Annotated in this window: 116 protein-coding genes, 4 tRNA genes and 2 pseudogenes (1 of these 122 running past the window's edge); 47 read left to right on the top strand and 75 right to left on the bottom strand. The window is 62.3% G+C overall.

Annotated elements, in window-relative coordinates; all coding sequences use genetic code 11:
- The 3 genes from DV733_RS14650 to DV733_RS14660 all read right to left on the bottom strand — a co-directional run.
- Positions 1-729: the 5' portion of a hypothetical protein gene (locus DV733_RS14650; protein ID WP_161569361.1), read on the bottom strand. The gene continues 357 nt to the left of window position 1, outside the view; the window shows 729 of its 1,086 coding nt (coding positions 1-729); it begins with the start codon at positions 727-729; the stop codon falls past the left edge of the window.
- Positions 663-899 (bottom strand): hypothetical protein, encoded by a 237-nt coding sequence (locus DV733_RS14655; protein WP_136342362.1) that lies wholly within the window; start codon positions 897-899, stop codon positions 663-665. Before DV733_RS14655 ends, DV733_RS14650 begins: the two co-directional genes overlap by 67 nt.
- Positions 900-1,068: 169 nt before the next feature.
- Positions 1,069-2,052 carry a ring-cleaving dioxygenase gene (locus DV733_RS14660; protein ID WP_049992730.1) on the bottom strand — a complete coding sequence of 328 codons (984 nt, stop codon included), beginning with the start codon at positions 2,050-2,052 and terminating at the stop codon, positions 1,069-1,071.
- Between the two features lie 158 nt (positions 2,053-2,210).
- On the opposite strand from DV733_RS14660, the gene DV733_RS14665 reads away from it, so the two are divergent.
- Positions 2,211-3,053, top strand: a complete 843-nt coding sequence (locus DV733_RS14665) for a GIDE domain-containing protein (protein WP_049992731.1) — start codon at positions 2,211-2,213, stop codon at positions 3,051-3,053.
- 280 nt (positions 3,054-3,333) lie between these two features.
- On the opposite strand, the gene DV733_RS17180 is transcribed toward DV733_RS14665, so the two are convergent.
- The 6 genes from DV733_RS17180 to DV733_RS14685 all read right to left on the bottom strand — a co-directional run bounded on the left by DV733_RS17180 (position 3,334) and on the right by DV733_RS14685 (position 7,796).
- A complete protein-coding gene (locus tag DV733_RS17180) occupies positions 3,334-3,591 on the bottom strand; it encodes a hypothetical protein (RefSeq protein WP_049992732.1) in 258 nt (85 codons plus the stop codon).
- Between the two features lie 1,446 nt (positions 3,592-5,037).
- Complete coding sequence (locus DV733_RS14670) at positions 5,038-5,664, bottom strand: GNAT family N-acetyltransferase (RefSeq protein ID WP_161569362.1); 627 nt, start codon at positions 5,662-5,664, stop codon at positions 5,038-5,040.
- A 270-nt stretch (positions 5,665-5,934) separates the two neighbouring features.
- Positions 5,935-6,204 (bottom strand): hypothetical protein, encoded by a 270-nt coding sequence (locus DV733_RS14675; protein WP_049992734.1) that lies wholly within the window; start codon positions 6,202-6,204, stop codon positions 5,935-5,937.
- Positions 6,205-6,437: 233 nt separating this feature from the next.
- Positions 6,438-6,614: transfer RNA gene (locus DV733_RS16975), tRNA-Trp, on the bottom strand.
- Positions 6,615-6,656: 42 nt separating this feature from the next.
- Positions 6,657-6,887, bottom strand: a complete 231-nt coding sequence (locus tag DV733_RS14680; protein WP_049992735.1) for a DUF5795 family protein — start codon at positions 6,885-6,887, stop codon at positions 6,657-6,659.
- Positions 6,888-6,944: 57 nt separating this feature from the next.
- Positions 6,945-7,796, bottom strand: coding sequence for a DUF5794 domain-containing protein (locus DV733_RS14685; protein WP_049992736.1), 852 nt, complete (start codon positions 7,794-7,796; stop codon positions 6,945-6,947).
- Between the two features lie 571 nt (positions 7,797-8,367).
- Here DV733_RS14685 and guaB point away from each other — a divergent pair.
- A complete protein-coding gene (guaB, locus tag DV733_RS14690; protein WP_049992737.1) occupies positions 8,368-9,858 on the top strand; it encodes an IMP dehydrogenase in 1,491 nt (496 codons plus the stop codon).
- Here the strand turns inward: guaB and DV733_RS17770 are convergent.
- Positions 9,855-9,980: a hypothetical protein gene (locus DV733_RS17770; RefSeq protein ID WP_257217569.1), complete on the bottom strand. Its 126-nt coding sequence runs from the start codon at positions 9,978-9,980 to the stop codon at positions 9,855-9,857. The genes guaB and DV733_RS17770 overlap by 4 nt on opposite strands.
- Before the next feature lie 103 nt (positions 9,981-10,083).
- Between DV733_RS17770 and DV733_RS14695 the strand changes: the two genes are divergently transcribed.
- Positions 10,084-10,785 (top strand): hypothetical protein, encoded by a 702-nt coding sequence (locus DV733_RS14695; RefSeq protein WP_049992738.1) that lies wholly within the window; start codon positions 10,084-10,086, stop codon positions 10,783-10,785.
- A gap of 12 nt (positions 10,786-10,797) precedes the next feature.
- Here the strand turns inward: DV733_RS14695 and DV733_RS14700 are convergent, their stop codons facing one another.
- The 5 genes from DV733_RS14700 to DV733_RS14720 all read right to left on the bottom strand — a co-directional run bounded on the left by DV733_RS14700 (position 10,798) and on the right by DV733_RS14720 (position 16,583).
- Complete coding sequence (locus tag DV733_RS14700; RefSeq protein WP_049992739.1) at positions 10,798-12,531, bottom strand: ABC1 kinase family protein; 1,734 nt, start codon at positions 12,529-12,531, stop codon at positions 10,798-10,800.
- Between the two features lie 18 nt (positions 12,532-12,549).
- The gene (locus DV733_RS14705) at positions 12,550-12,906 is read right to left on the bottom strand and encodes an Hsp20/alpha crystallin family protein (protein ID WP_049992740.1); all 357 of its coding nucleotides are present in this window, start codon (positions 12,904-12,906) and stop codon (positions 12,550-12,552) included.
- A 53-nt stretch (positions 12,907-12,959) separates the two neighbouring features.
- Positions 12,960-13,721, bottom strand: coding sequence for a hypothetical protein (locus tag DV733_RS14710; protein WP_049992741.1), 762 nt, complete (start codon positions 13,719-13,721; stop codon positions 12,960-12,962).
- 1 nt (position 13,722) lies between these two features.
- Positions 13,723-14,577, bottom strand: coding sequence for an inositol monophosphatase family protein (locus DV733_RS14715; protein WP_049992742.1), 855 nt, complete (start codon positions 14,575-14,577; stop codon positions 13,723-13,725).
- 173 nt (positions 14,578-14,750) lie between these two features.
- Positions 14,751-16,583: a bacterio-opsin activator domain-containing protein gene (locus tag DV733_RS14720; protein ID WP_049992743.1), complete on the bottom strand. Its 1,833-nt coding sequence runs from the start codon at positions 16,581-16,583 to the stop codon at positions 14,751-14,753.
- Positions 16,584-16,873: 290 nt separating this feature from the next.
- On the opposite strand from DV733_RS14720, the gene DV733_RS14725 reads away from it, so the two are divergent.
- The 4 genes from DV733_RS14725 to DV733_RS14740 are packed head-to-tail and all read left to right on the top strand — an operon-like array spanning position 16,874 to position 23,194.
- Positions 16,874-17,920, top strand: coding sequence for a 4Fe-4S dicluster domain-containing protein (locus DV733_RS14725; RefSeq protein WP_049992744.1), 1,047 nt, complete (start codon positions 16,874-16,876; stop codon positions 17,918-17,920).
- A 2-nt stretch (positions 17,921-17,922) separates the two neighbouring features.
- Entirely contained in the window at positions 17,923-19,191 is a 1,269-nt protein-coding gene (nrfD, locus tag DV733_RS14730) for an NrfD/PsrC family molybdoenzyme membrane anchor subunit (protein WP_049992745.1), read from the top strand.
- The gene (locus DV733_RS14735; RefSeq protein ID WP_049992746.1) at positions 19,191-22,463 is read left to right on the top strand and encodes a molybdopterin-dependent oxidoreductase; all 3,273 of its coding nucleotides are present in this window, start codon (positions 19,191-19,193) and stop codon (positions 22,461-22,463) included. Before nrfD (DV733_RS14730) ends, DV733_RS14735 begins: the two co-directional genes overlap by 1 nt.
- A gap of 5 nt (positions 22,464-22,468) precedes the next feature.
- Complete coding sequence (locus DV733_RS14740) at positions 22,469-23,194, top strand: TorD/DmsD family molecular chaperone (protein ID WP_079979444.1); 726 nt, start codon at positions 22,469-22,471, stop codon at positions 23,192-23,194.
- A gap of 444 nt (positions 23,195-23,638) precedes the next feature.
- On the opposite strand, the gene DV733_RS14745 is transcribed toward DV733_RS14740, so the two are convergent.
- Positions 23,639-23,722, bottom strand: a tRNA-Leu gene (locus DV733_RS14745).
- A 57-nt stretch (positions 23,723-23,779) separates the two neighbouring features.
- Positions 23,780-24,292, bottom strand: a complete 513-nt coding sequence (locus DV733_RS14750) for a CinA family protein (protein ID WP_049992747.1) — start codon at positions 24,290-24,292, stop codon at positions 23,780-23,782.
- Positions 24,293-24,411: 119 nt separating this feature from the next.
- On the opposite strand from DV733_RS14750, the gene DV733_RS14755 reads away from it, so the two are divergent.
- Positions 24,412-24,846: a bis(5'-nucleosyl)-tetraphosphatase gene (locus tag DV733_RS14755; protein WP_049992748.1), complete on the top strand. Its 435-nt coding sequence runs from the start codon at positions 24,412-24,414 to the stop codon at positions 24,844-24,846.
- A 28-nt stretch (positions 24,847-24,874) separates the two neighbouring features.
- Here DV733_RS14755 and DV733_RS14760 read toward each other — a convergent pair whose 3' ends face one another.
- Positions 24,875-25,582, bottom strand: a complete 708-nt coding sequence (locus DV733_RS14760; protein ID WP_049992749.1) for an RAD55 family ATPase — start codon at positions 25,580-25,582, stop codon at positions 24,875-24,877.
- Between the two features lie 94 nt (positions 25,583-25,676).
- On the opposite strand from DV733_RS14760, the gene thyX reads away from it, so the two are divergent.
- Both thyX and DV733_RS14770 read left to right on the top strand, forming a co-directional pair.
- Entirely contained in the window at positions 25,677-26,420 is a 744-nt protein-coding gene (gene thyX / locus DV733_RS14765; RefSeq protein ID WP_049992750.1) for an FAD-dependent thymidylate synthase, read from the top strand.
- Positions 26,421-26,526: 106 nt separating this feature from the next.
- A complete protein-coding gene (locus tag DV733_RS14770) occupies positions 26,527-26,715 on the top strand; it encodes an HVO_2922 family protein (protein ID WP_049992751.1) in 189 nt (62 codons plus the stop codon).
- Between the two features lie 330 nt (positions 26,716-27,045).
- On the opposite strand, the gene meaB is transcribed toward DV733_RS14770, so the two are convergent.
- Both meaB and DV733_RS14780 read right to left on the bottom strand, forming a co-directional pair.
- On the bottom strand, positions 27,046-28,056 hold the full coding sequence (gene meaB / locus DV733_RS14775; RefSeq protein WP_049992752.1) for a methylmalonyl Co-A mutase-associated GTPase MeaB: 1,011 nt from the start codon (positions 28,054-28,056) through the stop codon (positions 27,046-27,048).
- 2 nt (positions 28,057-28,058) lie between these two features.
- The gene (locus DV733_RS14780; RefSeq protein ID WP_049992753.1) at positions 28,059-28,475 is read right to left on the bottom strand and encodes a cobalamin B12-binding domain-containing protein; all 417 of its coding nucleotides are present in this window, start codon (positions 28,473-28,475) and stop codon (positions 28,059-28,061) included.
- Between the two features lie 188 nt (positions 28,476-28,663).
- On the opposite strand from DV733_RS14780, the gene DV733_RS14785 reads away from it, so the two are divergent.
- Entirely contained in the window at positions 28,664-29,815 is a 1,152-nt protein-coding gene (locus DV733_RS14785) for a trans-sulfuration enzyme family protein (protein WP_049992754.1), read from the top strand.
- Between the two features lie 96 nt (positions 29,816-29,911).
- Entirely contained in the window at positions 29,912-30,133 is a 222-nt protein-coding gene (locus tag DV733_RS14790) for a hypothetical protein (protein ID WP_049992755.1), read from the top strand.
- Here DV733_RS14790 and DV733_RS14795 read toward each other — a convergent pair.
- The gene (locus tag DV733_RS14795; protein WP_049992756.1) at positions 30,100-30,765 is read right to left on the bottom strand and encodes a helix-turn-helix transcriptional regulator; all 666 of its coding nucleotides are present in this window, start codon (positions 30,763-30,765) and stop codon (positions 30,100-30,102) included. The genes DV733_RS14790 and DV733_RS14795 overlap by 34 nt on opposite strands.
- Positions 30,766-31,049: 284 nt before the next feature.
- Here DV733_RS14795 and DV733_RS14800 point away from each other — a divergent pair, with 284 nt between their 5' ends.
- The 3 genes and pseudogenes from DV733_RS14800 to DV733_RS14810 all read left to right on the top strand — a co-directional run bounded on the left by DV733_RS14800 (position 31,050) and on the right by DV733_RS14810 (position 32,450).
- Positions 31,050-31,538 (top strand): hypothetical protein, encoded by a 489-nt coding sequence (locus DV733_RS14800; protein WP_079979358.1) that lies wholly within the window; start codon positions 31,050-31,052, stop codon positions 31,536-31,538.
- Positions 31,539-31,583: 45 nt separating this feature from the next.
- Entirely contained in the window at positions 31,584-31,940 is a 357-nt protein-coding gene (locus DV733_RS14805) for an SHOCT domain-containing protein (RefSeq protein WP_049992757.1), read from the top strand.
- 106 nt (positions 31,941-32,046) lie between these two features.
- Positions 32,047-32,450: pseudogene (locus tag DV733_RS14810) on the top strand (DUF302 domain-containing protein).
- A 155-nt stretch (positions 32,451-32,605) separates the two neighbouring features.
- On the opposite strand, the gene DV733_RS14815 reads toward DV733_RS14810, so the two are convergent.
- Complete coding sequence (locus DV733_RS14815) at positions 32,606-32,893, bottom strand: amphi-Trp domain-containing protein (protein ID WP_049992758.1); 288 nt, start codon at positions 32,891-32,893, stop codon at positions 32,606-32,608.
- 169 nt (positions 32,894-33,062) lie between these two features.
- Between DV733_RS14815 and DV733_RS14820 the strand changes: the two genes are divergently transcribed.
- Together DV733_RS14820 and DV733_RS14825 are read left to right on the top strand one after the other, a co-directional pair.
- On the top strand, positions 33,063-33,662 hold the full coding sequence (locus DV733_RS14820) for a DUF5789 family protein (protein ID WP_049992759.1): 600 nt from the start codon (positions 33,063-33,065) through the stop codon (positions 33,660-33,662).
- A 199-nt stretch (positions 33,663-33,861) separates the two neighbouring features.
- Positions 33,862-34,284 carry a hypothetical protein gene (locus DV733_RS14825; protein ID WP_049994263.1) on the top strand — a complete coding sequence of 141 codons (423 nt, stop codon included), beginning with the start codon at positions 33,862-33,864 and terminating at the stop codon, positions 34,282-34,284.
- Positions 34,285-34,343: 59 nt separating this feature from the next.
- Here DV733_RS14825 and DV733_RS14830 read toward each other — a convergent pair whose 3' ends face one another.
- From DV733_RS14830 to DV733_RS14860, 7 genes are all read right to left on the bottom strand, one after another.
- Positions 34,344-34,805 carry a hypothetical protein gene (locus DV733_RS14830; RefSeq protein ID WP_049992760.1) on the bottom strand — a complete coding sequence of 154 codons (462 nt, stop codon included), beginning with the start codon at positions 34,803-34,805 and terminating at the stop codon, positions 34,344-34,346.
- 37 nt (positions 34,806-34,842) lie between these two features.
- A complete protein-coding gene (locus tag DV733_RS14835) occupies positions 34,843-36,048 on the bottom strand; it encodes a CBS domain-containing protein (protein ID WP_049992761.1) in 1,206 nt (401 codons plus the stop codon).
- Between the two features lie 129 nt (positions 36,049-36,177).
- Positions 36,178-36,384, bottom strand: coding sequence for a DUF1328 domain-containing protein (locus DV733_RS14840; RefSeq protein WP_049994264.1), 207 nt, complete (start codon positions 36,382-36,384; stop codon positions 36,178-36,180).
- A gap of 486 nt (positions 36,385-36,870) precedes the next feature.
- Positions 36,871-37,362, bottom strand: a complete 492-nt coding sequence (locus tag DV733_RS14845) for a DUF3368 domain-containing protein (protein ID WP_049992762.1) — start codon at positions 37,360-37,362, stop codon at positions 36,871-36,873.
- Complete coding sequence (locus DV733_RS14850) at positions 37,352-37,597, bottom strand: UPF0175 family protein (protein WP_049992763.1); 246 nt, start codon at positions 37,595-37,597, stop codon at positions 37,352-37,354. The genes DV733_RS14845 and DV733_RS14850 overlap by 11 nt, the downstream gene beginning before the upstream one ends.
- 422 nt (positions 37,598-38,019) lie before the next feature.
- Positions 38,020-38,202 (bottom strand): hypothetical protein, encoded by a 183-nt coding sequence (locus tag DV733_RS14855; protein WP_049992764.1) that lies wholly within the window; start codon positions 38,200-38,202, stop codon positions 38,020-38,022.
- Positions 38,202-39,566: an NAD(P)/FAD-dependent oxidoreductase gene (locus tag DV733_RS14860; protein WP_049992765.1), complete on the bottom strand. Its 1,365-nt coding sequence runs from the start codon at positions 39,564-39,566 to the stop codon at positions 38,202-38,204. The genes DV733_RS14855 and DV733_RS14860 overlap by 1 nt, the downstream gene beginning before the upstream one ends.
- 238 nt (positions 39,567-39,804) lie before the next feature.
- Between DV733_RS14860 and DV733_RS14865 the strand changes: the two genes are divergently transcribed.
- Positions 39,805-40,770 (top strand): D-2-hydroxyacid dehydrogenase, encoded by a 966-nt coding sequence (locus tag DV733_RS14865; protein WP_049992766.1) that lies wholly within the window; start codon positions 39,805-39,807, stop codon positions 40,768-40,770.
- On the opposite strand, the gene DV733_RS14870 is transcribed toward DV733_RS14865, so the two are convergent.
- The 3 genes from DV733_RS14870 to DV733_RS14880 all read right to left on the bottom strand — a co-directional run bounded on the left by DV733_RS14870 (position 40,755) and on the right by DV733_RS14880 (position 42,644).
- Positions 40,755-41,159 carry a hypothetical protein gene (locus tag DV733_RS14870; RefSeq protein WP_049992767.1) on the bottom strand — a complete coding sequence of 135 codons (405 nt, stop codon included), beginning with the start codon at positions 41,157-41,159 and terminating at the stop codon, positions 40,755-40,757. The genes DV733_RS14865 and DV733_RS14870 overlap by 16 nt on opposite strands.
- A gap of 45 nt (positions 41,160-41,204) precedes the next feature.
- Positions 41,205-42,242 carry an aspartate-semialdehyde dehydrogenase gene (gene asd, locus DV733_RS14875; RefSeq protein WP_049992768.1) on the bottom strand — a complete coding sequence of 346 codons (1,038 nt, stop codon included), beginning with the start codon at positions 42,240-42,242 and terminating at the stop codon, positions 41,205-41,207.
- Positions 42,243-42,359: 117 nt separating this feature from the next.
- Positions 42,360-42,644 (bottom strand): twin-arginine translocase TatA/TatE family subunit, encoded by a 285-nt coding sequence (locus DV733_RS14880; RefSeq protein ID WP_049992769.1) that lies wholly within the window; start codon positions 42,642-42,644, stop codon positions 42,360-42,362.
- 179 nt (positions 42,645-42,823) lie between these two features.
- Between DV733_RS14880 and DV733_RS14885 the strand changes: the two genes are divergently transcribed.
- The 4 genes from DV733_RS14885 to DV733_RS14900 all read left to right on the top strand — a co-directional run bounded on the left by DV733_RS14885 (position 42,824) and on the right by DV733_RS14900 (position 46,010).
- Positions 42,824-43,300, top strand: coding sequence for a redoxin domain-containing protein (locus tag DV733_RS14885; RefSeq protein ID WP_049992770.1), 477 nt, complete (start codon positions 42,824-42,826; stop codon positions 43,298-43,300).
- 93 nt (positions 43,301-43,393) lie between these two features.
- Positions 43,394-43,879: a GNAT family N-acetyltransferase gene (locus DV733_RS14890; protein WP_049992771.1), complete on the top strand. Its 486-nt coding sequence runs from the start codon at positions 43,394-43,396 to the stop codon at positions 43,877-43,879.
- A gap of 63 nt (positions 43,880-43,942) precedes the next feature.
- The gene (priS, locus tag DV733_RS14895; protein WP_049992772.1) at positions 43,943-45,148 is read left to right on the top strand and encodes a DNA primase small subunit PriS; all 1,206 of its coding nucleotides are present in this window, start codon (positions 43,943-43,945) and stop codon (positions 45,146-45,148) included.
- 1 nt (position 45,149) lies between these two features.
- The gene (locus tag DV733_RS14900) at positions 45,150-46,010 is read left to right on the top strand and encodes a hypothetical protein (RefSeq protein WP_049992773.1); all 861 of its coding nucleotides are present in this window, start codon (positions 45,150-45,152) and stop codon (positions 46,008-46,010) included.
- Here the strand turns inward: DV733_RS14900 and DV733_RS14905 are convergent.
- A complete protein-coding gene (locus DV733_RS14905) occupies positions 46,007-47,143 on the bottom strand; it encodes a S1C family serine protease (protein WP_049992774.1) in 1,137 nt (378 codons plus the stop codon). The two genes, DV733_RS14900 and DV733_RS14905, sit on opposite strands and share 4 nt — an antisense overlap.
- Before the next feature lie 79 nt (positions 47,144-47,222).
- On the opposite strand from DV733_RS14905, the gene DV733_RS14910 reads away from it, so the two are divergent.
- The 3 genes from DV733_RS14910 (at position 47,223) to DV733_RS14920 (ending at position 48,645) form a co-directional block, all read left to right on the top strand.
- Positions 47,223-47,295: transfer RNA gene (locus DV733_RS14910), tRNA-Arg, on the top strand.
- 461 nt (positions 47,296-47,756) lie between these two features.
- A complete protein-coding gene (locus DV733_RS14915; protein WP_049992775.1) occupies positions 47,757-48,158 on the top strand; it encodes a universal stress protein in 402 nt (133 codons plus the stop codon).
- 58 nt (positions 48,159-48,216) lie between these two features.
- The gene (locus DV733_RS14920) at positions 48,217-48,645 is read left to right on the top strand and encodes a DUF5788 family protein (protein ID WP_049992776.1); all 429 of its coding nucleotides are present in this window, start codon (positions 48,217-48,219) and stop codon (positions 48,643-48,645) included.
- Here DV733_RS14920 and DV733_RS14925 read toward each other — a convergent pair.
- On the bottom strand, positions 48,642-49,322 hold the full coding sequence (locus tag DV733_RS14925) for an RAD55 family ATPase (protein WP_449267306.1): 681 nt from the start codon (positions 49,320-49,322) through the stop codon (positions 48,642-48,644). The two genes, DV733_RS14920 and DV733_RS14925, sit on opposite strands and share 4 nt — an antisense overlap.
- Complete coding sequence (locus DV733_RS14930; RefSeq protein WP_049992778.1) at positions 49,306-49,890, bottom strand: HalX domain-containing protein; 585 nt, start codon at positions 49,888-49,890, stop codon at positions 49,306-49,308. Before DV733_RS14930 ends, DV733_RS14925 begins: the two co-directional genes overlap by 17 nt.
- Before the next feature lie 183 nt (positions 49,891-50,073).
- Here DV733_RS14930 and DV733_RS14935 point away from each other — a divergent pair, with 183 nt between their 5' ends.
- A complete protein-coding gene (locus tag DV733_RS14935) occupies positions 50,074-50,652 on the top strand; it encodes an MBL fold metallo-hydrolase (RefSeq protein WP_049992779.1) in 579 nt (192 codons plus the stop codon).
- On the opposite strand, the gene DV733_RS14940 is transcribed toward DV733_RS14935, so the two are convergent.
- Together DV733_RS14940 and DV733_RS14945 are read right to left on the bottom strand one after the other, a co-directional pair.
- Positions 50,649-51,461 carry an ATPase gene (locus tag DV733_RS14940; RefSeq protein WP_049992780.1) on the bottom strand — a complete coding sequence of 271 codons (813 nt, stop codon included), beginning with the start codon at positions 51,459-51,461 and terminating at the stop codon, positions 50,649-50,651. The two genes, DV733_RS14935 and DV733_RS14940, sit on opposite strands and share 4 nt — an antisense overlap.
- On the bottom strand, positions 51,458-51,727 hold the full coding sequence (locus DV733_RS14945) for a DUF5827 family protein (RefSeq protein ID WP_049992781.1): 270 nt from the start codon (positions 51,725-51,727) through the stop codon (positions 51,458-51,460). Before DV733_RS14945 ends, DV733_RS14940 begins: the two co-directional genes overlap by 4 nt.
- Before the next feature lie 115 nt (positions 51,728-51,842).
- Here DV733_RS14945 and DV733_RS14950 point away from each other — a divergent pair, with 115 nt between their 5' ends.
- Positions 51,843-53,519: a sensor histidine kinase gene (locus DV733_RS14950; RefSeq protein WP_049992782.1), complete on the top strand. Its 1,677-nt coding sequence runs from the start codon at positions 51,843-51,845 to the stop codon at positions 53,517-53,519.
- A gap of 65 nt (positions 53,520-53,584) precedes the next feature.
- On the opposite strand, the gene sod is transcribed toward DV733_RS14950, so the two are convergent.
- Complete coding sequence (sod, locus tag DV733_RS14955; protein ID WP_049992783.1) at positions 53,585-54,196, bottom strand: superoxide dismutase; 612 nt, start codon at positions 54,194-54,196, stop codon at positions 53,585-53,587.
- 177 nt (positions 54,197-54,373) lie between these two features.
- A complete protein-coding gene (locus tag DV733_RS14960) occupies positions 54,374-55,777 on the bottom strand; it encodes a cryptochrome/photolyase family protein (protein ID WP_049992784.1) in 1,404 nt (467 codons plus the stop codon).
- 90 nt (positions 55,778-55,867) lie between these two features.
- On the opposite strand from DV733_RS14960, the gene DV733_RS14965 reads away from it, so the two are divergent.
- Positions 55,868-56,647 carry an enoyl-CoA hydratase/isomerase family protein gene (locus tag DV733_RS14965; RefSeq protein WP_049992785.1) on the top strand — a complete coding sequence of 260 codons (780 nt, stop codon included), beginning with the start codon at positions 55,868-55,870 and terminating at the stop codon, positions 56,645-56,647.
- On the opposite strand, the gene DV733_RS14970 is transcribed toward DV733_RS14965, so the two are convergent.
- From DV733_RS14970 to DV733_RS14980, 3 genes are all read right to left on the bottom strand, one after another.
- Positions 56,644-56,922 (bottom strand): UPF0058 family protein, encoded by a 279-nt coding sequence (locus DV733_RS14970; protein ID WP_049992786.1) that lies wholly within the window; start codon positions 56,920-56,922, stop codon positions 56,644-56,646. The genes DV733_RS14965 and DV733_RS14970 overlap by 4 nt on opposite strands.
- Before the next feature lie 155 nt (positions 56,923-57,077).
- Positions 57,078-57,293: a ribbon-helix-helix domain-containing protein gene (locus tag DV733_RS14975; RefSeq protein ID WP_049992787.1), complete on the bottom strand. Its 216-nt coding sequence runs from the start codon at positions 57,291-57,293 to the stop codon at positions 57,078-57,080.
- Positions 57,294-57,390: 97 nt separating this feature from the next.
- Entirely contained in the window at positions 57,391-57,642 is a 252-nt protein-coding gene (locus DV733_RS14980; protein WP_049992788.1) for a hypothetical protein, read from the bottom strand.
- Between the two features lie 179 nt (positions 57,643-57,821).
- On the opposite strand from DV733_RS14980, the gene DV733_RS14985 reads away from it, so the two are divergent.
- Entirely contained in the window at positions 57,822-58,283 is a 462-nt protein-coding gene (locus tag DV733_RS14985) for a hypothetical protein (RefSeq protein WP_079979360.1), read from the top strand.
- Between the two features lie 131 nt (positions 58,284-58,414).
- Positions 58,415-59,392, top strand: a complete 978-nt coding sequence (locus tag DV733_RS14990) for a phosphoadenosine phosphosulfate reductase family protein (protein ID WP_049992790.1) — start codon at positions 58,415-58,417, stop codon at positions 59,390-59,392.
- A 140-nt stretch (positions 59,393-59,532) separates the two neighbouring features.
- Here the strand turns inward: DV733_RS14990 and DV733_RS14995 are convergent, their stop codons facing one another.
- A complete protein-coding gene (locus tag DV733_RS14995) occupies positions 59,533-60,405 on the bottom strand; it encodes an ArsR/SmtB family transcription factor (RefSeq protein WP_049992791.1) in 873 nt (290 codons plus the stop codon).
- 205 nt (positions 60,406-60,610) lie between these two features.
- Here DV733_RS14995 and DV733_RS15000 point away from each other — a divergent pair, with 205 nt between their 5' ends.
- Positions 60,611-62,638, top strand: coding sequence for an alpha-amylase family glycosyl hydrolase (locus tag DV733_RS15000; protein WP_049992792.1), 2,028 nt, complete (start codon positions 60,611-60,613; stop codon positions 62,636-62,638).
- A 4-nt stretch (positions 62,639-62,642) separates the two neighbouring features.
- Here DV733_RS15000 and DV733_RS15005 read toward each other — a convergent pair whose 3' ends face one another.
- The 5 genes from DV733_RS15005 to sdhC all read right to left on the bottom strand — a co-directional run bounded on the left by DV733_RS15005 (position 62,643) and on the right by sdhC (position 67,145).
- Positions 62,643-63,539 carry a DUF5995 family protein gene (locus tag DV733_RS15005; RefSeq protein WP_049992793.1) on the bottom strand — a complete coding sequence of 299 codons (897 nt, stop codon included), beginning with the start codon at positions 63,537-63,539 and terminating at the stop codon, positions 62,643-62,645.
- 54 nt (positions 63,540-63,593) lie between these two features.
- A complete protein-coding gene (locus DV733_RS15010) occupies positions 63,594-65,423 on the bottom strand; it encodes an FAD-binding protein (protein WP_049992794.1) in 1,830 nt (609 codons plus the stop codon).
- A gap of 67 nt (positions 65,424-65,490) precedes the next feature.
- A complete protein-coding gene (locus DV733_RS15015; protein ID WP_049992795.1) occupies positions 65,491-66,375 on the bottom strand; it encodes a succinate dehydrogenase/fumarate reductase iron-sulfur subunit in 885 nt (294 codons plus the stop codon).
- A gap of 1 nt (position 66,376) precedes the next feature.
- Positions 66,377-66,748 carry a succinate dehydrogenase hydrophobic membrane anchor subunit gene (locus DV733_RS15020; protein WP_049992796.1) on the bottom strand — a complete coding sequence of 124 codons (372 nt, stop codon included), beginning with the start codon at positions 66,746-66,748 and terminating at the stop codon, positions 66,377-66,379.
- A gap of 1 nt (position 66,749) precedes the next feature.
- Positions 66,750-67,145 carry a succinate dehydrogenase, cytochrome b556 subunit gene (sdhC, locus tag DV733_RS15025; protein WP_049992797.1) on the bottom strand — a complete coding sequence of 132 codons (396 nt, stop codon included), beginning with the start codon at positions 67,143-67,145 and terminating at the stop codon, positions 66,750-66,752.
- A 299-nt stretch (positions 67,146-67,444) separates the two neighbouring features.
- On the opposite strand from sdhC, the gene DV733_RS15030 reads away from it, so the two are divergent.
- The gene (locus DV733_RS15030) at positions 67,445-69,208 is read left to right on the top strand and encodes a glycoside hydrolase family 13 protein (protein WP_049992798.1); all 1,764 of its coding nucleotides are present in this window, start codon (positions 67,445-67,447) and stop codon (positions 69,206-69,208) included.
- Here DV733_RS15030 and DV733_RS15035 read toward each other — a convergent pair whose 3' ends face one another.
- The 3 genes from DV733_RS15035 to pan1 all read right to left on the bottom strand — a co-directional run bounded on the left by DV733_RS15035 (position 69,209) and on the right by pan1 (position 71,426).
- Positions 69,209-69,418, bottom strand: a complete 210-nt coding sequence (locus DV733_RS15035; RefSeq protein ID WP_049992799.1) for a hypothetical protein — start codon at positions 69,416-69,418, stop codon at positions 69,209-69,211.
- Positions 69,418-69,810, bottom strand: a complete 393-nt coding sequence (locus DV733_RS15040) for a YybH family protein (protein ID WP_049992800.1) — start codon at positions 69,808-69,810, stop codon at positions 69,418-69,420. The genes DV733_RS15035 and DV733_RS15040 overlap by 1 nt, the downstream gene beginning before the upstream one ends.
- 401 nt (positions 69,811-70,211) lie before the next feature.
- Positions 70,212-71,426 (bottom strand): proteasome-activating nucleotidase Pan1, encoded by a 1,215-nt coding sequence (gene pan1, locus DV733_RS15045; RefSeq protein ID WP_049992801.1) that lies wholly within the window; start codon positions 71,424-71,426, stop codon positions 70,212-70,214.
- 135 nt (positions 71,427-71,561) lie between these two features.
- Here pan1 and DV733_RS15050 point away from each other — a divergent pair, with 135 nt between their 5' ends.
- From DV733_RS15050 to rad50, 3 genes are all read left to right on the top strand, one after another.
- Entirely contained in the window at positions 71,562-71,828 is a 267-nt protein-coding gene (locus DV733_RS15050) for a MarR family transcriptional regulator (RefSeq protein ID WP_049992802.1), read from the top strand.
- Positions 71,829-71,913: 85 nt separating this feature from the next.
- The gene (gene mre11, locus DV733_RS15055) at positions 71,914-73,101 is read left to right on the top strand and encodes a DNA double-strand break repair protein Mre11 (protein ID WP_049992803.1); all 1,188 of its coding nucleotides are present in this window, start codon (positions 71,914-71,916) and stop codon (positions 73,099-73,101) included.
- A 37-nt stretch (positions 73,102-73,138) separates the two neighbouring features.
- Positions 73,139-75,811, top strand: a complete 2,673-nt coding sequence (rad50, locus tag DV733_RS15060) for a DNA double-strand break repair ATPase Rad50 (protein ID WP_049992804.1) — start codon at positions 73,139-73,141, stop codon at positions 75,809-75,811.
- Here the strand turns inward: rad50 and DV733_RS17775 are convergent.
- The 3 genes from DV733_RS17775 to DV733_RS15075 are packed head-to-tail and all read right to left on the bottom strand — an operon-like array spanning position 75,808 to position 76,787.
- Positions 75,808-76,203, bottom strand: a complete 396-nt coding sequence (locus tag DV733_RS17775; protein ID WP_049992805.1) for a DUF7346 family protein — start codon at positions 76,201-76,203, stop codon at positions 75,808-75,810. The genes rad50 and DV733_RS17775 overlap by 4 nt on opposite strands.
- 50 nt (positions 76,204-76,253) lie before the next feature.
- Positions 76,254-76,556: a DUF7322 domain-containing protein gene (locus DV733_RS15070; RefSeq protein WP_049992806.1), complete on the bottom strand. Its 303-nt coding sequence runs from the start codon at positions 76,554-76,556 to the stop codon at positions 76,254-76,256.
- A 51-nt stretch (positions 76,557-76,607) separates the two neighbouring features.
- On the bottom strand, positions 76,608-76,787 hold the full coding sequence (locus DV733_RS15075) for a DUF7331 family protein (protein ID WP_049992807.1): 180 nt from the start codon (positions 76,785-76,787) through the stop codon (positions 76,608-76,610).
- Between the two features lie 337 nt (positions 76,788-77,124).
- Here DV733_RS15075 and DV733_RS15080 point away from each other — a divergent pair, with 337 nt between their 5' ends.
- Positions 77,125-81,054, top strand: coding sequence for a DNA polymerase domain-containing protein (locus DV733_RS15080; protein ID WP_049992808.1), 3,930 nt, complete (start codon positions 77,125-77,127; stop codon positions 81,052-81,054).
- Positions 81,055-81,061: 7 nt separating this feature from the next.
- Here DV733_RS15080 and DV733_RS15085 read toward each other — a convergent pair whose 3' ends face one another.
- Positions 81,062-82,750 (bottom strand): histidine kinase N-terminal 7TM domain-containing protein, encoded by a 1,689-nt coding sequence (locus DV733_RS15085; protein ID WP_049992809.1) that lies wholly within the window; start codon positions 82,748-82,750, stop codon positions 81,062-81,064.
- A 154-nt stretch (positions 82,751-82,904) separates the two neighbouring features.
- Between DV733_RS15085 and DV733_RS15090 the strand changes: the two genes are divergently transcribed.
- The 6 genes from DV733_RS15090 (at position 82,905) to DV733_RS15115 (ending at position 88,489) form a co-directional block, all read left to right on the top strand.
- Positions 82,905-83,831, top strand: a complete 927-nt coding sequence (locus tag DV733_RS15090) for an ABC transporter ATP-binding protein (protein WP_049992810.1) — start codon at positions 82,905-82,907, stop codon at positions 83,829-83,831.
- A gap of 51 nt (positions 83,832-83,882) precedes the next feature.
- Complete coding sequence (sufB, locus tag DV733_RS15095) at positions 83,883-85,307, top strand: Fe-S cluster assembly protein SufB (protein ID WP_049992811.1); 1,425 nt, start codon at positions 83,883-83,885, stop codon at positions 85,305-85,307.
- A 15-nt stretch (positions 85,308-85,322) separates the two neighbouring features.
- Positions 85,323-86,534: a Fe-S cluster assembly protein SufD gene (sufD, locus tag DV733_RS15100; RefSeq protein WP_049992812.1), complete on the top strand. Its 1,212-nt coding sequence runs from the start codon at positions 85,323-85,325 to the stop codon at positions 86,532-86,534.
- A gap of 504 nt (positions 86,535-87,038) precedes the next feature.
- A complete protein-coding gene (locus DV733_RS15105) occupies positions 87,039-87,428 on the top strand; it encodes a carbohydrate-binding module family 20 domain-containing protein (protein WP_049992813.1) in 390 nt (129 codons plus the stop codon).
- 112 nt (positions 87,429-87,540) lie between these two features.
- Positions 87,541-88,026: a hypothetical protein gene (locus tag DV733_RS15110; RefSeq protein WP_049994265.1), complete on the top strand. Its 486-nt coding sequence runs from the start codon at positions 87,541-87,543 to the stop codon at positions 88,024-88,026.
- Between the two features lie 31 nt (positions 88,027-88,057).
- On the top strand, positions 88,058-88,489 hold the full coding sequence (locus DV733_RS15115; protein ID WP_049992814.1) for a metal-dependent transcriptional regulator: 432 nt from the start codon (positions 88,058-88,060) through the stop codon (positions 88,487-88,489).
- A 91-nt stretch (positions 88,490-88,580) separates the two neighbouring features.
- On the opposite strand, the gene DV733_RS15120 is transcribed toward DV733_RS15115, so the two are convergent.
- Positions 88,581-89,597, bottom strand: coding sequence for an outer membrane protein assembly factor BamB family protein (locus DV733_RS15120; protein ID WP_049992815.1), 1,017 nt, complete (start codon positions 89,595-89,597; stop codon positions 88,581-88,583).
- A gap of 169 nt (positions 89,598-89,766) precedes the next feature.
- Here DV733_RS15120 and DV733_RS15125 point away from each other — a divergent pair.
- Positions 89,767-89,839 (top strand) — tRNA-Gln (locus DV733_RS15125).
- Positions 89,840-89,982: 143 nt separating this feature from the next.
- Here DV733_RS15125 and DV733_RS15130 read toward each other — a convergent pair.
- Complete coding sequence (locus DV733_RS15130; RefSeq protein ID WP_049992816.1) at positions 89,983-90,735, bottom strand: acetoacetate decarboxylase family protein; 753 nt, start codon at positions 90,733-90,735, stop codon at positions 89,983-89,985.
- On the bottom strand, positions 90,732-91,574 hold the full coding sequence (locus DV733_RS15135) for an SDR family oxidoreductase (protein ID WP_049992817.1): 843 nt from the start codon (positions 91,572-91,574) through the stop codon (positions 90,732-90,734). Before DV733_RS15135 ends, DV733_RS15130 begins: the two co-directional genes overlap by 4 nt.
- 686 nt (positions 91,575-92,260) lie before the next feature.
- Here DV733_RS15135 and DV733_RS17185 point away from each other — a divergent pair.
- Positions 92,261-92,407 (top strand): hypothetical protein, encoded by a 147-nt coding sequence (locus DV733_RS17185; protein ID WP_154019510.1) that lies wholly within the window; start codon positions 92,261-92,263, stop codon positions 92,405-92,407.
- A 177-nt stretch (positions 92,408-92,584) separates the two neighbouring features.
- On the opposite strand, the gene DV733_RS15140 is transcribed toward DV733_RS17185, so the two are convergent.
- The 15 genes and pseudogenes from DV733_RS15140 to fen all read right to left on the bottom strand — a co-directional run bounded on the left by DV733_RS15140 (position 92,585) and on the right by fen (position 108,236).
- Positions 92,585-93,133: a TorD/DmsD family molecular chaperone gene (locus DV733_RS15140; RefSeq protein WP_049992818.1), complete on the bottom strand. Its 549-nt coding sequence runs from the start codon at positions 93,131-93,133 to the stop codon at positions 92,585-92,587.
- The gene (gene nrfD, locus DV733_RS15145) at positions 93,130-94,479 is read right to left on the bottom strand and encodes an NrfD/PsrC family molybdoenzyme membrane anchor subunit (protein ID WP_049992819.1); all 1,350 of its coding nucleotides are present in this window, start codon (positions 94,477-94,479) and stop codon (positions 93,130-93,132) included. Before nrfD (DV733_RS15145) ends, DV733_RS15140 begins: the two co-directional genes overlap by 4 nt.
- The gene (locus tag DV733_RS15150; protein ID WP_049992820.1) at positions 94,476-95,213 is read right to left on the bottom strand and encodes a 4Fe-4S dicluster domain-containing protein; all 738 of its coding nucleotides are present in this window, start codon (positions 95,211-95,213) and stop codon (positions 94,476-94,478) included. The genes nrfD (DV733_RS15145) and DV733_RS15150 overlap by 4 nt, the downstream gene beginning before the upstream one ends.
- Complete coding sequence (locus DV733_RS15155) at positions 95,210-97,690, bottom strand: molybdopterin-containing oxidoreductase family protein (protein ID WP_049992821.1); 2,481 nt, start codon at positions 97,688-97,690, stop codon at positions 95,210-95,212. Before DV733_RS15155 ends, DV733_RS15150 begins: the two co-directional genes overlap by 4 nt.
- Entirely contained in the window at positions 97,683-97,859 is a 177-nt protein-coding gene (locus DV733_RS15160; RefSeq protein WP_079979445.1) for a 4Fe-4S ferredoxin N-terminal domain-containing protein, read from the bottom strand. Before DV733_RS15160 ends, DV733_RS15155 begins: the two co-directional genes overlap by 8 nt.
- A 171-nt stretch (positions 97,860-98,030) precedes the next feature.
- Positions 98,031-98,837: pseudogene (locus DV733_RS15165) on the bottom strand (restriction endonuclease); the annotation flags it as partial.
- 11 nt (positions 98,838-98,848) lie between these two features.
- The gene (locus DV733_RS15170; protein ID WP_049992822.1) at positions 98,849-99,139 is read right to left on the bottom strand and encodes a transcriptional regulator; all 291 of its coding nucleotides are present in this window, start codon (positions 99,137-99,139) and stop codon (positions 98,849-98,851) included.
- Positions 99,140-99,141: 2 nt separating this feature from the next.
- On the bottom strand, positions 99,142-99,771 hold the full coding sequence (locus DV733_RS15175; RefSeq protein WP_049992823.1) for a hypothetical protein: 630 nt from the start codon (positions 99,769-99,771) through the stop codon (positions 99,142-99,144).
- Complete coding sequence (locus DV733_RS15180; RefSeq protein ID WP_079979363.1) at positions 99,768-100,724, bottom strand: ABC transporter ATP-binding protein; 957 nt, start codon at positions 100,722-100,724, stop codon at positions 99,768-99,770. Before DV733_RS15180 ends, DV733_RS15175 begins: the two co-directional genes overlap by 4 nt.
- The gene (locus DV733_RS15185; RefSeq protein WP_136342365.1) at positions 100,721-101,554 is read right to left on the bottom strand and encodes an ABC transporter permease; all 834 of its coding nucleotides are present in this window, start codon (positions 101,552-101,554) and stop codon (positions 100,721-100,723) included. The genes DV733_RS15180 and DV733_RS15185 overlap by 4 nt, the downstream gene beginning before the upstream one ends.
- Positions 101,555-101,718: 164 nt before the next feature.
- The gene (locus tag DV733_RS17405) at positions 101,719-101,892 is read right to left on the bottom strand and encodes a hypothetical protein (RefSeq protein ID WP_170178712.1); all 174 of its coding nucleotides are present in this window, start codon (positions 101,890-101,892) and stop codon (positions 101,719-101,721) included.
- Positions 101,893-101,950: 58 nt separating this feature from the next.
- Positions 101,951-103,957 carry an AMP-binding protein gene (locus DV733_RS15190; RefSeq protein WP_049992825.1) on the bottom strand — a complete coding sequence of 669 codons (2,007 nt, stop codon included), beginning with the start codon at positions 103,955-103,957 and terminating at the stop codon, positions 101,951-101,953.
- Between the two features lie 54 nt (positions 103,958-104,011).
- Positions 104,012-106,729 carry an AAA domain-containing protein gene (locus tag DV733_RS15195; protein WP_049992826.1) on the bottom strand — a complete coding sequence of 906 codons (2,718 nt, stop codon included), beginning with the start codon at positions 106,727-106,729 and terminating at the stop codon, positions 104,012-104,014.
- 42 nt (positions 106,730-106,771) lie between these two features.
- Positions 106,772-107,248, bottom strand: coding sequence for a hypothetical protein (locus DV733_RS15200; protein WP_049992827.1), 477 nt, complete (start codon positions 107,246-107,248; stop codon positions 106,772-106,774).
- Positions 107,249-107,255: 7 nt separating this feature from the next.
- A complete protein-coding gene (fen, locus tag DV733_RS15205) occupies positions 107,256-108,236 on the bottom strand; it encodes a flap endonuclease-1 (protein ID WP_049992828.1) in 981 nt (326 codons plus the stop codon).
- Positions 108,237-108,346: 110 nt separating this feature from the next.
- Here fen and DV733_RS15210 point away from each other — a divergent pair, with 110 nt between their 5' ends.
- Positions 108,347-108,961, top strand: a complete 615-nt coding sequence (locus tag DV733_RS15210; RefSeq protein ID WP_049992829.1) for a hypothetical protein — start codon at positions 108,347-108,349, stop codon at positions 108,959-108,961.
- Here the strand turns inward: DV733_RS15210 and DV733_RS15215 are convergent.
- Positions 108,949-109,476 (bottom strand): GNAT family N-acetyltransferase, encoded by a 528-nt coding sequence (locus DV733_RS15215; RefSeq protein ID WP_049992830.1) that lies wholly within the window; start codon positions 109,474-109,476, stop codon positions 108,949-108,951. The genes DV733_RS15210 and DV733_RS15215 overlap by 13 nt on opposite strands.
- A 97-nt stretch (positions 109,477-109,573) precedes the next feature.
- Here DV733_RS15215 and DV733_RS15220 point away from each other — a divergent pair, with 97 nt between their 5' ends.
- Positions 109,574-110,182, top strand: coding sequence for a class I SAM-dependent methyltransferase (locus tag DV733_RS15220; protein ID WP_049992831.1), 609 nt, complete (start codon positions 109,574-109,576; stop codon positions 110,180-110,182).
- Positions 110,183-110,184: 2 nt separating this feature from the next.
- The gene (locus tag DV733_RS15225) at positions 110,185-110,607 is read left to right on the top strand and encodes a DUF3054 domain-containing protein (protein WP_049992832.1); all 423 of its coding nucleotides are present in this window, start codon (positions 110,185-110,187) and stop codon (positions 110,605-110,607) included.
- A 126-nt stretch (positions 110,608-110,733) separates the two neighbouring features.
- Here the strand turns inward: DV733_RS15225 and DV733_RS17410 are convergent, their stop codons facing one another.
- Positions 110,734-110,904 carry a DUF7331 family protein gene (locus DV733_RS17410; RefSeq protein ID WP_170178713.1) on the bottom strand — a complete coding sequence of 57 codons (171 nt, stop codon included), beginning with the start codon at positions 110,902-110,904 and terminating at the stop codon, positions 110,734-110,736.
- Positions 110,905-110,964 lie beyond the last annotated feature (60 nt).

Here is a 110,964-nt window from a genome sequence, read left to right on the forward strand (position 1 = left end):
CAGCCCCGTGATCGACCCAGTTTCGACCGCTCGCTGGCGGCGCTCGTCGGCCGTCTCGATCGGCCGCCGCGCCAGCGCGTCGACCCGCTCCTGTGCCCGTTCGATCGCCGCTGTGAGTGAGGGGGCGTCGCCGACCGGCGAGGACAGCGAATCGAGCCGGACCCCCCTGACGTCGTCGCCGACGACGAAGCCGTGTGACTCTGCCCGCGCGGTGACTTCGTTCAGGCTCTCGCGAGCGGTTTCGATCGCTCGCGCGCCGCGCTCGACGTCTCCGTCGTCGAGCCACTCCCGACCAACCGCTCGCAGTTTTTCCACGCGGCGGAGTACCGCCTCGACGTAGGCCGATTCGAGTGTGGTGTCGGCTCGGTCGAGCGGGTCACGGAACGCCGGGACGCCCTCGAACGGGGAGTTCTCGACGCCGACCTGTGCGCAGTCGACGGTCGAGCGCAACTGCTCGTAGCGCTCGCGCGTCGTCGCCCAGTCGCCGTCCGCGATCGGTTCGATCAGGTCGGCCCGCGCGGCTTCCACGGCTCTGGTCGCATCTTCGACCTGCTCGAAGAGGTCGATGGCCTTCTCGACGAGTCGGAGACCGTACTTCGCCGCACTGCGTGACGATGATGCGACGCCGAGCCGCCACGTCGTCGCCGCCTCGACGGTCACGCTCACTGTCGTCGGTTCTCGCGGATCGTCGAGGGCGACGGCTCTGACCTCGCGGTAGGGAATCGACACCGCCGGGTCGTCGTCGGTCCCCCAGCGAGGACGATCCGTCTGTCGGTCAGGACGCCGACGGCCCGGTGGCCCGGCTGCGGTTCGAACGTCTCCTCGCCGCTGGCGGACTCGCGGACGAGCGGGTCGTCGTTCGACTCGACGATCGCCTCGATAGTCTCCCCCGTCCCCACGAGCGAGCGGATCGCACCGAGCGGATCGGTCTCCCCCGGGGATTCAGTCTGTACTGGTCGGTCTGCTGGCTGACGATGACTCGGAATAGGGTCCCACCCTTGTGTAGGTAGACTGGAGTCCGATTATTAAAGGTTCATGTCCTGAATCCGCCGTTCGTCTACCGTCGGATCAGTCCTCAGCCGCTACCTCCCCGGGCCGCGGCACCTCGATGTCGGTCAGCTGTGCTTCGATCTCCTCGCGCCGAGCGTCGAATTTGCCGGGGAGGACGAGTCGCTCACCCAGTTCGTCGAGCGGTTCGTCGCTGTCGTATCCCGGGCCGTTGGTCGCGAGTTCGAACAGGACGCCGCCGAACTCCCGGAAGTAGACCGACCGAAACCAGTGGCGGTCGATCTGGGCCGTCGGATTCAGCCCCGCCCGACGAACCGCCGTTCGCATCGACTCCTGCTCGCCGTCGGTCGGCGTCTGGAAGGCGACGTGATGCACCGTCCCGTGACCCTGCCGACCGCCCTGGATCGTCGGCAGGATGTCCACGTATTTGCCGACCGGCCCCGCCGCAGCGAATCGGGTTCGCTCGTCGCCGGGCGTATCTCCCTGGGCCTGTTCGGTCCCGACTTCGGTAAGGCCCATCGTCCTGAGGAGGTCTTCGGTCGGCTCGGGGTCGGCCAGCCACAGCGTCACCGAGTGAAAGCCCCTGATCGCGTGTTCCTCGGGGACGAATGCCGTCCACGGCACAGTCGGATCATCGTCGGGAATCTCGACTGCCACGAGTTCGACGGGGAGGCCGTCCGGGTCTTCGAACGGGAGGACCGTCTCGCCGAATCGTTCGACCCGGTCACTGTAAGGCACGTCGTACGCCTCGAACCGCTCTTGCCAGTAGTCCAGACTTCCCTCGGGGACCCGGAAGGCAGTCCGGGCGACCTGGCCGGAGCCGACTTTTCCTTGGCGGAAATTCTCCCAGGGGAAGAACGTCATGCTCGTTCCGGGTGTGCCCTCCGCGTCCGCGAAGAAGAAGTGATACGTCCCGGGGTCGTCCTGGTTGACCGATCGCTTGACCAGTCGCAGCCCCAGCGCCTCGACCCAGAAGTCGAGGTTTCGCTGGGGATTGCCGGCGATACACGTCACGTGGTGGATGCCCGGTGTGGGATCTGTCATTGGTTTCGGTAGGTGCCGGAGGGCCTTGAATTCGCGCTGACGTGGATGTCACCGGCTGTCGGATGCGGCCCGGTCGAGAGTACCTGAACTCCTCGCTGGCTCGGTCGGGCCACGACAGATCACAGTCATTTTCAGGGTCGGAGCAATTGACTCGATCAATGACCAGTGCCGATGCCGTCGGTGCTGTCGTCATGGTCGGGCTGGCGATGTCTGTCGCCGCCGCCTGGCCGATATACAAGGGTTGGCAGCGGCGTGCCCGGTACCGTCTCGTCCGGGACACGGAGGTGGGGACGCCCGACACGGTCACATCTGGGAACACAGTACTCCTGACGGGGGCAGCACGGACGCGTGAGTCCCCGATCCACGCACCGCTCACCGAACGCGAGGCGCTCGTCGCCGTCTGGTCAGTCTCCGAGTGGCAAGACGAAAATCTACAACTGAAGTACTGGTCTCCGGAAGCCAGGGGGCTCCGAAGTGGTGCGTTCGGGATCGAATCTGGCGGTGCGTTGGTCACGGTCCCGGCCCAGACCTGCGAGGGATCGACGACTTCGACGACCAGTATGCTGGGATACGACGCCGTCACTGGCTTCGACATTGAGTCCACTCTCGTCGAGGTCGAATCGTTCGATTTCACCGAAGAGATCCCACAGGCGGTAGAACCGCCTGCACAGTTTCGCACCCTCGAACGAAAGGTCGGACTCGAAGCGCCCGATCCGGGAGTGACCCTCGTCGATCTCGGCCGGAAACACGGTGCGCGACGCTATCACGAAGCGATCGTCGAACCCGGAGACACGCTCACGATCCGCGGAACGATAGAGACGAGGGCAGATGGGGAGAACGTTCTCGCACCCCCGGAACGGGGACCGATGGTCGTCTCCGACCTCGATCCCGATACGCTGGCGTGGCGGTATCGATGGTCGTACTGGAAGCTATTCTACGGCTCGATCACCGTGATTCTCGCGATGATGCTGTTGTCGGTGTTCCTGATCGCTGTCGGGTGATTCTCGGTTACTGCCGATGGCTCCCCCTGAGTACGATCATCGCGTCCCCCTATAGTAACAATTGAAACGATTTACACATCGATCGCACTGTTGCCGTGTGATCGTGTGTACATTGACTTTCAATGGCTACTATCGTTTGAGCGTTCAACGTACAGAATACACACGCTGCTCGAAATTGAGCACCACGAGAATCTTGGGGTCGGGGAACTGTTGAACCACGGGAAGACGTGCTCGCTCTCGCTCACGGTTCCACCGTTCGCATCGAGTCGTTCCCGCTGGGTCACGCCTCGGTCTCGCTGCGCGCGACTTCCCTGGTCGATTCACAGGCCGCGTTTACGGAGTTGAGCGACGACTCCCGTACTACTTCACGAATATCGGGTTCGAGTTCGGCACTATCGGCCCGATAGGTCAACAGGGACATGTTCATGATCTCATCACGCTTCTTACTACTGACGCGGACGTGGTCGGACTGACGACTGAAGGGCAGCAATATCTTGAACAGACAGTCGGTGTTGAGTTGTATCCACCGGCGCGGCATCCGCGTATGGTGTGAGCACAATAACCGAAGCACTTGATTCCGATTCGGTTCTCAGGGATGGCTACTACTTCGAATCTCTCATCACATCCAGCGGGGCAAGCCACCCAATCTTCTAGCGGCCTGCATACCGATACTTCCGTGAATTCGGGCCAAAAGCCGAGAAGCGCTTAAAAATCTATAGGGTGTGAATAATTCTTCGAAAATAGAGGCAACACATCTACTCTACGTTCTGAGGATTTAATATATACATATTCAGGGCCAGCGGATTATCGGAAAATTCAGGTCAGCACAAACCGATTAGACAAGTGCCGATTGAACGATCGGCACAAAGGGGAGGTGAGCTGTGTCAGAGGCACCATTTCATCTCCCCTCTGTACCATTCATCACCTATCCCGGTTTACAAATAAAACTCACCATTCGACCCGTCGAACATGTTCGAAAGTATTGGGTCCAGGTGTGTGCGATACTACGAATACCCCGTCGCTCCGCTCGGGGGCGTACGCTGCGGAGGAGACTCGTCCCCCTATGTGAGGGGGTCAACTCGCCACGATCCTCGCTTGTACTTTTAGATGGGCCGAGCGTAGCACGTCCTCCGAATCGGAGATCTATCGGACGGATATGTCATCCTGCACACGGTGGGGTGGTGGGTGGGGAGTGATCGAGGAGGCCAACTGGGGAACCATGGAGATCGAGACGATTCACAGGTGACCGAGACGGCTACTTGGCGGAGTCTGGGTCAGCGAGCGAACGCCTGCAATGCGGACACCGTTCATTTACAGCGATATTTACGCTCTTCTCACAATTCGGGCATTTGATAATGGTTTGTGGCATTACTCTCTCTATTCTATTGGGGCTTATTCAATTTCCGGTTGCCATCTATTACTTATGGAAAGAGTATATATCTATTTGCTGGATACAAGTGCTTCTGAAAGCGGAACGAGGAAACAGCGAGTCAGAGGCTGGCATCCGATTCGGGATTGTATTGGTGCCTCCACATCCCGAAGTTTGCTTACTGACGATTTTGTATATCTCTATTATGGTTGGAATAGACTGATCTTCAAATCGCGGTTGGGAGAGGGTGCCTCTGACAAGGCGCGCTTTTAATCCAAAGCACGCTAACTGGGATTGAGATTCGATTAATATATGTCTTGTTGAATGATCGTCACTAATACTCTTCTCAATTCGGAGCGGGTGAGACCGATCTACCAGCAGTCGAGAGGGAAATTGGGAATTCGGGCCAGATTCACAGATAGCGGGGTCTATCAGGGCTTATTTGGTACTTTTCGAGATCCTGGCTTCCACTCTAAGTCTTTAGAGGCTGATAGACGTGTTTTGCTGAATATAGAGACTGAAGTCAGCATACAGAGTTAGTTAAATTCGCGGTTTACATTCCCGAACCAGCCGGTACAGAGAACATGCGGATCTACCAAACGTCAAACGTATTTACTACTGATAGACACCAAAATACGCTGTCGCAAACCTATGAAACCCGAGGTTCTGGGCAAGAGTGACTGACCACGGCCACGCATCTGAGGTTCGGTACTGCGGGAGGAGGCCGTCAGCCAATGCCTGCTCTGTGGCTCGGGAAACTACGGCTTTGCCGTATCCTTGATTGCGGTGGTCCGGATGGGTCACAACTGCCAGATGGGCAAGCAAGCCATCCCAAACCTCATAGCCTGCGATTGCCACGAGTTTCCCATCAACGAACAGACCCACAGTTTCATCGGGAGTGAACTGCATGCCACCGTTTTCCCACTCTTCATCTGGTATACTGCTCCGAAACGTCCGGTAGGCAGTGCTATCAGCGGAGGTTAGGACGCGAGCATCCGATTCGATGGAGGAGAACGTTTCCCGGTCAGAGTATCCATAGAAGGTGGGGCCGAGGACTTGCTCTATACCGTCGAAGTAAGTGAACCACTCGTGGACTTCATCGACGGTATCAGTATCAAGTGTTTCAAGGGCCTCCCCCTGGTCTTTAGCCGACTCTACGAGTGCGTTCGGTGCACCGACGACCAGTGCATCGTTGCGACAAAACAACTGGACACCACTCTCCTCAACCAGGCCGACAGTCACTTCTGATTCCTCGAACGCACCGGAAGGAACGCCGAGTCGGTCAGCCCAATACCGGCGGAGAGTCCACAGGGTGCGCGAAGTGAGACCCATAGGTAACTGTTCCAACTTCAGTTTAAGAAATACTCGTTTCGAGACAACCATACGCTCTGTACTGACCGACCAGTGCTTCACTTGTCTCTACCGATTCGTCCTCTCCCAACGCTCGAGATATCAGTGATCGATTCGCGCCTTGTATTCAGCACAGGTGTCAAGATATATCGCAAATTCGGACTAATTTGAGGCTGACAGGAGCAATCTGTCTTCGTCGAGGTCCCATTGTAGCGGAGACCAATCATCCGGGCCATACAGCCCTTCCGGCGGCTTCTCCAGCCCGTAAACGGGATCAGGAAACACAGCATCGACGCGATCGTCGTCCTGGTAGTCCTCGAAGAACTGCACCTGCGTCTTCTCCGGCTTGTAGAAGAACGTGGTCGCCTGGCGCTTGCCCTCGGGATGGACGTCTTTGATCGTGTGCCCGATCGTCGCGAAGTCGACGGACAACTTCGCGAATCGCTTCGAGAACGGCGAGAACTGCGAGGCGATCTCGTGAGAGATCGTCCGCGCGTCAAAACGCGTCTAGCGAGATGTTGATCTGGTAGCACTTGACGCCAAGCTCACGCAGAGGGGTCGGAGAGATGTTGAACCACGGGAAATTCGCTTCGCTCGCTCCCTGGTTCAAACTCTCCACGTTCAGAATTCACGCGCTGCTCGGAGTCGAGCAGCGCGAGAAGTTATGGGGTCGGAGAGATTTGAACTCCCGATCGACTGATATCTCCGGTAGCGCCTCGGAACTCCAGAGGGTCATCAGCGCGGTCGATGATCAGTCGGCCGCTCAGTATATCAGTCTGGAGTGTCGTCCCGGGCGCGTTGCCTCTGGAGTCAGTCGCCATGCCGGACTTGGCCACGACCCCGCACTCACCCGTAAGCCTAATCTCCCTAAAGGGATTTCGATTCTACTCCTCGCGATCGGTCGCGGCCCAATCACAGTCCTGGCACTTGTATCCAGTCACGAACTCCGTAATCGAGGGCATGTACCCCACCTCGATGACGTCGCCACCGCATTCTGGACACGCCCGGTCGGTGTCTTCAATCGATTCGGCGTCCATGACATCTTCACCTTCGATCAATTCGGCCAGTCGCTTCGGTGTGACCATCCGCCCCTGAACCACGCGGTTCTCACTCATAGTCGGAGTCTGGGCGAGAAGGGTCCTAAGTGTTCCCGTCCGCCGATCGCTAGGGGGTCAGAGCCAGGGAGCCTGGTACCCGTCGTCGCTGGTGTTCAGCCCGTCAGTGAGGTCCTGCTCTCGGGAGTGACCGTCACCGCCGTCGGTCGCCGTCGTCCGGGAGCGAGAGCGGGCTGCCTCCCCATCAGGGTCGAACGCGAGCACGGCAGTCAGTCCCAGGACAGCCAGCGCGAGCGGCGCGTTACCCGGGACGAGACCGAATATCGACAGCGGGAGCATCCCCAGCGCGACGGCGCTCCCGAATCGGAAGCGGTCGAGATCGACCGAGCGCCGGAGCGTCGGTCCCGCCAGCGAGACGGCGACGGCGAACGCGACGCCGACGGCCGCCGCAGCGGTCCCGCGAGCGATCAGCCCGAGGTCGGTCGAGACGACGAGCGTCGCGTTTGCGGGCTCGACGCTTGCGAGAAAGCCCAGCGCGACGATCATCGCCGGTCGGGGGAGCAAGTCGCCGATCCGGGCGCTGGCAGTCTTGGCGGCGACCGCGAGGATCACGACGGCGGCGAAGCGCTCGAAGACCCAGAGGTTGAGCAGGCTCTCGACCGTCGGTGCGAGCGCGGCCATCACGGCTGCGCCGGCCACCAGAACCGCGCCGACGCCCAGAATCTTGGGTAGCTGTTCGCGCGGGCCGCCGTCCATGTCCGCGAGAATTACCGCGACGGTCGCACTCCCGCCGAATACCAGCAGCCCTACTTCGAGAATGCCGACTGGGCCGTCGACCGCACCCGCCAACACGAGTGCGGGGAACAGCCCGTCGACTAACGGGAGACACATGACAGTCGCCAACAGACGCGTCGAGCCTCCGACCTGGCGCTCTATCGCGAGCGCGATCGGGTGTTGGGAGCTACTCATCAGGCTACAGGGCCGTCTCCCGTGGCCTGTGGGGATTCACGCACGCGCCGCCGATACCGTGGTCGGGCTTCGAAGACGCGTGCGAACTCCGCCCAGTTCGACGACTGGTGATTGCAATTCCCCACCGATTTCCAGAATGTGTGCGAGCAAGGGTCCGCGGTCTGCATCTGGATGCTCGTACCCGCTCGGGTGGTGGGACTGACGGAGTCCATACATGTAGAATCGGGTCATTCCATCAAAAGCGTTGTGTGAGATGCGCCCCCATGGTACAAACAAACGTACGATTACACACCACAATACACAGGTATCAAACCCATACAGCGGACAAAATTTTACATATGACTAAACATCATGATTGTTCAGGCCCGTAATGTGGCGAAGTCGTACCGACAGCGTGTAAAATTCCAACTATTCAGTCCGGGGTGGCGCTGATCAACGAGGTCTCCGGATAGGACACGAGTCGGTAGTGTGCCTGTGATGCTGTGGGATGCGTGTTGCCGTAGGCTGGGAGCGTCTCCCACAACAGGAGTCGTCTCGCAACGTTTTTCAGCAGTCGCGGCGGACGGCTTACATGGCGAACGATCCACAGCCCTATTCTGCGAAACTGGACGTACCAGAGGCATTGACGTTCGACGACGTACTGCTCCGCCCCAAGGAGAGTCGCGTCGAACCGGACGAAGCAGACATGCGCACGAAAGTCTCGAAGAACGTCGAGCTACAGGTCCCGGTGCTGTCGGCGGCGATGGACACCGTCACCGAGAGCGGGATGGCGATCGGGATGGCCCGACACGGTGGCCTGGGCGTCATGCACCGCAACATGGATGTCGACCGGATGGCCACTGAGGTCGAACGCGTCAAACGTGCCGACGAACTCATCATCCGGGACGTCGTGACTGCCAGTCCCGATCAAACTGTGCAGGACGTCGACGAGATGATGGATCACGCGGGCGTCTCCGGTGCGCCCGTCGTCGACGACGACCAGAAGGTGCTCGGGATCATCTCCGGGACGGACATCCGGCCCTACCTCGAGGTCGGCGAGCGTGACGAAGTCCGTGAGGCGATGACCGACGAGGTCGTCACCGCCAGCGAGGACGTCACCGCTCGTGACGCGCTCGAACTGATGTACGACCACAAGATCGAGCGCGTCCCGATCGTCGACGACGGGAACCGTCTCGTCGGTCTCGTGACGATGCAGGGCATCCTCCAGCGACGGGAGTACGACAACGCCGCCCGGGCCGAGGACGGCTCGCTACGCTGTGGCGTGGCTGTCGGCCCCTTCGAGCAAGAGCGCGCCGAAGTCGCCGACGAGGCCGGTGCGGATATTATCTTCATCGACTGTGCACACGCGCACAACCTCGACGTCGTCGACAGCGCTCGCGAGATCAAATCCTCCGTCGACGCCGATGTCGTCGTCGGTAACATCGGGACCAGCGAGGCAGCGGAGGATCTGGTCGACTTCGCCGATGGTCTCAAAGTCGGGATTGGCCCGGGCTCGATCTGTACGACGCGGGTCGTCTCCGGCGCGGGCATGCCCCAGATCACGGCCGTCTCGGAGGTGGCTGACGTCGCGAGCCAGCACGACGTGCCAGTGATCGCCGACGGCGGGATTCGCTACTCCGGCGACGCGATCAAGGCCATCGCCGCCGGTGCCGACGCCGTCATGCTCGGGTCGTATTTCGCCGGCACCGACGAAGCCCCAGGCCGCGTCATCACGATGAACGGCAAGAAGTACAAACAGTACCGCGGGATGGGGTCGGTCGGCGCTATGAAGTCCGGCGGCGGCGAGCGCTACCTCAAGGACGTCGAGGACGACGAAGAAGACGAATACGTCCCCGAAGGTGTCGAGGCCGCGACCCCCTACAAGGGCTCGCTCCAGTCTGAACTCCACCAGCTCGTCGGCGGCATGAAGTCCGGGATGGGCTACGTCGGCGCGAACACCATTCCCGAGTTCAAGGAACGCTCGGAGTTCGTTCGGGTCTCCAGTGCGGGCCACCAGGAGAGTCACCCACACGACGTGATGATCACCGACGAAGCGCCTAACTACAGCCCTGACGAGAGTTAGAGGCCTTTCCCCGCGCTCTCACAGGCTGGACTACAGAAGCCGTTCTGGGCCGCACGAGCGCTCGGGTGTGCCTTGAACGTCTCCTCACAGTTCTTGCAGGTGTACCTCTCGAAGTCGGACATGACAGGCGAACGCACGTCCGCTGCCCCCTAAATAGTTGTCCTGCGGCCGCCCGGTAGCCACATTTCGGAGGCTCTTTGAATCCGAGGGCGCAATTCCGGGTCGATGAGTCTGCGAGACGAAGACGAGCCGCCGGATCCGATTCTGGTACTCAAGACCTACGGGCGGATCGCCATCAGCGACGCCGTCACGATCTTCGTGTTGAGTCTCCTGTATTTCGTGGCGTCTCTGTCGATCGTCACGATCGGGCCCGCACTGCTGGCGCTGATGGACGCGTTCTATTCGTCGGTGTCGCACACCGGGACTGGGGGCGGCGCGCCAGCGAGCACCCGGGGCCGTGCCTCGCAGTTCGTCTCCTCGATCTGGACGTATCTGTGGGCCGGTCTCCCCTACACGGTCGCCGTGATCGTCGCTGTCTACTCGCTCTACACCTACTCTGTGCTCGCGCTCTCGGGCGGCACTGCACAGGCTCTGATATTCGGCGTCGTGGGGATGTACACCGTCGTGCTCGTGTTCGTGTTGCTCTTTCGTGCTGCGGACATCGTGGTCCGGGCCGACGAGAACGAACGTCCCGGATTCTTCAGTGCGCTTCGCAAGGCCTGGGGGTCGCTGGGCTCGAACGTCGCGTTCGCTGCGACACACGTCGTGACTGCTATCGCTGTGACGATCGCGTCACTCATCTTCATCGTCACGGCGATCTGCTTTCTCCCGGGACTGCTGGCACTGCTCGAACTACTGAACTACGAAGAACTCGACGGCGCGGGCGCGAAAGCGATCCGGTACGCCTACCTCGATCCCCAGACGTGAGGACGTGCCAGGTCACTCACTGCCGGTCTGTTGCTCCGGGCCAACGCCGTCGTCGAACGGCCCGAGACTCGGTTGTTCGGGTTCCGAATCGGCCGGTTCTCGCTCTCGCATCTGCTGGCGGGTGAACTGCGGTCGGGCTCTGATTCCTCGCTGTTTGCGGAAGGATCGATACAGCAAGAACGCGATCACGACCGTGCCGCCACCCGCGACTGCGGTGGTCTCGACGGTCCCGAATACCGAGAGAAACACCGTCGAGCCGATCCCACTCGCCAGGACCAATCCGAGGACGATCCGCCGGGCGAGAATATCGAAGAGCTTGTCTGAGTCTTCGATATCTGCTTTGACTCGGAGATCCCCGTGCTCGACCCGGTCGAGTGCGGATTCGAGTTTCGGCGGGACCCGGACTGCCGAGCGGGCCGCGTCCTGAAACTCCGTCGCGCGATCCCGGACGAACTGTCGTGCGCTTTCCTCGAAGTACCCTGCCTCCCGGAGGTAGTCGGTCGCGACCGAGATGAAGTCGAAGTCGGGATCGAGCGTCACGCAGACCCCTTCGACGACCGTCGCGACCCGGAGGACGAGCGCGAGGTTCGACGGCAGGCGAAGCGGAAACTCGTAGATCGTGTCCTCGACTTGCTGGACGATCTGCTGGACGCGGTACTGCTCGATGTCTTCCCCGCGAGCGTCGGCGATGGCCAGTTCCATCACGTCGGCCATCACCTGCCGGTCGGCTTCGGGCGAGAGCGTCCCCATCTCGATCAGTGCGTCGAGGATCTTGTCGATGTCCTGCTCGGCGACGGCAGTGTAGAACTCGACGATCTTCTCCTGGATGAACGGGTCGACGTAGCCGCTCATCCCGAAGTCGTAGAAGACGATCGAGCCGTCGTCTTTCACCGCGAGATTTCCAGGGTGGGGGTCGGCGTGGAAGACACCGTCTTCGACGATCATCTGGAAGTACGCCTCTTCGAGCGTCTCGGCCAGTTCGGTTCGGTCGATCCCCTTTCGATCGAGTTCCTCGACGTCGTTGATCTTCGTCCCTGGGATGTACCCCATGGTGAGCACGCGCTCGGTCGAGTGACTCTCGACCACGGGTGGGATGACGATCCGGTCGTCGCCCTCGAAATTCCCTCGAATCTCGGTCAGCATCTTCGCCTCGCGGCCGTAGTCCATCTCCTCGCGGATGGTCTTGGTGAACTCGTCGGCAAGCGTCTGCAAGGAGAACGAGCGGGCCGAATCGACGAATCGCATCACGAGCGGTAGCGTCCACCTGATAACCCGCAAGTCGGCCTCGACGAGGTCCTCGACGCCCGGGCGACGAACCTTGACGGCGACGGGATCCCCGTCGACCTCGGCGTAGTAGACCTGTCCGAGACTCGCACCGCTGATCGGTTCGACGTCGAAGTCACTGAAGCGCTGGTCGACAGGGCCGATCTCCTCTTCGAGGACGACCCGGGCCTGGCCCCAGTCGGCGGGCGGGACCTTGTCCTGGAGTTTCGAGAACTCCTCGACGTACTCCGGCGGGAGGATGTCCGGGCGGGTCGAAAGCAACTGGCCGAGTTTGATGAACGTCGGCCCGAGCGTCAACAGCGACTCTAGTAATCGCTGTGCGCGGCGGCGGCGCTGGTCTGCGGTCACCTGACGAGACGAGCCAAACAGCAAGAATCGACGGCGGTCACGGGCGTAGGCGATCGCCAGAGGGAGGAACTGGCGGACGACCGTGAAGAACCGCCGGTAGGCACGGAGGTTCACCTGCGGGCCACCCCGTCCTCAGGCCTCGTCGATCGGGATCGTCGCCGACGGTGCGGCGGTCTGTTTCGGCAGGCGCAGTTCGAGCACGCCCTGATCGACGCTGCCTTTTGCGCCGTCGCCGGTCGCGTCCGGTGGCAACGGCAACTCGACGTCGAGAAACAGCGAGCGCTCCTCCTCGACGTACTCGAAGCCAGCAGGGAGGTCTTTCTCACGCCGCGCTTCGATGATCACTCGGCCGCGCTCGACGCGGGCGTCGACCGTCTCACTGGTCGCGCCGGGGAGATCGACGAGCAACAGGTACGCGTCGTCGCTCTCCAGCACGTCGGCGTACACTGCATCGGGCAACTCTCGCAGGGCATCACGCAGCGCTGACATACGCTCCCGTTAGGGCGGCACCGGGAAAAACACGGTGGTCGCGCCAGCATCCATCACAGCGCGAGTGCGATGGCAGCGCCCACGAATACGAGGCCCAGCACCGTCGGCAAAATCCCGATCTTCACCTGCTCCCACGCGACGCCGCGCTCACGACTGTCGGCGACGAGAAACCGCCGGACACCGTCGCCGTCGACGCGAACGTTGACCTCGCCCGCACGGCTCCCGGCTGCGGGATCGTAGTGGGCGTAGCCGTAGACGTAACAGTCCTCACCGGGGTCGAGCCGCCGCTCGACGAATCGCTGTTCCTCGCCGAGATTGATCCCGGCGAACGTCGCGTCGGCGGCCCCTTCCTGGGAGTCGACGTTCGGATTGGACGCGACGAACGCCCGCAGCCGATCCGGTAGTTCCGTCCCTGCCGGAACTTTCACGTCGTGTTCGTCCAGATGGCGAACCGAGCCAGCTGGTTCGATCCGACAACTGGCCGTCTCGTCGGTTAGTCGAAAGGGCCCGCCGCGGAGGCCCTGATCGAGGGTCTTCCAGTGGACGCCGCCCTCGCCGGTGGTTTCTGCCTCCTGCACCTCCCACTCACAGAGCAGACAGTCGGCACCCGAGAACGGCGACTCGACGGTCCCCTCGTCGGACTGGGCCGTGCCCTGAAGTTCGGCAGGACCGGGGTCGTTCACCACGTCGGCGATGGCCGTCGGCTCACCGCGGTAGATCCGCGTGGCGAACCACAGCTCACGGGCCCCGAGTGCGAACACGGCCAGTCCGACCAGCGCGAGCAGCGCCGCACCGACGAGCGTGATCGCAACCATGTCACTCGATCGCAGCCTGGATCGAATCGACGACGGCGTCGTGGGTCCTGCCGTTGGAGGCCACGAGCCCGTCGGTCTCGGCGCTCCATGCACTGCCGTCGGGATCGGTGACTGTCCCACCCGCCGCCTCGACGAGTTTCACGCCAGCCAGCGTGTCCCAGGCGGTGATCGGCTCGGTCGTCACGGCCGCGTCTAGCTCGCCGCTTGCGACCATCGCCAGCGTCGCCTGGAAGCTCCCGAACCGGCGGCTGTCACCGAATCTCGCGGCGACTTCGCGTGCCAGTGCTCCGAACTGCTCGCTGCGGTCGCCAGCCCAGTAGGCGACCAGTCCGACGGCGAACGTCTCGGGGTCGTCACGTTGGCTCGTCACCAGGGTCTCGCCGTTGCGCGTGGCGCTGTCCGGCCCCGCGGTATAGATGTCCTGCAAAGAGGGGAGGTACGTCCCGGCTGCGACCGTCTCGCCGTCGTCGACGGCCGCGACGCTGGTCGTCCAGAGCCTGATCCCGCGTGCGAAGTTCGCCGTTCCGTCGATCGGGTCGACGACCCAGCACGGTCCCGTCTCTGGAACGCTATCGACTACTTCACCCGCGCGCTGGATCGGTGTGGGAGCGTCGGGCGCATCCTCGCCGCCCGGGTTCTCGAAACTCTCCTCTGTGAGGAACGCTTCGTTGGGAAACTCTTGCACGATCGTGTGGACGACCTGACGCTGGGCCTCCCGGTCGGCGTCGGTCACCAGGTCGTTCTTGTTCGCTTTGGTCTCGATCGTCAACTCCCCCCGGAAGATGTCCCGTGCGACCGCCCCACCGGCGCGGACCGCCCGCTCGGTCAACGCCGCACGCTGTCTCGCGTCACTCATACGACATGGTGGCGAGTCGACCGCCATAGCCGCTTTGTTTTGCTCCCGACGGGACCACACGGGGGTGAAACCGATTGTCGAAACCGCACTCATAGTGATTACTGTCTCGATTTACCGAGATGAGCGCGCGCCTTCGTGCGGTCAATGCGGAACAGACCGACAGTACTCACCTCTCAGACGTTCGGTAGCCGCGCGAGGGAGTTCGACCGCTCCTCGAACAGCGCCCGGAAAAGCTTCCGTTCAGCCGCACGGAGATGCTGGGTGAACGTCGACTGGCTGATGTCCATCATCGAGGCGACCGCTTCGCCGTTCGTCTCGCGTGGCCACTCGAAGAAGCCGGCGAAATACGCCGTCTGGGCCGCCTCGAGCTGGCGAGTCGTCAGCGACTCTTCGAGTGCAGCGCGGAACTCGGTCTCGAACGGCGACTCGCGCTCGCGCTCGCGTTGCGCTATCAGATCGAGCGGGGGATACACCGACTTGGCAGCCTCGACGAGGGCTCGCACGTCGTTCGACGGCGAGACGTCCGCGACGAGCCGTCCCTGTCCGTCAGTGATCTCGAGAGCGGTCACAGCCGCCCCGTACCGAGCGAGCGTCGTGACTACCGAGTCGTCGATCCCGAGCCGGAAGACGGACGCTTCGTCGTGGACACACACCCGTTGGGCGGTCCGTATCCCCGGCGTGTCCGAGACGTCCTCGGCGACTTCGGGCCCGTCACAATCCCGCACGGAAACGTAGGCGATACACCCGTCGCCCTCGTCGCTCATACCCGCCAGTTCGAGTGTGCCCCCGATCGCCTCTGAGAGGCGGACGAACGGATCGTCGACCCCTTCGACCCGGAACTCCAGTTCCGTCACGTCGTCGGAAGCGAGCGTCTGCCTGCTCTCGGCCGCGTTGATCGCGTCTCCGACAGTCAGCCCGAGGTCGGCGAACAGCCCCTGGTCGATCGCCTCGAAGGCATTGTCCCGGGCCGCGTCGACGAAGAGCACCCCGTACTCGGCGTTCTGGTACGACAGTGGAACGAGGACACCAGTCGCCGCCGCCGGGTCTGTGACTTCTTCGAGTGTCGAATCGACGAACGACGGCCGACCCTGGTCGAGAACTTCCGCAACGGCCGTTCTGCCGGCACCGGTCGCGAAGCGTTCCCCGTAGACCCCCGCCTCGTCAGTGCCGGCAGCGGTCCGGACGGTTACTCGCTCGGCGAAGGCCCCCGTATCGAGAATGCAGGCCGCCTCGAAGAGCTCCGACCGCGAGAAACGATCACAGACAGCCCGCTCGATTTCCTCCCGCGTCGACGCCGCGACGAGGTCGCGGTTGACGTCCCGGAGCACCTCGTTCGTGTTGTTGAGGCGATCGAGACGGTCGTTCTGCTGTTCGATGCGGTGCTGGCGTTCCTTGCGGTCGGTGACGTCCCGTTCGACGGCGACGTAGCGTTCGATATCGCCGTCATCGTCCGTAACTGGTGCGATCGTCATGTCGACCCAGCAGTGCTCGCCGGACCTGGTCTGGTTCACGATCTCACCCTCCCAGACCGATCCCGAGGAGATCTGATCCCACATCTCCGCGTAGAAGTCCTCGTCGTGCTCGCCGGACTTCCAGAGCCGTGGGTTCTCACCGACGACCGCGTCGGGATCGTGCCCGACGACGCTCTCGACCGCGGGGTTCGCGTACTCGATAGTTCCGTCGGTGTCCGTCAGGAGGATGGCGTGGCCGGCGTGTTCGATGGCCTTGCGAAACCCGCGGAGGCGATCGGTGAGGCGCTTCTCTTCGACGACATAACTGGAGAGATAGTAGACGGTCAACAGCGCGAGGACGCTCACTGCCAGGCCGGGGAGTTCCTCGATCGGACTCGTGGCGTGTCGTGCAGACAGCATCTGGCGGGTCGCCATCAGCGACAGCATCACCGTGAGGAATCCGAACCGTCTGTCGCCGCTCCGTGACAGGAGCACGAGCGAGTAGCCCACGCCGGCGACGCGCAGGACGATCGATACGAGAATCACGACGTTCACGGCCGGACACCTCCCGACGAACGGTGACGGCGAGTTCGTTCAGCGGACCGGTTCATGGCTCGAACTTGTTCGCCACCCAGTATATGAACCGAGCGCGTTCTCAGAAACTGGGACGCGGTGAGACGGGGGTCTCGTGACGGCCGTGACCCCCGATCCAAAGAGTATTGGGTGGGTGGTTATACCCCACTTTGCCGGACCAAACAGTATCGGTGGTACACTCTCTACGCCGTCTCTCGTAGCTATACGTGTATGATCCGAACGAGCGAGATGGAGTCCGACCGGTGGTTACGATGAGTCGCTCAGGCGAGGACGGGCGCGCGCCCGGCGTGCCGGACGTGGGCCGGACCACACTCGACGAGATGGTCGATCACGAGCGAACCGACCCTCGCGAAGAGTTAGCCAGGACCGATCACGACACCGACCTGGGGCTGGCGATGGCCGAGGACGCAAAGCGGGTCTCCCGGGGCGACCTCTCCGCCGAGGAGTTCTGGGAGCGATACGACGAGCGCGCCGAGCGAGAGTTCGGTGACGCTTACCGCGAGACGCCGAACCCCGCGATCGACAGCGACGACCAGACAATCGACGCCGGGACCGCCGATTCGCTGGGCTGTTCAGTCGGCTCGATGGAGTCGGTAGCGTGTGACCTTCGAGCACAGGACGAGACGGACGCGGCCGCGGAGTCCTCCAGCGACGTGACCGACGGTGACGAGCGCTGGGGGATGGTGATCGACCTCCAGAAGTGCGTCGGCTGTGACTCCTGTTCGGTCGCCTGCAAGGCCGAGAACCGGACGCCGCCGGGGGTCTCCTACAACGTCGTGATGGAGGAGGAACACGGCGAGTTTCCGAACGTCACGCGGACGAACGTCCCCCGGCCCTGTATGCAGTGTGAGAACCCCCCGTGCGTGCAGGTCTGTCCGGTCAGCGCGACCTACAAGATGGACAACGGCGTGGTCAACATCGACTACGACCGCTGTATCGGCTGTCGGTACTGTATGATCGCGTGCCCGTACGGGGCGCGGTACTTCGACTTCGGGGAGAACTACGACGACGAGGTCGAGGAAGCCGGCGAGATCACTAGCCCCGAGTACGGCGTCGACCGCGGCGCGCGCGAAGACGGCGAGTCCCCGATCGGCAACGTCAGGAAGTGCAGTTTCTGTACGCATCGCCTCGAACGCGGCGAGGAGCCGGCCTGTGTCGAGACCTGCGTCGGCGACGCCCGGAATATGGGCGACCTCGATGATCCCGACAGCGAGGTCTCGAAGATGGCCGACTCCTCGCGGGCGTTCCAGCTCAAAGAGAGCGAGGGCACCGATCCCAACGTCTACTACCTGGAGTAATCATGGCAACTGAACAATCGCGATTCGATTTCGATCCCGGTTTCCTGGACGACCGACTCCGCGTCGCCTGGTACGCCGTACTGGGCGTGCTGTTGCTGATCGGCGGCTACGCGATGTGGCTGCGGCTCACCCAGGGCATGCGGAGTACGAACCTGACGAGCACGACCCCGTGGGGCGCGTGGGTCGCCTTCTACATCTACTTCGTCGGCCTCTCGGCGGGCGCGTTCCTCGTGAGCACGCTGGCCAACGTCTTCGGTATCGAGAAGCTCCACCGGATCGACCGGGACGCGCTGTTCGCGGCGATCATCAGCATGGTCGTCGCGCTGCTGTTCGTCTGGACCGACCTCGGCCGGATGGACCGGATGTTCTACCCGTTCGTCTGGCGGCAACTCACGTCGCCGCTGTCCTGGGAGGTCCACGCCTACGTCGCCTACATCCTGGTGCTGGTCGCGGAACTGTACTTCTCGATGCGATACGATCTCGCCCGGATCGCCGAGCACGGGTCGGGACTGCGGTCGCGGCTCAGCGCACTCCTGACCCTCGGCCGCCGGGCGACGACCGACGCATCCCGGGCGACCGACCGGACGTGGCTCAAGCGGGCCGGTATCCTCGGGATCCCGCTGGCGATCTTCCTCGTCCACGGCGGGACCGGCGTGCTCTTCGCGGTCTCGAAGGCCCGTCCGTACTGGAACAGCGGGCTGTTCCCGGTGATCTTCATCGTCTCTGCTGTCCTCTCGGGAACGGCGCTGGTAATGGTGCTGTACGTCCTCCGGACGCGGCTGTTCGACGGCGAGTCCGTTGACCGAGACCTCCTCGAGCGCCTCTCGGTACTGCTGGCCGTGTTCATCATCGTCGACGCGGCCCTGACCGCCATCGAGGCGCTGATCGCCGTCGCAAGCCTCCACCCCCACGAACTAGAGACCTGGAGCATCATCCTCTTCGGCGAGATGTCGTGGTCGTTCTGGTGGTTCATGGTCGGCTTCGGCTGGGTGTTCCCGCTCGTGATGGTCTCGAAGCGCTCCTGGCGGCGCACCCCGTGGCTGATGGTCGTCGCCGGACTCAGCGTCGTGATCGGCATCGTCGCGGTCCGGTTCAACATCGTCGTCCCGCCGCAGATCCTCCCCGTCATGGAGGGGCTCCCCCACGGCTCGTACTTCCCATCGGCCGTGGAGTGGGCCACCAGCGCCGGGATGATTGCAGTCGGCCTGCTGCTGTACACGATCGGCGCGGAACTGCTTCCCCTTACCCCACTCGATCGAGGTGATAACTGATGTCAACCGACTCCCCGGACGATCGTACCGAACCCGAAGACAGCGCGTCCCTCACGCGGCGTGATCTCGTGAAAGCCGTCGGCGCCGTCGGCCTCGTCGGCGGGGCCAGCGCCGCGACCGTGAACGTCGACACCGACGACCTCTGGACCGACGACCAGCAGCACTACGTCGGCGACGACCACGGCGAGTACGGCGCGAGCGACGTTATCCACACGACCTGCGGGCAGTGCAACACCTTCTGTCCGATCAAGGTCCGCCTCGCCGACGAGAGCGGGACCGGCGAGTACAGTTCGCTCGTCCGCAAACTGGCGGGCAACCCCTACTCGTTTCTCAACACCCAGCCGTTCTCGCAAGTGCCCTACGACAGCGACCCCGAGGACGTCGCGATGGGCGACGTCGAGGGCAGCGGCGACGTCACCGCCGACCGCTGGTCGCTGTCGGGCGGCCGGATCTGCCTGAAGGGCCAGGCCGGCATCCAGACGGCCTTCGACAGCTACCGGGTCCGCAAACCGATGAAGCGGGTCGGCCCTCGGGGCTCCGGCGAGTGGAAGACCGTCTCCTGGGAGCAGGCCATCGAGGACATCGTCGAGGGCGACGACGAACTCGGTCACCCGGGTCTGCGCGACCTCTGGGGGTACGCACCCCAGGACGCAGTCATGAGCGACTGGGAGGCCGTCCAGAACGACGAGATGGACAAGGCGGACTTCGACGAGAAGTGGGGCGACGCGCTCGTCGACACCGACCACCCGGACCTCGGGCCGAAGGCCAACCAGATCGTCGACGTCGGCGGATTCCGTCGGAACTTCATCCGGACCCGGCTGTGGCACCAGGGACTGGGGTCGATCAACAGTGTCCACCACGCCGGGACCTGTGGCTTCTCCAGCGTCCTCGGGAACGTCCGCTCGCACGCCGGCAAAAAGAAGCGCCAGTACCCCGACATCGAGAACTGCGAGTACCTGCTGGTGTGGGGGACCAACCCGATGGTCGCCAACAAGGGACCGACCTGGCTCGCCCCCAAACTCACGAACGCCATCGAGGACGGCATGCGGATGGACGTGATCGACCCCCGGATGTCCAAGACCGCCGAGAAGGCCGACACCTGGGTGCCGGTCGAACCCGGCGCGGACGGCGCGCTCGCGCTCGGGATGGCCCGCTGGATCCTCGAACACGACCGCCACGATACCGAGTACCTGCGGAACCCTGCCGAGAGCGCCGCCGAGGCGGACGGCGAGCCCACGTGGAGCGACGCGACCCACCTCGTCCTCGTCGACGAGGAGGCCGGCCCCAAGGCGCGCGCGTCGGACCTCGGACTCGTCCCCGAGGATCACGACCTCGCGGACGACTTCGTGGCCGTCGACGCGTCGACCGGCGAGCCCCGCCCCGTCAGCGAGATCGAGACGGGCGTTCTCGACGTGGCGATGACCGTCGACGGGGCCGCCGTCGAGAGCGTCTGGAGCCAGTACCGTGACCGGGTGTTCGAGTACACGATCGAAGAGTACGCCGAGATGGCGGGGGTTTCCGTCGAGCGGATCGAAGAGATCGCCGACGAGTTCACCAGCCACGGCAAACGGGCGGCGATCATGGCTTACCGCGGCCCGGCGAAACACACCAACGGGTTCTACAACACCCGCGCCATCGCGACGCTGCAGCACCTCGTCGGCAACTACGACTGGAAGGGCGGCCAGATCACGCCCTACGCGGGCTACAGCACGATGTCCGGCCGGTACGAACTCGGGCAGGTCCCCGACGGTCACTCGCCGTGGGGAATCCCGCTGCTGCGCGGCGGAGTCAACTACGAGGACACCTCGCTGTTCGAGCGCGACGACGGGTACCCCGCGAAGCGACCGTGGTTCCCCGTCGCGCCACCGCAGGCCACCCAGGAGCTGTACGGCAGCGCCGCCGACGAGTACCCCTACGGCGTCGAGGCCCTGTTCATCCGGCCGTACTCGAATAACCACGTGCTGGCCGTGGCCGGCGGCGACGAAATCCCAGACATCCTGGGCGACCCCGACACCATCCCGCTCGTGGTCGCCTCGGACACGGTGATCGGCGAGACGAGCAAGTACGCCGACTACATCCTGCCGGAACCGACCTACCTCGAACGCTGGGAGAACTTCGGCACGTACCCGAACAAGCGCCTGGCCGACGAGAAGATCAGTCAGCCGGCCATCAGCGTCGTCCCGGATGCCCGTCCGTTCGAGGACGTGCTGATCGATCTCTGGAAGGAGATGGACCTCCCTGGCGTCGGCGAGGACGCGATCCCCGACAGCGAGGGAACGCTGTGGCCGCTCGATCAGGCCGAGGACTTCTACCTGAAACTGACGGCGAACATCGCTTACTCCCGGGAGCCGGTCCCCGACGCCGAGGAGGACGAACTGCGGGCCTTCCGGGAGAGCCACGAGAAGGGGCTGGGCGACGCCTTCGATCTCGAGCGCTGGAAGCAGGCCGTCGGAGACGAGGAGTGGGCGAAGGTCGTCACAGTACTCAACCGGGGCGGGCGCTTCGAGGAGCCGGTCGAAAACTACGCCGAGCGCTACGCCGAGCACGGTCACGACTACGACTACGCCGACCGCTTCGACGACAGCAACGCCTACGACGGCGAGCACATGCGCTACAAGCTCGGCTCGCGCGTTGACTTCTACAGCGAAGTCGTCCCCAACGGCAAACACTCCTACACCGGTGAGCGGTTCGATCCGCTGCCGCGGGTCGACGACGTGGAACACTACGACGGTCAGGTCCAGGCGGCGGTCACCGACGAGGGCGATCCCGAGCGCCCCCTGCGGCTGATCAACTGGAAGCCCAGGACCCAGGGGATGCACCGGACCCAGAACAGTCCGTGGTTGCGGGAGACCCGGCCCGAGAACCCGGTGTGGATCAACCCCCGCGACGCCGACGGGCGCGGGATCGAGAACGGCGACGAGATCACCGTCGACGCCGGCCGCCGCGAGGTCGAGGGTATCGCGATGGTCACAGGCGGCATCCGTCCGGGCGTCGTCGGCGCGATGTGGGGCTGGGGCCGGAGCGGTGACGGCGCGAGCGCCGAGACGATCGACGGCTCGACCCGCGGCCCGGTCGAGGGCGACGGCCATACCCCCTACCAGTTCGACGAGCCGATGACCGAGGAGGCGGGGCTCGCGAAAGGGCGAGACGCAGGGTTCGCAATCAACCACCTCCAGCCCCTCGACGCGGACCTGGGCGACACCGGACTGTCGGATCTGGTCGGCGGGAGCAACGCGCAGTACGACGCCTTCGTCGAGGTCGAACGGCGGTGATCGAGATGCCACTCGATGCCTCCGACGGAAGGGCAGACACGGGACACGCGACGAACGACACGACCGAGAGTTCGGTCGCCCGAGCCCGCGCGACGGTGTACGGCCTGCTGTCCGGGGTGTTCGACGGCGACGTCGAGACGCTTTCGAGCGCGCTCGAAGACGGGACGTTCACCGAACTAGCAGCCGCGCTCCCGGCCGAGATGCCCACGGACGCACTCGCTCGGTCTGATCTCGACGCCGAGACACTCAAGATAGGCTACGACAACCTGTTCGTCGTTCCGGGACCGCACTACGTGCCACCGTTCGCGTCTGGCCACGCCGACGATCCCAGCGAGTCCTTCGAGTCGGACTCGCCGTACCACGAGGTCGGTCAGGCGGGCGAGCTCCTGGGCGACCCCGCCGCGGCTGCCGCACGTGCACACGCGGCCGTTGACTTCGAGCCCCAGCGCGGTGACGGCATCCCCGACCACCTGGCCGCCGACCTCGAATTCATGCAACTCCTGTGCGAGCACGAAGCGAGACGACTACAGGCCGGCGAATCAGACGACGAACTAGCGGCTGTCCGCGAACTACAACGGGCCACGATCAGTCGACTGGCATGGCTCGATACGTTCCACGAGCGCGTCGCACAGCACGACACGGCCGAAGGTGTCTACGCAGCTCTCGCACGGTTCGCCCGCACGTTCGTCGCGTGGGACGTCGACGAAGGAATCGGCTCGACGAACAGCTAGCTGTAGCGGCGACGCCCGCGAGAACAGCAGTAGTGCCGCTTCGGACCACCAGCCGATTCAGAGTATGTCCTGTCAGACACTGCGGCTGTCGAACAGGCCGTAGGAGTTGTCGCCTGGAGGGCGACCCTCTCTGAACGTCGTCGGACGAGCGGACCGGTAGGTGAAACCGGTCATGACACAACTGTCTCGACGGCTCTCCGATCGGTTCCGTGAGAAGTTTTGCGAGGGAAGATCACTCCTGCTCACGGGGCATCGCGTGCCCCGTTCGCGTCTTCGAGGCCTCCTCGGGGTCGGCCTCGCTGATCTTCCTGCACTGTTTTGCGAGGGGCCGTAGTGGCCAACAGTGCGAGGGAAGGGATTTGAACTACGCGGTCGGCAAAGCCGCCCTCTCGTTCAAATCCTTCCGTGTGCATCTTGTTCGGCCCGTTTTGGGCCTCACATCGATGCGAGGGAAGGGATTTGAACCCTTGGACCCCTACGGGAGCGGATCTTGAGTCCGCCGCCGTTTCCAGGCTTGGCTACCCTCGCACCTATGTCGTGCATTGGTTGGTACTTCGAGGGCGTATAAACCTCCTGCGGATTGCGTCATTGCTCTCGCACCCGATTCAGGACATCCTCGAGCGTCTGTCTCCTCAGCCGCGACTGCACTGTCGCTCGGTCGCCGTCGAACTGATAGCGCTCGACGGTCGTCTCCGAGTCGCCGCTCCCCCAGGGTGCGGCGTAGGCGACGGCCACGAACGCCGTCCCGACGGGCTTGTCGTCCGTCCCGCCCTCCGGGCCTGCGATGCCCGTGTTGGCGACCCCCCAGGTGACGTCTGCGGTGTCTCGGATCGCTCTCGCCAACTGAGCCGTCACCTCGGCACTGACCGCGCCGTACTGGTCCAAAGCCTCTCGGTCGACCGCCAGCAGATCCCGAAGTGAGTCGTAATCGTAGGGGACGAGCACGCGATCGAGGACGGCACTCGCGCCGGGCGTGGCTGTCAGCGCCGCCCCAACACGGCCGCCGGTCACGGTCTCGGCGACGGCGACCGTCTGGTCACGTTCCTGAAGGCGGTCCCGGAGGTCGCCTGCGAGGTCGTCTTCGGCAGTGTCGTCCATACGCCAGGACGGGCGGCGAGACAGGTCAACGTTGTCCCTGTCGGGGGAGCAAAGCGCGTGGCGGCAACCCCGTTGTGGCTCCGATATCCTCTTAAGTAACGGTCGAGTATACGTCAGTAATGATAGAGGCCACGAGCGCGGGAGCCATCCTCTTTCGCGATACGCGTGGCCGGCGGGAGTACCTCCTCCTGAAGAGCCGCCCCGGCGACTGGGAGTTTCCCAAAGGCGGGGTCGAAGGCGAGGAGGAGCTTCAACAGACCGCCATCCGCGAAGTGAAAGAGGAGGCCGGAATCGAAGATTTCCGGCTCTTGGACGGCTTCCGAGAGGACTACGACTACGTGTTCGAGGCGAACGGTAACACCATCCACAAGACCGTTCACCTCTTCATCGCCAGATCCTTCGAGGCGAGCGCAGAACTGTCGAACGAACATCGCGACCTGCAGTGGCGCGACTACGACCAGGCGATCAACACGATCACCCAGGACGGACCCCGAGACATCCTGGTCGACGCCCACGACTTCCTCGACGAGAAGCAAGAGGCGTCCGACGAGTAACGCTGACGCGACGCGTTCGGCCGAGCACTCAGATGTTTCGGCTGTCGTCGACGTAGACGCGCTGCTGGTCGATCAGGAGCGTGATCTCTTCGAGCACCGCGTTTCCGCGCCTGTTCTTGGGGATACGGAGCTGAAACTCGACGTCGCCGTTCGCGACGGCCCGGACGTCCAGTTCCCAGACGACGTCCGCGACCATCAGCGTCGTCTCCCGGAACACGGGGGGATCGTCGTGGGTGATACAGTGGAGCACGCCGACGCTTCCCGTCTCCATCAGCCGGGTCTTGAGCGCGTCCAGCACCTCCTGATAGGCCTTGCGGTCGGCCGTCCGTTCGAGTGGATTCGTCGGATCGACGACGACGTTTCCGGGGTCATCGATCCGCTGGACGGCCTCGTAGACGTCGTCGAGCATCCCGTCGTCAGTCAGCGATGCCACCGAGTAGGTTCGACTTCCCGTCAGTTCGTGGAGGAACTCGTTTTCCATCGAGACGCCACTGGCGACATCTTCGACGATCACCGCCGACTCGCTATCGGCGAGCACGTCGAAATCCGACTCGATCGCGCTAGCCGAGCGCAACGTCGTCAGGTACAGCGTCGAACGCTCGCGCATCATCTGAGCGATGAGAGCGTGGCTCTGTGTCGCGGGTGCCGTGACGATTGCCATCAGATCTCCGGGATTCAACCCACCGTTTAACCGCCGATCGAGGGTCGGGACCCCCGTCGAAAGCTTCTCCCCCATACCACATCCTTCATCATTTTAGATTATATACTTTGCCAACAGGTTCAGGCGGTCGATGGCAGGAATTATTTTCCTCCGCGTCGGGGTGGCGGGTATGGACGTACGCTTGTTGGAAGCCACCCAGAATCCGGAGGAACTCATCTGTCGGGCCGCGCGCAACGACTACATGTCCGAATTCGTCGCCGACCAGTCTTTCGAGGAGGTCATGTCGACCGTCGAGGGCGACTCGATCGAGGACAAACAGGAGACGTTGATCGGCCACTTGCTCAGCCACGGCCACTACGGTCCTTTCGAGCACCCCCAGGCGACGTTCGCCATCGAGGGCGTCAGTCGCTCCTGTATGGCCCAGATCACCCGGCATCGCCACGTCTCCTTCGACGTCCAGTCGATGCGCTACGTCTCCTTCGACGACGTCGACCCCGACGACGTTCGCGACGGCGAGCTCGTCGTCTTCCCGCCTTCTGCAACTGATCCCGACTGGGTCGGGCGCAACCAGAAGAGTGGCCAGGTCGACGAGGAGACTGTCGAAAAACGTGAGGAGATCTTCGCTGACACCGTCGCAAACGCCGTGGAGTCCTATCAGGAACTCCTCGATCTCGGCATGCCGCCCGAAGACGCTCGGTTCGTCCTTCCGATCGGGACGAAGGTCAACATCGTGATGTCGATGAACGCGCGGATGCTCATGCATATTGCTGACATGCGTGCTGCAGCGGACGCCCAGTGGGAGATCCGGCAGATGACTGAGAGTATTCTCGACCTCGCCGAGGAGTGGTGTCCGATCACCTTCGAGTATTACAACGAGAACATGAAGAACCGAAAGAATCGACTCGCACCCTAAAGCCGGGGTGAATGTCTCGACGGCGGCTCGCGAGCACGTTTCTGTGCGAGTAGCCCGGCCGGAAGTAGGTCCGACTTTTATCAGCTGTCCATCCCTTTGCTCGCGTATGTCGAAGGCAACCTTCGAACTGTTCGAGGACAGCGAGGGCAAGTACCGCTGGCGGCTGGTGCACGACAACGGCAACATCATCGCCGACAGTGGTGAGGGGTACGCGACCGAGCAGAAGGCCCGGCAGGGACTGGCCAGTGTCAAAGAGAACGCACCTGGGGCTGATGTAGTCGAAGTCGACGAGTAGGAACTGCTGTCTCGACGGCCGGCTCGTGAGCGCTTTCGTGCGCGAGCAGTTCAGCCGGGAGCGGATTGCTGTCTCGACGGCCGACTCGTGAGCGCTTTCGTGCGCGAGCAGTTCAGCCGGGAGCGGATTGCTGTCTCGACGGCCGGCTCGTGAGCCCTCTCGTGGGCGAGCAGTCCAGCCGGAAGAGGACTGCCGTCTCGACGGCCGGCCCGCGAGCAGTCTCGTCTGCGAGCAGTCCAGCCGGAAGAGGACTGCCGTCTCGACGGCCGGCACGGCTGCGTATTCATGTACAGGCAGAGACCAACGGAGAGAACCGACTCGCCAGACTGATCAGTCTCCCTCGGCTTGCTGGTCGTCGAAGGCAGCGACGATGGGCTCCAGGATCTCCTCGGCGATTGTGTATGGGTCGTTTTCGCGAGCGACGATACGGTCGACAGCCGTATCGAGACCGCCTCGGCGTTCGATCTCGGCTTCCACTAGCTCGTGGACGTCCTCGCGCAGCAGCGTTCGAATCTCCTCGGCGGTCCGCAGCCGGTCGATCTCGGCCCGCCGACCCGACGTGTCGAGATAGTCGGCGTGGTCGGCGAAAGCGTCGAGCACCTCCCGGACGCCCTCGCCGCGGTTGGCGACGGTCTCGACTATCGGTGGCTGCCAGCCGCCCTCGATGTCGCTGTCGGACGCTTCCAGACCGTGGGAGTCAGCGATTCCGGGTCCTTCCTGGAGCATCTCACGGAGTTGTTTGACCGTGCGATCAGCCCCCTCGCGATCGGCCTTGTTGACGACGAAGACGTCCGCGATCTCCAGAATGCCGGCTTTGAGCATCTGGATGTCGTCGCCGCTGCCCGGTGGAACGAGGACGGCCACCGTATCGGCTGCCCGCACGACGTCGATCTCGTTCTGTCCTGCGCCGACGGTTTCGATGACGATCTTGTCCTTGCCGAACGCGTCGAGTGCTCGCACGGCGTCCCGCGTGGCTGTCGAGAGTCCGCCGAGCGATCCCCGAGTGCTCATCGAGCGGACGAACACGTCCATATCGCCGACGGTCGACCCCATTCGAATTCGGTCGCCCAGAACCGCGCCGCCCGTGAACGGCGAGGATGGGTCGATCGCGATGACGCCGACTGTCTCGTCCTGCTCGCGGTAGGCTGCGGCGAGCTTGTCGACCAGCGTGGACTTTCCCGCGCCGGGACTCCCGGTGATGCCGATCACGTCCGCGTCGCCGGTGTGTTCGTGAAGCTGGGCGACCAGTTCGCGGTAGCCGTCCTCGCGGTTCTCGATCTTGCTGATGACCCGGGCCAGCGCGCGGTGCTCGCCGGCCAGCAGCGACTCGACTAGATCCATCCTCACCGCTCCGGGACGTTCGCGCGGATGTACTCGACCAACTCGTCGGTCGAAGTCCCCGGGCCGAAGATCTCTGCGACTCCTGCTGCCTTCAGCCGGTCTTTGTCGTCGTCTGGCACGATTCCGCCGACCAGCACGAGGGTATCCTCGAAGGCGCCGTATTCTTCGAGCCCGTCGATCACCTTCGGGACCAGCGTGTTGTGCGCACCCGAGAGGATCGAGATCCCGAGGACGTCGACGTCCTCCTGCACTGCGGCCTGGACGATCTCCTCGGGCGAGCGGTGGAGCCCGGAGTAGATGACTTCGAATCCAGCGTCCCGCATGGCGCGGGCGATGACGTGTGCGCCCCGGTCGTGACCGTCGAGTCCAACTTTGGCGACGAGACAGCGGATCGTCCGCTGGGCGGCGTCGGCGCTCATGCCACGACGTACCACGCCCCGACAGTTGACTGTAACGGTGCCCCCTGACTCCCACTCCAATTCAGTGTGGTATGTTATCAACACACAACCGATAAGTCCGAGTCGAGCCTACAATCCGGTGATGGCACGCTCGAACTCTCTATCCGACAGCTGTCTCTCGCGACCGCACGGCACCCGAACCCGACAACATTGCTTTCGAGACCCGTGCGATCCACGGCGGCCAGGAGCCCGATCCCGAGACCGGCGCTGTCATGCCGCCGGTCTACGCCTCCCCGGCGTTCGCCCAGGACTCACCCGGCGAACACCATGGCTACGAGTATTCCCGAACCGGCAACCCCACGCGGACGGCCCTGGAGGACAACCTCACGAGCGTCGAAGGCGGCTCGCACGGCCGGACGTTCGCCAGCGGAATGGCCGCAATCAATACGGTCCTGAACCTGTTGGAAGCCGGCGATCACGTCGTCGTCGGCCGGGACGTCTACGGCGACACCCACCGGCTTTTCACCCAGGTCTACGAGGACTACGACCTCCGTTTCTCGTTCGTTGACGCCACCGACCACGACGCCGTGGCCGACGCGATGGGCGCGCACACGGAGCTGGTCTGGATCGAAACGCCGACCAACCCGCTCATGCGCGTCCTCGATATCGAGTCGATCGCGGCCATCGCCCACGAGTACGACGCGCTCGCGGCAGTCGACAACACTTTCGCGACACCGGCTCTCCAGCGCCCGCTCGAACTCGGCGCGGACGTCGTCGCCCACTCGCTGACGAAGTATCTCGGGGGCCACTCGGACGTGGTCGGCAGCGCGCTGGTCACCGACGACCCCGCGCTGGACGAACGGCTGGGATTCTACCAGAACAGCGTCGGCGCGACGCTGGATCCGTTCGCCTGCTTTCTGGTCCTTCGCGGCACGAAGACCCTGCCCGTCCGGATGGAACGCCACTCCGAGAACGCCCGGAAGCTGGCGAGTTGGCTGGCGGATCATCCGGCAGTCGAGAGCGTCCACTACTCCGGCCTCCAGTCACACTCTCAGCACGATCTGGCGGGCCGGCAGATGGACGATTTCGGCGGCATGGTCAGCGTCGAGTTCGACGCCTCGCTCCCGGCGGTCGAACAGTTTGTCTCCAACACGGAGACATTCACACTCTCGGAAGGTCTCAGCGGCGTCGAGAGCTTGCTCGAACACCCGGCGACGATGACTCACGCCGCTGTCCCTGCCGAGGAACGCCGTGAGACCGGGATCACAGACGGGTTGGTCCGGCTTAGCGTCGGCCTCGAAGCCGTCGCAGACCTGCGAGACGACCTCGAACAGGCGATCGACAGGAGTCTTCGTCGATAGTGCAGGCCAGGCGAGCGCCGCCGGACGGAGTCCCCACTGGACGGTAGGCGGCACCAACGACGAAACGCTTTCTGCGACGACGCCCCTATGAGAGGTATGTCCGCGACGGTTTCGACACCCGACGAGGACGAGATGTGTGCATACTGTAGCTCGCGGATCTTCGATCACGACCCGCTCTGCGTCCGTGACTGCACCGACGATTGTGGCTCACTGAAGTACTTCTGTAACTACGCGTGTCTGGCCGTCTTCATCGAGGAACACGAGTTGACGACGGGCGACGCCTGTCACTGGTCGCCCGACGAAGAGAACTGCTGTTGATCGAGTGCTGGATCCTGCATCTCGAGTTCGTCGCTCGGGTAGACGCGGTAGGTCCGTCCCTGGCGCTCTCGGTACAGGAGTCCGCGCTTTTCGAGGTCGCTCACCGTCTGACTCACCTTGCTCTTCGAGAAGTCCGAGCGGTCGCGGAGTTCGATTTGGGTCAGCCCAGGAGAAGTGAGAACTGGTTCGAGGACCCGCCGTTCGTCTTCCGGAAGCAAGTCTAGCACGCGCCGCTGGCTGACTGTCTCCGATTCGCCGCTACCGTTAGCTCGGGCGCCAGCGTCTGGTGCCGTCGGCTCTCCGCCGAGCGCCGAGTCGTCGTCGGTCACCTCAGAAACACTCGGCTCATCGACAGCGGCGGCCGAGTCGGCTCTGGCCGCGTCTCTCTCCGGGGGAACGTCGGTTCGAACGGCGAGGTAAAAGACGCCGACGACGGCAGTCGCGAACAGCGTCCCGAGGACGTACACCAGCGGATCAGTCCCGTGGACGGCGTCCATCGACCCTCCCATCATCGATCCCATCCGATCGACCGATTGCTGCTGTCGATAGGCGTCCCAACTGAGGGCACCGCCGACGATGAGAATGCCGACGACGAGCAGTCCGACGCCGAGATCCGTCTGCCGTCGGTTCACGCGTCCCACCACCCACGATCTCGTTCAGTCATACTGTGTCGTTGGCGTGCCAGGTACCTATCGGTTTTGATACTCTCGGGCAATACTGTGCGCTGTCGTCTCACGGTACTGGCCCGGCAAGAGAGGACTCAGAGACGCCCCTCCGAATTCGGCCGCAGTGAACGGTCTGACCTCAAGGAAACGGTTAGATCGGATTAGAAACGTTCTCGAACGTTTTCCTGCTTCTGTTCACGCCCACAGTGATAACCCTCGACCGGTGCTACAAAGGACTGAGGAGAATCACTATGCCCACAATCGAACTCGGACGGTGGCTGCTCGTGGCGGTCGTAATCGTCGGACTCGCGTTCGCCGCGACCGTCGTCAGCGCACACGGGACCGACACGACGACCGACAACCCGTACAACACGACGACCGACCACCCGTACAACACGACGACCGACAACCCGTACAACGGAACGGAGGCCCCCCCGTACAATGGGACTGCTGCGGAGTGGGAGATCTGGATGGAGAACCACATGACAGAACACGTGGGGTCCGGCTCTGTCGCGTGGATGGAGTCACACATGGGCGTCACTGTCGAGGAGATGGCACAGCACATGGCTGAAGCGAACTACACCGGCCACGGCGCGGGGTACCTGCACCACGATCATACCAGTGGCTACGGGACGCAGGACTTCGGTCACGGCGGTGGCTATAGTGTCCACGACGACACCCATCGGGACGATACCCACCGCGGCGGCTACGGGATGACCGGTCGCGGCCACGGTTGCTGATCGACTCTAACGGGAGCGTTCGAAGATTACTTTCCACAGATCACGATGACCCAACTCACTGCTCGACACGCTCGCACTGCTCGCCGAACGATGATCACGACTGTCGGCCTCCTGGCCACGGCGACCGGCACCGCTGCCGCCCACGGGAGCGGGAGCTACGGCGGTGGCGGCATGATGGGTGGTGGCGGGGGGCTGTTCGGTGGCGCGATGGGCCTATGGGGACTCCTCTGGATGGGCCTATTAGTGGCCGTGCCTGCGTACCTGCTCTACACCTTCGTATCACGCGACCGCGACAGGTGGGCCGACTCACCGCGTGCTGTCCTCCGGGAGCGCTACGCCCGTGGAGAACTCTCCGACGAAGAGTTCGACCGGCGTCGTGAGCGACTTGACCGGGCCGAGTAAAGCGGACTCACGGCATCCCGAACCGAACGTCTGTGGGGAGTTGACCGTCGTCCCGATGTACAACCAGAATCCACACGGGTAAGTTCTGCTGACAGTAATGTAGTGTATAGACTATGCCATACAAACTACTGTTTCGGCCGACTTCGAGACTGCCGTCGAGACGACGATGGCGGCACTGAAAGACGAGGGCTTCGGTGTCCTCTGTGATATCGACGTTCAGGCGACGTTCGCGGAGAAACTCGACGAGGAGTTCCGGGAGTACCGCATCCTCGGTGCGTGTAACCCGCTGCTGGCACACGAGGGTTGACCGAAGAGATCGAACTCGGTGCGCTTCTGCCGTGCAACGTCATCGTCTACGAAGCCGACGATGGCACGACCACGGTGAGTGCGGTCGATCGACGGCAACTCGTCGGAATCGCCGACAACGAGGCGCTCGATTTTATCGCCACCGAGGTTCACGAACGGTTCGAACGCGTTCTCTCGGCGGTTTCGAAGACGCTCGACGCCTGAATCCGCGTCCTGAATCACGCGTCGGTGGCATCGGCTCGGAAGACTGGGGCGGTGTCGCCCCCGACGTCCCACATCCGAGCGAGACGGAGTCGAACGCGGACGAGTAATTCACAGTGAGGCGGCCGAATTAGCCGTTCGGTGAACGTGTGGCGTGACTACTCGATTTCCAACTGGCCACTTCCGCTTTCCCCCTCACTGTCGTTCTCGTCCCACTCGAGTTCGAATTCGACGCTCAGTTCGGTCATGTTGCCCGCCTGGCCCTCGCGTTCGACTTTGACTTCGAAGGTCGGTCGGGCAGGTGGATTCAGGGTTACAGACTCCGAGCCTGCTTTCAGGGTGATCGCGTTTCCGTTCTCGAGGGTGTCCGCGACGTTCCGGAGGTACGTTGCGATCTCTTCTCGGCTCTGGTCGCTCTCTGAGTTGAACAGGACTTCTTCAGGCATACAGGTGATAGTAGACGGCCTGGACCGATAAGTGCGGCTTCCGTATCGGGTAGCGGCGCAGCACAGTCGTCAGAGCCGGCCTCGCTCTCCGGGACAGCTATCGGTGTCGCTGAACTGTGGGTCTGGTATCGACCATAGATCTATCTTGTTAGAGCGTCAATATTACAGGATGGCAGACGACAAGAGTGGTCGAGACAAGCAAGCACGAGACGCTGAGAGACGCCAGCAAGAGCGTGAGATTGCCACAGAACTGGAGCGCGGCGACGAGACTGAGCCATCGGTAGACCCGGCGACACTCACGGATTTCGAGGGGGAACTCGATGAACTGACCTTCCCGGCGACGGGGACCGATGTCGTCGCAGCGGTCGGCGATCACGAGCTCGAATCGGTCGAAGGGAGCTACGCTATTGAGGAACTAGTCCCAGAGAGCGACGAGGAGACGTTCGACTCACCAGACGCTGTCCGCGTGCAGGTACGACGGCCGACAGTTGCCGCGGCGATGAAACGGATCGTGGAAGCCAGCACGACCCTTCGGAGTACGGATCTCAGTTGGACACAGCGAAAAGCGTACGAGATGACCTTCGAGGAACTCGAAGCGATCGACGCCGATGACGACGACGAAGGGATTCGAGTTATCCGCGATTGGATCACCGACCGAATCCACGACGAGGAACGGCTCCCGTCGTCTCGGGAGGTACGTCGAGAAGCGGCGAAGTTCTGTCGGGCGAACGGCTATCAGGTCCGAAACGACGAGTGGCTCGGAATATAGATCGACGATTTGGTCGGTCGTGACGATGACTGTTGGGACGCTCCACGTGTGACCGAGACGCGCCCTCGATCCGATACTGGGTCTTCGAGGGCACCACCTCCCGTAGAGTCGCTATGGGCTTTATTGTGATAGCAGTGAAACTATTGGCATGGCACTCGACATCGAGGTCCCTGAATCGCCGGACCTCTCGAACCGAGGAATGCCGCGTTCGTTCGAGTGGCAAGAGGAGACACTCGGGTCAGAGGACTTTTACCGTGAGGATATCGAAGATCTGCTCCAAGAAGGGGCGTGGAAGGAGGGATTCAACGAGTGGAGCGAGTACACGAATCTCCACGAAGAGCTGGTTCGAATTGTCAGCGACCTCGGTCTGTTCCAGGCGTTCGACTTTTACTGGGACCCAACCGAAGACCGCCTTCGTTTCGACGCGCCGACGATTCCGGACGACTGGCGGGAGCGGGACACGACTGCGTCGCTCGACTCGAGCACGGTTTCGATGATCGACGGTGAGTTAGACGACCTCGGCCGAGCAGTACAGGAGATGCTAGAGGACTACCTCGACCGGAACGGCGACACGTCCGATTACGGGTGGAGTGAGGGGACGGACGGCGAACGCGAGAACTGAGTCCAGTCGCCACACTCTGTCGATTTCCGAACGTACGAACGACGGCTATCTCGACTGAGTCACTCTTCACGGTCACCGTAGGCGTGCTCACTCAGACTGAACTCGGAGGGCTCGTCGTCCTGTGCGAGGTAATTCTCCAGTACTTCCTTTACCACCCGACCGAGGTCGTCTAACTCGTTGTCGATCATCGACACTGCGCTCGAATCGAGCGAGTCTGTCGCCGGACGTTCTCGCCAGTCGTCTGGAATCGTCGGGGCATCGAAGCGAAGCAAGTCTTCGGTCGGGTCCCAGTAGAAATCGAACGCTCGAAAAAGCCCGAGAGAGTCGACGATTCGGATGTGTTCTGTATCGAGATTCGTGTACTCGCTCCACTCGTTGAACCCCTCCTTCCACGCACCTTCCTGGAGCAAGTCCTCGATGTCTTCACGGTAGAAATCCTCCGACCCGAGGGTCTCCTCTTGCCACTCGAAGTGCCGCGGCCTGCCCCGGTTCGAGAGGTCTGGCGCCTGCGGAATCTCCATCAAGAATCACCCACTCCGCTGGGGAAACTCGTGACCATCATCCGCCGAGCCACCACCCGTAGAGGGCTTCCTGCTCTCGGTTCTCGGGACGCTTTTTGGACTGTCCGTACGTCTTGCCCTTGAGTATCTGGCGCTCGACCTTGTTCGCGGCCAGCCTGAGAGCGTGGGCCGCACCGTAGCCTTCCCCGTCGGCCGTGAAATAGCCACGGTCGGTCACCAGCCGAATCCGCGCGAGTACCAGCGGCACACCGCGCGATTGTTCTTTGTGTTCGTGGAGTTCGATGCTGGCTTTGATAACGTCCATCGCCCCGTACTTCGAGGCCATATTCTCCATGAGGGCCGAGACCTGGTCGTAGTCCATGCCCTCCAGCAGGTCGAGGCCGAACACTTGCACAGCGTTGCGGTCGTCCTGTTCCCATGTGAGCGCCTCCAGCACGTCTGTTTTCGTAATCATACCGACGGGCTCGTCACCAGAATCAGCGAGCACGACCAGCGAGGAGATTTCGCGGTCGAACATCGTCTCGACGACGTGTTCGAGGGACGCACTCAGCCGAACCGTCTCGACGGTGTCGGACATCAGGTTTGTCACTGGTATATCGAGCATACGGTCGGCATCGCCCTCGCGCGCACCGAAGCCACCGTGGCGCGCACCGCCACCCCGATTGCCGAAGTCTCCCGGTGAGCCACCCTGACTCTTGGTTCCACCTCGCGTGGTGAACTCGACGACGTCGTACAGGCTCACCATCCCGACGGCTTCGCCGTCGTCGATGACAGGGAGGTGGGCGATTCGGCCCTCCCGGAGTGTATTGAGGGCTTTGCCGACGGTCGTCTCCGGAGTCGCGCTAACGAGTTGCTCGCTGTAGGCGTCTGCGACCGTCACGCCGCCGAGAAACGATTGCACCGCCGCGAGGACGCTGTCGCCAGTCACGACCCCGACGACACGCCCGTCGTCCAACACGGGCAGTGTCTTCACGCCGCTGCCTATCATGAGTCGAGCAACTTCCCGGACGTCTGCGGTCCGCTCGACTGTCGGGACGTGCTGTGCCTGTGACCCGACTTTTGCCGAGGGCTGGTTAGACGACGAGGCTAGTTGTCGGCGGCTGAGAACCCCTCGATACGTGTCTCCGTCTGTGACGACGACGGCATCCAGTTCGTGATTCTCGAACGCGCCCGCGACTTTCGAGAGCGGGGCCCCGATATCGAACTCGGTGAACTTCGTCGAGAGAATTGTAGAGATGTCCATGCGTATGTAAGGATAGAGGGACGGAAAGTTAGGCAGGGCATATCGAGTGCCAGGGGATAGGTCACCAGACGTATTGCAGGCTCTGGTTGTGAGGGCCACAGCGAATTCTCAGACCCAGATGGGGCTTGTCTACAGAATGAACGTGACGATGGCAAGCACGACGAAGATGATGACGAGCCATTTTGCGATCTCCATACTGATGCCTGCGACACCGCGAGCGCCGAGCACCGCTGCGACGAGCGCGAGTATCAAAAAGAGGACAGCAAGCTCGATGAAATTTCCGCCGGTCTGCAACGGCGCGGCTCGGACCGAAACCAGGGTATGTGGAACTACCATACCGTAACTACGTCTCCGAACGATGTCAAACTGTGATATATTCATCTCCATCCTCTTTTTGAGCAACCGGGTGAATCCATCTGTGTAGCAGTGATGCAATCAGCAACTCAGGACAAACTCTCAGTCGGACATTCAGAGGGTGCTATCCTCTCCCCAGTCGGGTATATATAGAAAATTGGACACATCTCAGCGACAGTTCTCCGGCACCGGAGTTGTAGTCCCATAGTGCAACCATCGACGCAGTATCTCGGGAAAGGTCGAGACAGTCGATAAGCGCGAGATTCAGAAGGGGCGAGGTGGTCTCGATTGTCGCCAGACTGGAGGGAGGCGCACGGGGTTCCTAAGTGTTTGACTGAATGACAGAAATACAGCCAACGCTATAGAAATCGGGAATGTACGCCCGCGACACGACCGGGCGAGTTTCTACTCGTAGACATGGTGGAAGTGAAACGAGAACTCGACAGCTATCCGTTGGAAAGATTTGAGCTATTCGTCTGCCTTGGAGAGAACTCGTGAATAGAGGTCGTCGGAAATCCAGAACCCGGCTTCGCGCAGGGCATCAAGTTCATTCTCAAGGTCCAGCTCACCAGTCTTCGCTGCGCGGAGCAGAACGCCGATGACCCCAGTGACATCAAGGTCGTGTCTTCGAGCCACGCGTCGGCCGTCCCGTTCGTCGAGCAAAACGAGATCGGCGGCGTGTTCGACTGCGTAGCAGATCGCCGCTGTCTCCCCGAGGTCGAGTTCGTGAACGATTTCGACAAACAGGTCCGAGCGCTCCACCTCGACGATGTCCAAGAGGGTGTCATCGCGCAACTCCCGCAGCGCTTCCAGACCTTCCTCCCCCTCAGTGAGTTCGTCCCAGACTTGGCGAGGGACGACAATCTCGGGAAACTGCGCTCGGAGAAGGTCCAGGCGGTCGATGAGCGCAAGATTAAGAAGAGGGGACGTATCCGAGACGACGAGCGCGCTACTCGGCATAGTCGAGGTCTTCTTCGAGTTCCTGTTCGCCGTAGTGGCGAGTGATTTCACGCTCGCCGAGGAGTTCGTGAAACTCTCGTTTCGACAATTCCGCCAACGCGCGCGCCTTCCCGAACGAGAGCACATCACGGGCGTACAGTGAGACCGCTAACTCCCGCTTCAACGCTGGCGACCGCTCCCCTTCCGGAAGTTGGAGCGCCTCGTAAACGTCGTCGTCGATCTCGATCGTCGCCATATCAGATGTAGGCGCACACGATTCTTGAGTGTTTGGCTGAACGCACCGGAGAACACAGCAGGCGCTCTCGAAGCTCGAGATGTACGCCCGCGACACTAACGACCGACATCATCCCAGGCGGCATGCCAGGTCAGCCGGGAAACCCTCGTGGCGGGCGGGCGGCGCTACACGCCGCCAGTTGGCGAGGCGGTGAAACCGCCGAGCCGGGAGATCCCGTCAGGAATCTCCGAGTGCCGAGACGGCGATAGCCGTCGAGGCGTGATGCTGCCGTGAAGCAGCGATCGAGATGTCGCGTACCTGGGTTCTCCGCGACGTCATCGCGCCCATACAGGCACACTCGGGCGGGGACTTGTGGTACGCACCCCGAGCTATTCGTGGACCGGGGTTAAGCCCTTCGCGTGAACACTGGCTGGCCTCGTTCGCTACTCCTCGCCGCCGGCCCAGGGGCCGATACCCAGCAGGTTGCCGGCTACCCAGCCGACCAGAAACGGCGTCAGCACGGCCAGGCAGATCAGCCCGATCCATCGCACTGGTGGTGGCTGGAGTGCCAGATAGCACAGGTAGAGCGTTCCGACTAGCGGCAACGCACGCTGGAGTAGTCCCATCAGAGCGCGTACTCCGACTCACGCAACTGGACGTACCCGTGTTTCCGGAATTTGCGCCTGGTCCACAGGTATCGCCCAAGGAGCGACATCCCACTCCAGCCTGCACGGAACGCCTGCCGGCCCCGTGTCCCTTCGAACTCGACCATCCGCCTCACTGTCCGGAAGACCTCGTCCCAGTCCGCTGGCCCCATGTCGCGGGCCCTCTCGGCGAGGGAGACGTTTCGGATAATCTCGTCGCCGATCGCGTCTTTCCACTCGGGGTTGTACCGCTGCATATCGCCGCTGGCGGCCAGTCGGCCAGCAATCTTTCCCGTCCGAACGGCGACGTGGTCGCCGCCTTCGTGGAACGCAGAGGTCGCGCCCATCGCGCCGCCGACGACGGCGACGTTGGCCTGCGTCGGTGATTCGATCGGTTGCGTCGAGGAGATCGGATAGGCTTCGGTCCCCTTCTGTTTCCCTCGATCTTCGACCAGCGGGAAGTCTTCGAGGTCGTAGTCCGGGTAGAGCCACTCCAGCAGCCGCCGGATGTAGACCCGCCCGGGCGGGATCTGTTCGTCGTCGGGCTGCAGGAGTGTGTAGGCGTCTCGATTCGCGACGGCGTCGAGATCCATTCCGATGGGCATCGTCAGGCCGACCCGTGCGACGTTGTCGTCGTTCGGGAAGATCCACGGATACGCAGTGTGTCCGGGGATGACGCCCCACCAGAATTTGAGCAACTCGGGGTCGAACAACTCTTCGGGGATCTTGCGATGTTCCTGGTAGGCGATGTGATTCGCCGTCTTCGGTCCCAGAAGTGACGAAATCGACCGCCCGCTCGGCATGAACTGGTCGACGGCGTTCAACGTGACTGTACGCTGGGGGCCGTCCGCCAGCACGAGCGCGTCGGCTTCGATCTCCTCGCCGTCCGCGAGGGTCAGGCGGTGGGTATACGAACGGCCGTCGCGCGTCGATTCGACGTCGGTGACGTTCGTTCCGACCTCGTAAGAGGCACCGGCAGCTTCGGCCTCTTCGCGGAGCCAGTCGTCGAAACGGGCCCGCTGGAAGGCGAAGCCGAAGCCGTCCCACGACGATTCGATCTGGGTGTTCTTGACCGTCGCAGACTCAGAGGGGCCGCCGAAATACGCCCCTTCGAGGTCGCTGAGGATGATGTCCTCGGGAATCTCCTCGGGTTCGTAGTCCATGATGTCGACCCAGTAATCGAGCATACCAGCAGCGTCGGTCGAGTCGGGGCCGAGATGGTCGCGGTCCGAGCGCGGAACCCCCTTCTCGATGACGAGCGCATCCGCATCGCCGTCGGCAGCGGCTTTCGCGGCGGAACTACCCGCCGGCCCGCCACCGACGATCGCAACGTCGACTTGGTGCATATCCCCTACCCCGAACCCTCGGGATTTAATTCTTGCAGGTTGAGTTTCGGGCTACATGCCGGTCGGCGAGTGCCTGGCCTCGGGCGTGCAGACTTCGAACGTCGCTCGTTCACGTCTCCATTCGACGATACCGACCGTTTCGGTCGCTGGCAGAACGTTGACTGTGAGAAAAGACCTGCTCCGCACTCGTTTTGGTATCAGTGGACTTTCAACGACTGCGAGTGTCACTGTTCCCACCATGGTCCCAGAACCGACTGAGATCCTCGTCTTCCAGCAGAAACTCCACGGACTGCCCGTCGAGCGCCTCGTCGACGCGCTGGACGAACGCGTCGGGTCAGCGACGGTCTCGCTGGCGATAACCGACGAAGCGATCGACGAGAAACTCCCCGACGCGACCGTCGTCGTCGGCCGCACGATCACTACCGAGCAACTCGAACTGGCCGAATCGCTCGAACTGTTCGCCTGCTCGTTCGCCGGGACCGACCACCTCCCGCTCGACGAACTGACCGATCGTGGGATCACGGTCACGAACGCCGGCGGCGTCCACGCCTCCAACGCCGCCGAGCAAGCGATCGGCGGCCTCCTCGCGCTCACGCGGGATCTCTTTCGCGCACGCCGCCAGCAAGCAGACGGTGTCTGGCAGAACTTTCAATCAGGGGAACTGGCAGGCGGCACGGCCACGGTCGTCGGACTCGGCGCGATCGGGTCTGCGATCGCAGAGCGGCTCCAGCCGTTCGACGTGACGATCCGCGGCGTCCGCCACTCGCCCGAGAAAGGCGGCCCCGTTGATGAAGTCTACAGCTACGACGAGTTCGAGCAGGCTATCGTCGACGTCGACGCTGTCCTGCTGGCCTGCCCGTTGACCGAGACGACCCGAAATCTCCTCGACCGGTCGGCGTTCCAGGTCCTCCACCCCGAGACGATTCTCGTCAACGTCGCCCGCGGTGGCGTCGTCGACACCGAAGCCCTACTGTATGCACTCCGTTGGAACGACATCGGTGGGGCGGTGCTAGACGTCACCGATCCCGAGCCGCTGCCGCCCGAGCATCCGCTGTGGGGCTTCGAGAACGTCCTAATCACACCGCACAACGCCGGCTACACCCCAGAGTATTACGAGCGGCTGGCGGACATCCTCGCCGAGAACGTCGACCGAGCGCGTGAGAACGGCGAATGGATCGGGCTGCGGAATCAGATCGTGCCCTGATCGGCTTTGGATTCTCGGTAGCCGTCACGCGCTTCGAGATACCAGAAACTGACGATCACCACGACAGCGCCGGTGACAGCTCCGCCGTGGATCCACTGCTGTGGGAGCGACGTCGCCGTCGAGAGCCCGTATGCAACGAGCGCGAGCACTGCGAGCGCGGCGACGAGTCCAACCGTCCGCCAGCGAGCGGTGACTGGATAGTCCTCGTTTCCTTCACCGAGTATCGCGAGGACGAGGTGTGCGCCGCCGAAAATCAGCGCGTTGAGCAACACTGAAGCGACGACACTGATCGTCGGATCAGAGATTCCGAAGATCCGCGGGACGGCGAAGAAGACTGCAAGCGCAAGTACGCCGACCCCAGCCTGGACGACAGTCTCCCGTGAGAGCATACGATTCGATCTCGACGTGCGTGGAAAAAGATGACGGTCGTCGACTTAGATGTAGCCCGATTCGAGCAGCAGCTCGCCGTTGAGGATGGACGCACCGGCTGCGCCGCGAAGCGTGTTGTGCGCGAGACAGTTGAAGTTGATCCCGTGGGTCGTCTCCTTGAGGCCGCCAGTCGCGATTCCCATACCGTTGTCGTAGTTGCGGTCGAGACGCGGCTGCGGGCGGTCGGGTTCTTCGAAGACACGGATCAACTGGTCGGGCGAGGAGTACAGGTCGATCGAGGGATACTCTCGGAGCGCCTCGGCGGCCCCGGCAGGCGTGACGTCGTCACTAGTGTCGGCCCAGACGTTTTCGAGGTGGCCGTCAAGCGTCGGGATTCGGTTGCAGGAAGCCGAGACGTCGACGTCGTGCCACTCGATCGCTGCGCCGTCGAAACTGCCCAGGAGCTTCTGGGACTCGGTCTCCATCTTCTCCTCTTCGCCGCCGATGTGCGGGATTGCGTTGTCGATGATCTCCATCGAGGTGACGCCGTCGTAGCCCGCGCCCGAAACGGCCTGCAACGTCGAGACGTCGACGCGCTCCAGTCCGAAGGCCTCTTCGAGCGCGGCCAGCGGTGGGACCATCGTGATCGTCGAGCAGTTCGGATTCTTGACGATCGCCCCGTCCCAGCCGCGCTCGTCGCGCTGGACCTCGATCAGGTCGAGGTGGTCGGCGTTGACCTCCGGGATGGTCAGCGGCACGTCCTCGTCGGTGCGGAAGTTCGAGGAGTTCGACGAGAGGACGTAGCCCTCCTCGGCGAACTTGGGTTCGACGGCCTCGCCGACGCTGGACGGCAGCGACGAAAAGAGGAGGTCGACGTCGTTGGGGACGTAGGTCGGATCTGTCGCGCGAACTTCCATCTCTGCCACGTAGTCCGGAATCGGCGTGTCGATTCGCCACTTCGCGGCGTCACGGTAGTCTTCGCCCGCGCTGGACTCGCTGGCCGTGAGCGCGGTGATTTCGAATTCAGGATGTGGGTCGAGCAACTGGATCAATCGCTGTCCGACGGCCCCGGTTGCGCCGAGGATGCCGACGTTCGTTGTCATGGTATTCGGGGGTGTGCGATGCGTGGTCAAAACAGTTTGGATACGGCTCGCACACGGCGCTCGATAGTCTCGCCAGTCGAGCCGTGATCACCGAGAGAAGATCCCCACACTGCGCAGTTAGTTGCTGGAGTCGCTCGTCTCTGACTCACGCTCGCGGGTCGGCTCGTCTTCGCTTTCGACCGTTCGCTCGGTCTCCGCGCTCCCCTCTTCGGAGTCGCCCTCTTTCATCTCCTGCAGTTCCTGTTCGACCTGCTCGCGACCTTTCTGGAACTCACCGATCGCCTGTCCTGACGAGCGAGCGAGTTTGGGAATCTTGTTCGCACCGAACAGAAGCACTGCCAGCAACAGCAGCAACAGCACTTCGGGACCGCCCGGGATGCCTGGGATCTGTAGTACGACCATTGTACCCCATCCTTACCTGCTGTCTATTATAGTCTTTTTGCCTTTCTGAGCGCCCCGAGAACCGGCCGGTCGGACGCTGTTGTAGTCTTTTCTCTCCGATATCGGTCCCCAAATCCGAGAGCGCAATCGTCGTCGGGATCACAAAGGTCTTTGAACGGACTTCCCAAACTCCGCTTGCTATGGTAGACGTAAGCGACTCTGCGCCCGACTTCACTGCACCGCTCGCGAACGGCGACGTCGACTCCTTTAGCCTCTCGGAGCACCTCGACGAAGCCCCGCTCGTGCTGGCGTTCTTCCCCGGCGCGTTCACGAGCGTCTGCAGCCACGAGATGAACGAGTTCCAGGACAAACTCGAAGAATTTCAGGCCGCAGGCGCGTCGGTCTACGGAATCAGCGTCGACTCTCCGTTCGCGCTCAACGAGTTCCGCGAGAAGCTCGGCCTGCAGTTCGACCTGATCAGCGACGCCGAGAAAGACATCATCGAGGCCTACGACATCCCGATGGACTTCGCGGACCTGGGCGTCTACGACGTCGCCAAACGCTCGGTGTTCGTCGTCGACGATGACGGCGATGTTCGATACGCGTGGGTCAGCGACGACCCGGGCGTCGAACCTGACTACGAGGAAGTGCTCGCAGAAGTGCAAGACCTCGCGTAAGTCCCGTACTGACTCGCTTCGGTCCGTTCCGCCCCCTTTCGCGGGCCACCGAGGCCGGTGGAATTATATTTACGACTGTTCTATACGGTGGTAGTGAGTATCAACGTCGATACACGGATTATCGACCGAGGCAGCGACGAGTACGTCGGCGAGGCCTGGGATCTCAAAGAACGGATCCGCCGCTCGGACGACGTCCTGCGTCAGCGACGCGGCTTCTTCGAGAACGCCTATCGACGCTCGAAGGTCTACGTCTATCTCAATCGCGCCCGACGGACGAAACTCATCGGCTTTGCGGCCGTCCGTCGGGACGGCTACATCCTCTTTCTGGCCGTCGACGAGTCCTACCGGGGCGAGGGATTCGGCAAGCGGCTGATCGCTCGGGTCGCAGAAGACTATCGGTCCGTCTCCTGTCACGCCCGGACTACGAATCGAGAGGCGATCGAATTCTACCAGCACGTCGGCTTCGAGATCGAACGCCGGATCGACAACTACTACGAGGACGGCGGTGACGCCTACTACCTCAAACTCGGCGACGACGAGTCGATCACCCAGCGACTATCACGGCTGTTGAGTCGCTGACCAGGTTCCAGGGTCGTCGAGGGACGAAAACGCTTTAGCCCCGAGTTCGCAAACAGGCAAGCGATGGAAGAACGGACGCGGGCCTATCTCCGGGGTCGCTTCGGTGACTACTACCGACGGACGGAGTTGACGCCACCACCAGGGGCCAACGAGCGCGAGTGGGGGTTCATCCCCTGGACGTCCGGCCCCGGGACGACGATGGTCCGCCACCGATCGCTGCTGGATCTCGGCTCGATCGAGGACTTTCTGGCACGCAAGCGCCCGCGCCACGTCTACTTCTCGGCCGGCCGCTACGACGAGCCCAGCGCCTCCTCGATGAGCGAGAAGGGCTGGCGTTCGTCCGATCTGGTCTTCGATCTCGACGCCGACCACCTCCCGTCCGTGACGCTCGGCGAGGACAGTTACGCCGAGATGCTCGCAAAGTGCAAGGACGCCCTGCTTCGCTTGCTCGACTTTCTCGAAGACGACTTCGGGTTCGAGGACCTGACGATCGTCTTCTCAGGCGGCCGGGGGTATCACGTTCACGTCCGGGACGCCGGGATCCAGGGTCTGGAACGGGAGGCACGGCGTGAGGTCGTCGACTACGTCCGCGGGATCGGCCTGGATATCGATGAAATCCAAACCAAAGAAATGCGCGGAAATACACCCGCAAGAGTTATCGAAAAAGACGGTGGCTGGGGTAGTCGAATTCACCAGAGGTTGACCGCTCTTAGTGACGACCTCAAGCGAATGGATAATGAGGAAGCCCTCGGTCGTCTGTCAGAAATCGAGGGGGTCGGTGATAAGACAGCCAAGACTATCTTGGGTGCAGTATCCGCTGATCAAGACGTTGAAGGTTACACGGAGAACGAAGAGGTTGAAATCAATTACGAGGCCATATCTGCGGGTAATATTGAACTCGGTGGGGTGGGGATGAGAAAGCTAATCGATGCAATCGCTGAAGAAACAGTATCTGCTGAAAACGCCCCCATCGACGAGCCGGTCACGACCGACACGAACCGTCTGATCCGGCTTCCGGGGAGCCTCCACGGCGGCAGCGGGCTCGCAGTTCGACGGATCGACCGATCGGATCTCGCCGACTTCGATCCGCTGGTCGACGCCGTCCCGGAGACGTTCGTCGGCCACGAGATTTCGGTAGAAGTGACAGACGGCGGCACAGTCGAGTTACGGGGCGATAGTTTTACGGTGGAGGAGGGTGTCCATTCCGTTCCAGAGTACCTCGGCGTGTTCCTGATGGCACGGGGACGCGCAGAGAAGGGCCAGGAATAGCATGGACATCGACGAGTTACAAACTGTGCAGAGTCGCGAACGGCAAACCGATAGCCTCCAGCAGCTGCGCGACTCCTTCTATTCTGAGGCCAGCGAGTTCGTCCAGCAACTCAGGGACGCGCGCGACGACGCGGCCCAGCGCGCCGACGACCCTTGGGACAACCCCGAGGTCAACCGGCTGAGCGACGAGATCAAGACCGCCGAGCAGACCGTCGAGGCGATCTACGATCGGCGGGTCGGCAAGATCGTCAAGAAAGCCTCGCTCGCGGCCGCGGAGATGCCGACCGACGAGGACGGCCTGACGAGCGAGGAGCAGGCACTGTTCGAGCGGCTGGTCGAGAGCATTCAGGACAACCGCGGCCACGTGCTCGACATGATCGCCGGGGACGTCGAACCGGGGACGTCCCCGGTCAGTGCAGACTCGGGCTCGACTCCGTCCGCAGAAGCGACCCCGGCGCCAGAACCGTCGAATCCGCAGTCGACTCCCGTCGAGTCGAGTCCGGATCCGACACCTCCCGAACCGACTGACGCCGAGGACGATAGTGTCTCGGCAGCGGACGTGATGAACCCCGATGGCGGGACGAAGACGGCCGACGGTGGACCGTCGCGAACGGAACCGCAGGAACCACCGGAGCCGCCATCTGACGAGGTGTCGTCGTCGCCCGAAGAGACTGCGGAAGGCTCGACTCCCGAGGAGTCAGCAGACGTCTCTCGGCGGACGGTCAAGATTACGAAAGACGTCGGGGAGATCTTCGGCGTCGACCAGCGCGAGTACGACCTCTCGACAGACGACGTGGTGACGCTGCCGGCAGACAACGCCGAGCCGCTTCTACAGCGCGACGCTGCCCAGCCGCTCGATTAGAGGCTTCCGGAGGGTGGTGGCCGCGTCCCGAGTGTGAGATCGACCGTCTGGAGCCGGCCATCGCGGACGACTTCGATCTCGATCGTGTCGCCCGGACTCGTCTCCAGTGCGAGAAAGCTCGACAACTGTTGTTCGGTCGTGATCTCCTGGCCGCCCATCCGTCTGATGACGTCACCGCCGATCGGAACCGAGCGGCCGTTGATGACCGTGTCGCGTCGGCTCCCCTGGAGGACGCCTCGTGCTGGGCTGCCATCGCTCGTCCTGACTACGTAGACGCCGCTGGCCAGATCCAGATCGTTCGCTTCGGCGATCGCCGGCGTGACCGATCGGAGACTGATCCCCATGAACGGGTGGTCGTAGTTACCTGTCTCTATCAGTGACGGAACCACTCGTTCGAGGAGTCCACCCGAGATCGCGAAGCCGATGTTGTCTCCGCCGCCGGAGTTGATCACGCCGACGACCCGGCCCTGCAGATCGACGAGTGGGCCGCCGCTGTTACCCGGGTTGACGGGTGCGTCGGTCTGGATCGCGTCCGGGATCGTGAAGTTGCTATCCGGTGTCGCCGGCAGCGTGCGATCGAGGCCGCTGACGATCCCCGAGGAGACAGATCCCGAGAAGCCGAAGGGGTTGCCGATAGCGAGGACTTCCTCACCGACGGGTGGATCGCGGGTCTTCACCGGGAGTGCGTTCGCGTCACCGGGCGGTTGGTCGACTTCGAGGACGGCCAGGTCGCTGTAGACGTCGTCGGCGACGATCGAGGCGCGTCGCCAGCCTCCCGTTCGAAAGCGAATGTTGACCTCGGTCGCGCCGTCGATGACGTGTTCGTTCGTGACGACGTGGCCGTCGGTGTCGTACATCCAGCCACTCCCCTGACCGTTGCCCTGGGGTGTGACGACCTGGATCTGGACGATGGAGTTGCGGACGGCTCGAAAGACCTCGGTGAATCGGGAGGGCGAGGTCGATTCCGGCTCTTCGAGCGTGGCCTGCTCGATGATATCTTTCGGCGGCGTCTCGGGAGCGAACGGATTCTCTGCCTCGTCTGCCCCTGGAGCCGACGAACAGCCTGCCAGCGCCACCCCAGCACTGGCGCCCACCAGCCCCACGAATCGTCGTCGCGATACCTCCTGTGGCATACCCGGTTCCAAGGGAGTGAGCGGAATAAACCCTCGGGGAGCGCAAGCGTTTTTTCGGCCCGCTGTGGAAACGCCGGTAGGGCGTGTGGCCTAGCGGACAGGGCGAGGGGTTCCTAACCCCTCGATCCCGGGTTCGAATCCCGGCACGCCCGTGCAGCGACCGCAGAGAGCGAACCGGCATGGCGGGATTCTAATCAGGGAGCGGGAGGTGAGCGAGCGCAGCGAGCGAACGGGAGCGACCGTGGTTCGAATCCCGGCACGCCCGTGCAGCGCGAGACGCGAACGACGTGAGCGTCTCGGAACGGCGAGCAGAGAGGAACGACCCGCGAGCAAGGAGCGCGAGCCACAGGCTCGCGCGACTGAACCGGAACCGGGATTCGAGCCCTGGGAGTCGCGCGCAACGCTGTGAGCACGTCTCCCTCCGGTTCGAATCCCGGCACGCCCGCTCGACTCGCTTCGCTCGCCTCGCGGACGTCCCGTAGATCGCAAACGCGAAGCGTTTGCTCACTCCCGGCACGCCCGCTCGACTCGCTTCGCTCGCCTCGCGGGCGTCGAGTAGCGACCGCCATCGAGAAAGGAAACATACAGGCAGGGCGACGACCTACCACTGACAATGACGACGGTCGTAGTTCCTGTTCGCTACCCTCTCACTTCCCACTCGAAGTCAACGCTCGGCGAGGCGATCCGCGTCGCCGACGAAGAAGACGCATCCCTGACGGTGCTGCACGTCAATCTCTATCAGAACAACGGACGCGTCACCCGGACCGATCTCAAGTCGGCCGTCGAACGCGAATTCGGACACATTCCGCGGACCCGGTACGTCGTCCGGTCGGGGCTGCTCGTCGAGGAGACGATCCTCGACGAGGTAATCTCAGAAGAGGCGGATATCGTGGTGATCGGCCAAAAACAGAAGAGTCGCTGGCGCGAGACGGTTCGTCGACTGCTCGACGACCCGGACCTCGAGCACTTCCTCGCGAACGAATTCGACGCCCGGATCGTCACGGTCAACGGGTGACGTGGGTGACGGAGCGCATACCGAAAGCTACGCCACCGCCCGGCGTGTAGGTGCGTGTATGTCCGACGACTCCGGGACGGTCGTCCCCGAGGAGCGCCGCGAGGAGTTGCTCGAACGCATCTCGAAACGTGGCTCGACCATCGGCGAGCGAATCCCCGAGAAGATCACTATCGACGATCACGAGATCGCCCTGCGATCGTTCGTCTGGGAGACGAAGAAGCAGGGCGTCGTGCCGCCCGAACAGCGCGACGATGTCCAGCGCGTCCGCGCGACACTCAAACGTGAGCGTGATCGGCTCAAAAAGCGTCTCAAGAACGACCCGCTCTCGACTGCAGAGGCCGAATCGATCGCCGAGACGATCGTCGGGATCGATCGTGCGATCTCGGCATTGAAGAGTCTCCGTGAACCTGACCTCCGCGAGCACGCACACGAAGAGTACATCGCGAGCAACAAGCGATGGATGAACTTCATCAACCAGTTACGCTAGACTTCGACCCACTCCGACGGCGAGGACGTCAGCCCAACGACCCGTGCCTGCCGGGTCCCGCCCTGTTCGCGGACCTCGATCATCCCGTCGAACGCCTGTTTGATGACCTGCAACGTCTGCTCGTCGTGCGCCGCAGAATCGATCGTGAACAGTCCCAGATACCCCGCCGCGTCCAGCCGCGATGAGAGGACGTGACAGAATTTGAAAACTGTCTTGCGATCGGTATAGGTGAGCATCGTCGACAGCGAGGAGAGCGCGAGTCGGCCCTGCTGTGCGCCGCTCTCGTGGAGGCCTTCGAGTGCCTTGGTGATCCCGATGCCGATGCCAGTCAGATCCCCTGGCGAGGAGACGTGATGAACGTAGATGCCATCTCCCGAGCCGTCGTTCGCACTGTCGGAGACGCAGTCGACGACCCCCAGTCGGACGGCGTCCGTCCCGGTCCTGTCTCTGAAGTTCGCGATTACGTTGTCTGCGCGGTCACCGGTCGAGACGATGACAGCTCCCTGCCCCTGTCGCGTCCCGTCGGCCAGAATCTCGTACGCCAGGTCGTCTTTCCCCGTCATTGCTGGCCCCGAAATCAGGATATTCGATCCTGGGCGCACCGATTCCAGCGCCTCGATATCGAGTACGTTTGTGAGATCGTACATGGTCCCAGATTGATCAGTGTTCGTCGCCATTGCCTAGTCCCCGAAGGGTCGCGATGAAGTCTTCGTCGTCCTCGATTCCCCCGAGCGTCTGTGATAGGTCGTCCTGTAGTTCGTTGATTCGATCTGTCAGATCCGCGTACTCCTCGCTCTCGGCGAGTTCGGCGCTGCTCTTTGTCGCTTCGAGTGTCGCCTGTTTCTCTACCAACGAGTAGTATTCCTGGAGTAGGCCGTCGTACTCCGAGCGTTCGAGGAGGTTGCCGACCGTCTCGTGAAGCTGTTCGCTTCGGATGGGCTTGGTGAGATACGAGTCGAAGCCCATCTCCAGAATATCGAAATCGGGCTCGACAGCTGTCACCATCGCGACACGGCACTCGAACCCACTGTCGCGGATCCGCGAGAGGACTTCGTCTCCGGAGAGGCCCGGCATCATGCGGTCTAGGAGTACCACGTCGACGTCTTCGTCGAGCATGTCGAGAGCTTCGTCACCGTTCTGTGCCATCCTGACTTCGTAATCGTCCCGAAGCCAGAGATTGTACGTCTCGGCGACGTCCGGTTCGTCTTCGACGATAAGTACGACGGGTGCGTCGGGATCTGACATCGGCTCTCTTCGATGTGTTTACCCTCCACGTACATATCACTGTGGGTCGCGTATCGGAATCGATACCGGAACGTAATCGGCCGAATGCGGTGTCCCTTCACAGGTTTTGGTGGCGAATTAAAGCGTCTCGTCCAGCCAGTCTGGAGCGACACGCACATCCCGTCGGTCCCGTTAGATGTGGGCATGATCACGAATCTCGCCGCGGGCCAGCAGGTGTTCACGAGTAACGTCTTTCTCGTGACCGGCGAGCGCACAGTGCTGGTCGACGTCGGCAACGACTTCGACGTCTGTTCGGCCGCCCGCGAGCACGTCGACGAAATCGACGCCGTCGTCCTCACCCACACCCACCCGGATCACGTCGGCAACCTCGATACCGTCGTCTCGGAATTCGACGTCGACGTCTGGGGGTTCGACCCCGACGTTTCGGGCGTCGATCACGCCATCGAAGACGGCGAGGACGTCCAGCTCGGCGACGACGTCTACACCGCGTTGCACACGCCGGGCCACAAGAACGACCACCTCTGTCTGTACGCCCGAGCCCCGGGGATCCTCATCGCTGGCGACCTGATCTTCGCCAACGGCGGGTTCGGTCGGACCGACCTCGAAGAAGGTGATCGCCAGCAACTACTCGAGAGTATCGACCGCGTGCGCGAGACCGTCGACGACACGCTCGGTGAACTCCACTGCGGCCACGGCCCGAGTGTTACCAATCAGCCGTTCGATCACGTCGAACTGGCCGCACAGGCTGCCCGATTCGGCTAGCGCTCCCCTGCGATCGACACCATGGCGTCGTAGGCCCTCTCGTAGGCTGCTGCGACCTGCGACGGATCGGCCCGTGCAGAATCTTCTACCGGCGGTAATTCCAGCGTCTCGACCGGATCGACGAGTTCGGTGACGTCCTCGACCCGCTCCTCGAGGGTCCCGTGATCGGACGCCGACGAGCCGCTGGCGACCGCACACCCCTTGTCGTAGCGTTCGCCATCGAACAACCGAACCCGACGCGGCTCGACGACAGCGACGGCGTCGTGTTCCAGCGACTGGAGGGGACGAGCGACGTCGCTGTAGGACTCGATCACCGACAGCGGCTGGGTAGCGATTTCCTCGCGGAGTGACTGCTGGGTCGGCTGGTGGTGGGTTTCCATCACGTCGTTGAACGCCGCCAGCGACGAGACGTCGATGGCGTCTTCGAGCGGGAACGCACCGCGAATGTGCTCTGGGAGGTCGACAGTCGCGTTGCGGACGTAGGTTTCGCCGACGCGATCCAGCAGGAACTCCCTGCCGTCCTGGCCGAGAACACTCCCGACACCGCCGGGTTTGGGTGACCAGAGTCGGTGAATGGCGTTGATGTCCGTCGGCGTGACCCCACTAGGTGTCGCGCTGGCGAGCCGTTTTGCGTCTTTCCCGTAGAGCACGCCCGAGTCAGCCGCACTCAGGACGTCCGAGTGGCTGTACCAGTAGTCGTTGCCGGCTCTGGGTTTGTAGCCGACTGCGCCTGTCCGGTGGACCAGTCCCGTCGAGAAGGTGGTCTTTCCGGCGTCGAGTTGCTCGGCGCCCGCGACGAGCAGATTCATTCCTGCGCGAGACCGTAGTAGCCGGGTTCGTCCTCACTCTCGGGTTCGGCGAAGACGAACGCCTCGCTGTACTTGAGCATCCACGGTATCGCCCAGTCCAGCAGGACGTTTTCCGTCTCGACGTCGAGTTCTTCGCCGGAGTCGACGCCCTGTAACAGACGCGCGACCTCGTAGATCGTGTACAGTTTGTCAGCGTCGAGTACCTCCGCAGGCTCGCGAAACTCCAGGGCACGCAGATCCTCGAAGTCCTCACGTGGTCGTGGCATAGCTCCGGATACACGATTCTCACGCCTAAATGTCCCGAAACGGTCCCACTGTCCAGAAATCAACGCCTGATATGGGGCCCGAAGATTCATCAGGTAACTCGACAAATCAGGAACGATGGCCGTCCGATTCGGGCCCTACGAGGTCCTTCTCGTGGTGGCTGCGATCGCGACCGCGGTAGTCGCCGTCTACGCGTGGCGACGCCGGGACAAACCCGGGGCGCCGTTTCTCGCGCTGATCCTGGCGAGCAACTCCGCGTGGGCTGTCGTCTCGCTCGTCGGTTCGCTTGCCCGCGGGGAGGCACTTGCCCTCCTTTCGGCGAAGCTCGTCTACCTGTTCGTTCCGGTCACAGTCACTGGTGTCTTTCTGTTTGCGCTCACCTACACCGGCCGCGAGCACTGGCTCGGCCCACGGCTGTACGCTGCCCTCGCAGTCGAGCCGATACTCCTCAATGTCGCTGTCTGGACGAACGATGTCCACGGTGCGTTCTGGACAGTCGACGGCGTAAGCGAATCGTCACGGCTCGGCTGGGACATCACCTACGACGTCCTGTTCCACGCCCACATCGGCTACTCCTATCTGCTGATGGCGGCCGCGACAGTGTGGCTCGTCCAGTTCGCACTCGGTGCGGATCGTCTCTATCAGCGCCAGATACTCGGTCTCCTTGCGAGTCTCGTGCCGCCGTGGATCGCGAACGTCCTGTTCGTCGTAAGTGCCGTGGCGGTCGACCCGACACCGATCGCGTTCGCGCTCACTGGCCTGGGCCTCACCTGGTCGATCCTCCGTGCACGACTGCTCGACATCACGCCGATCGCACGCGCAGCTGTCATTCAGACGATTGCCGACGGTGTGATCGTCGTCGACGATACCGGACGGGTCGTCGACGCCAACGCGACCGCACGCGAGTTGTTCGACTGGCCCGAACAGATCGTCGGGGCCAGCCTGGAGTCCGCACTGAGTGACGAGCCTGCTGTAGCCGCTCGGATCGAGCCTCTCCTGCACGACTCCGAAGAGCGATCGACCGAACTGGAGATCGAACATCGCTTCTACACGATCGATGCTTCCCCACTCGAGGACGTTCGAGGGGAGTTTATCGGGCACGCGCTGCTGGTCCACGACGTCACCGACCGCAAGGATCGCGAACTCGAACTCAAACGCCGAAACGAACAGCTCGACCGCTTCGCTGGTGTCGTCTCTCACGACCTCCGGAATCCACTCCACGTCGCTTCCAGTGCGCTCCATCTGGCCAAAGAGACTGGCTCGGAGGCACACTTCCACCGTGTCGAGCGCGCACATCGCCGAATGGAGCAACTGATCCAGGACCTGCTCATGCTAGCCCGCGAGGGCGAAGAGATCGCAGATCGCGAATCAGTCTCGCTGGCCGAGATCGCGCGCACATCCTGGGACACTGTCTCGACGAACGGCGCAACGCTCGAAATCGACGGTGACAGGACGCTCCTGGCGGATCCGAACCGCCTCCAGCAACTCCTGGAGAATCTCTATCGAAACAGCGTCGAGCATACCGAGTCCGACGTCACGGTTCGGATCGCCGCGACCGACGACGGATTTCTGGTCGCAGACGACGGCCCCGGGATTCCCCGATCCGTGCGTGAGAGCGTGCTCGAAGGCGATTACTCGACTGAAGACGGCGGTCTCGGGATCGGATTGATGGTCGTCGATCACGTCGCCAGTGCTCACGGCTGGGAGCTGACCATCGGTGACAGTACCGAGGGTGGCGCTTGCTTCCGATTTTCGAACGTCGAGACTGCCGATACCGAACGCTCGGTGAACTAGTCTACCGAGTGGTGAAGCCGCTATCGAGCGCTGGACGCGATAAAATCGACGATGGTGTGGTCGACTTACTCGTGCTTGCCGACGGTCTTCTCGTACTGCTCGGCGACGTTGTCCCAGTCGACGACCTCGAAGAAGGCGTCGATGAAGCTGCCGCGGTCCGGGCCGTAGTCGTAGTAGTACGAGTGTTCCCAGACGTCCAGTGCGAGGATCGGGTGGGCACCCCACAGCGCGCCCTGGTCGTGCTTGTCGACTTTGACATTGCGCAGCTGCTTGGCGACCGGGTCGTATACGAGCAGGGCCCAGCCACCGGCAGCACCGGCAGCGGCCTTGAACTCGCCCTTCCAGCCCTCGTAGGAACCGAAGTCCTCCTCGATGCGGTCGGCGAGGTCACCGCTGGGTTCGCCGCCGCCGTTGGGATCCATGTTGTCCCAGAACAGCGTGTGGAGATAGTGGCCACAGCCGTTGTGGGTTACGTTTCCGATCGCGGCGGCCGACGAGCCGAAGTCCCCGCTCTCGCGGTTCTCGGCGAGCGTCGCCTCGGCGCTCTCGAGCCCGTTGACGTAGCCCTGATGATGAGTGTCGTGGTGCCACGTCAGCACCTGCTCGGAGATGTGGGGTTCGAGGGCGTCGTAGTCGTACGGGAGTGGCGGCAGTTCGGGTTCTGAATGTTCTGGCATGTGAAATTCCCTCCATCCGATCTGTCGGCCGGAGACCTGAAAAAGGTTGAGATGCCGAATGTGATCTCCTAGCACGAACTCCTCGACGAAAACGGTATCAGCTAGGATCGATCGGGGACTGTTCTTCGACTGTCAGCCCCCGCTTGCCTCTGCGAGGGCTGATTCGTTCGCTAACGCTTACTCACCACCCCTCGCCATCTCGAACATCGTTATCGCTTCCTCCCGCCGCTCGCTGTGATCGACGATCGGATCGGGATACTCTGGCGCGGCCGACCGTCGCTGGGTCAGCGACGCCTCGTGCCAGGAGTGGATGATCTCCGGCCCTGCGTCCCGAAGTTCCGGGACGTATTTTTTGATGTACTCGGCGTCGGGATCGTAGCGCTCGCCCTGGGTCATCGGGTTGAAGATTCTGAAATAGGGCTGGGCGTCGGTCCCCGTCGAGGCCGCCCACTGCCAGCCGCCGTTGTCGTTTGCGGTGTCGTGATCGACCAGTTTCTCGCGGAACCAGTCGTATCCCTCACGCCAGTCGATGTGGAGGTCTTTCGTCAGGAACGAGGCGACGATCATCCGCACGCGGTTGTGCATGAACGCCTCTTCTCGGAGTTGGCGCATCCCGGCGTCGACGATGGGATAGCCCGTCTCGCCGTCTTTCCATGCCTGGAGTGCCTCCGGATCGTCGCGCCACGCGATGGAGTTGTCGTACTCTTTGAAGTTCTCCGTGACGACCTGTGGATTCGCTTCGAGGACCTGCGTATAGAACTCACGCCAGGCCAACTGGTCCTGGAACTCGAAGACCGACTCGCGTGCGCCCTCGCTGGGGGCGTCGGCGTGCGCTCGGTCGGTCGTATCGTACACTTCCCGAATTCCGATGGTTCCGAACTTGAGATGGGACGAGAGCCGGGACGTACACTCGTCGGCGGGATAGTCTCGACGCTCCTCGTAGCGGTAGATCGCGTCTTCACAGAACGATTCGAGGCGCTCGCGGGCGGCCTCTGTACTCGCCGACGGAATTACGGCGTCGGGCTCCTCGAATCCAAGATCGCCCAGCGAAGGCACGGGCTCGTCGTCAGCCACGTCTGCAAGGTCGTCAGAACTCGGCGCGTCCACGGGCTCGCGCTTCTCGCGGTCGTGCCACTTCTTGCTGAAGTAGGTGAACACCGAGTACGGGTCACCCGCGTTGGTCGTGATCGAGCCCGGTTCGTGATGGACGGCGTCGTGGACGGCCTCGCGAGCGACGCCGATCTCGTCCAATTCTCGGCGAACCGCGGCGTCGCGCTCGCGTGCCAGTCCGGAGTAATCGCGACACCACGAGACCGCCTCGGCGTCGAACTTCTCTGCGACCGCAGGGACGACGTCGCGCGGATCGCCGTGGCGGATCAGCAGGTCGCTGCCGCGCTCGCGGTAGGCGTCTCGGAGCGACTGGAGGGCGTCGAGCATGAACGCGACTCTGGGTGCGCCGGCGTGGTCGAGCACCTCCTGATCGAAGACGAACAGTGGGACGACGGACTCGGTCCCCTCGGTTCGCGTCACTCCGAGGTTGTCCGCGAGCCGGAGGTCCCGCCGATGCCAGTGGATGCGCATACACTACCTACCGACGGCCGGCCCCCTGAAAGAACCGCCCAACTGATTGGGGCGGAAAACGTTTTACCCGACAGCGATGATCTCCAATCTATGACCGACGCCCCGGTGTCGATCGAGCGCTCGGAGACGGTCGTGATCTGTTCGTTCGACAATCCCGACGCGCGAAACGCCCTCACTGCCGAGGCTGCTACCCACCTCGTCGACGCGCTCGACGGGATCGAAGACACTGATGCCCGGTGTGTCCTCTTCCGTGGCGAAGGTGACACCTTCTGTGGGAGCGGTGACGTCGCCGCACACGTCGACCGCGTGCAGGGCTCGCTCGAAGAGTCCGAGTGGCGCGACAGGCTCGACGCGACCGCCGAGGCCGTCGCCGCCGTCTACGACTGTCCGCTCCCGACCGTGGCCGCGATCGAGGGGCCCGCGTTCAGTGAGGGTGCGTGTCTCGCGCTCGCCTGTGACCTCCGCCTCGCGAGTCCCGACGCATCGATCGGATTCGGCTTTCGTCGGTTCGGACTCGCCGCCGGCGCGGGCGTGACACAGCTCTTGCCCCGGGTCGTCGGGCCCGACGTCGCCATGGAACTGCTGTACACGGGCGAGTTGGTCGACGCACGGCGTGCAGCTGATCTCGGGTTGTTCACCCGACTCTATCCAGTAGCGACCTTCCAGGACGAACTGGCGTCGCTGCTGGCGACGCTATCGACTGGCCCCGCGGCAGCGATGCAGGAAACGAAGCGACTTTGCCGGGCTGAACACTGCGACTTGCGAGCAGCGATCGAACGGGAGTGTGAGGTCCAGGCACGGCTGGCGACGGACGCGGACTTCGAAGAAGGTGTCACTGCGTTCGTCGAGCAGCGCGATCCACAGTTTTAGATCTTGGACTCGGCGTCTTCGGCGAGTTCTTTCATCCGCTTGCCGACCCGGCCGGCGTCGGAGAACTCGTCTTCGCTCATCGCGTTCGCCAGCGCGTTGCCGAGGACGAACACGGCGTGTTTGTGCTCGCTCTTTGACTTGTGGACGTCGTCTGGCGTCACGTCGAGTTCTCCATAGGGGTCGAACAGTGAGCTGTCGATCTCGTCCTGTTCACGGAAGTACTCCATGATGGTCACCATGTGCTCGTGGAGCTCCAGAAGCTCGTCTTTGTGCATCTCTATGTAGCCATAAGTGGAGACGCTGGCTTAAGGATTGCCCGCCAGTGTGTACCAGACATCGCTCTCGCCAGTGATCACTGTTGCCGGCCATTGCGGGTCGATATTCGTCGCGCTCGGTGGCGAATCAGTTCGAAATGGGACCGCTGGAAGTGTCAGAACACGTATTCGTCGTCGTGACCCATCATCCCGTCTTCGCCGAGTCCTGGGTCCTCCTCTTCCTCGATCGGACCACTCGTCTTGTACGCCTTCAGCCCTGTCGAGAGCAAGTCCTCGATTGCTTCCTCACGATTGAGAAACTCCCCTTTCTCGACCAGTTGGGCGATCTGCATCTCCAGATGCTCCGGAACGGTTATCTCTACTTTCGGCATCGAGTTATTCCCCGCTTCGCCTGAGGGGCATTTAAGCCTGTCGGGGGGGTGACCGGTCGCCTCGAAACTCACTTCGAGGGCGTTCGAAACACATCCATCAGGACGGCCGATATCGGAACGTGACCACGGTCGTCAGTTGGTCCTGTCCGCCGGACGATTCGGTCGTCACTTCGAGTCCGAGGACGTCGTCTTCGTCGACGACGTCGTTGGCGATTGCACGCAACTCCTCGGCGTTTGCGCCCGCTTCCCGAAGGACCACCCGCACTTGCGAACGGTTACGGGTCACGTCCGCAACGTCGTAGTCGTTCTCTTCGTAGGCATCTCTCAATGTCTCCAGCACGTCGTCCATATCTCGTGAGACTCCGTGATGGTTGAAAAAACCCCCTGCCCAAACCCTGGTTGAATCACGTAAATTCGGCTTCGGGGTCGTTCCCGTTCTTATTGGTGCCACCCGTCCAGTCGACTGGAGCTATGACACGCACATCAACCGGAAAAGAATTTACAGTCAGTCATGCGACAGCGCGCTCGGTGGCGAAGCTCCTGCTCGGAGCTGTCGGGGGCGTGTTCGTCTTGTGGCTGTTCACACTCCTCCCCGGAGTGGGTCGGTCGATCCCGGGGACCGCGGTCTCGATCGCGCTCGTCCTCAGAGCTGTTGCCACGATTCTGGCCGCGGGCCTACTCGTCTACGCGGCGTTCGGTGTCGCGACGCTTGTTGCGACCTCCGTGGATCGCTCTCGCGAGTTTGCCGGCCACGTCGCCTCCATCGCGTTCTGGTTGGTCGCGCTGGCGGCCGTCCTCGTTACCCACTGGGGGCTGGCACCGCTGGCTGCAATCGTATTCGATGGATTCGCGTGGGTCTACGATACGGTATTCCTGCTGCTCGCGCTGGGCCCACTCGTAGTCATTGCGGCGCGCATCTACGCCGCGATCGATCCTGCTGCGGGCCTGTTCGCAGACAAACTTGCGGGTGAACGCAAACACGATTCTTGACGCTGCGGCCCCCGGGAACACTCCGCCGACTGCAATGTCTCCCCTCAGGAATTGTTGTGTGATACCACACGTCGTGGAGGGTGTCTCCCGAAAAGCACTTACTACATGCTCTAATTATATCTCATTACACGATGTCCAAAACAGCCGAGTTCCCCGAGTATCTCGACGTCGATTACACCGACGGCGAGGGCGAAGATCCGGAAGACTACCCGACGGTCGAAGACAAGATCGAGAAAGCCATCGAGGTCACCAAGGAAGGCCTCGAACAGTACGAGAACCCGGTCGTCATGTGGACCGGTGGCAAAGACTCGACGCTCACCCTCTACTTCGTCAAGGAGGTCGCCGACCGCTTCGATCTGGAAGTCCCGCCGGTCGTGTTCATCGACCACTACCAGCACTTCGACGAGCTTATCGACTTCGTCGAGTTCTGGGCCGAGGAGTGGGATCTGGAGGTCATCTGGGCGCGCAACACTGACGTCGGTGAGTACGTCGACGAGAACGATCTCGAACCGGGCGACGACATCCCCGTCGACGCCCTCTCAGAGCACAACCAGCACCACGTCCGCAACATCCTCGAGTACGAGGACGAGGACTTCCCGTTCCTGCTGGACACCTACGTCGGCAACCACCTCCTGAAGACGGTGGCGCTGAACGACGCCATCGAGGAGTACGACGTCGACGGCATCCTCAGCGGTATCCGCTGGGACGAACAGGAGTCCCGCGCCGACGAGACGTTCTTCTCGCCACGTCACGACCCCGACATCTACCCGCCGCACGACCGCATCCAGCCGATTCTCCAGTTCATGGAAGCCGACGTCTGGGAGGCGTTCTGGAACTTCGTCGTGCCGGACACCGTCGAAGGGTTCCCCGAGGACGGCTACGTTCCCCAGGGCCAGGACGACCTGCCCGAGGGTGTCGAAAAAGAGGACGTGCCGGTCTCGCCGAAGTACTTCGCCGGGTTCCGATCGCTCGGCAGTGAAGTCTCGACCGACAAGTCCGCCGAGGAGCCTGCCTGGCTGCAGGACATGGCCAACACGACCGAGCGCGCGGGCCGCGCCCAGGACAAAGAGGACCTGATGGAGCGCCTGCGCGACCTCGGTTACATGTAGAAACTAAAGTTTTTCCGCTCAGGTTCGCCGGAGGCGAACCACTCGCGCAAAAACTTTAGCGATCCAAAAAGGCCGGACGCTCAGCCTTCGGCTTCACGTCCGGGGAAACCGCTCGCTTCGCTCGCGGTACGATCGTTTCGCTACCGCCGCGTCACACGCTCGGTTTCGACCACTCGCGCCTGCTCGTCGACGGTTACGCGAAGCGTCTCGTCACCATACGAGATGGGAACGACCACGCGCAGCGGATCTTCACTCTCTATCCAGGCGTCGCTGTCGTCGATACAGAACTCGAACTCCCAGAACGGGCGGCCGTCGACGTACTCGCCGTGGTCGTGCAAGAAGGCGACCACTTCGGGATCGGTCAGCAGTCGGACGCCGATCGTCGTCCCGATCTCGACCTGACAGTTCTGACAGTTGCTCATCGCGGGATACTGGAGGTGCCAGTCGGGATCGACGTCGATTGCCGTGTCCATCCGACCGCTACAGTGCGGGCAGATCCCTTCACGAGCGAGCGTAAACTCCCGCCAGGTCTGTTTGGCGTAGGCCTCGAAGAACTCCGTCGGATCGCGGTCGAGTCGGCCGCGCGGCGGGAAGTATCCGAGGTTGACGTCGACCTGACAGTCGGTACACCCGATGACGACCCGTCCGTCGTCGTAACTGGCGTGGAGTCCGGCGCCACATTCGGGACAGGCGGCGTCCAGATCGATGTCGACCGACGGCGGTGACTCGCCGAAGCGTTCGTCGAAGACCACGTCGATCGCCGACGCACCGGGCGTCCGGAGGCGATACTTGCCAGCGGCCTTCTCGACGAAGCGATCCAGCAGCTTGTCCAGGTGATAATTGAAGTGTCCGCTGTCCTCGAAGCCGGCCGCAGACTGCAACTCCGCGAACGACAGCGGCCCGGACTCCCATAGCGCGAGGAGGATGGCGATCCGGTTCTCGTCGGCGAGCGAGCCGAACGCCGACGCTGCTCGCTCGATATTGACGTCGGATTCGGGGCGCTGCTCGGTCATTACCCTCCAGTAGCCACGCCGACCCATTTATTTCCACGGGGTAAGGCAGCACAAACCTTCACCATCGTTCCTGGCTTTCGGCGGCGCACGGCCACAGGTCGTCGTGCGCGCCCCCCTGAGACCGCCACCACGCACACGTCCTCTTCGACTGGCAGAAGAGACCTTCAGCGGAGGTTTTTCCCTCTCCACCTCCGACGATAGGTCAATGCACCACCCCGGTCCACCTCGATTTGCCACTGTGGGCACACCAGTCGAACTAGCACCGCGTGACCCCGATCCCGATGTGGAAGACACAATCTCGTGGTCGGTCCTCGACTCCCCGTTGGGAAGTTCTGTCTCGCTCGGCGACGACGCCGTCGAGGAGCTACTCCCGGACGAACCCGGCGTCTACACCCTGGAGATGACTGCACCGGACGGTCCCCACGAACTGACCGTCCGTGCGTATCCCGACGTCACACGTGAAGTGACGTTCAGCGTCGACGCCCACGAACTCCCGGAGGCCGAGGACGTGTTCGTCTCCGCGCCGTTCAACGAACACCTGCTCGGCCGCGATCGACCATCCTACGAGGACGGCACCTTCTCCTTCGAGACGGAACTGGAACCGGGCGTTCACTCCGCGATGTTCGTCCCCGACGGTGACTACCGCTCGTCGGCCCGGGACACGATCGAGGTCGACGGGCCGGAACGACCCCGTGTGACCCTTGACGCAACTGTCTCCGAGGGCGTCGTCCGGTTCGAGGCGGACCCTCGCCCCGGGCCGAACACCGACGAGGCTCTCGATGTCGAGTTCTTCGTCGACGATCGCGACACCCTCGATGGGCGGCTGGAAATCTCGGACCGGACTGCCACGTGCCCGCTAGCAGCGATCGACGATTCAGTCCGCGTTCACGCGGTCGCCGTCGGGGCGCGCCACTCGATCGCCGACGCCGTCGAGGTTTCCAACGACGGTTCGGTGACGCGACTCTACGAGTCACCCGAGTGGGTCGCCGACGCGACGATGTACGAGATCTTCACACGCTCGTTCACCGGACAGGCAGACGCCAGTTTCGAGGCGCTCGAATCACGCGTTCCCTACCTCGAATGGCTCGGCGTCGACACGCTGTGGATGACGCCCATCCTCGAATCCTACGCCCCTCAGCGCGACGACGACGGCTACGAACGCGGCGGTCCCCACGGCTATCACACGCTCGATTACTTCCGAACTGCCAGCGACCTCGGGACCCGCGAAGAGTTCGAGTCATTCGTCGAGACGTGTCACGACCACGGCGTCAGGGTGATCTTCGACCTCGTGGTCAATCACACGTCGATCCATCACCCCCACTTCCAGATGGCCAGTGCCGGCCTTCCAGCGTACGAGGACTGGTACGTCTTCGAAGACGGTGGCCCACAGCACTACTTCGCCTGGCGGTCGATCCCGAACCTCGACTACACCTCACTGGCTGTCCGCGAGCACATCCTCTCGGTCGTCGACGAGTGGGCCGAGGTCGTCGACGGCTTCCGGTGTGACGTCGCCTGGGGCGTCCCCCACGGCTTCTGGCAGGAGGTCTACGACAGCGTCAAATCCCGAGACGCCGAGTTCCTGATGCTCGACGAGACGATTCCCCGCGACCCGCTCGCCGGCGAAGGCGGTTTCGACTTGCATTACGATACCACGCTATACGGACAGTTTCGGAAGATCGGCGACGGTGACGCACCAGCCAGTACGTTGCTCGACGCCGTCGAGGCCGCGGACCGGGAGGGTTTCTCCCCACGCTCGAACCACCTCCGATACATCGAGAACCACGACGAAGACCGGTATCTCGACGAGTTCGGTCGTGCACGTCAGCGCGCGGCCGCCGCGGCGACGCTCACGCTTCCTGGCATGCCGATGCTCTACTACGGCCAGGAGACGGGCATGACTCACTTCCGCAAGCCGATGGAGTGGGGCGGCGACCCCGAACTAACACGGTTTCATCGCCGCCTCGTGCAGACGCGAAACGAACTGACCGCCCTCAGTCGCGGTGACCTCCAGAAAGTATCGTGGGCCGGTGACGACGATATCGTCGCGTTCGCTCGCGAGTACGAGGGCGAGCGCGTCGTCGTCGCACTGCACTTCGGCGACGGCCACTCCGAGGTTACGATCGACGAGCCGGTCGAGACGGTCGACCGGCTCAGCGGCGACGAGGTCGCCGTCGATACCGACGAGGACGGCACCACTGTCTCGGTCGATAGCGTCGTCGTGCTCGACGTCTGACCCGTCAGCTGTCGGGTGCAATCCTGTTCAATACCGCATCCAGGCCAAGCTCCTCGCGTTCGAGCCGCCGGAGTGACTCCAGCAGTCCGGAATCGAGTCCCGGGCCGAGAATCAGGGCGCCGACGCCCAGCGCCGTCGTCCGCAACAGCCACCGGGCGTAGGTGTCGACCAGCGGCCAGCCGACGTCCGTCCTGACGCAGGCGACGCGCCAGGCCTGTTCGCGCCCCTCGGTCATCGAGAGCAGCGTCAGCACTTCGTCGAACGGCCCGAAGACCGCGTCGACGTTCTCGACGCCGGGGGCGTAGAGCCTCGCGAGCATCTCTTGCTGGCGGTCGACCAGCCCCGACAACACGTCGTTGATCTCGCAGTGATCGCGGTACTTCGCCTCTCGGTTCGGATCGATCCCGACGTCGTCGAGCGCGAGCGCCAGGTCGAAGTTGATGTGAGCGTTGACGCCCAGAAAGGCGTCCTGCATCACGAGCGTGTCGCCGCCGATGGCCTGGCCGAACGCGACCTGCCAGGGGTCCGGGACTGCCTCGACGTCTCCCTGTTCGAAGTGCACAAACGCACGACGGTAGTGCTCTGCGAACGATCGCACGTACGAGCGCATCCACTCCGGGTCTTCGAACTGGTCGTTTTCGATCCCGTCCCGAACCTCGCTGGTCATCTTGACGTAGATCGATAGAAAGACGGATCGGCGGTCGCCGCGGTCGCGAAGTCGCTGTTCGAGTCGCGACAGCCGCGTCTCGGTATCGGGGAGTGACTCGAACGGTCGCTGGACGACCTCGGTGAGCGCCGAGTCCGGCGACTCGGGCGGATCGGTCGGCTCGAAGTTCCCGCGGAGTGCTCGCCAGAGCGCGCGGCGATTGCGCCGATCGAGCAGGTCCAGGGCACTCGTCATTGGACGGTATTCTCGGCCAAGTCCAAAATAGCTACCTGCAGAACAGCGGCCAGGTCAGTAGCTACGCTCTTTGGGTTCGTAGGTCTGCTCGTCGCCTTCGAGGACGACCGGTTTGTAGTAGAGGTCGGGATCGCCGCCGTTCCAGGCGAGCATCGTGTGTTTGATCCACTCGTCGTCCTTGCGCTCCTGGTGTTCCTTGCGCCAGTGGGCCCCACGGAACTCCTCACGGGCGAGAGCACCGATGGTGATTGCCTCGGCCACGTCGATGACGTTGCGCGTCTCGATCGTGTGGATCAGGTCGGTGTTGAACGTCCGCGAGAGATCGGCGACCGCGACATCCTGGTAATCTTCCCGAGCCTGTTTGAGGTCTTCGAGCGCGCGCTTGAGTGCCCCTTCCTCCCGGAAGACGTTGACGTTCTCGGTCATCGTCTCCTGCACCTCCGCGCGGACCTCCGCGTGGTTGATACCGTCCGACTCCAGGAGCGTCTCGACGCGTTCGCGCTCGCGGCCGACCGCGTCCTCGAGCACGGTGTCCGGATCCGCGACGGCTCCCCCGTCAGCAGCGACGTCACTGTCGCCACCGCTCAGCGCGCCGGGTTCGACCGGCGAGTCGAACTCGCCGGCTTCGCTCCGGGCGGAGGGGCCGGTATCGATCCGGGCCGCGGCCATGTCGCCGCCGGCGGCGTGTTTGCCGGCGCGTGCACCGAAGACCAGCAGTTCGGGCAACGCGTTGCCGCCGAGGCGGTTCGCGCCGTGCAGCGAGACACAGGCCGCCTCGCCGGCGGCGTAGAGCCCGTCGACGCAGGTGTGGCCGTTCTCGTCGCACTCGATGCCGCCCATGTGGTAGTGCTGGCCGGGCTTGACCGGCATCGGCTCGTCCAGGCCGTCGACGCCCTCGAAGTCCTCCGCGAGGTGGAGGATGTTCTCCAGGCGGTCGATGATCCGCTCCTCGCCGAGATGGCGCATGTCGAGGTGGACGTATTCGTCCTCGATGCCGCGACCCTCGTTGACTTCCGTGAGTTCGGCCCGAGAGACGACGTCACGCGAGGCGAGTTCGCCGTCGTTGTTGGCGTACCCGTACTCGAACATGAACCGCTCTTTGTCGTCGTTGTAGAGGATGCCGCCCTCGCCGCGGACGCCCTCGGAGATCAGCACACCCGTCGAAGGGAGGGTCGTCGGGTGGAACTGGACCATCTCCATATCTTCGAGCGGGACGCCGGCGCGGTAGGCGATGGCCGGCCCGTCGCCCGTGTTGGCCACGGCGTTCGTCGTATGGTCGTACACCTGGCCCGTCCCGCCCGTCGCCAGGATGACGCCGTTGCGTGCGCGGAATCCGTCGATCTCGCCGGACTTGATGTCGTAGGCGACGACGCCGTGACACTCCCGGTCTTCGGGATCCTCGTGGTCTGTGACGGCCGCGTTGAGGACGTACCACTCGTCGTAGACGTCGATCCCACGCTTGACGACCTGCTCGTACATCGTGTGCAGCAGGTGGTGGCCGGTCTCTGCACCTGCGTAGGTCGTCCGCGGGAAAGAGAGCCCGCCGAACGGTCGCTGGGAGACGCGACCGTCGTCCTCGCGGGAGAACGGCATCCCCCAGTGTTCGAGCTGGACGACCTCTTTCGGGGCGTCCTTCGCGAAGGTATCGATGGCCGGGGCGTCTCCCAGATAGTCCGACCCTTTCATCGTGTCGTAGGCGTGCAGTTCCCAGTCGTCGCCCTCCCGGAGTGCCGCGTTGATGCCACCCTCCGCGGCGCCAGTGTGGCTCCGGACTGGGTGGAGTTTCGTGACGAGCGCGACGTCCGCGCCCTCCTCGTGCGCTGCGATAGCCGCTCTGAGACCGGCGCCGCCCGCGCCGACCACGATCACGTCGTATTCGTACATAGTTGAGTTAGCGTTTGTTAGGGTTTGGCGAACTTGTGCGCGTTGCTCGTGTGTCTGTCATCCGTGTTCACCAGAACTTGAGGTTGCTCTTGACGGCCTCGCGTTTGAGTTCCTGGATGTGCTCGGTCAGCGGAATGTCTTTCGGACAGACCTCGGTGCAGGAGAACTGGGTCTGACACCGCCAGACGCCGTGTTCCTGCTCGACGATCCGCATCCGCTCTTCCTTGCGGTCCTCGCCTTCGCGCTCGTCCATCGCGAAGCGATAGGCCTTGTTGATCGCTGCCGGCCCGAGGTACTGGTTGTCCCCGGCGGCGATGTTACACGAGGACATACACGCGCCACACCAGATGCAACGGGTGGACATCTTGACCTTCTCGCGGTTCTCGCGACTCTGGCGCTGCTCTTCGAGTTCGTCGTCGGGCGTCTCGTCGGGATCGAAGAACGGCTCGACGGCCTCCATCTGGTCGTAGAAGTGCTCCATGTCCACGACGAGGTCCTTGACGACCTCCTGGTGGGGGAGCGGTTCGATCCGAACGGGGTCGTCCAGATCCGCGAGTTGGGTCTTGCAGCCCAGTCGCTGGCGACCGTTGACGAACAGGGCGTCAGAGCCACAGATCGCCTGCTGGCAGGAGTGCCGGAACGTGAGCGAGGAGTCGTAATGGTCCCGCGCGTAGATGAGCGCGTCCAGCACCGTCATCCCCTTGTGATACGGGACGACGAACGTGTCGAACCGGGGTTCCTCTTTGCCCTCGATCTCGGGGTCGTAGCGGAAGACTTTGAGTTCGTAGGTCTCCTCGTCCTCCAGCGACTCGGCCTGGGCCTTCTCTGCGGCCTCGCGCTCGCTCTTGCGAGTCGCCTTCTCTTCGATCCGACGCTGCTGGTGACTGCTCGTCTGTGGCAGGTTCTCGGCGCTCGATTCCTCTTCGATCTCTGTTTCGGGTTCTGTACTCATGTTAGATCACCGTGATTCCGGCCATCGCGAGCGCGACGCGGATCCCCTGTGCGATCAGGAGGATGCTCGCAAGCGTCAGGACCGCACCGACTGCTTTCTTCTGGGTTCCGTCGAGACCCTGGTTGACCAGGGCGTTGTAGACGCCGTTGACGCCGTGGAACGTCGCCGCGATCAGAAAGAGGATCATCGTCGCGAAGTAGCCCCACTGACTCATCCGAGCCTGTGTGCCCGCGAACGTGATCTCCGCCGCGTGGTTGACGAAGTGCAGCAGGAAGAAGTGAAACGTCAGTGCACCGATCAGGAAGACCGCGGTCACTCGCTGGAGCAGCCAGCGAGTCCCGCCGCGGTCGAACGAGGTGTAGTGTTCAGCCATCTTAGAACGCCCCCGCGAGGAAGGTCGGCACGCTGGCGACCGTGATCGCGCCGGTCAACACCAGCGACGCGTAGAAACTCTTGTCCTGTGCCTCCAGCCCGACACCGAGATCAACGAACAGGAGTCGGATCCCGTTCAAGATGTGAAAGACGGCGACTGCGAGCAGTCCGACTTCGAGGAGTCTGACGATGAGCAAGTCTTCGAGCCCCTGGAGCGTATTCGTGTAGGTCGCCGGATCCGGGGCCGTCGCCGTGCTCAACACGGCGATGTGGGTGAAGAGGTAGCCCACGAGCACCCAGCCGGTGAACTTGTGGAAGATCCAGGCCCACATCCCGGCCGAGAACTCCTTCCACCGTCCGAAGTCCTCGACTTTCCCGCGATTGTATGTGTCAGCCATACTCGGGGCCAAGGGTGGCTGTGGTTTATCTGTTATGGAGCACGCGACGCAACCCCCGCTCCCTTCGAAATCTTGCTGTGAAGATATCTTCCTCTCCTGTATCGACGGGTCAGAAATTACTTGACAGCCATCCCGATTCGAGCAGTGATTATTAACGATATCGAAATCCAGGGGGCGCCGTGAATTCTTCGGTGAACGATCTTTCACACTGGGATTTCGAAATCGGCCGTTTCGACGCGAGTACGGGCCCGTATCAACAGGTATAATAACAGCCGGTAGTTACCGTGAGAGAAGCCCCCATGGACGCAGATACGCAGCACGAGGATGACCTCGATCGCGAGTGGTGGAAGGAGGCTGTCGTCTATCAGATCTATCCGCGGAGTTTCAACGACTCTAACGGCGACGGTGTCGGCGATATCCGAGGCGTCATCGAGAAGGTACCGTATCTCGACGACCTCGGCGTCGACGTCGTGTGGCTCTGTCCCGTCTACGATTCGCCGAACGCCGACAACGGCTACGACATCCGGGACTATCACGCCATCATGGACGAGATGGGCACGATGGACGACTGGGAGGAGCTCCTCGCGGAGGTCCACGACCGAGACATGCGCCTCATCATGGACATGGTGCTCAACCACACCTCGGACGAGCACGAGTGGTTCCTCAAGTCCAAAGACGCCGACAGCGAGTACGGCGACTACTACTACTGGATGGACGGCCACGACGACAACGAGCACCCACCGAACAACTGGACCTCGATCTTCGGCGGGAAAGCCTGGAAGTTCGACGAGGAGCGCGGCCAGTTCTATCTCCACGTCTTCGACGAGAAACAGCCTGACCTGAACTGGCGCAACGAGGATGTCCGCGAGGACGTCTACGAGATGCTCCACTGGTGGCTCCAGAAGGGCATCGACGGCTTCCGGCTGGACGTCATCAACCTCATTTCAAAGACAGAGGGGCTACCGGACGGCGAACCGAATCCCGGCTGGGTCGGCTGGGAGCACGTGATCAACGGGCCGCGCGTCCACGAGTACATCCGGGAGATGTACGACGACGTCTTCTCGGAGTACGACATCATGACCGTCGGCGAGATGCCGGGCTGTGGCGTCACCGACGCCCAGCAGTACTGCGGCGAGGACGGCGACGGGATCAACATGATCGTCCACTTCGAGCACGCGGACATCCCCTACAAGCCCGGCGGCAAGTGGGATCTGGAAGACGTCGACGTGGAGCTAGACGACCTCGACGACCTCACCGATCCGGATACGGTGTTCAACGACTGGAACCTCGACGAACTCCGGGACGTCCTGACGCGCTGGCAGATCGGTCTGGAGGGCGAGGGCTGGAACGCCAACTACCTCGGCAATCACGATCATCCCCGGACCGTCTCTCGGTTCGGCGACGCCGGGGCCTACCGCAAGAAGTCCGCGAAGATGCTCGCGACGCTGCAGTTCACGCTGCAGGGGACGCCGTTCATCTACCAGGGCGAGGAGATCGGGATGACGAACGTCGAGTGGAACTCCTTCGACGAACTTCGGGACGTCGAGGCGATCCAGCAGACCGAGGAACTGATGGAGCGTCACGACGCCGACTTCGAGGACGTCCGCCACGTCGTCAAACACCGGAGTCGGGACAACGCCCGGACGCCGGTCCAGTGGTCCGACGCGGACAACGCCGGGTTCACGACTGGCGAGCCCTGGATCAAGGTCAATCCCAACTACGAAGAGATCAACGTCGAGGACGACCGCGCCGACGACGACTCGATCTGGCAATACTACCAGGAGTTGATCGACCTGCGCTCGGGCAACGACGTGCTGGTCTACGGCGACTATCACCTGCTGTACGAGGACCACCCCGAGATATACGCCTACCTCCGAACGATCGACGAGCACGGCGTCCTCGTGGTGCTCAACTGTTTCGCCCACGAGACGACGTTCTCGCTGCCACACCACCTCGACGCCCCCGATCCGGAACTGCTCATCAGCAACTACGACGACGCCGGCGACGATCCCGAGGAGTTCGACCTGCGCCCATTCGAGGCCCGCGTCTACCGGATCTCCTGACTAGCGGTAGTTCGATCCCGAGGGGAAGATATACCACGCGAGTACCGCGCCGACGAGCGTTCCAACGACTACTGCCGCCCCAACCACCGGGAGCGACGCCTCGCCTTGCAGCGCGACGAGGCCACCCGAGACGCCGACGAGCAGGGCGATGCCGAGTTTCAGCCGGACCATCCCGGACTGACGCTCTTCGGGGGACATCGGTCCAACCATCAGTCGAGATCCCCCGCGGTGCTGACGTGCAGCGTGACGAACTGCCAGTCGTCGTCGGCTCTGAGTGAGCCACTCCAGCGTGTCTCGAAGTCGTAGTTGCGGCCCGATGCGGTGTCACGCCAGCCCAGGCTGACGTCGTCGTGATACCACGCGAAGTCCTCACGTTCGGTCACGTGCCGGTCGCGGCTCTCGACTGTCCAGTCGGTCGTCGTCGCGGTCTGGTCGGCCAGTCCCTCGACGATGGCGTCGTGTCCCACGAGTGTCTCGGAGATACCGACCTTCACCATTTCTGGTTCCTCAGCGAAGAAGGGTCCGAGCGGATCGCCGTTGCGGAGGGCCTGATAGTAGGCCTCGACGGTTTCGCTGGCAGAAGAGGCCTGATCGTCGCTCATATCTCCCGAGGAGTTCGCGCGAGCTATAAGCGGGACGGTTGCGGTCAGATGGCCCGGGAGAACAGGCGGAGAGCGGAGGCGATCGAAGCGATAGCGGGTTGCGGTCGAAAATTCGCGGTGACGGCCTGCGGTCAGGAAGCCAGCGCGCGGGTTTTATCCCGCGCGCCGGGGAGGAGTGGTGTTCTCGCGAGCAACGCGAGCGAGAGCTCGTCAGAGCTTGCTCTGACGGCGGAATCGTCGCGGCCAACTCGGCCGCGACTACAGAAAGCGTCGGCGTAACCCCACGAGCGGCCGGCGATCGCCGGCCGTCTCGCGGCGGGCCTTAGCGACCTGCCGCTCGCGGCAGGTGGCGGCGGACATGAAAAGGGCGAACGCGTCCCGCCAGGGCCGCGTGAGGGCTTTCAGTGGAAGGTCCGAGAGACGTCTTCGCCGTCTTCTTCTTCCTGCTGAATCTTCTCCCAGGCGTCGTAGAAGTCCTGTTCGACGACCTCCGTGCGGTCGTCGCGGATGGCGAACATCCCGGCCTCGGTACAGATGGCCTTGATGTCGGCACCTGACGCTTCCGTGGTCTGCTCGGACAGCGAGGCGAAGTCCACGGTCTCGGCGAGGTTCATGTCGCGGGTGTGGATCTGGAAGATCTGCTCGCGGCCTTCCTGGTCGGGCTTGGGCACCTCGATGAGGCGGTCGAAGCGACCCGGGCGAAGGATGGCGCGGTCGAGCATGTCGAAGCGGTTGGTGGCGGCGATGATCCGGATCTCGCCGCGGTCCTCGAAGCCGTCCATCTCCGAGAGGAGCTGCATCATCGTCCGCTGGACTTCGGCGTCGCCGGAAGTCTTCGATTCGGTTCGCTTGGCGGCGATCGCGTCGATCTCGTCGATGAAGATGACCGCGGGTTCGTGCTGGCGGGCCAGATCGAACAGATCCCGCACCAGTTTCGCGCCCTCGCCGATGAACTTGTGGACCAACTCGGAGCCGGCCATCTTGATGAAGGTGGCGTCGGTCTGGTTGGCGACGGCCTTGGCCATCATCGTCTTGCCGGTGCCGGGCGGGCCGTGCAACAGGACGCCGCTCGGCGGGTCGATCCCGACGTCGACGAACATGTCGGGATTTTTGAGGGGCATCTCGACGGTTTCGCGGACTTCCTCGATCTGCTCGTGGATGCCGCCGATGTCTTCGTAGCCGACGTCAGGGCTCTGGTCGACCTGCATCACGCGAGCGCGGACGTCCGTCTCGTCGTCGAGCGCCTTGACGATAGACAGCGAGTTGTTGACCGCGACGCGGGCGTCCGGCTCCAGGCCCTCGCGCATCTCGTCGGTGACCTCGGTCAGCGCTTCCTGGTTGTTGCCGTGCTGTTTGATGATCACGCCCTCGCTGGTGATCTCCTGGACGGTAGCGATAAACAGCGGCGACTGCTTGAGTTTCTTGTTCTCGTGGGTGAGCCGTTCGAGCTTCTGCTGGTACTTGTTGTTCTCGGCGTTGGCGTCGAGGAGCTTGTCCCGCATCTCCTCGTTCTGGGTCTCCAGGACCTCCAGACGCTCCTGCAGGGCTTCGATCTTCTCCTGCTGGGAGGCGTCCTCGTCGTAGGGAAGATCGACGTTGTCCACGGTATCCGTCATTACCCCCTCAGTAGTGGATGTGCTCATAAGAGGTTTCGGGTGGGGTCAGGACCTGCCGACCGCTTTCGAAATTCCCGACGGTAATATTCTTAAGCCGATAATATTATTATCCTGTATCCGTTCGGTAGAGGTACGATGAGTGCAACCGAGACTGCATCTACGGAGGTACCGAACGAGAGCGGCTGGGACGCGGTGGCGGAGCTGCCGCCGAGTGCCAAGCTCGTCGCGAAGGTGTTGGAGTACAACGAGCAACTTACCCAGAGTCAGCTGGCCGAGGAGACGCTGTTACCATCGCGAACGGTTCGCTACGCGCTGAATAGGCTCGAAGAGGTCGGGGTCGTCGATTCCCGGTTCTCGTTCACGGACGCCCGAAAGCGCGTCTATACGTTGTCGATAGAGTGACGCTGTGTAGCTGAACGCCGACTGCCATTTCACTTTCACTGCCCTCTCGGAATCCCTTTAGGACGTGGTGACCTACGGAGGGGCAATGACGCGAGTTATCCACACCGGGGATACACATCTGGGCTATCAACAGTATCACGAGCCCGCCCGGCGCGAGGATTTTCTCGACGCGTTTCGGCAGGTGATCGACGACGCCGTCGCCGAGACTGTCGACGCCGTGGTCCACGCCGGCGACCTCTTTCACGACCGTAAACCGGGTCTCCGAGACATCATGGGGACCCTGGACGTGTTGCGGACGCTCGAGGACGCCGACATACCCTTTCTGGCGATCGTCGGCAACCACGAGACCAAGCGCGACGCCCAGTGGCTGGATCTGTTCGAGTCGCTCGGGCTGGCGTCGCGGCTCGGCTCCTCGCCCGTGACGATCGGAAACACGGCCTTCTACGGCCTGGACTTCGTCCCGCGATCCCAGCGTGAGGATCTCGACTACGACTTCCAAGCCCACGACACCGACCACGCCGCACTGGTCGCCCACGGGCTCTTCCAGCCGTTCGACCACGGCGACTGGGACGCCGAGGTCGTCCTCTCGGAGGCGTCGGTCGACTTCGACGCCATGTTGCTCGGCGACGACCACGAGCCAAAGCGGACGCAGACAGAGGGCGCGTGGGTGACTTACTGCGGATCGACCGAGCGCGCGAGCGCCTCCGAGCGCGATGATCGAGGATACAACCTCGTCACGTTCGATGGCGAGGTGGACATCCGACGTCGCGGGCTCCCCACGCGGGAGTTCGTCTTCGTCGACGTCGACCTCGGCGATGGTGAGGGCTACCAGCGCGTCCGTGAACGGATCGAACAGCACGACCTCGACGGTGCAGTCGTCATCGTCGCCATCGACGGCGGCGGCGACCCGATCACGCCCGCCGAACTGGAGACGGTCGCGCTCGACGGCGGCGCACTCGTCGCGCGAGTCAACGACCGCCGGGAAATCGAGACGACCCAGGACGTCTCGGTCAGTTTCGCCGATCCGGACGACGCCGTCCGTGAGCGGATTCGAGAGCTAGGATTGAGTCCCGCGGCCCGGGACCTCGACGAGACGATACGGGCGAGCAAAGTCGCGGATTCGAAGGTCGCCGACACGGTCGAGCAGCGCGTCGCCGATATCGTCGACGACGCCGACGACGGGGCATTCGAGAGCGCGAGCGACGAGGACGAGTCAACCGCCTCGCCGAACGCGGACGGCGACGGACAGGCGACCATGGAGGAGTACCTGTGATGGGAGACGATTCGATCACTGGGACGGGGGGTATCCGATGAGGTTCACACGCGTCCGCCTGAAGAACTTCAAGTGCTACGGCGACGCAGACCTCCGGCTCGACTCCGGTGTGACGGTCATCCACGGCGTCAACGGCAGCGGCAAGTCCTCGCTGCTGGAGGCGTGTTTCTTTGCGCTGTATGGGGCACGAGCCCTCGACGCGACACTCGACGATGTCGTCACGACGGGGGCCGACGAGACGATCGTCGAACTGTGGTTCACGCACGCGGGCGGCGACTATCACCTCAAGCGCCGGCTCCGCGCGACTGGTGAGCGCCCGACGACCGCCGAGTGTGTGCTCGACGCGCCTGGCGCGACCTACGAGGGTGCTCAAGATGTCCGCGCACACGTGACCGAACTGCTCCGGATGGACGACGACGCGTTCGTCAACTGCGCGTACGTCCGTCAGGGCGAGGTCAACAAGCTCATCAACGCGACCCCGAGCGAGCGCCAGGACATGCTCGACGACCTCCTGCAACTGGGGAAACTGGAGGAGTACCGCCAGCGAGCCAGCGACGCGCGCGTAGGAGTCGGCCGCGTCCGCGACGACAAGCAGGGCGCCCTCTCACAGGTCGCAGCCCAGATCGAAGCCAAGGAAGACCAGAATCTGCACGCGACGCTGAACGACCTGCAGACCGAACTCTCCGACGCCGAGAGCGACATCGAGCGGTATGAAGACCAGCGCGAGACGGCCGCACAGACGCTCGAAGACGCCGAATCGATCCTCGAAGAGTACGAGGAGAAACGCGCGGAGTTAGACGAGATCGAGTCCGAGATCGAGTCGCTCCAGGAGACGATCGCCGAGACCGAGCGCAAACGAGAGCGCCTCGGCGACCAGATCAGCGAGCACCGTGACACGATCTCAGAGTGCGAGTCGACGATCGCGGAGGCACTTTCGGACTCGGAACTCGAGACTGATAGCGGCCAGGACGCCGTCGTGACGCGGATCGAGACGCTCGAATCGAAGGACGACCAGCTTCGTGACGAACTGGAAGAGCACAGACTCGAAGCCAGTGAGCACGCAAGCGAGGCCGAGAACCACCACGAGCGCGCCGAATCGCTCGAACAGCAGGCCGAAGAGAAACGTGAGCGACTATCCGAACTCGAAGCCGAAATCGAGAAAACCGAGTCAAGGCTCGAAGAGCGCCGGGAGAAGGTCGAGTCGCTCACGAAAGCGGTCGAATCACAACGCGAACGGTTCGAGGAGGCGCCGATCGATCCGGGAGCCGCTGACGTCCACTGTGAAGAAGTCGCGGGCGAACTCGACTCCGTGCGCGAGGAACTGGCCGAGTTATCAGCGACGATCGAACAGAAACGGGACTCGATCTCGGAGGCCGAGTCCCTCCTTGAAGCCGGCAAGTGTCCCGAGTGCGGGCAGGATGTAGCGGGCGCACCACACGTCGAGTCGATCGAAGACGACCGGGAGGAACTCGCGGAACTGGAGGCTGAGCACGAGGAGCTCGTCGACCGTCGAGAGACGCTCGAAACCAGCCTGGAGCGGGCAGAGGAACTGGTCGAGGCCGAGAGCGAGATCGAGCGGCTGACAGAGCAGCGCGACACCGTCTCACAGCTGATCGACGAGAAGGCCGAAGACGTCGAGCGAAAGCGCGAGCGTGTCGCTGAGCTCGAAGCGAATATCGAGAGGCTCGAAACCGACGCCGAGGAGGCACGAGAAGCCGCCGCCGAGGCCGAAGCCGAGGCAGCGGCATGCCGGGAGTCGATCGGCGAGGTCAACGAGAAACGCGGTGAGATCAAGGACAGGCGCCAGCGACTGGAGCGCGCGCTTGACGCTCTGGAGGCGACTGCGGATGCAGAGGCCGAGATCGAGCGCCTGCGGGAGCGGCGCGCGGACCTGGCCGACACGAACGACGAGCGTCGCCAGCGGCTGGCGGACAAGCGCGAGCGCAAGGCCGACCTCGCCGGGGCTGTCGACGAGAGCCAGATCGAGTCGGCACGAGAGGAGAAAGACCGCGCCGCCGACTACATCGAGCAAGTCGACGGCAAGCTCGAGGAGTTGCGCGAGCGTCGGGACACACTACAGAGCCGGATTGGCGGCGTAAATCGGGAGATCGAGGAGCTCGAAGAACTGCGCGAACAGCACGGGGAGTTACAGGCCACGGTCGAGCGTCTCGATTCGCTGTACGAGGAGACCGAGGAACTCGAACGAATGTACGGCACGCTCAGAGCGGAATTGCGCCAGCGCAACGTCGAGACGCTCGAACGGATGCTCAACGATACCTTCGAGTTGATCTATCAGAACGCCTCTTACGCGCGGATCGAACTCGACGGCGACTACGAGCTGACGATCTTCCAGAAGAACGGCGACGCGCTCGATCCCGAGCAGCTCTCGGGCGGTGAGCGCGCGCTGTTCAACCTCTCTCTTAGATGCGCGATCTACCGATTGCTCGCCGAAGGGATCGACGGGGCCGCACCGATGCCGCCACTCGTGCTGGACGAACCGACGGTGTTTCTCGATTCGGGGCACGTCTCACAGCTGGTCGCGCTGGTCGAGCGGATGCGCGAGTTGGGCGTCGAGCAGATTATCGTCGTCAGTCACGACGAGGAACTGATCGGCGCGGCTGACGACCTCGTGCACGTCGAGAAGGACCCGACGACCAACCGCTCGCGAGTCGATCGGATGGACGCGGCTGCGCTGGTCGAACCGACTTAATTGTCCTGTCGCTGTTCCGCGATTCGGCTGGTCGCACGGTAGCCCCGCTCGCCGTAGACGGTCGTCGGTTCGAGCAGCCCCGCCGACCTGAGTTCGGTCGCCACGCCGTGGAGGTCACTCTCGCAGACGTCGAAACGATCGAGGAGTTCTCGCGCCGAGGTCGGTCCGTCGACTGTGAGTTCGAGCAACAGTGCTGCCGCCTGATTCGAGGTGACTGACTCGTCTTTGAGACTCCCTGCAACTACCCCGAGCGCCGCCTCGGCGGTTGCCGGAGAGAGCGATTCACAGGGTTGTGTCGTCGTTTCTCCAGACGATACCCCACGAAGCTGGCAGTCCTCACCGAGCACTCGCTGCAGCACGAAGTAGGCGTCACCGTCGGTGACGACTCGCATGTTCATCGAGAGGGTCCGCGTCTGGAAAGCGGTTGCGATAGTGGAGGCGGTCAGTCCGACTGGAATGTTTTGACTCGATAGTAGACGTAGCCACCGAGGATCACCCCTGCGAGGACCAGTTGGCCCCCGAAGAGCCACTGGTCGCGAAAGACGGCGAACATCACGCCCAGGCTGGCAGCCATGAGCGCGACGTTCGCGACGAGGACGAGTCCCCAGAAGAGCCCGCGAACTGCCGAATCGATGTCGCTAGCCTGTGACGTCGGATCCGGCGCTTTCGGGATGTCGGGGCCGAGCGAGTTCGGATCGAACTCCTCGGGCTCGTGTGGTGACTTCTCGCCGGACCCGTCGAACATGGACTCCGGTAGGCGAGGCGGCGCAAAAAGCGTTCCGTGCTGACTTTCCACTCAGACTGCGTCGGCGATCTCGACAGCCGTGTCCGCCTGGATCCAGGCGAGGGGGTTCTCGGCGTCGTACATTACGAGATCGTTGTCGTCTTCGTAACATTCGATTGTCTCCGCGCCGGGCATCGTCTCGGGGGTTGCCGCACGATCCGACTCACCTGCTGCGTTGACGCGGTTCGACATGACTTCAATACGCTGGTATGCCACCACATACCAAAAAGGTTCCCCAACCGTCAGACCTTGCGCGACCGGGTTGGTCGCACAGGAGCGTTCGTGAGCCGGCCGTCGACAATACACGTCTCCCGGCTGGACTATTCGCACATGAACATGCTCACGAGCCGGCCGTCGACAATACACGTCTCCCGGCTGGACTATTCGCACATGAACATGCTCACGAGCCGGCCGTCGACAATACCCGGCTGGACTGGCTGCGCAAAGACGCGCAGCCGTGCCGCCGTCGACAATACACACGCCGCCCGACCGCGGATGTTTTTACCCACCCTATCGAAGCAAAGCTAACATGAGTGAAGACGCGCAGGCGACCCTTACCGGGTTCGGTGACGGCGACGACAATCGCCCGGATGGCGAAGCCGAGGCGGTCGCCGGAAGCGATCGTGTCACGGCAGACGTCGTCGACGCCGACGAGTTTCGCTATCCCGACGCCGACGGAACGATCGAGCTCTCGGTGACCCAGGTCGACTACACCATCGACGGCTACGGCGACGAGGAGTTCCCAATCGTCCACGTTTTCGGCCGAACGCCCGATCGTGAACTGGTGCACGTCGAAGTCTACGAATTCCGTCCCTACTTCTACGCCCCGACCGCGAATCTGGACTTCGACGACCTCGAATCCCGGGATCGAATCACGGGCTGGGAGGCCGGCTACGAGTCGATCCGCGGCGAGGAGCTGACCAAAATCTTCGGCCAGACCCCACGCGACGTCGGGCAGATCCGCGACGAATTCGACCACTACGAGGCCGACATCCTCTTCCCGAACCGCCTGCTCATCGACAAGGACATCACCAGCGGGATCCGCGTCCCCGAGCGACGGACGGACGAGGAGACGATCCGCGTTCCACACGACGAGATCGAGACCGTCGACGTCGAGGTCGAACCCCGCGTCTCGACGTTCGACATCGAGGTCGACGACCGCTCCGGATTTCCCGAGGACGGCGAAGAGAAAATCATCTGTATCGCCAGCCACGATTCCTACCGCGACGAGTACGTCCTCTGGCTAGTCGACGCCGACGAGGGCGGTGCGATCCCCGACCGGCTCGACGGCTACGATCCACTCGAAGCTGATTTCGAGCCCGACATCCGGGTCTTCGACGAGGAGCCCGCCATGCTCGATGCGTTCGTCTCGTATCTCGAAGATACCGATCCGGACATAACGACTGGGTGGAATTTCGCCGACTTCGACGCACCCTATCTCATCGACCGGCTCGAAGTGCTCGACCCGACGACCGACTACAATCTGGATTACAATCGCCTCTCGCGAGTAAACGAGGTCTGGCAGAGCGACTGGCAGGGGCCGGACGTGAAAGGTCGTGTGGTTTTCGACCTCCTGCGGGCCTACAAACGGACGCAGTTCACCGAACTCGAATCCTACCGACTCGAAGCCGTCGGCGAACAGGAACTCGGTGCCGGCAAGGAGACCTACACTGGGGATATCGGCGACCTCTGGGAAGACGACCCCGAGCGCCTGCTGGAGTACAACCTCCGGGACGTCGAGTTGTGTGTCGAACTCGATCGCAAACAGGACATCATTGCCTTCTTCGAAGAGATTGCCTCGTTCGTGGGGTGTAAACTCGAAGACGCGCCCACGCCCGGCGACGCCGTCGACATGTACGTCCTACACAAGGCCCACGGCCGGTTCGCCCTGCCCTCGAAAGGCACCGTCGAGTCCGGCGAAGAGTTCGAAGGCGGCGCCGTCTTCGACCCCATCACCGGCGTCGAGGAGATGGTCTCGGTGCTTGACCTGAAGTCGCTGTACCCGATGTGCATGGTGACGATCAACGCTTCACCGGAGACGAAAGTCGACTCCGAGAGTTACGACGGCGACACCTTCGTCGCACCCAACGGCCAGCACTTCCGAACGGAACCGGACGGGATCATCCGGGAGATGGTTACGGAATTACTATCAGAGCGTGAAGAGAAAAAGAAACTCCGAAACAAGCACGAGCCTGAAACACAGGATTACGAGCAATATGACCGTCAGCAGGCTAGTGTCAAAGTTGTTATGAATTGTTTCACTCCAGACACCGACGTATTGACCCCGGACGGTGTCAGGAATATCAGGGCGCTGGACGTCGGAGATCAGGTGTACTCTCTTGATCCGGACACCCTGGAAATGGAGTGCAAACCGGTGGTCGAGACGCAGGCCTATCCAGACTATCGCGAAGAATTGGTCGATATCGAGACGAGCAAGATAGATTTCAGTGTGACTCCCAACCACCGGATGCTAGTGCGCAAGGACGACAAAAACGGCGCTACGTGGGACGGATTCCGGTTCGTCGAGGCCGGTAATCTCAACGAAGCATCCCACTACGAGATGCCCCACGACTGGGACGGTCCTGATGGGGAACGGCTCGACTCCGTCGACATCACTGAGTTCCTAGACAGCGAGTACGAAGTGTGGGTCGACAACGACGACCATGGTCATACCCTTGCCGCAGAAGTCGGGTGGTATCCGGACAAGATGCAGAAACAGGGTGAGGACGGAACTGGGTACGTGTTCTCCGCCGACGAGTTCGAAGAGAATCGCTCGTATCTCGACGAAAACTGTTCGGGATTCTACGTTCACGCCGAACGGGGCCGGAAGTGGATTCCACGCTTCTACGACGGTGACGATTTCCTCGACCTGCTAGCCTGGTACATCACTGAAGGATCTGTCTACACCTCCGAAGACAAACAGTTCGGAGAGAACTTCCGGGGGAGTGCAACGACTATCCAACTGGCACAGGAAGCACTTCCAGACGGTGGTAGAGACGACGACCACGCGGCTATCAGGGCGTTGCTCGACAGAATCGGATTCGACCCATACACAGATGACCGAGGCTACCAGTTCACCTCGAAGCTTCTCGGCGACTGGTTGCGAAAGCAGTGCGGGGCCGACAGCTTCGAGAAGCGGATCCCTGAGTTCGTTTTCGAGTTGAGCCACGAACAGAAAGAACGATTCCTGCACACGCTGATCGACGGCGATGGTGACCGACAGCCCAACAGCTGGCGCTACACGACGTCCAGCGAACAGCTTCGGGACGATGTGTTACGTCTCTGTGCGCATCTCGGACTCACTGCGAGCGTCAATCACGATAGCGGGTCCTGGAGAATCTACTGCACCGAGAACGCCAAGAACAGTTTCCGGATGCACCGCTCTGGAGGAACAAGTACAGCCGATGACGGAGTGTACTGCGTAACTGTCGCGGACAACAATACGCTTCTGGCGGGCCGTAACGGGAAATTCCAGTGGGTTGGCCAGTCGCTCTACGGCGTTTCGGGCTGGGATCGATTCCGCCTGTACGACAAGGACAACGCTGCCGCCGTGACGGCGACCGGACGGGCCGTCATCGACCACACTGAAGACGCTGTCGAGGACCTGGGCTACGAGGTGGCCTACGGAGACACCGACTCCGTCATGATCAGTCTCAAAGACGAGGCATCCTCGGTACAGGACGCCATCGATCAGTCCTTCGAGATTGAGAAGGCGATCAACGCTTCGTACGACGAGTTCGCCCGCGAGAATCTGGATGCCGAGGAACACCGCTTCCAGATCGAGTTCGAGAAGCTCTACCGACGCTTCTTCCAGGCCGGCAAGAAGAAACGCTACGCCGGCCACATCGTCTGGAAAGAGGGGAAAGAGGTCGACGACGTCGACATCACGGGCTTCGAGTACCAGCGCTCGGACATCGCGGGCATCACGAAGGAGGTCCAGCTCAAGGTACTCGAGATGATCGTCAAAGAGGGTGATATCGAGGGCGTGACCGACTATCTCAACGGCGTCATCGAGGATTTCCTGACGGGCAACATGGACTACGAGAAGGTTGCGATTCCGGGCGGCATCGGCAAGCGCCTGGACAACTACGATACCGACACGGCGCAGGTCCGAGGCGCGAAGTACGCCAATCTCCTGCTGGGGACGAACTTCCAGCGCGGGAGCAAGCCAAAACGACTCTACCTGCAGAAGGTCCACCCCGAGTTCTTCCGCCGCGTCGAGCGCGAGATGGGGCTCGATCCCGCCGAGGACGTCCTCTACGGGGAGTTCAAACGCGACCCCGACGTGATCTGCTTCGAGTACGACGAGCAGATTCCCGAGGAGTTCGAGGTCGACTGGGAGAAGATGCTCGACAAGACTCTGAAGGGGCCGATCGCCAGGGTCATCGAGGCACTTGGAATCTCGTGGGACGAGGTCAAGAGCGGCCAGGAGCAGACCGGACTCGGCCAGTTCATGTAACTGCGAGTCACTCGAACCGGATTTCGAAGCGGGCGCCACCGTCCTCGGAGTCGGTCACGCCGACCGACCAGCCGTGAGCCTCTACGACGTCCCGGACGATCGAGAGTCCGAATCCCGTCCCGTCGTCACTCGTCGAGTAGCCGTGTTCGAAGACCGTCTCGTGCTCGGCTCCCGGAATCCCACGCCCGTCGTCTTCGACGTATATTCCCGAGACTGGATTGCCACTGAGTTGGCCGATCGTGACGGACACAGCCGAGTCGTTGTGCTCGAAGGCGTTCCGAATCAGATTTTCGAACACTTGCTGCAGCCTGGTCGGATCGGCTTCGACGCTCGGCAGCGGCGATTGGACGTTCACACGCCCCCTGTCTGTCGGGACGTGCTGGCGTGCTTCGATCGCGAGTTGTTCGAGGTCGATACAGCCGTCGGGTTCGACGTCCTCACTCGCCTGTGCGAGGGCCAGCAGGTCGTCGATGATCGCTTCCATTCGATCGACCGACCGCTGGGCTCGCTCGATCTCTTCGAAGTCCTCGTTCGATCGAGCCAGTTCGAGCGATGCACTGACGATCTGTAACGGGTTTCGAAGGTCGTGACTGACTGTCGAGGCGAACTCGTCGAGGCGTTCGTTCTGCCTCCGCAATCGTTCTGTCTTCCGTTTGAGTCGTTCCGCCTGGCGTCGTCGATCGGTGACGTCAGTGAATATTACGACGCGGCCGAGATAGCTGTCCATCGACCCGTAGACCGGTGAAAACGTCACATCGAACGTGCGACGGTCACCATCGACGGTGGTTTCGACCGTCGTCTGAATCTCTCGGGTACCTTCGAATAGCCCTTCGAAGTCGACGTCCTCTGGCACGATCGTCTCTAGGTCTTGGCCCTGGAGAGACGTGTCGTCGAGGATCTGTTTGGCCCGCCGATTCGCGTCGACGACAGTCCCCTCCCGATCGAGAACGAGCACGCCGCTGTTCATATTTGCGAGGACGACGTCCCGAGCGATCGGCGTGACGTCGAGTAACCGATACCGGAACATCGCGATGGCGTAGGCGACGCCGAGTGGAACGAAACTGATCGCAGACGGGTCGAACGCGACCACATCGAGGATGAACAGGAGCACGATGCCAGCCCCAAACGTCGACCCGATCAGTACTAGCCCGATCTGCATCCGATGAGTGTGTGAGCGGCCGTTCTCTACGAGTTCCTGCAGGAGGAAGTACAGCATCAGCGTGGCAAACCCATAGACGTAGGCAGCCCAACCGTACCAGAGCGGACCGCGATGTTCCTCGAGGACAGGTGGTTGGGTATGTAGTGTGATGGTCTCACCAGCCCGCCAGAGGTTGGCCGGATTCGTGAGGACGATCAGGAGTGTCGCTCCCGATATCACGACCATGCCGACGATGTAGGGGCGTTTCAGCCAACGCTCACGGTTGGTCAGCGAGAGGACGAACGTGAAAAACGCCGGTGGCACGGTGACGATTCCGACGTACGCCACTTTGTTCCAGAAGAGGACGTGGGTGGCCGTCGGCGCGGCGATCCGGAGCCCGTCTGCGATCGCCCAGATTCCAGTCCCAGCCATCATTACTGCTAACGAGATAGCCGTCCGTTTCGACCGATGCCTCGCTGCGACCGCGGCAATTCCGAACGACAGGAGCCCGAAGACGACGTAGAGAACCGTGAACGTGTTCCCGAGACGATACACCATTGCTCGTACTGTTAGGATGCACTCATGTAAAACGTACTGTCGATTCGTTGAGTTCTGGTGGAAAGAAGATATTTTTCTATTCTACGAACTTTCCTAACCGAGAATGCGAAAAGGTTATGGGTACGACGACCTGACTTTCGGTTGACCTAGATACATGGCAGTGCTCGAAATTTCCAATCTCCACGCAGAGGTAGCTGAAGAGGGCGGCGAGACGATTCTCGAAGGGGTCGACCTCGAAGTCGAGTCCGGCGAGATCCACGCCCTGATGGGACCGAACGGTAGCGGGAAGTCGACGACGGCGAAAGTTATCGCTGGCCATCCCGCCTACGAAGTGACAGGTGGCGAGGTCCTGATCCACCTCGAAGACGGCGACTTCGGTGAGGACTTCGAGATTCCCGCGGACAAGCGGACCTGGAATCTCCTGGACCTCGAACCGAACGAGCGGGCCGCGCTCGGTGTCTTCCTCGGTTTCCAGTACCCCGCCGAAATCGAAGGCGTCACGATGGTGAACTTCCTCCGCACGGCGCTGAACGCCAAGCTCGAAGAGCGCGACGAACTGTTCGAAGACGAAGACGAGGCGGAAGCCGAATCCGAGGACACCAACGAGGACGCAGCGGGCTACGACACCTCGCCGATGGAAGGTCCCGCCGACGAGGGCGAGGTCAGCGTCGCCGAGTTCCAGCAGCTCCTCCAGGAGAAGATGGAGCAGCTCGACATGGACGAGTCCTTCGCGAACCGCTATCTCAACGCCGGCTTCTCCGGCGGGGAGAAAAAGCAGAACGAGGTCCTCCAGGCCGCAATCCTCGAACCGTCGATCGCCGTGCTCGACGAGATCGACTCCGGGCTGGACATCGACCGACTCCAGGACGTCTCGAAGGGGATCAATGCACTCCGGGACGAGCAGGGGACCGGCATCCTCCAGATCACGCACTACCAGCGCATCCTCGACTACGTCGAGCCGGACCACGTCCACGTCATGCTCGACGGCCAGATCGCCAAGAGTGGCGGTCCCGAACTCGCCGAAAAGCTCGAGGACGAGGGCTACGACTGGGTTCGCGAGGACGTCTTCGAGGCAGCGTAATCAATACCAGCTAGGACAGCGTTTACCCGTAAGCCAACACAACAACGATACATGAGTTCAGAAGACCTCAAAGATACCGACACTGAAGCCCGCTTCGAGTTCAAGAAGGAAGAGAAGTCCGCCTTCGAGACCGAGAAGGGCCTCACAGAAGAGACCGTCCGCCTCATCTCCGAGGACAAGGACGAACCAGAGTGGATGCTCGAGCGCCGTCTCCGTGCCCTGCAGCAGTGGCAGGAGATGCCGATGCCGACCGACTGGCCCGGCCAGCCCGACCTCTCGGAGGTCGACATCGACGAGATCGTTCCGTACATCCGACCCGACATCGAGACCCGCGGTGGCGCCGAGTCCTGGGAAGACCTCCCCGAGGAGATCCAGGACACCTTCGACAAACTGGGCATCCCGGAGGCCGAGAAGAACGCCCTCTCGGGCGTCGGCGCCCAGTACGAGTCCGAGATCGTCTATCAGAACATGCAGGAGCGCTGGGAGGAGAAAGGCGTCATCTTCTGTGACATGGACAAGGCCGTCCAGGAACACGAAGAGATCGTCAAAGAGCACTTCATGACGAAGTGTGTGCCACCGAGCGACAACAAGTTCGCCGCACTCCACGGTGCCATCTGGTCCGGCGGGTCGTTCGTCTACGTCCCCGAGGACACGACTGTCAACATGCCCGTCCAGGCGTACTTCCGGATGAACTCCGAGGGGATGGGCCAGTTCGAGCACACGCTCATCATCGCCGAGGAGAACTCCGAAGTCCACTACATCGAGGGCTGTTCCGCGCCGAAGTACTCGGCGTTCAACCTCCACAGCGGTGGCGTCGAAGTCTTCGTCGGCGAGAACGCCCACGTCCAGTACTCGACGGTGCAGAACTGGTCGAAGAACACCTACAACCTCAACACCAAGCGCGCCATCGTCGAGGCAGACGGCACGATGGAGTGGGTCTCCGGATCGATGGGCTCGAAGGCCACGATGCTGTACCCGGCCACGATCCTCAAGGGCCCCGGCGCGACGGACAACCACATCACCATCGCCTTCGCGGGCGAGGGCCAGAACATCGACACCGGCGCGAAGGTCTACCACAACGCGCCCGACACGAAGTCGACCATCGAGTCCAAGTCCATCTCCAAGGACGGCGGCCGCACGAACTACCGCGGGCTCGTCCACATCTCCGACGGCGCGGAGGATTCGAAGACCAACGTCGAGTGTGACGCGCTCATGTTCGACAACGAGTCCACCTCCGACACGATGCCGTACATGGAGATCCAGGAGAACAAGGTCGACGTCGCTCACGAAGCGACCGTCGGCAAGATCGGCGACGAGGACGTCTTCTACCTCCAGAGCCGCGGCCTGGACGACGACGACGCCAAGCAGATGATCGTCGCCGGCTTCATCGAGCCGATCACCGAGGAACTGCCCATCGAATACGCGGTCGAACTGAACCGTCTCATCGAACTGGAGATGGAGGGTTCGCTCGGGTAATCCCCGGTGCATACAATGAGTACGCAGGTACACGCCAATCTCACAGCAGAGCAGGTACGGACGATCAGCGAGGACCTCGGCGAGCCCGAGTGGCTCCTCGAAACACGTCTCGAGGCGCTCGAGGCGCTCGAAACGCTCGACATGCCGAAGGTCATCCGGACGCCAGGCCGCGACTGGACGAACCTCGACGCCCTGGAGTACGAGCGGATCGTCGATCCGCTCGACCGAAGCCAGGAAAAGGATCGCGTCGAAGCCGAGGGCGTCGACGTGCTGGAGTGGTCCGAGGCGCTCGCCGAGCACGGCGATCTGATCGAAGAGAAATTCGGCAGCGTCGTCGACCCCCAGCGCAACTACCTCACCGCGCTCTCGACTGCGCTGTTCAGCGCCGGCACGGTCATCTACGTCCCCGAGGGCGTCGACGCAGAAGACGTCAAGATCCGGACGCGGATGAACAGCCAGTCGCTGTTCAATTACACGCTCGTGATCGCCGAGGAATCGTCCTCGGTCACGATCCTCGAACGACAATCCAACGGCGACGACGTCGAGGGCAAGCAGTACTACTCCGGCGTCGTCGAGGTCGACGCTGGCGAAAACGCCCACGTCCAGTACGGAGCGCTCCAAAACCTGAGCGAGGAGACGTACAACTTCTCGGTCAAGCGCGGCCACGCCGATACCTACGCGACCGTGGACTGGATCGAGGGCAACATCGGCTCTCGACTCACGAAGACCAGCGTCGAAACGCGACTCCTGGGTGACTCCTCGGAATCGCAGATCGTCGGCGCGTTCTTCGGGCACAACGACCAGCACTTCGACCTCAACAGCCGGGTCTGGCACGAGGCCGAACACACCGTCGCCGACCTCGTGACTCGCGGTGTGCTCGACGACAAGGCTCGCTCGGTCTACGAGGGCGTTCAGGACGTCGGCCGCGAGGCCTGGGACACCTCTTCGTACCAGCGTGAGAACACCCTGATGCTCTCCGACGAGAGCGAGGCCGACGCCTCCCCGAAACTCATCATCAACAACCACGACACCGAGGCCAGCCACTCCGCGACGGTGGGTCAGGTCGACCAGCAAGACCTGTTCTACATGACTTCCCGCGGTGTCGACGAGGAGCGCGCGAAGAACATGCTCGTCGAGGGTTTCTTCGTACCAGTCCTCGAAGAGGTCGCCGTCGACGAACTCCGCGAAGATATGGACGACATGATCGTTCAGCGGCTGACTACGTAGTAGGACACTCTTATCCGACGATTTTCGTTGCTTTCTCTCCGAGTGGGTGCCACGAAAAGCGATTAGCCAGTGCGCCGTGCCGTCGAGCGGCCAGGTGGGACTTAGTCCCCACCGTCGGCGAGTAGGTCAGGTTCCACAGCCTCGTCCGATCGCCCGTCTGATTTCCCACGCAGCTCTCGTTCTCCTCGCAGTTCTTTCTCCCATTCCACCGCGTCCGCGTCGTCCGTGTGGAAGTGACACACGATCGCTCCAGTCGAGCCTTTTCGGTGGGACTCAAAAATACCTCGGGGACGTTGGCACGAACCGGGAACAGACCCCGACCGCCCTCCCTCGCTGGCCACTATCGACAGTGATCTGCCGTCTGATCCCTCGAAAATCGTATCTTTCGGTCGATCGTCAGTAACCGCTGACAGTGAGTTGCTCACCATCGTCCAGGGTATATCTTGATTGTCTGTCAAGAATATGTGATAAATCCTATATATCTGTCCACGGAAGCTCCAGTCGATGCCAAAGACATCACGACGCGAGTTCGTCACGGGTGGTTGTGCAGCGATCGCAGGTGCGGGGATTCTCGGGTCGACAGGTACAGTGGCGGCGTCAGACACGCAGGCGCTGACGATCTACGCCAGCGACGTGACCCAGGTCGGCGAGGCGGCCTACATCACCGGTGATATCGAGGCGCTGGGCAACTGGGAGACGGCCTACAAGATGTACCCGCAGAGTTCCTACTGGAAGCACGAGACCGAACTCCCGGTCGGGACCGAGTACAAGATCGTCAAAGACGAGTGGGTCGACGGCGTCGAGGTCTCCACCGATGGCGTCACCTGGGAGACTGGCGAGAATCACGTCGTCGAAGACGGCCAGACGATCGCGAACCTCTATCCCGACTTCTAGGGGCAGTACTGCTGTTTTTCCGTTAGGTGGGGCCCGACAGGGACGGGCTTAAGTCACCGCCTGCCTCACGTTCGAATATGACTACGTATCGCTGTGAAGGGAGGTGTCGACTGTGAGTGTCGGGAAACCAGTCTCCTCGGACCACGAGTTGGCGCGTCTCCTGCAGATCGGCGTCGTCCTCGAGGAGGTCGTCGAAGCCAGGGCGGCCCGCCACGCCGAAGAACTGGTCGGTGAGGGCAACACCGCTGTCCGGCAGTTCCTCAAGGAAGCGTCGGCGGAGTCGGCCGAGCATCGACGACAGCTCGAAGGATTGATCGACGATCTCGACGCCGAGACGGTCCCGTTCGAGGAAATCAAGATGCTCGTCGAGGCGCGCTACGAGAGCGACACGGACTTCGACGACGTCCTGTACGACCAGTTGTGTAACGAGGAGACGGCCTACAAGTTTTACGACGACTTGATCGAGGCGATCACGGGCAGCGACGCCAGTTTCTCGGTCAATCGCGAGCGGCTCTTGCGGGTCCTCGGAGAGATTCGCGAGGAGGAGGCCGACGGCGTACAGGACGTGACCGAACTGATGGAGGAGGGAGCGACGTGAGTCGAGCGCAGTTCCGAACGGAGGGTTGGACATGAACACCGCAGATCAATATCTCAAGGCAATCTATCTGGTGCAGCAACTCGAAGACGGCCCGGCCTCGACCGGAAAAATCGCTGACCGGCTGGACGTCAGCCCGGCCAGTGCCAACGAGATGGTCGGCAAGCTCGAATCCCAGGACCTCCTCGAACACGAGAAGTACAAAGGAGTCGACCTCACCGACGATGGGATTCGTCAGGCCAGAGCAGCCTTGCAAAATTACTGTATCATCGAGCGATTCCTCCTCCAGGTGCTGGAAGTCGAGAACTTCCGTGAGGAAGCACGCACGCTCGAAAGCGTCATCGACGAGACTGTCGCCGAGCGACTCGACACGATCATCGACCGAGAATCCGACTGCCCGGATTGCTTCGACGCCGAGGGCGACGTCTGCGAACGTCTCGAAACCGAGATCGAAGCGATGGACTGATAACAGCTCCTGTCGGTCTGATCCACACCGACCGCACGACATCGTGCAGTCGTCGTGGCTCATAGCGACAGCAATCACCCCGAAACGCCCGTTATACCGCTACGACTCTGATGCTCCCGCCCCAAGTCGGGGCGTAGATCGTCGACCCGACCACCGTGGGTGTCATGATACGGCCACCGAGTTGCCAGCGATCCGTCTCGGTTCCAGTCTCGGGATCGATCGCGACGAGATCACCATCGTCAGTACCGACATAGAGAATGCCATCGTTGAGCAAGGGTGTCGCGTGGACAGTCGAACCGAGTGTGAGTGTCCAGTCTGCCTGTCCCGAATCCACCGCGACCGCTCTGAGAATCCCTGACTCGTCAGTCGCATAGATCGTTCCGTCTGCGACCAGCGGTGTCGTCTCGCCGGAGCCGGCGGCTGTGAGCGTCCAGAGCGCGTCACCAGTCTCGGTATCGAGCAACTGGAGATCGCTGCCAGCAACGACGACACCGGCAGTCGTCACTATTGGATTGGCCCGCAGAGTGTCTGCAGTCACAGCCACGCTCCAGATCTCGTCGCCGTCCGAAACTGACAGTGCGGCGACTGTCCCGTCCGCCGCAGTAACGTAGACGGTTGCTCCATCTGTAGCCGGTGCGGAGTAGACGCTCGCGCCGACAACGGCGCTCCAGATTTCGGCTCCCGACGTGGCGTCGATCGCACATATCTGTCCGTCGTTCGTGCCGACGAAGACCGTCCCCGAAGCGACCGTGGGCGAGGATGCGACCGCACTGTCGATATCGGCGGTCCACTCCGGCGCCCCATCGTCGAGTCCGAGGGCGTAGACGGTCCCACTTCCGCTGCCGACGTACAGCCGCTCGGTGTCTATCGTGGGTGTCGAGTCGACCAGGCTCCCCTGGCGGTCGAATCGCCACGTAGGTGATCCGGAAAGTTTATTTACGGCTGCGACAGCCGTCCCGAGACCAGCGGCGTAAACGGCGTCGCTATCGCTGGCGATCGCGGCGTACTGGAAGCGTTCGTCATCGGTCGTCGACCAGAAGAAATTCGAGGTCGCTGTACCATATCCATCTGCGCCAAAACCACCTGCCCCGTATTTGCTACGTATCAAGGATATCCTGAGATCTGTCGATATACACTGCAGGAATAAAAGCGTCGCGCTCGGGTGATCGGTGAGAACCCGGAACTACTATACCCACGAATCGAGTAGCGTCGCGTGTAGTCCCGTGGTGTCGAGCGTGATCGATAGATCCGCGAGAGTCACGGGACGAGCGACGCGGAGTCCCGTGGTGTAGTGGCCAATCATATGGGCCTTTGGAGCCTATGACGGCGGTTCGAATCCGCCCGGGACTACTCCTGCTGGCGAATAGAATCCTCGATTAGCCCTATATACACTATTTAAAATAGACCCCCTTAGAACTTACCCCCTAGATCACCCATTTGCGACCTACCTGCGCGCGCCAAAAACTCTGAATATGTCGTACTGATTGCAGTCGCTAACTGTGTTGTATCTCATCGTCATCAAGGGTCTGAGAACGCGCTTCGGAGCCAGCACTGATTTTAAAGTCGCAGCTGGCGGCGACGGTGTACAGCGGTCGATCGTCGATTTCGACGGCGGCGAGGTGTTGGCCAACAGGATGCGCGCCGAATCGCAGGGTTGCGCGGTGTCTGGGCCAGATTCCGGCACGGCCGGACAATCGCGTCTCCTCTCGAAGGAGCTGGTCGTGCTTAACAGTGTAGTTATAGCCGGACAGCTTGGCCGGTACTGTCGGTGGGCGTCGCGCTTCGAACGACAGCACGTGCCGGCTATCGGCAGTGACTGTCGCGTGTCGTGTTTTACCTTCGTCTCTGAGGTCGATATCGGCGACGAGTTTCGGATATCCCCAGATATCGACGCCGAACGCGCGTGCTTGTTCGGTCGAAACCGGGAGCGTGTAGACGTAGCCACTGACGCCACGTCGTAGCGCGGAGAGATAGGGCCACGTTCGCGTCCCTGTCTCGACTGCTGGAAGAAGGACACCGACTTCGTCATACGGATCGATCGTGTCGTCACCGACGCGGTCGTAGCTGACGGCCAGCACTGTCACCGCCGCTTGCGTCCGTGTCGCCCGGATCGGCTCCAGCCCGGTGGGTAGAAGTGCAGCGACATCACCGCTATCTGCGGGAAAGACAGCACCGACGATCGAGGCTGACAGTTTGGCCGGTAGCTCGAACGTGTGGCCGGTCGAAATCGTTTCCTTTTGCGTCATCGATCACGCCCTCGCAGTCGGTGTAGTAAGGCGCATATTTTGATGGCTGATCGCTGGCCGAGAGACTGGAGTGGTTGGGGGAGCCACCGGGTCGCGAGAATCAGCTTGGCTGGCCAGCCGACCGGGTGGCGCAGCCCAGGATTGTCGGTGGTCGCGATATCGTGGATCTGAGCTGCGACCCGATCTGGCGTCACTGCCAGTGGCCCGCGACCGCCTACGAGTGTTCCTTCAGCCATCGCGTCGTAGACGTCCGCAAAGCGCTCGTCGCGGTCTGTGTTTTCGAGTCGTTGCTGGGCTGTATCGGAGAAATCAGTGGTGACCCAGGCGGGTTCGATCACGGCTACATCGACGCCGAGATCGGTGACCTCCATACGAAGTGTTTCGGCTAAGGCTTCGATAGCGTGTTTCGAGGCAGCGTACGCGCCCATGCCCGGTGTCGTGACGCGACCGTGGGTGCTGGACACGATGATTACAATCCCGTCGCGCTCTGTCAGCAGTGGGAGCATCGACCGCACGGTTCGGTGGACGCCATGGACGTTGACGTTGAACTGCTCTTCGAGATTCTCGGGCGAGATGTCGGCGACTGGGCCAAGTTGGGCGATCCCCGCGTTGGCGACCACGCAATCCAGCCCGCCGACTTCGTCGGCAATCTGTGCCCGAAGGCGCTCGATTTCGTCCGGATTGGTGACGTCCATTGTCTCTGTGACACAGCCGGAAACAGTTTGGAGCGCGTCAGCGTTGCTGTCGGTGGCGTAGACGTGCCATCCATTGGTGGCCAACAACTCGGCGGTGGCTCGCCCAATCCCTGAGCCAGCACCAGTCACGAGCACCGTCTTCATCAACTCTTTCTCCGTAGGGAACTGAGGAAACCGTTCCGACTTCCAGTAGTGGTCCGTACGCCGTTGGCACAGCAAGAGCCCGATATACCGATAATAATACTTCTAAGTATGATACTCTGAAGTACGATAATTGAGCGTGTCAAACTGGGTGGTAAGGCGGATTCTTCGCCCCACCGTGGGCGGAGTTGAATAAGGCCTGCTGATTTTCTTGTTGGTCGGCTTGAGGAGTTCTCAGCACAACAAGAGATAAGCCAGAACGGTAGTTCGATGACGCCCTCCTCTCGCTCAATCACCGGGTCAAGACGGTTACTCGTATCTCCGCTCACCAGCAGGCCAACTGGTGCCTGGTACTGATTGCGGAACTCAGCGAGCGCATCGAGCTTGGTTTGGTAGGTACTGGACCGATACGAGAGTGCGATAGGCACGGGCGTGTCACCGGCTTCGAACACATAATCGACTTCTCCGTTGCGGCCTCGCCAGTACTGGACGGATGGCGCCTCGGTGTGTCCTTGCGCGGCGTTGATCCCGTAGGCGAGCCGCATCGTGTGGTCGAACCCCGCGATCCGGGCGAGGTCAGCCTCGTAATCCAGATCGTTCAGAGCTGCACCGGGTGCCTTGTTTTCCAGCGCCGAGACCAGGCCCGTATCGCTGAGGTATAGTCGTGTCGACCGTGGGCGTTGGTTGTCGTGTTCGTCACTGACCTGTTCGGCCGCCCCGGCCGCGACGACGACGTTGCGCCCCTGTTCGTCGTCGAGGGTATTGCGGACAACGCTGCCCCAGCCATCGACACCTGGTCACTGTTCTCCCTCCACGACATGGAGTCTCTGCTGTAGCCAAAGGTGATGACAGCGAATACAGCTCGGACAAAAACCCATCCCAGAGAAACGTACGATGTCGGCGGCCCCAGCGTCACCGACACACGCTCAGACCGAGAGTCTCTCATTCCTGAATTGTACGGCTCTCAATGCCGAGTTCACCGACAAGCCCTACCTTCAAAGCGCCGAAGGCGCTTAGGGTGGGGTAGTTGATTCCAGCGGCTCAATCACGCGTTCCGTTGTGTCAGCCAGCGCGGCGTAGAACGGCTCGTCGGTGGCTTCGCGTACTTCGTTGAGGAACTGACCAATCCATTCCCGGGGATGTTCTTCGAGGAACTGCTTTGCGGCCTCAGTCTCGTTTTCTCGATAGAGACAGCCGAGAAACTCCAGTTCAGTCCCGATGTGATCTGGGAGTTCCGGAACTTCGACATCTGGCTCTAGGTCGTAGCTCCGGTACCAGGTTACCACAGCTCTAGTCATCGGGCCGAGAACTTGGCCGCCTTCGTCGCGATAGACGCTTTCGTAGGGTGGACATGGTGGTTCCGCGGGACCGACAAACAACCGTGTGTATTCGATCCGGAGTGCATCGAGCGAGACCGTGTCAATGTCAGTCGCGACCTCATCAAGGTCGCCGGTTTCGATCGCCGCGACAAGGTCGGCATCGGGTTCGCGCCAGCAGCGCGCCAGTACTGCGTAGCCGGCAGCCAACTGTTTCTCGTTGTCGTTGGTGCTCGTTGTGTTCATTGAGTTGACTCCGTCGCATCGTCTGTTCCTGTCCCACCGTCAGCCACAGCTCCGGTCGCTTCAGGTGTTTCTCTGGACGTCCGCGACAGGGACTCACTGGGCTGCATCGGTAGGTATTTCACACCGAGCGTCACGATCAACGCACCCAGCGCGACCAGCCCGAGCGAGATCAGTAACTCGACGATAGTCGGGGTGTACGAGCCTGTTGTCGCCCAGACATCCGAGCCGAATCCGGCGTAATCAGTCCCGGTCGTGACACCGGGTGCTGCATCGATATTGAGTTGATCGTAGCCGGTGAAGATGAGATTTACACCCTCGAAGAGGATGCCGACGATGGCGAACACGCTCGCGGTGAATACTGCCCATAGCCTTCGACGAAGCGACGGTACAGCTAGCAGTGCGAGCGGAATTACTCCGCCGACGAGTGTCCACAGCCAAAAGTAGATCGAGTCGCCAACGAGGAAGCCGCTGGTGATCGACCAGAACCCGAAGCTGTCTGCCCAGGCGTGCGGGAGGCGCTCGGCCGCCAGCAGGTAGACGATGTGGACCGCGACGAAGATCCCGAGTACCTTCGCGAGCTCAGTGACCTGGGATCTCGGCAATTCGAAGCTCGTGTACCTATCTGCGAGAATCGCGACGACGAGCAACAGCGCCAGCCCGGAGACCAGCGCCTTCATGATGAACATCGGCGCGACCAGCGGGCTGAACCAGTCACCGCGACCGATCTGCAGCGCGAAGATCCAACCGGTGATCGAGTGCAGCGCGACCGCCAGCGGGATCGCGACCGCAGCCGCCCAGAAGCTCAGCTTCTTGTCGCGCTCGCGGCCGGCCTCGGTGTCCTCGACACCGAAGGCCAGTCGCGAGCCGCGGGCGGCCAGATCGCGCCGGGTCAGCAGCCAGAGGTAGACCGCGCTGAACAACCCGTATACGAGGACGATCCCGAAGTCCCAGACCATCGGTGACCGGAAGTCCGGCGAGAGGAGGAAGCCTACCGCTCGTAATGGCCGACCGAGGTCGGGTAGGATCAGCAGCCCTGCAACGACGATACTCGCGAAGCTGAGCAACACACCTAGCGTCGCGAAGGAGTCGTAGCGATCGCTGTGGAAGAACTTGGGCACGCTGGAGATGATCAGTCCGCCCGCCGAGAGGCCGACGAAGAACACGAACAGCATGATGTACAGCCCCCAGGAGAACACGTTGTTCATCCCGGTGACAATAAGGCCCTCGCTGAGCTGGTAGGCCCAGGCGAGCAGTCCGGCTGCAACTAGAACGACAAGCGTGCCGAGCCAGACTTTTCCAGGCGTACCGAACCCGCTGGACGTCGAATCATAGGTTTCGCTGCTCATGCGTCCTCACCACCGTTGGCTACGCCAGCACCATCCATGAGTGTCTCTTTCTTTTCGGTACCTTCGAGTTCGTTGCCGCTTCGCGTCCGTCCGGGGCTCATTTCACCCCGGATGTAGTACGTGTTCGGATCGGTTTCGAGGTCGTCGAGAAGCTGATCTGTGCTGTATTTATCGACGTATTTTGAGACTGTGCTCGTCTCATCGTCGAAGTCTCCGAATATTCGGGCGTCGGCGGGACAGCCAACGACACAGGCTGGATCGAGGTCCGCTTCGACGCGGTGGCTACAGAACGTACACTTCTCGACGACGCCCGTAGGCCGCTGTTCAACGTGGCCCGTCCCCTCAGCGGGGTGGGTGGTCGGTTCGTCCCAGTTGAATACCCGTGCGTTGTACGGACAGGCTGCCATGCAGTACCGGCAACCCATACACTTGTCGTAGTCGATTTCGACGATTCCGTCATCGCGTTTGTAGGTCGCGTTGACCGGGCACACTTTCACGCAGGGTGCGTTCTGGCAGTGCTGACAAGCCATCGGTAGATGGTTCATCTGCAGTGTCCCGTCCCGGCCATCTTCGGGATACGCACCAGCGGCGGTATCCATTCCGTCACCGCCCTCGGTCAGGACGCGGTTCCACTGCTTGTCGAGTGCGACGTTGTTCTCCTGGCTGCAGTTGATTGCGCAGGCTTGACAACCGATACAGCGTTCAAGATCGATCACAAGGCCGTAGTTCGTCATCGGTTCTCACCTCCTTCGATGCTGTCCCCAAGCCATCCGGCCTGGTCCTGATCGGTGTACATGCTCGTGTCGATTTCTGCAGGTGCGGACTCAACTTCAACACGGACGTCGTAGAACGCGAAAGTCGGCGCGAGCTTGTTCACGTCGGTGTGAGTCAGGTCTTGAAGATTCCCCTCGATGAAGTCTTCCGTCCACCAGCCCTGATCGGTGTTGACCAGCCCTGGCTGCATGCCCTCATTATATTTCGCTTTGACGACCATCTCACCGCGGTCGTTGTACACGCGCACGTACTCTCCGTCGTCAATATTCCGCTCGGCAGCGTCGTCGGGATGGATATCGAGACGCGGTTCAGGATCGAACTTCCTGACCATTGTGTTGTCAGCCCACTGGGAGTGGATCCGCCACTTCGAGTGCTTCTGCATGAACATCAGCGGGTAGTCGTCTGCTAATTCGTGATCGTCGGCAGTCCGAGATTCGATTGGCCGCGGGAACTCCAGACTCGTCCCCTCATCTTCGACCGGTTTGTCTTCATCGTAGATCTCTATGCGCCCGGAATCAGTGGGGAACGGCTCCGTGTACTTGATCACGTTGTCAGAGACACGGATGTTCCCCTTCTCGCGGAGCTCTTCGAAGTCGAAGCGTGGATCGTTTGCCGCCACTTTCTCAAGTTCCGCCCGCTTGTCACCGAGGAAGAGGTCCTCGTAACCGAGTTTCTCGGCGAGATCATTGATCATGAAGTAATCATCGCGGGCTTCCCAGAGCGGTTCGTGTGCTTGCTGTCTGTAACTGATGTGCGGGTGTGAACCCCAAGCGTCTGAGATGTCCTCGCGTTCGAACCAGTGTGCTGCCGGCAGGATGATGTCGGCATGCTGGACCGTCGGGGTCTTGTGGAAGTCAGCCATCACAAACAGGTCGACGTTTTCCAATACGTCGATCCATTGCTGACGGTCTGGGAACTGGTTGACGAGCATGTTCGACTCCATCCCGTAGACGACTTTCAACGGGTGCGGGTCACCGTTCTCGAAAGCATCAGGCAATTCGTGCATCCGAAGGTATGCGCTGCCTTCGGCGCCTTCAGGTGACCCGTAGTCACCGGACCACATAGAGGTCCCAGACGGATGTTGGGAATGGAGCGTCCCGGACTTGCCGTAGTCTCCGGTCAGCCCCATCAAGATGGCGTACGTCTGTCCGAACACGTGGCCGTACTTGTATCGACCGACAGCGTAACTAGGACAGACGCCACCCGGACCACGGGTTGCGAGCCACCGTGCAGTAGTCCGAATGTCCTCGGCAGCAAGACCGGTGGTCTCCGCAACACTCTCAGGGGTGTATTCCGAGACGTGGTTTTCGAGCAACGTGAGGCCCGTCGAACCCTCGATGCCGCCTACTTCATATTCGCCGAACAGTTCGACGTCAGCATACGTGTCAGGCTCCAGAGCGACCGGTTCACCGCTCTCTCGGTCAACGCCGACAAACCGCTCGTCTTCCTCTCCGCCATCGGGGAGGTCCTTCATTCGGAGCCACTTCCCAGTGTCTTTTCTGACGAGTGCACCCGCAGTCGTCCGCTCACGGAGGAACTCAGCGTCATAGATTTCCTCCTCGAGGACAGTGTGGATCATTCCAAGGCCAAGATGGACGTCCTTGCCTGGTTTGATCGGAAGCCACAGATCAGCCTTCGAAGCCGTCATCGTGTACACAGGATCGACGACTACGAGTTTGGCACCTGCCTCGACAGCATCAAGTATCTTAGAGGCGTCGTGCTGGAATTGGCTCGCAAGAATGTCCGATCCCCAGACGATGATCGTCTTCGCGTTAACCCAGTCTTCGGATTCGTTCGTTGGTGGCAGGAAGTACCCATAGCCAGTTACACGATTGAATCCGACACCAACGTTGGAGTCTATCGACCAACCCTGTCCCGTGCCGCCGAACATGTTCCGGAGCCGTCCGAACCAGGTTGTCCCAAGTCCATTATCCCCAGAGCCAGTGTGGAAGAAGACGCTCTCTGGACCGTATTCCTGACGTACGCGTTTCATTTCGTCAGCAATGTAGTCAAGAGCCTCGTCCCAGGAGATCCGCTGGAATTCTGCGTCTTCACCCCGTCCCTCGGGGTTTGGATTCTCCGGCGACCAATCAGCCCGCTTCATTGGGTACTTCAGTCGCTTCGGGCTGTATACTCGCTGGATGTGGGATTGCCCGAGCAGGCACGCTCGCCGATATTGCTCGTCGTCCGTCATCTGCGGCTCCACGAACTTGACTTGCCCATCCCGGACGTACACGTTCAGTGGACATTTGCCGCGACAATTTGGCGCACAAGATGTTGTTACGACCGATGTTTCGTCCAGTAAGCTTTGGGGCTGTGCAGAACTGTTTTCAGTCAGCGCCCACCGCAAGCCGGCACCGCTGACTCCAAGTGTACCGGCGGCTGCTCCCGCTCCGATCAGGACCGAACGGCGGCTGACGCCCTCCTGTTCACTCATCGAACCCCTCCGGTTCGGTCGGCCGATCGTCGACTCCGAACTCCTCAACAACCGCCTCGTGGTATTTTTCGTGGAATTCGGCCTCGGTCATCTTGCCTATACTTACCCGGATCGCATCTCGCCCCATCATCCTGCCCAGCTCTGTGTCATGGGTACTTCCCTCCAGCATCGCCTCCGTAGTCTCCTCCCAGTCGGCGCCGAGATCGTCGATCGAGTCAGCCTCGATATCGTTTGTCGGTGTTGGCAATTCTTCTCACCACAAATGAATATTTGAGTGATATCTACCAGCCAATAGTGGTGTATAGTTGACGTCTTTTTCAGGGGGGTGCTATCAGCAATCTCAAATAACGCCGGCAGTCATGAGTGCGCCGACGAAAAGCAGTACCGCCGTCACAACACCGCCGACAGCCAAGGGCTGGTTTTCCATTGCTTTCTCGTGGAGCGCCATCGCCTCGTACTCTCGACGGAACGATTCGAGGTTGTCATCGTCGTAGAAGTACTTCGTTTTCAGCGCGAATCGATCGGTCACCGCACAGCCAGTACACACCGGTTCACCTTCCAGGCGCTCGGTCTTCGTGTGATCGCTACAGCTGATGCTGCCACAATTCGCACAATAGGTATACGTCTCGTTGCTACCGCTGGTGTCGCAGTGGACACAGCGGTGAATCCTGTCCTCGACCGTGACTCGTGACGGCCCGGCCGCGAAATACTCGTAGGGATAGGTGTACTGCTGGAGATTAGTTGTCTGCCGGACTTCCGGGAGATACACGGGTTCGATCGATTGCACCGAAATGTCTGAGAGGTTCGGCTCGCAGGTCTTGGTGTAGGTGACGTTGTTGTCGCCGGTGTACTGCACCGTTGTCGTATGATGCTCCTGAAGACGATCTACTGCCCAGTCTTTGTACGCTGTCTGGGTCTGCCCGAAGCGTTTCTCCTCGAGTTCATCGAACACATCGCCGAACCGATCGGTGTCCAGTTCGACCGCTGCGTGCCTGTTCTCCGAGACAAGCCGCGCCACAGTGTCGTCAGCGACCGACGGCTGGCCCCGATCTGCATGCACGACGAACCAGGTGCGCTCGTCAATCCGATGGATCACGCCGACACTCGTCTCGAACACCGCGTCCGTGTCAGCCGTGATTTCGGCGACCCCACCTATGCCTACGAGTCGTCGAGATTGTCGATAAGTGATTCGAGCGTCTCGACGTGGTTTTCGAACAATTCTCGGCCGTCGTCGGTCAGTTCGTACGTCGTCTGGGGGCGGCGGTCGACGAACTGTTTCTGCATTGCGACCGCGTCGGCGTCTTCCATCTTGCGGAGGTGACTCGCCAGGTTGCCCTCGGTGACGTCGAGGTCGTCTTTGAGCGTCGGGAAACTCGTCTCGCCGTGCCGGTAGAGATACGCGAAGATTTGCAGTCGCGTCGGCTGGTGGACGAGTTTGTCGAGATCCATGATCAGGTTCGTGAGAGGACGAGGTAGGTCACGATGGCGTACGCGAAGTACAGCGTCCCGAAGACGGCGTAGCCCCAGGTCCAGAGGATGTCGACGTAGGGCATCGCCGCGCCGAGGCCGATCAGCATGATCCCCCCGACGTAGAAGGCGTAGCGATCCCGCGCCCGAATGTGGTACGCCCGGAGCGCGTTGGCGGTGACGAGATACGCCAGCCCGACGAACACGAGGATAATCGACTGGGTGAACACGGCTTCAGCCTGGTAGCCGAGGTCCTCCACGAACCGCGAGGTGATCAGCCCGATCGGCAGCGACGTGAGGTAAGTGACGACGAAGATGAACCAGATGCCCGGTTTGCCGGCTGGCGTCCCCAGCGAGGACTGATCGTCAAGCAACCAGAACCCGAGGAATCCACCGCCAAACAGCAGCCCGATCCAGATGATGCCGTGCCAGTAGCCCGGCAGTTCCTCGAGGTGAACGTACTGGGAAGCTGCGGCGGCCACCAGCACGAGGACGCCGAACAGCAGCCACTGCCCAGCCGCTCCCTCGTAGCGCTCGTACAGGCCCATGGCGTCTTTGATCTGTTCGAGCTGGGCCTCCAGTTCCGCCGGATCGACGTCCGTGTCTTCGCTCATGGTTCGACAACTGCCTCTATCGAATCGTCGTTCGGCGTCCCGCCGGACGTTCTTTGCGGTTCGACGACGTGCACGTAGAAGTTGAAGAGGTCGGTGTGGGTCGCGTCGTCGCGCTCGATTCGGACGCCTTCGACGTCGGTGTCGACGGCGGCTTCGAGCTCCTCGAATTCAACGTCTGGCTTCAGGAACCCGCGTGCCGTAGCGCCCGTCCGGAACAGCCGGCCGCCCCTGACGAACGATTCGGCGGTGCGCATCGCTCCGGACCCGGAAACGCGGATGACTGGCGGCACGGCATCCATGAGCTCCGAGGGCGCGCCAACTGCTGTAATCGTTCCGTCGCGCATGAACGCCAGTCGATCGGCGAGTTCGGCATCGAGCGGACGATGACTCGTGATGACGAACGTCGAGCCGCCGTCGTACCGATCGAGGATGATATCGTGAAACCGCTGGATCATCGAGAGGTCGACGCCGGCCGTCGGTTCGTCGAGCAGGTAGAGCGGCGCGTCGACGCTCATCGTCAGCGAGAGTTCGAGTTTGCGTGTCATGCCGGCGGAGTAATCGTCGACGGCTTTGTCGAGGTCCTCGGAGAGATCAAGTCGGTCGAGATACTGCTCCCAGCGGTCGGTGAATCCGGGGTGCATCCGTCGGTAGAAGTCGATGTTTTCACGGCCGGTGAGCGTCTCGATGGCCATCGTATCCTGCAGGAGAAAGCTCAGGTTCCGACCGCCGTCTTCGGAGACGTCTCGACCGAATATCTCCACGTCCCCCTTAGTCGGCCGGCTGCTGCCCGCGAGACATTCGAGCAAGACGGTCTTTCCAACGCCGTTCGGACCCAGAAGGACGAGAATCTCGTTGCCAGCGACTGAGAGATCGATTCCGTCGAGGACGCCCTCGGTCCCGAACGATTTCTCGATCCCCGCCGCTCGGACGGCAGGCACGTGCTCGCCACTCATGCCAGCACCCCCGTTCCGTAGATCCGAGTACGGACGACGACAATCCCGACGCCGAGTGCCAGCGCGGTGTACAGCGTCAGCGTTCCGACCGACCAGATCGTGCTCGGAAGCGCGGGTGGGGCAAGCGAACTCGCCGGGGCGTCGACGAACTGGTAAACGAGCACGCGAGAGGGTAGTGTGTTCGGGAGGTAGTTCAACAGGACATCCGGGCCGGTGTAGCTCCCGGGGTCGGTCCCGTTGTAGCCGGTAAGCATGTACGCCAGTAGTGCGACAGCGACGGTGAGCAGCGCCGCGTAGCGTTCGTCGGTGATCGCGCTCGCGACGGCCATCGCCAGGACCATCCAGATGACGGCGAAGCCGACGAACGCCAGCATGGCGATCGGAACCGACGCAATCGACCGGAGCGTGTAGGACGCACCTGTTCCCAGACTCACGACGACGACCGCAAGGAACGAGACGGTTGCGAGCAGCAGGCCGGCCAGCATCCGGCCAGCCATATCGGCAGTCGGCGCAATCGGGAGCGCCCGGAACTGCTTGTAGCGGTCGGCTTCGAGGTCGGCCGCGAGTTGCTGCCCGAAACTACTCAGACAGACGATAATCGCGCCGAAGGTCCCGTAGCTGATCGCCGTCGCTGCGAATATGTACGGCCGCTCGTTTGCGGGAATCTCTTCGACCGGGACGAACACCGTGATCGTCAGGAGGTAGAACCCGACCGGAAACGCGATTGACCAGAACAGGACGGTCTTGTTCCGAAACAGTTCTCTGGCGTACCGTTCAAAAAAGGACTTCGCCTGGGCGATCCAGTGTCGAGTACCCGGCGTTTCCGCCATTTTATTCGATCGACGAATCGCAGTGTCGGTTGCCATTGCTCTGTTCGAAAATTTGTTTCCATCCCAATAGAGTTTGCGATCCAAAGTATACCAAAGATTTATATATTAAATGGACTCGCTCGTTCGAATCGCTCGTCGGAAGACGGACGGTCGCACCGCGATTCTCACTCGATCAATGGATACTCGTTGATGTCGACGAAGTCGTCGCTGCCGCAGGCGGCGCATTCGTCCGGAGCTTCGTAGTGACGGTCGCCGGGCTGGCCGTGGACGACGGCAGCGTGGACGCTCAGACAGTCTTCACACACGTACTCTCGTGGTCGGTCTGGTTGGTGGGACATGCACGTCTCCGTGGAGTTTGCTGACTGAAAAGTGGCCGTCCTACGTATGAAAGAGTCTCTAGCGAGCGTTTTCTATCGCGTCCAGGGCGTCTGGATTCTCGATGCTACTCAGATCCCCCATGTCTTCGCCCGTGTGGACGGCCTGGATAGCTCGGCGGATGATCTTGCCAGACTGGGTCTTCGGGAACTGCTCGACGAATCTGATCTCCTGGGGACGGAACGGTTTGCCGAGTTCCGTACCGACGAGACTGGTGAGTTCCTCACGCAATTCGTCGCTCGGTTCCACGCGGGGTTCGAGGACGATGTAGGCGACGACGGCCGTCCCGGTCGTCTCATCGGGGACGCCGATCGCCGCCGCCTGATTGACGGCCTCGTGATCGATCAGCGCACCCTCGACCTCGGCCGGGCCGACTTTGCGCCCGGCGACGTTCAGTGCGTCGTCGGCCCGGCCGTGGAGGAACCAGAAACCATCCGTATCTTTCTGGGCCCAGTCGCCGTGGTTCCACAGACCCTCCCAGCGCGACCAGTACTCCTCGAGATAGCGCTCGTCACCGCTCCAGAGGCTCTTGGTCGTGCTCGGACAGGAATCCCGAGCGACGAGATACCCTCGCTCGTGCTCGTCGGCGATGGATTCGCCATCCTCGTCGACGATATCGATGGCCATCCCCAGTCCCGGACCGCCGAGCGTGCAGGGTTTGAGCGACTGGATCGGCATCGGCATCAGGAAGCAGCCGCAGATCTCGGTCCCGCCGGAGATGTTGATGATCGGCGTGTCTCCGCCGCCGACGTGTTCGAGGAACCACTGCCAGGACTCGGGGTCCCAGGGCTCGCCGGTCGAGCCCAGCAGCCGGAGGCTGGAGAGGTCGTGGCCTTCGAGCCAGTCGTCGCCGTACTTCCGCAGAGCGCGGATCGCGGTCGGCGAGATTCCGAAGACAGTCAGCCCGTGGTCGTCGATCAGCTTCCAGAAGCGATCCGGTTCGGGGTAGTCGGGCGCACCCTCGTACATGAAGATCGTCCCGCCGAAGGTGTGGTTGCCGATCAGCGTCCAGGGGCCCATCATCCAGCCGATGTCGCTCACCCAGAAGAAGCGATCGCTGGGCTTGTGGTCGAAGCCGAAGTAGATCTCCTTGGCACACTGGACCTGCACGCCGGCGTGGGTGTGGACGATCCCCTTTGGCTGGCCCGTCGTGCCCGACGAATACAGCAGCATCGACTCCTGGTCGCTCGGGAGCGATTTCGTCTCGTAGGCGTCGTCGGCCCTCGGGATCACGTCGTCCCACCACTCGTCGCGACTGATCGTCCACGGGATCGATTTGTCGATACTGTCTCGCGTGTCCAATCGATCGTAGACGATGGTGTGTTCGACGTGGCCGGCCTGTTCGATCGCCTCGTCGGCAGTGTCCTTGAGATAGATCGGCTCACCCCGGCGATAGAAGCCATCGCCTGTGAACAGAACCGAACACTCGCTGTCTTCGATCCGTGTGGCGACTGCGTCGACGCCGAACCCCGAGAAGATGGGGACGGCGATCGCGCCCACCTTGAAACAGCCGTAGAGGATCGAGACGACCTCGGGGACCATCGGCATGTACAATCCCACTGTATCGCCGGTCTCGATCCCGCGCTCTTCCAAGGCGTTGGCGACCCGGTTTGCCTCCCGGTGGAGATCGTGGAACGTCTGTTCTCGCACTTCGCCGTCCTCGCCCTCCCAGATCGTCGCGACGTGGTTGCGTGTCCCGCTGTCGACGGCGGCGTGCCTGTCGAGGACGTTGTGCGCGAGGTTGATCTCCCCCCCGGAATACCAGCGGCTGAACTGTGGCCCCTCTGTGTCGTCCCTGACTGTGTCGTAGTCTTCGAAAAAGTCGATCCCCAGGTAGTCGACCACTTCGTCCCAGAACCACTCGATCCCCGACTCCTCGACGCCTGCGACTTCTCCTGTGGTCCGCTCGATCAGTTCGTCGTAGTCCTCGATGTCGTAGGCCTGCATGAACTGCCAGACGTTGGTCGACTCGACGAACTCCTGGCTGGGTTCGTAGACGATCTCGTCGATGTCTTCGAGAGACTGCATAGATTAATCATGCACGACCAGCGGCTTAGCAGTTTGGCGGTCGTTGGCGTCCAGTTATCGCGCCCACGCGACCATCTCGGCGTACGTGTCGTCGCTCGACAGCGCTGCTGCGTCACCGACGAGCACGAGCGACTTCTTCGCTCGGGTCAACGCGACGTTGATCCGTCGGTAGTCCTCGAAGATCGGCCCCTCTAGCTCGCCCGTGGCGACGAACGACACGAGGATGACTTCTTTGCTCGACCCCTGGAAGCGATCGACCGTGTCGACCGCCACTGAATCGTCGAGTCGCTGGCCGATCTCGGCGACCTGTGCACGGAACGGTGCGATCACGCCGATGTCCTCCCGTGAAACCCCCGCCGCGGCGAACTGCTCGACGGTTTCGGTGACGGCGTCGGCCTCGGCAGGATTCGTGTTTCCGCGAGCGCTCCCGCCGGGATCGACTAACGCCACCCGCTCGCGGAGGTGTTCGGGCAATGCCGGCAGTGAAACGCCAGCGAGATCGTCGATTCGCTGGGCCGCGACGTCGCCAGTTGCAGGTCGCAACTGCCCGTCGTAGAACGCCTTCGACGGGAACGCCTGGATCTGCTGGGCCATCCGATACTGTCGGTCGAGCATGACTCCTGCCTCTGGGTGGGCCTCGATCAGGCGCTCGAACAGCGACTCCTGCAGGTCGTTTTCGGCGCGGACGACGGGCGGCAGCTGCTGATGATCACCGATCAGGACGAACCGCTCGGCGAGATTGGTGGCGGCGAGCGTCCCCGGCTCGGTCAGCTGGCCGGCTTCGTCGACCACGGCGACGTCGAACTCCTGTTCGCGGACGATCCGCGAGCCACACGACGCCGTCGTGGCGGCGACGACCGAGGCGTCACGGAGTTTCGACGCCAGTTCGTCGGGGTCGCCCGACTGTTCCAGCCGGAAGGGCTGCATGTCGTCGCGGACGCCGCTCTCGGTTCCGACCCGGACGATGTCTTCGAATCCCTGCTCGACCAGCGCCTCCATGGCATTGTCGACGGCGCGATTGGTGAACGCCGACAGCAGGACGCGTTCGCCCCGGTCTACGAGGGTTCGAATGATCGTCGCGAGCGTGTAGGTCTTGCCCGTCCCGGGCGGCCCGTGGACGAGCGCGAAGTCCTCGGCCCCCACTGCGAGTTCGACAGCCTCGTTCTGGGCTGCGTTGTTGTCGATGAACGTCTCCGAAACAGGCGAGAATCCGGGATATCGCCGGCCGAACAGGACGTCTTTCTTCGGCTGGGGTTGCTTGAGAACGGCGTCGTGCAAGGCTGTGAGCATCCGATCTGTCGACAGCTCGGAGGGATAGATGTCGAGTCGCCGGAGTTCCACTGGCTCGTCAGCAGTGACGATCACCTCCTCGGCTGTCAGGCGTTCGACTCGCGCCAGTTCCGCATCGCCGCGAATCGGATGGCCGTCGCTGGCGAGCACGACGTCTCCCTCGCGGATCTTCGAAGTCGCACCTGTCCCCTTTGCCCGGATTTCCCACCGCCCGCCGTCGATCTCTCGCTGGCCCGTGGGTTCGAGGTCGACCAGCGCGCGGTCGTCGTCAGCCCGTTCGTCCGCGCCCTGCTCCCACAATTTGGCGTACTCGCGGTGGACTTCGCGGCGTTCCTCCTCGATCGCCCGGTAGAACCGATCGAAGTACTCGCGTTCTTCCTCGGGGATCGGGCTGCCGACCTGGCCGGCCTTCGACTCCTGGTCGAGTCGGCCCGAGACGGCCATGCAGGTGTCCTGTTCGAAACAGTACTCACACTTGGCATCGGCCTCGTAGCCAGTCGGGACGTCACTGTCGAACTCCATGGCAGCGATGGCGTTGCGCTGTCGCAGGACGTACTGCAACAGTCCGGAACCGATCGAGAACTCCTTCGCCGGCGAGAGGTCGCCGCTCTCCTCGTTCCGTTCGACGGCCGCGTTCTTGGTGTAGAGGAGTGTGCCAGTATCGGGGGCGGCGGCCAGTGCCGACTCGGTCCCGCCGTCGCCGGCCATCATGTCCGCCGCGGAAGTTTCGCGGGCCGCACGCTCGCCGAGGACGAGCGCGTAAGCTGCGGCCTGGATCTTGTCGTGGAATCTGGGCTCACGACGGGTGTTCTTGCCCGTCTTGAGTTCGACTGGCATCCCGCGACGGATCGCGTCGGCCCGGCCTTTGATCCCGTAGCGCTCGCTGACCAGCGTCATCTCCGAGCGCCACTCGTCCGTCTCGGTGAGTGTGCCCTGAGCCAGCCAGCCCTCGATGGCGCTGGCGTGATCGCGGACCTCCTGGGTGACTTCCTCGACACTGCGGCCGAGCAGGCCGAGTTCGAGTCCTGCGGCGTCGACCTGTTCTTCGACCGCTGCGTCGAGGTCCTGCCCGCGGAGGAGGTCCGCGAACACCTCGTGGACGATGGTCCCCTTTACCACCGGATAGACGAGCGGCAGACCGTCGATTTTGTTGAGATAGTACATCCGGGGGCACTGGACCCACGAGCGGACGTCGGTCACGTCGACGATGAAATCGGGTTCGACGACGACCATCGTGTCGCTGCCGGTCGTGTACTGCTGTTCGCCCTGGTAGGTCCGTTCCTCGGCGTCGTAGAGGGCCAGTTCCATCCCCGTCTCGATCTGGCGGGCGTTCTCGACCCAGTCGCCCCACAGCGTCACCGTGATGGGCTCGTCTCTACCCCTGTCGGGGCGGATCGTCACTTCACAGAGCTCGCGCTCGCCGTACTGCGTGCTGACGGTTTTCGGGTCTTCGAGGTCGACGACGACGCCGCGGACGTTCACGAGACCAGTCACGAGCGCGGGGTGAAAAACGCTGTCGGTGCCTCACGTCCCGATCGGGACGCTCGCGTTCCCGACCGAACGTGCGGCCAGCGTCTCGATCGTCCGACCGTTCGGGCAGAAGCCCGCCACGTCGGGATCCTTGCCGTACCATCTGACGCGGACTGTGTCGCGTTCGTCGAAGGCGAAGCCGGCCTCGGTTTCGGAGAGTCTCACTGTGCCGTTCTCGACCGGCCAGCGCGTACTCGCGGCCGTCGGCGAGTCGGCGTCGCGGACGACCAGCACGACGCGATCGGTCGTCTCGCTATCGAGAGCGTCACCGCCGACGTGGACGGCCAGTACCGACGAATCCGTGGCTGCGATCTCGATCTGACTCTGGGGCGCAGTGAGATCGCCGCCGCCGTGACAGGGACCGCCCGGCACGGCGAACAGCGCGCCGTAGCTCACCAGAGCGAGGACGATCAGTGCGACTACCGGGCCGAAGACCACGAGTGCCCAGCGCCGCCCCTCGACTGGTGCCATCAGTCGATCACGACCACTGATCGAGCCCGGTCTGGACCTGTGCGTCCTCGATCCGCTGGAATCCCCGCGCGACCTCGTCGGGATCGACTTCCCACGTCTCGGTGACGAACGTTCGGGCTGCGTCGACGTCGGGCGAGACGTCCAGATCCAGGTCGGGCGTCTCGGTCACCGGCGGATCGCGAAAGAGGTCTCGGATCCGGTCGGCGTTCGGGACCCCTACTCCCTCGGCTTCGATGACGCCCCAGAGATCGCCGTGTTCCCTGATCGCTTTCACCGACGTCTTCGGGCCGTACCCGGAGACGCCTTCGTTGAAGTCCGTCCCGCAGAGGATGGCGACGTCGATCAACTGCTCCCAGGTGAGATCGTGTTTTTCGAGCGTCGCGTCGAGATCCATCAGTTCGGGATTGCCCTTGCTGGTGAGCTGGCGTAGCGTCAGCGGCGCGCCAAAGAGGAGCGAATCGTAGTCCTCGGTCCCGGCGTAGTCGACGTCACCGCGTCGGGCCATCACGGCCGCCTGCGCCTCGCCCTCGGCCGGGGCGTCGACGATCGGCACGTCCAGCAGTTCGAGCAACTCGCGGGTGGTCTCGATGATCGTCTCGGTCAGTCGCTGGGTCCGTGATTCGAGGCGCGCGGCCGCAATGTCGTCGCCTGCTTCGCGTGCCTCTTCGAGACGCTCCTCGGCCGCTTCGCGTTTCTCGCGGCGTTCCTGTACTTCGTCTTCTTTGAGGTCGGTGACGGCCCCGTCGAAGACGAACACGGGCGTCAGATCGTGCTCGAAGAACTTGGGCAGTCCCTGGACGATCCCGACCAGATTGGCGACTTCCTCACCCTCGCTCGTCGTGTAGACGTCGTCGCTGGTCCACTTCACCGTCGTCGTCAGGTAGCGATACAGCCAGTTGTGGGCGTCGACGGCGACGACTGATCCCTCCAGATCCGCGAAGGGGACGTCCTCGATCACCGCCAGGTCCCGGAGTGCCGCGTTTCCCATCGATGCACCGTTGGGGCGACGGTGGTTTGAATCGTTCGGGGAGAGATCCTCTTCCGGCTGTGATGGGATTAATTTACAAGTACCGGTGACTAACCGACGGGCGAATACCCATGTCCGACCACGGTGGACCCGCGGCCCCAGAGGATGGAACGCACAACCGAGTCGTCACCGACGGCGGGACAGCAGACGTCGAGCAACCGTCCGTCCAGAATCCCGAAGCCACGCTCGTCTCGGTCGGCGCCCTCGAAGAAGCTCCGTCTGGCGATCTCCGTTTGACCGAGGAGTTCGAGTCAGCCTGGGACGAGGCCATCGCCGACGTCAAAGCCGACGAGGACGCCAATCGAGAGGAACTGGTGACGGTCATGGGGATCGATTCTGAGGGCGACGTCGAACTGGAGCCGGTCAAGGACGCCTTCCGAATCACCATCGACGGCAATCTGGTGGGCGCGCTCGAATCCGAGGCTGCCTTCTACGCCGACCTGGCCGGCGCACGCCTGCTCTCGAACCGTCTCGACGAGTGGGACGAGTTCCCCGTGGCCGACCGGAGTCGGCTCCTCAAGGGCCTGCGGCTGTTCCTCGAAACCTGCCCCGAATGCGGCAACGACGTGGTCTTCGACACCAAGGAAGTCGAGTCCTGCTGTGGCAGCCATCAGGTGGCGGCCGTCGACTGTGACGAGTGTGGCTCGCGGCTGTTCGAGTCGGGTCCGATCGATCAGGACCTGTGAGGATCGACGACTGCCGGTGGCTCTTCTCGGCTCCGAATAAACGTCGCTTCGGTATCCGATAGATCACGCTCCAGAAAGCTCTCCAGCCCCTCGCGATATCGAGAGTCGCGCTCCTCGCTCGGCCACACCAACACTCGTTCGGCGACGCCAGTCCGTTCGCCACTATAGCCGAATCCCGCTTTTGTGGCCGCCTCGTAGGCGAAGGGATTGTTCACGGCGATCACTACGCGGTCGAACCCCTGATCGGCCGCCCGCTGGCGGACTGTTCGCAACAATCGGGCACCGATCCCCTCTCCTCGACAGTCCCGACGGACGGTCACGTACCGAATCCGGAGCGTGGCGTCGTCGGTTCGATCGGGGTCGAACGCGGCCGCGGCCACGATTCCGTGGCCGTCGGCTCGCACGACAGCCTTGCCCGTGCTCGACATCACGAACTTCCCGGCGTAGCTGAACTGCTCGTAGTCGAGTTGGAGTGTCGGCCCGTCCTCGGACCAGCCCAGCAGTTCGAACTCCATACACGAACGAGCAACGCCAGCGGCATGACGGTGGCGCTCGGACCGCTCCTGCGTCGCGGGCCGGCCGCTTTTTCACACCGGCGCGCCGAGTGTGGCTATGGTCGGGGTCAGCGACGTCAGTACGTTCGATCGGTTCGCCCGAGTCTACGACCTCGTCATGCCCGGCGCGGACGCGACCCAGCTCGGCCGGGCACTCGAACGTAGCGAGCGCCCAGTCGACCGCCTCCTCGACCTCGGGGGCGGGACGGGCCGTGCCGCCCGGGCGCTCGACGCCAACCAGCGGATCGTCCTCGACGCGGCCCGCGGAATGCTCGTCCGGGCTCGCGACCACGGGTTAGCCACGATCCAGGGCGACGCGAGTCGACTGCCGGTGGCCCCCGCGTCGGTCGACGCGGTCACGATCGTCGACGCGCTCCACCACGTCCACGGCTGGGACAGCCTCTTCGAGGAGGTGTTTCGCGTGCTTCGTCCCGGTGGCGTGCTGGCGATCAGCGACTTCGACCCGACGACGCTGCTCGGTCGATTGCTCGTCACGGGCGAACACCTGATCGGCTTCGAGTCGCAGTTCGTCTCGCCCCAGGTGCTCTGTGACCACCTCGAACGGGTCGGATTCGAGACCATCGTCGTGGACGACGGTTTCGGCTACACGGTCGCTGGCGTCGTCCCGAAACGGGAAAACAAAAGCCGCTCGACGCAGAGAGAGTGAGTATGGAGCAGGTGGTTTCACTGTTCGATCGACGGCTCGACCCGTCGCCGCTGACGGCGCTGGTCGCAGTCGGTGACGTCGTCTTGATCGGATTGTTCGTCGCGGTGGGGGAGATCAATCACGGCACGCCCCCGTGGGAGTACCCTCTCTGGGCGCTGGAGACGTTCGCGACATTCCTGATCGGGTGGGTCCTCGTCGCGTTCGTCGGCGGCCTCTACACGCGGGACGCCTGGCAGTTCCCGCTCAGAGCGATCTCCTGGACGACGCCAGCGTGGATCACTGCCGTCCTGATTGCCATGGCAATTCGAGCGACGCCGCTGGTCCACGGGGGCGTCCAGTTGACGTTCGTCGTCGTCTCTATGGCGGTCGGACTGGTGCTGTTGCTCCCCTGGCGGAGCGCCGTCGCGTACTACGACAGCCGCTAGAAGTCACCGAGGCTGGATACTACCGACTCGTCAAGATATTCGAACGACACTGAAGAAGTGGGTGTTCACACCACTGGCAGGAGCCCAATGGAGGAACGCCACCTGTCGGCGTTCTCGCGTCCCGTCCTACCGGTACTCGTCGATCGTCACCGCCACGGTCGACTGAATCCAGGCCTGGTGGTTCTCCCGATCGTAGATTACGAACTCGTCGTCACCGATTGTGAGTTCGGCGTACCGTTGCGCCTGGTTGTCATCAGTGGCCTGCTCGTTCGTGTTGTCCGTGGCGTTCGTACTCATGTTCGACGTGGACGGGTGAACCCGTCTCACTGTCCCTCCAAGTGAGACTGAGAGGCACAC

The sequence above is a fragment of the Halapricum salinum genome, assembly GCF_004799665.1.
In the GTDB taxonomy this organism is placed as follows: domain Archaea; phylum Halobacteriota; class Halobacteria; order Halobacteriales; family Haloarculaceae; genus Halapricum; species Halapricum salinum.

Bases quoted from the DNA above. Each gene is read 5' to 3' on its own strand.
- DV733_RS14660 (WP_049992730.1), bottom strand. From the start codon at position 2,052: ATGACAGATCCCACACCGGGCATCCACCACGTGACGTGTATCGCCGGC.
- DV733_RS14665 (WP_049992731.1), top strand. From the start codon at position 2,211: ATGACCAGTGCCGATGCCGTCGGTGCTGTCGTCATGGTCGGGCTGGCG.
- DV733_RS17180 (WP_049992732.1), bottom strand. From the start codon at position 3,591: ATGCCGCGCCGGTGGATACAACTCAACACCGACTGTCTGTTCAAGATA.
- DV733_RS14680 (WP_049992735.1), bottom strand. From the start codon at position 6,887: ATGAGTGAGAACCGCGTGGTTCAGGGGCGGATGGTCACACCGAAGCGA.
- DV733_RS14685 (WP_049992736.1), bottom strand. From the start codon at position 7,796: ATGAGTAGCTCCCAACACCCGATCGCGCTCGCGATAGAGCGCCAGGTC.
- guaB (WP_049992737.1), top strand. From the start codon at position 8,368: ATGGCGAACGATCCACAGCCCTATTCTGCGAAACTGGACGTACCAGAG.
- DV733_RS17770 (WP_257217569.1), bottom strand. From the start codon at position 9,980: ATGTCCGACTTCGAGAGGTACACCTGCAAGAACTGTGAGGAGACGTTC.
- DV733_RS14695 (WP_049992738.1), top strand. From the start codon at position 10,084: ATGAGTCTGCGAGACGAAGACGAGCCGCCGGATCCGATTCTGGTACTC.
- DV733_RS14705 (WP_049992740.1), bottom strand. From the start codon at position 12,906: ATGTCAGCGCTGCGTGATGCCCTGCGAGAGTTGCCCGATGCAGTGTAC.
- DV733_RS14710 (WP_049992741.1), bottom strand. From the start codon at position 13,721: ATGGTTGCGATCACGCTCGTCGGTGCGGCGCTGCTCGCGCTGGTCGGA.
- DV733_RS14715 (WP_049992742.1), bottom strand. From the start codon at position 14,577: ATGAGTGACGCGAGACAGCGTGCGGCGTTGACCGAGCGGGCGGTCCGC.
- DV733_RS14725 (WP_049992744.1), top strand. From the start codon at position 16,874: ATGAGTCGCTCAGGCGAGGACGGGCGCGCGCCCGGCGTGCCGGACGTG.
- nrfD (WP_049992745.1), top strand. From the start codon at position 17,923: ATGGCAACTGAACAATCGCGATTCGATTTCGATCCCGGTTTCCTGGAC.
- DV733_RS14735 (WP_049992746.1), top strand. From the start codon at position 19,191: ATGTCAACCGACTCCCCGGACGATCGTACCGAACCCGAAGACAGCGCG.
- DV733_RS14740 (WP_079979444.1), top strand. From the start codon at position 22,469: ATGCCACTCGATGCCTCCGACGGAAGGGCAGACACGGGACACGCGACG.
- DV733_RS14750 (WP_049992747.1), bottom strand. From the start codon at position 24,292: ATGGACGACACTGCCGAAGACGACCTCGCAGGCGACCTCCGGGACCGC.
- DV733_RS14755 (WP_049992748.1), top strand. From the start codon at position 24,412: ATGATAGAGGCCACGAGCGCGGGAGCCATCCTCTTTCGCGATACGCGT.
- DV733_RS14760 (WP_049992749.1), bottom strand. From the start codon at position 25,582: ATGGGGGAGAAGCTTTCGACGGGGGTCCCGACCCTCGATCGGCGGTTA.
- thyX (WP_049992750.1), top strand. From the start codon at position 25,677: ATGGACGTACGCTTGTTGGAAGCCACCCAGAATCCGGAGGAACTCATC.
- DV733_RS14770 (WP_049992751.1), top strand. From the start codon at position 26,527: ATGTCGAAGGCAACCTTCGAACTGTTCGAGGACAGCGAGGGCAAGTAC.
- meaB (WP_049992752.1), bottom strand. From the start codon at position 28,056: ATGGATCTAGTCGAGTCGCTGCTGGCCGGCGAGCACCGCGCGCTGGCC.
- DV733_RS14780 (WP_049992753.1), bottom strand. From the start codon at position 28,475: ATGAGCGCCGACGCCGCCCAGCGGACGATCCGCTGTCTCGTCGCCAAA.
- DV733_RS14790 (WP_049992755.1), top strand. From the start codon at position 29,912: ATGTCCGCGACGGTTTCGACACCCGACGAGGACGAGATGTGTGCATAC.
- DV733_RS14800 (WP_079979358.1), top strand. From the start codon at position 31,050: ATGCCCACAATCGAACTCGGACGGTGGCTGCTCGTGGCGGTCGTAATC.
- DV733_RS14805 (WP_049992757.1), top strand. From the start codon at position 31,584: ATGACCCAACTCACTGCTCGACACGCTCGCACTGCTCGCCGAACGATG.
- DV733_RS14815 (WP_049992758.1), bottom strand. From the start codon at position 32,893: ATGCCTGAAGAAGTCCTGTTCAACTCAGAGAGCGACCAGAGCCGAGAA.
- DV733_RS14820 (WP_049992759.1), top strand. From the start codon at position 33,063: ATGGCAGACGACAAGAGTGGTCGAGACAAGCAAGCACGAGACGCTGAG.
- DV733_RS14825 (WP_049994263.1), top strand. From the start codon at position 33,862: ATGCCGCGTTCGTTCGAGTGGCAAGAGGAGACACTCGGGTCAGAGGAC.
- DV733_RS14830 (WP_049992760.1), bottom strand. From the start codon at position 34,805: ATGGAGATTCCGCAGGCGCCAGACCTCTCGAACCGGGGCAGGCCGCGG.
- DV733_RS14835 (WP_049992761.1), bottom strand. From the start codon at position 36,048: ATGGACATCTCTACAATTCTCTCGACGAAGTTCACCGAGTTCGATATC.
- DV733_RS14840 (WP_049994264.1), bottom strand. From the start codon at position 36,384: ATGGTAGTTCCACATACCCTGGTTTCGGTCCGAGCCGCGCCGTTGCAG.
- DV733_RS14845 (WP_049992762.1), bottom strand. From the start codon at position 37,362: ATGCCGAGTAGCGCGCTCGTCGTCTCGGATACGTCCCCTCTTCTTAAT.
- DV733_RS14850 (WP_049992763.1), bottom strand. From the start codon at position 37,597: ATGGCGACGATCGAGATCGACGACGACGTTTACGAGGCGCTCCAACTT.
- DV733_RS14855 (WP_049992764.1), bottom strand. From the start codon at position 38,202: ATGGGACTACTCCAGCGTGCGTTGCCGCTAGTCGGAACGCTCTACCTG.
- DV733_RS14860 (WP_049992765.1), bottom strand. From the start codon at position 39,566: ATGCACCAAGTCGACGTTGCGATCGTCGGTGGCGGGCCGGCGGGTAGT.
- DV733_RS14865 (WP_049992766.1), top strand. From the start codon at position 39,805: ATGGTCCCAGAACCGACTGAGATCCTCGTCTTCCAGCAGAAACTCCAC.
- DV733_RS14870 (WP_049992767.1), bottom strand. From the start codon at position 41,159: ATGCTCTCACGGGAGACTGTCGTCCAGGCTGGGGTCGGCGTACTTGCG.
- asd (WP_049992768.1), bottom strand. From the start codon at position 42,242: ATGACAACGAACGTCGGCATCCTCGGCGCAACCGGGGCCGTCGGACAG.
- DV733_RS14880 (WP_049992769.1), bottom strand. From the start codon at position 42,644: ATGGTCGTACTACAGATCCCAGGCATCCCGGGCGGTCCCGAAGTGCTG.
- DV733_RS14885 (WP_049992770.1), top strand. From the start codon at position 42,824: ATGGTAGACGTAAGCGACTCTGCGCCCGACTTCACTGCACCGCTCGCG.
- priS (WP_049992772.1), top strand. From the start codon at position 43,943: ATGGAAGAACGGACGCGGGCCTATCTCCGGGGTCGCTTCGGTGACTAC.
- DV733_RS14900 (WP_049992773.1), top strand. From the start codon at position 45,150: ATGGACATCGACGAGTTACAAACTGTGCAGAGTCGCGAACGGCAAACC.
- DV733_RS14905 (WP_049992774.1), bottom strand. From the start codon at position 47,143: ATGCCACAGGAGGTATCGCGACGACGATTCGTGGGGCTGGTGGGCGCC.
- DV733_RS14915 (WP_049992775.1), top strand. From the start codon at position 47,757: ATGACGACGGTCGTAGTTCCTGTTCGCTACCCTCTCACTTCCCACTCG.
- DV733_RS14920 (WP_049992776.1), top strand. From the start codon at position 48,217: ATGTCCGACGACTCCGGGACGGTCGTCCCCGAGGAGCGCCGCGAGGAG.
- DV733_RS14925 (WP_449267306.1), bottom strand. From the start codon at position 49,322: ATGGCGACGAACACTGATCAATCTGGGACCATGTACGATCTCACAAAC.
- DV733_RS14930 (WP_049992778.1), bottom strand. From the start codon at position 49,890: ATGTCAGATCCCGACGCACCCGTCGTACTTATCGTCGAAGACGAACCG.
- DV733_RS14935 (WP_049992779.1), top strand. From the start codon at position 50,074: ATGATCACGAATCTCGCCGCGGGCCAGCAGGTGTTCACGAGTAACGTC.
- DV733_RS14940 (WP_049992780.1), bottom strand. From the start codon at position 51,461: ATGAATCTGCTCGTCGCGGGCGCCGAGCAACTCGACGCCGGAAAGACC.
- DV733_RS14945 (WP_049992781.1), bottom strand. From the start codon at position 51,727: ATGCCACGACCACGTGAGGACTTCGAGGATCTGCGTGCCCTGGAGTTT.
- DV733_RS14950 (WP_049992782.1), top strand. From the start codon at position 51,843: ATGGCCGTCCGATTCGGGCCCTACGAGGTCCTTCTCGTGGTGGCTGCG.
- sod (WP_049992783.1), bottom strand. From the start codon at position 54,196: ATGCCAGAACATTCAGAACCCGAACTGCCGCCACTCCCGTACGACTAC.
- DV733_RS14960 (WP_049992784.1), bottom strand. From the start codon at position 55,777: ATGCGCATCCACTGGCATCGGCGGGACCTCCGGCTCGCGGACAACCTC.
- DV733_RS14965 (WP_049992785.1), top strand. From the start codon at position 55,868: ATGACCGACGCCCCGGTGTCGATCGAGCGCTCGGAGACGGTCGTGATC.
- DV733_RS14970 (WP_049992786.1), bottom strand. From the start codon at position 56,922: ATGCACAAAGACGAGCTTCTGGAGCTCCACGAGCACATGGTGACCATC.
- DV733_RS14975 (WP_049992787.1), bottom strand. From the start codon at position 57,293: ATGCCGAAAGTAGAGATAACCGTTCCGGAGCATCTGGAGATGCAGATC.
- DV733_RS14980 (WP_049992788.1), bottom strand. From the start codon at position 57,642: ATGGACGACGTGCTGGAGACATTGAGAGATGCCTACGAAGAGAACGAC.
- DV733_RS14990 (WP_049992790.1), top strand. From the start codon at position 58,415: ATGTCCAAAACAGCCGAGTTCCCCGAGTATCTCGACGTCGATTACACC.
- DV733_RS14995 (WP_049992791.1), bottom strand. From the start codon at position 60,405: ATGACCGAGCAGCGCCCCGAATCCGACGTCAATATCGAGCGAGCAGCG.
- DV733_RS15000 (WP_049992792.1), top strand. From the start codon at position 60,611: ATGCACCACCCCGGTCCACCTCGATTTGCCACTGTGGGCACACCAGTC.
- DV733_RS15005 (WP_049992793.1), bottom strand. From the start codon at position 63,539: ATGACGAGTGCCCTGGACCTGCTCGATCGGCGCAATCGCCGCGCGCTC.
- DV733_RS15010 (WP_049992794.1), bottom strand. From the start codon at position 65,423: ATGTACGAATACGACGTGATCGTGGTCGGCGCGGGCGGCGCCGGTCTC.
- DV733_RS15015 (WP_049992795.1), bottom strand. From the start codon at position 66,375: ATGAGTACAGAACCCGAAACAGAGATCGAAGAGGAATCGAGCGCCGAG.
- DV733_RS15020 (WP_049992796.1), bottom strand. From the start codon at position 66,748: ATGGCTGAACACTACACCTCGTTCGACCGCGGCGGGACTCGCTGGCTG.
- sdhC (WP_049992797.1), bottom strand. From the start codon at position 67,145: ATGGCTGACACATACAATCGCGGGAAAGTCGAGGACTTCGGACGGTGG.
- DV733_RS15030 (WP_049992798.1), top strand. From the start codon at position 67,445: ATGGACGCAGATACGCAGCACGAGGATGACCTCGATCGCGAGTGGTGG.
- DV733_RS15035 (WP_049992799.1), bottom strand. From the start codon at position 69,418: ATGGTTGGACCGATGTCCCCCGAAGAGCGTCAGTCCGGGATGGTCCGG.
- DV733_RS15040 (WP_049992800.1), bottom strand. From the start codon at position 69,810: ATGAGCGACGATCAGGCCTCTTCTGCCAGCGAAACCGTCGAGGCCTAC.
- pan1 (WP_049992801.1), bottom strand. From the start codon at position 71,426: ATGACGGATACCGTGGACAACGTCGATCTTCCCTACGACGAGGACGCC.
- DV733_RS15050 (WP_049992802.1), top strand. From the start codon at position 71,562: ATGAGTGCAACCGAGACTGCATCTACGGAGGTACCGAACGAGAGCGGC.
- mre11 (WP_049992803.1), top strand. From the start codon at position 71,914: ATGACGCGAGTTATCCACACCGGGGATACACATCTGGGCTATCAACAG.
- rad50 (WP_049992804.1), top strand. From the start codon at position 73,139: ATGAGGTTCACACGCGTCCGCCTGAAGAACTTCAAGTGCTACGGCGAC.
- DV733_RS17775 (WP_049992805.1), bottom strand. From the start codon at position 76,203: ATGCGAGTCGTCACCGACGGTGACGCCTACTTCGTGCTGCAGCGAGTG.
- DV733_RS15070 (WP_049992806.1), bottom strand. From the start codon at position 76,556: ATGTTCGACGGGTCCGGCGAGAAGTCACCACACGAGCCCGAGGAGTTC.
- DV733_RS15075 (WP_049992807.1), bottom strand. From the start codon at position 76,787: ATGTCGAACCGCGTCAACGCAGCAGGTGAGTCGGATCGTGCGGCAACC.
- DV733_RS15080 (WP_049992808.1), top strand. From the start codon at position 77,125: ATGAGTGAAGACGCGCAGGCGACCCTTACCGGGTTCGGTGACGGCGAC.
- DV733_RS15085 (WP_049992809.1), bottom strand. From the start codon at position 82,750: ATGGTGTATCGTCTCGGGAACACGTTCACGGTTCTCTACGTCGTCTTC.
- DV733_RS15090 (WP_049992810.1), top strand. From the start codon at position 82,905: ATGGCAGTGCTCGAAATTTCCAATCTCCACGCAGAGGTAGCTGAAGAG.
- sufB (WP_049992811.1), top strand. From the start codon at position 83,883: ATGAGTTCAGAAGACCTCAAAGATACCGACACTGAAGCCCGCTTCGAG.
- sufD (WP_049992812.1), top strand. From the start codon at position 85,323: ATGAGTACGCAGGTACACGCCAATCTCACAGCAGAGCAGGTACGGACG.
- DV733_RS15105 (WP_049992813.1), top strand. From the start codon at position 87,039: ATGCCAAAGACATCACGACGCGAGTTCGTCACGGGTGGTTGTGCAGCG.
- DV733_RS15115 (WP_049992814.1), top strand. From the start codon at position 88,058: ATGAACACCGCAGATCAATATCTCAAGGCAATCTATCTGGTGCAGCAA.
- DV733_RS15130 (WP_049992816.1), bottom strand. From the start codon at position 90,735: ATGACGCAAAAGGAAACGATTTCGACCGGCCACACGTTCGAGCTACCG.
- DV733_RS15135 (WP_049992817.1), bottom strand. From the start codon at position 91,574: ATGAAGACGGTGCTCGTGACTGGTGCTGGCTCAGGGATTGGGCGAGCC.
- DV733_RS15140 (WP_049992818.1), bottom strand. From the start codon at position 93,133: ATGAACACAACGAGCACCAACGACAACGAGAAACAGTTGGCTGCCGGC.
- nrfD (WP_049992819.1), bottom strand. From the start codon at position 94,479: ATGAGCAGCGAAACCTATGATTCGACGTCCAGCGGGTTCGGTACGCCT.
- DV733_RS15150 (WP_049992820.1), bottom strand. From the start codon at position 95,213: ATGACGAACTACGGCCTTGTGATCGATCTTGAACGCTGTATCGGTTGT.
- DV733_RS15155 (WP_049992821.1), bottom strand. From the start codon at position 97,690: ATGAGTGAACAGGAGGGCGTCAGCCGCCGTTCGGTCCTGATCGGAGCG.
- DV733_RS15160 (WP_079979445.1), bottom strand. From the start codon at position 97,859: ATGCTGGAGGGAAGTACCCATGACACAGAGCTGGGCAGGATGATGGGG.
- DV733_RS15170 (WP_049992822.1), bottom strand. From the start codon at position 99,139: ATGGATCTCGACAAACTCGTCCACCAGCCGACGCGACTGCAAATCTTC.
- DV733_RS15175 (WP_049992823.1), bottom strand. From the start codon at position 99,771: ATGAGCGAAGACACGGACGTCGATCCGGCGGAACTGGAGGCCCAGCTC.
- DV733_RS15180 (WP_079979363.1), bottom strand. From the start codon at position 100,724: ATGAGTGGCGAGCACGTGCCTGCCGTCCGAGCGGCGGGGATCGAGAAA.
- DV733_RS15185 (WP_136342365.1), bottom strand. From the start codon at position 101,554: ATGGCGGAAACGCCGGGTACTCGACACTGGATCGCCCAGGCGAAGTCC.
- DV733_RS17405 (WP_170178712.1), bottom strand. From the start codon at position 101,892: ATGTCCCACCAACCAGACCGACCACGAGAGTACGTGTGTGAAGACTGT.
- DV733_RS15190 (WP_049992825.1), bottom strand. From the start codon at position 103,957: ATGCAGTCTCTCGAAGACATCGACGAGATCGTCTACGAACCCAGCCAG.
- DV733_RS15200 (WP_049992827.1), bottom strand. From the start codon at position 107,248: ATGGCACCAGTCGAGGGGCGGCGCTGGGCACTCGTGGTCTTCGGCCCG.
- fen (WP_049992828.1), bottom strand. From the start codon at position 108,236: ATGGGAAACGCGGCACTCCGGGACCTGGCGGTGATCGAGGACGTCCCC.
- DV733_RS15210 (WP_049992829.1), top strand. From the start codon at position 108,347: ATGTCCGACCACGGTGGACCCGCGGCCCCAGAGGATGGAACGCACAAC.
- DV733_RS15215 (WP_049992830.1), bottom strand. From the start codon at position 109,476: ATGGAGTTCGAACTGCTGGGCTGGTCCGAGGACGGGCCGACACTCCAA.
- DV733_RS15220 (WP_049992831.1), top strand. From the start codon at position 109,574: ATGGTCGGGGTCAGCGACGTCAGTACGTTCGATCGGTTCGCCCGAGTC.
- DV733_RS15225 (WP_049992832.1), top strand. From the start codon at position 110,185: ATGGAGCAGGTGGTTTCACTGTTCGATCGACGGCTCGACCCGTCGCCG.
- DV733_RS17410 (WP_170178713.1), bottom strand. From the start codon at position 110,904: ATGAGTACGAACGCCACGGACAACACGAACGAGCAGGCCACTGATGAC.